This is a genomic window from Mycobacterium sp. NGS11 (assembly GCF_059813315.1).
Genome location: NZ_JCALEJ010000020.1, coordinates 1 through 90,506 on the forward strand (window position 1 = coordinate 1; position 90,506 = coordinate 90,506).

At 65.8% G+C, this 90,506-nt stretch carries 64 protein-coding genes and 4 pseudogenes; 29 read left to right on the forward strand and 39 right to left on the reverse strand.

Translation table 11 applies throughout. The features are described from left to right. From AC5Y4T_RS19430 to AC5Y4T_RS19440, 3 genes are all read right to left on the reverse strand, one after another. Positions 1-811: beta-ketoacyl [acyl carrier protein] synthase domain-containing protein (locus AC5Y4T_RS19430; protein WP_499954968.1), on the reverse strand; the 811-nt coding region annotated here is incomplete at its 3' end. A gap of 23 nt (positions 812-834) precedes the next feature. After that, on the reverse strand, positions 835-1,569 hold the full coding sequence (locus AC5Y4T_RS19435; protein WP_023870397.1) for a thioesterase II family protein: 735 nt from the start codon (positions 1,567-1,569) through the stop codon (positions 835-837). Then, positions 1,566-2,144, reverse strand: coding sequence for a GNAT family N-acetyltransferase (locus AC5Y4T_RS19440; RefSeq protein ID WP_232518790.1), 579 nt, complete (start codon positions 2,142-2,144; stop codon positions 1,566-1,568). The genes AC5Y4T_RS19435 and AC5Y4T_RS19440 overlap by 4 nt, the downstream gene beginning before the upstream one ends. Positions 2,145-2,223: 79 nt before the next feature. Between AC5Y4T_RS19440 and AC5Y4T_RS19445 the strand changes: the two genes are divergently transcribed. The 3 genes from AC5Y4T_RS19445 to AC5Y4T_RS19455 are packed head-to-tail and all read left to right on the forward strand — an operon-like array spanning position 2,224 to position 15,148. Continuing rightward, a complete protein-coding gene (locus tag AC5Y4T_RS19445; RefSeq protein ID WP_095663119.1) occupies positions 2,224-7,212 on the forward strand; it encodes a non-ribosomal peptide synthetase in 4,989 nt (1,662 codons plus the stop codon). After that, positions 7,194-11,672, forward strand: a complete 4,479-nt coding sequence (locus AC5Y4T_RS19450) for a non-ribosomal peptide synthetase (RefSeq protein ID WP_031354455.1) — start codon at positions 7,194-7,196, stop codon at positions 11,670-11,672. Before AC5Y4T_RS19445 ends, AC5Y4T_RS19450 begins: the two co-directional genes overlap by 19 nt. Positions 11,673-11,695: 23 nt before the next feature. Further along, on the forward strand, positions 11,696-15,148 hold the full coding sequence (locus AC5Y4T_RS19455) for a non-ribosomal peptide synthetase (RefSeq protein ID WP_084024006.1): 3,453 nt from the start codon (positions 11,696-11,698) through the stop codon (positions 15,146-15,148). On the opposite strand, the gene AC5Y4T_RS19460 is transcribed toward AC5Y4T_RS19455, so the two are convergent. From AC5Y4T_RS19460 to AC5Y4T_RS19515, 12 genes are all read right to left on the reverse strand, one after another. Beyond that, positions 15,149-16,513, reverse strand: a complete 1,365-nt coding sequence (locus AC5Y4T_RS19460; RefSeq protein ID WP_044544465.1) for a SagB family peptide dehydrogenase — start codon at positions 16,511-16,513, stop codon at positions 15,149-15,151. A 464-nt stretch (positions 16,514-16,977) separates the two neighbouring features. Continuing rightward, positions 16,978-17,262, reverse strand: a complete 285-nt coding sequence (locus AC5Y4T_RS19465) for a WXG100 family type VII secretion target (RefSeq protein WP_044544466.1) — start codon at positions 17,260-17,262, stop codon at positions 16,978-16,980. 10 nt (positions 17,263-17,272) lie between these two features. Continuing rightward, positions 17,273-17,569, reverse strand: a complete 297-nt coding sequence (locus AC5Y4T_RS19470) for a WXG100 family type VII secretion target (protein WP_023870400.1) — start codon at positions 17,567-17,569, stop codon at positions 17,273-17,275. 93 nt (positions 17,570-17,662) lie between these two features. Then, a complete protein-coding gene (locus tag AC5Y4T_RS19475; RefSeq protein ID WP_023870401.1) occupies positions 17,663-18,868 on the reverse strand; it encodes a PPE family protein in 1,206 nt (401 codons plus the stop codon). Positions 18,869-18,881: 13 nt separating this feature from the next. Further along, positions 18,882-19,181: a PE family protein gene (locus AC5Y4T_RS19480; protein ID WP_023870402.1), complete on the reverse strand. Its 300-nt coding sequence runs from the start codon at positions 19,179-19,181 to the stop codon at positions 18,882-18,884. Positions 19,182-19,485: 304 nt separating this feature from the next. Further along, positions 19,486-20,052 carry a putative copper homeostasis (lipo)protein LpqS gene (gene lpqS, locus AC5Y4T_RS19485; protein ID WP_455906775.1) on the reverse strand — a complete coding sequence of 189 codons (567 nt, stop codon included), beginning with the start codon at positions 20,050-20,052 and terminating at the stop codon, positions 19,486-19,488. Between the two features lie 239 nt (positions 20,053-20,291). After that, positions 20,292-24,272 carry a Pls/PosA family non-ribosomal peptide synthetase gene (locus AC5Y4T_RS19490; RefSeq protein ID WP_023870403.1) on the reverse strand — a complete coding sequence of 1,327 codons (3,981 nt, stop codon included), beginning with the start codon at positions 24,270-24,272 and terminating at the stop codon, positions 20,292-20,294. After that, positions 24,269-25,444, reverse strand: coding sequence for a PLP-dependent cysteine synthase family protein (locus tag AC5Y4T_RS19495; protein WP_031354457.1), 1,176 nt, complete (start codon positions 25,442-25,444; stop codon positions 24,269-24,271). Before AC5Y4T_RS19495 ends, AC5Y4T_RS19490 begins: the two co-directional genes overlap by 4 nt. A gap of 108 nt (positions 25,445-25,552) precedes the next feature. Next, entirely contained in the window at positions 25,553-25,933 is a 381-nt protein-coding gene (gene lpqS / locus AC5Y4T_RS19500) for a putative copper homeostasis (lipo)protein LpqS (RefSeq protein ID WP_080688339.1), read from the reverse strand. A 528-nt stretch (positions 25,934-26,461) separates the two neighbouring features. Continuing rightward, positions 26,462-41,710, reverse strand: a complete 15,249-nt coding sequence (locus tag AC5Y4T_RS19505) for an amino acid adenylation domain-containing protein (protein WP_499954938.1) — start codon at positions 41,708-41,710, stop codon at positions 26,462-26,464. An 83-nt stretch (positions 41,711-41,793) separates the two neighbouring features. Then, complete coding sequence (locus tag AC5Y4T_RS19510; RefSeq protein ID WP_499954940.1) at positions 41,794-43,299, reverse strand: DHA2 family efflux MFS transporter permease subunit; 1,506 nt, start codon at positions 43,297-43,299, stop codon at positions 41,794-41,796. Between the two features lie 26 nt (positions 43,300-43,325). Continuing rightward, entirely contained in the window at positions 43,326-44,264 is a 939-nt protein-coding gene (locus AC5Y4T_RS19515) for a methionyl-tRNA formyltransferase (protein ID WP_023870507.1), read from the reverse strand. A gap of 387 nt (positions 44,265-44,651) precedes the next feature. Here AC5Y4T_RS19515 and AC5Y4T_RS19520 point away from each other — a divergent pair. From AC5Y4T_RS19520 to AC5Y4T_RS19530, 3 genes and pseudogenes are all read left to right on the forward strand, one after another. Next, a pseudogene (locus AC5Y4T_RS19520) lies at positions 44,652-44,732 on the forward strand (hypothetical protein); the annotation flags it as partial. A 95-nt stretch (positions 44,733-44,827) separates the two neighbouring features. Beyond that, positions 44,828-44,926 carry a hypothetical protein gene (locus tag AC5Y4T_RS19525; protein ID WP_157744829.1) on the forward strand — a complete coding sequence of 33 codons (99 nt, stop codon included), beginning with the start codon at positions 44,828-44,830 and terminating at the stop codon, positions 44,924-44,926. Beyond that, on the forward strand, positions 44,904-45,056 hold the full coding sequence (locus tag AC5Y4T_RS19530; protein ID WP_023870505.1) for a hypothetical protein: 153 nt from the start codon (positions 44,904-44,906) through the stop codon (positions 45,054-45,056). Before AC5Y4T_RS19525 ends, AC5Y4T_RS19530 begins: the two co-directional genes overlap by 23 nt. A gap of 173 nt (positions 45,057-45,229) precedes the next feature. Here the strand turns inward: AC5Y4T_RS19530 and AC5Y4T_RS19535 are convergent, their stop codons facing one another. Together AC5Y4T_RS19535 and AC5Y4T_RS19540 are read right to left on the reverse strand one after the other, a co-directional pair. Beyond that, complete coding sequence (locus tag AC5Y4T_RS19535) at positions 45,230-45,862, reverse strand: DUF305 domain-containing protein (RefSeq protein ID WP_031354494.1); 633 nt, start codon at positions 45,860-45,862, stop codon at positions 45,230-45,232. Positions 45,863-45,946: 84 nt separating this feature from the next. Further along, positions 45,947-46,207 (reverse strand): hypothetical protein, encoded by a 261-nt coding sequence (locus AC5Y4T_RS19540; protein WP_095663115.1) that lies wholly within the window; start codon positions 46,205-46,207, stop codon positions 45,947-45,949. Between the two features lie 350 nt (positions 46,208-46,557). On the opposite strand from AC5Y4T_RS19540, the gene AC5Y4T_RS19545 reads away from it, so the two are divergent. Beyond that, complete coding sequence (locus AC5Y4T_RS19545) at positions 46,558-46,884, forward strand: four-helix bundle copper-binding protein (RefSeq protein ID WP_464515760.1); 327 nt, start codon at positions 46,558-46,560, stop codon at positions 46,882-46,884. Between the two features lie 728 nt (positions 46,885-47,612). Continuing rightward, on the forward strand, positions 47,613-48,842 hold the full coding sequence (locus AC5Y4T_RS19550; RefSeq protein WP_023870503.1) for a L,D-transpeptidase: 1,230 nt from the start codon (positions 47,613-47,615) through the stop codon (positions 48,840-48,842). 489 nt (positions 48,843-49,331) lie between these two features. Here the strand turns inward: AC5Y4T_RS19550 and AC5Y4T_RS19555 are convergent, their stop codons facing one another. After that, on the reverse strand, positions 49,332-50,702 hold the full coding sequence (locus tag AC5Y4T_RS19555; protein WP_031354493.1) for a PPE family protein, SVP subgroup: 1,371 nt from the start codon (positions 50,700-50,702) through the stop codon (positions 49,332-49,334). Positions 50,703-51,103: 401 nt separating this feature from the next. On the opposite strand from AC5Y4T_RS19555, the gene AC5Y4T_RS19560 reads away from it, so the two are divergent. Then, entirely contained in the window at positions 51,104-51,871 is a 768-nt protein-coding gene (locus AC5Y4T_RS19560) for a YoaK family protein (protein ID WP_374107874.1), read from the forward strand. A gap of 998 nt (positions 51,872-52,869) precedes the next feature. Here AC5Y4T_RS19560 and ricR read toward each other — a convergent pair. The 4 genes from ricR to csoR all read right to left on the reverse strand — a co-directional run bounded on the left by ricR (position 52,870) and on the right by csoR (position 56,624). Next, positions 52,870-53,160: a copper-sensing transcriptional repressor RicR gene (ricR, locus tag AC5Y4T_RS19565; protein WP_033724624.1), complete on the reverse strand. Its 291-nt coding sequence runs from the start codon at positions 53,158-53,160 to the stop codon at positions 52,870-52,872. 318 nt (positions 53,161-53,478) lie between these two features. Next, the gene (locus tag AC5Y4T_RS19570; protein ID WP_095663210.1) at positions 53,479-55,830 is read right to left on the reverse strand and encodes a copper-translocating P-type ATPase; all 2,352 of its coding nucleotides are present in this window, start codon (positions 55,828-55,830) and stop codon (positions 53,479-53,481) included. A gap of 55 nt (positions 55,831-55,885) precedes the next feature. Next, on the reverse strand, positions 55,886-56,179 hold the full coding sequence (locus tag AC5Y4T_RS19575) for a DUF1490 family protein (RefSeq protein ID WP_095663211.1): 294 nt from the start codon (positions 56,177-56,179) through the stop codon (positions 55,886-55,888). Between the two features lie 85 nt (positions 56,180-56,264). Next, on the reverse strand, positions 56,265-56,624 hold the full coding sequence (gene csoR / locus AC5Y4T_RS19580) for a copper-sensing transcriptional repressor CsoR (protein ID WP_023870499.1): 360 nt from the start codon (positions 56,622-56,624) through the stop codon (positions 56,265-56,267). Between the two features lie 116 nt (positions 56,625-56,740). Here csoR and AC5Y4T_RS19585 point away from each other — a divergent pair, with 116 nt between their 5' ends. Beyond that, positions 56,741-57,496, forward strand: a complete 756-nt coding sequence (locus AC5Y4T_RS19585; protein ID WP_023870498.1) for a DUF2182 domain-containing protein — start codon at positions 56,741-56,743, stop codon at positions 57,494-57,496. Between the two features lie 212 nt (positions 57,497-57,708). On the opposite strand, the pseudogene AC5Y4T_RS19590 reads toward AC5Y4T_RS19585, so the two are convergent. The 3 genes and pseudogenes from AC5Y4T_RS19590 to AC5Y4T_RS19600 form a co-directional block, all read right to left on the reverse strand. Further along, positions 57,709-58,002: pseudogene (locus AC5Y4T_RS19590) on the reverse strand (MerR family DNA-binding protein); the annotation flags it as partial. 163 nt (positions 58,003-58,165) lie between these two features. Then, entirely contained in the window at positions 58,166-59,683 is a 1,518-nt protein-coding gene (locus tag AC5Y4T_RS19595) for a multicopper oxidase family protein (RefSeq protein WP_023870497.1), read from the reverse strand. Positions 59,684-60,385: 702 nt separating this feature from the next. Continuing rightward, a complete protein-coding gene (locus AC5Y4T_RS19600; protein ID WP_023870496.1) occupies positions 60,386-60,706 on the reverse strand; it encodes a metal-sensitive transcriptional regulator in 321 nt (106 codons plus the stop codon). A 273-nt stretch (positions 60,707-60,979) separates the two neighbouring features. On the opposite strand from AC5Y4T_RS19600, the gene lpqS (AC5Y4T_RS19605) reads away from it, so the two are divergent. The 6 genes and pseudogenes from lpqS (AC5Y4T_RS19605) to AC5Y4T_RS19630 all read left to right on the forward strand — a co-directional run bounded on the left by lpqS (AC5Y4T_RS19605) (position 60,980) and on the right by AC5Y4T_RS19630 (position 67,250). Further along, the gene (gene lpqS, locus AC5Y4T_RS19605) at positions 60,980-61,510 is read left to right on the forward strand and encodes a putative copper homeostasis (lipo)protein LpqS (RefSeq protein WP_232525776.1); all 531 of its coding nucleotides are present in this window, start codon (positions 60,980-60,982) and stop codon (positions 61,508-61,510) included. Between the two features lie 248 nt (positions 61,511-61,758). Next, positions 61,759-62,859 carry a PLP-dependent cysteine synthase family protein gene (locus tag AC5Y4T_RS19610; protein ID WP_023870495.1) on the forward strand — a complete coding sequence of 367 codons (1,101 nt, stop codon included), beginning with the start codon at positions 61,759-61,761 and terminating at the stop codon, positions 62,857-62,859. A gap of 178 nt (positions 62,860-63,037) precedes the next feature. Further along, positions 63,038-63,199 (forward strand): annotated as a pseudogene (locus tag AC5Y4T_RS19615) (anti-sigma factor family protein); the annotation flags it as partial. 330 nt (positions 63,200-63,529) lie between these two features. Next, entirely contained in the window at positions 63,530-64,483 is a 954-nt protein-coding gene (locus AC5Y4T_RS19620) for an ornithine cyclodeaminase (protein WP_031354489.1), read from the forward strand. Positions 64,484-64,494: 11 nt separating this feature from the next. Continuing rightward, entirely contained in the window at positions 64,495-65,844 is a 1,350-nt protein-coding gene (locus AC5Y4T_RS19625) for a Y4yA family PLP-dependent enzyme (RefSeq protein ID WP_499954946.1), read from the forward strand. Positions 65,845-65,888: 44 nt separating this feature from the next. Beyond that, positions 65,889-67,250 carry an MATE family efflux transporter gene (locus tag AC5Y4T_RS19630; RefSeq protein ID WP_033724619.1) on the forward strand — a complete coding sequence of 454 codons (1,362 nt, stop codon included), beginning with the start codon at positions 65,889-65,891 and terminating at the stop codon, positions 67,248-67,250. Between the two features lie 480 nt (positions 67,251-67,730). On the opposite strand, the gene AC5Y4T_RS19635 is transcribed toward AC5Y4T_RS19630, so the two are convergent. From AC5Y4T_RS19635 to lpqS (AC5Y4T_RS19660), 6 genes are all read right to left on the reverse strand, one after another. Continuing rightward, on the reverse strand, positions 67,731-68,936 hold the full coding sequence (locus AC5Y4T_RS19635; protein ID WP_080688362.1) for a PPE family protein: 1,206 nt from the start codon (positions 68,934-68,936) through the stop codon (positions 67,731-67,733). 11 nt (positions 68,937-68,947) lie between these two features. Then, entirely contained in the window at positions 68,948-69,247 is a 300-nt protein-coding gene (locus AC5Y4T_RS19640; RefSeq protein ID WP_080688357.1) for a PE family protein, read from the reverse strand. A 295-nt stretch (positions 69,248-69,542) separates the two neighbouring features. Next, entirely contained in the window at positions 69,543-69,923 is a 381-nt protein-coding gene (gene lpqS / locus AC5Y4T_RS19645) for a putative copper homeostasis (lipo)protein LpqS (protein ID WP_459962328.1), read from the reverse strand. A gap of 78 nt (positions 69,924-70,001) precedes the next feature. Next, a complete protein-coding gene (locus AC5Y4T_RS19650) occupies positions 70,002-71,390 on the reverse strand; it encodes an MDR family MFS transporter (RefSeq protein ID WP_095663112.1) in 1,389 nt (462 codons plus the stop codon). Next, the gene (locus tag AC5Y4T_RS19655) at positions 71,387-72,562 is read right to left on the reverse strand and encodes a PLP-dependent cysteine synthase family protein (protein ID WP_031354457.1); all 1,176 of its coding nucleotides are present in this window, start codon (positions 72,560-72,562) and stop codon (positions 71,387-71,389) included. The genes AC5Y4T_RS19650 and AC5Y4T_RS19655 overlap by 4 nt, the downstream gene beginning before the upstream one ends. Before the next feature lie 108 nt (positions 72,563-72,670). Then, positions 72,671-73,051: a putative copper homeostasis (lipo)protein LpqS gene (lpqS, locus tag AC5Y4T_RS19660; protein WP_080688339.1), complete on the reverse strand. Its 381-nt coding sequence runs from the start codon at positions 73,049-73,051 to the stop codon at positions 72,671-72,673. Between the two features lie 409 nt (positions 73,052-73,460). Here lpqS (AC5Y4T_RS19660) and AC5Y4T_RS19665 point away from each other — a divergent pair, with 409 nt between their 5' ends. After that, on the forward strand, positions 73,461-73,673 hold the full coding sequence (locus tag AC5Y4T_RS19665; protein WP_499954950.1) for a hypothetical protein: 213 nt from the start codon (positions 73,461-73,463) through the stop codon (positions 73,671-73,673). Then, on the forward strand, positions 73,670-75,175 hold the full coding sequence (locus tag AC5Y4T_RS19670; RefSeq protein ID WP_044544470.1) for a PPE family protein: 1,506 nt from the start codon (positions 73,670-73,672) through the stop codon (positions 75,173-75,175). The genes AC5Y4T_RS19665 and AC5Y4T_RS19670 overlap by 4 nt, the downstream gene beginning before the upstream one ends. A gap of 295 nt (positions 75,176-75,470) precedes the next feature. On the opposite strand, the gene AC5Y4T_RS19675 is transcribed toward AC5Y4T_RS19670, so the two are convergent. Continuing rightward, positions 75,471-75,776: a DUF732 domain-containing protein gene (locus tag AC5Y4T_RS19675; RefSeq protein ID WP_232512189.1), complete on the reverse strand. Its 306-nt coding sequence runs from the start codon at positions 75,774-75,776 to the stop codon at positions 75,471-75,473. A gap of 562 nt (positions 75,777-76,338) precedes the next feature. On the opposite strand from AC5Y4T_RS19675, the gene AC5Y4T_RS19680 reads away from it, so the two are divergent. Continuing rightward, positions 76,339-76,572, forward strand: a complete 234-nt coding sequence (locus AC5Y4T_RS19680) for a hypothetical protein (RefSeq protein WP_023870406.1) — start codon at positions 76,339-76,341, stop codon at positions 76,570-76,572. Continuing rightward, positions 76,562-76,873 (forward strand): type II toxin-antitoxin system PemK/MazF family toxin, encoded by a 312-nt coding sequence (locus AC5Y4T_RS19685; RefSeq protein WP_023870407.1) that lies wholly within the window; start codon positions 76,562-76,564, stop codon positions 76,871-76,873. Before AC5Y4T_RS19680 ends, AC5Y4T_RS19685 begins: the two co-directional genes overlap by 11 nt. A 150-nt stretch (positions 76,874-77,023) precedes the next feature. Here AC5Y4T_RS19685 and arsB read toward each other — a convergent pair. Together arsB and AC5Y4T_RS19695 are read right to left on the reverse strand one after the other, a co-directional pair. After that, positions 77,024-78,540 (reverse strand): annotated as a pseudogene (gene arsB, locus AC5Y4T_RS19690) (ACR3 family arsenite efflux transporter). A 34-nt stretch (positions 78,541-78,574) separates the two neighbouring features. Beyond that, positions 78,575-79,054, reverse strand: a complete 480-nt coding sequence (locus tag AC5Y4T_RS19695) for an ArsI/CadI family heavy metal resistance metalloenzyme (protein WP_023870410.1) — start codon at positions 79,052-79,054, stop codon at positions 78,575-78,577. A 102-nt stretch (positions 79,055-79,156) separates the two neighbouring features. Between AC5Y4T_RS19695 and AC5Y4T_RS19700 the strand changes: the two genes are divergently transcribed. After that, positions 79,157-79,516: an Rv2640c family ArsR-like transcriptional regulator gene (locus AC5Y4T_RS19700; RefSeq protein WP_023870411.1), complete on the forward strand. Its 360-nt coding sequence runs from the start codon at positions 79,157-79,159 to the stop codon at positions 79,514-79,516. Positions 79,517-79,966: 450 nt separating this feature from the next. Here the strand turns inward: AC5Y4T_RS19700 and AC5Y4T_RS19705 are convergent, their stop codons facing one another. Together AC5Y4T_RS19705 and AC5Y4T_RS19710 are read right to left on the reverse strand one after the other, a co-directional pair. Further along, on the reverse strand, positions 79,967-80,728 hold the full coding sequence (locus AC5Y4T_RS19705) for a class I SAM-dependent methyltransferase (RefSeq protein ID WP_499954954.1): 762 nt from the start codon (positions 80,726-80,728) through the stop codon (positions 79,967-79,969). Positions 80,729-80,751: 23 nt separating this feature from the next. After that, positions 80,752-81,624, reverse strand: a complete 873-nt coding sequence (locus AC5Y4T_RS19710; protein WP_499954956.1) for an alpha/beta fold hydrolase — start codon at positions 81,622-81,624, stop codon at positions 80,752-80,754. Positions 81,625-81,701: 77 nt separating this feature from the next. Between AC5Y4T_RS19710 and AC5Y4T_RS19715 the strand changes: the two genes are divergently transcribed. Beyond that, complete coding sequence (locus tag AC5Y4T_RS19715; protein WP_499954958.1) at positions 81,702-82,313, forward strand: TetR/AcrR family transcriptional regulator; 612 nt, start codon at positions 81,702-81,704, stop codon at positions 82,311-82,313. Positions 82,314-82,526: 213 nt separating this feature from the next. Here AC5Y4T_RS19715 and AC5Y4T_RS19720 read toward each other — a convergent pair whose 3' ends face one another. Both AC5Y4T_RS19720 and AC5Y4T_RS19725 read right to left on the reverse strand, forming a co-directional pair. Then, positions 82,527-82,790 carry a hypothetical protein gene (locus AC5Y4T_RS19720; RefSeq protein WP_142383317.1) on the reverse strand — a complete coding sequence of 88 codons (264 nt, stop codon included), beginning with the start codon at positions 82,788-82,790 and terminating at the stop codon, positions 82,527-82,529. A 138-nt stretch (positions 82,791-82,928) separates the two neighbouring features. After that, complete coding sequence (locus AC5Y4T_RS19725) at positions 82,929-83,348, reverse strand: hypothetical protein (RefSeq protein WP_499954961.1); 420 nt, start codon at positions 83,346-83,348, stop codon at positions 82,929-82,931. Between the two features lie 940 nt (positions 83,349-84,288). Here AC5Y4T_RS19725 and AC5Y4T_RS19730 point away from each other — a divergent pair. The 7 genes from AC5Y4T_RS19730 to AC5Y4T_RS19760 all read left to right on the forward strand — a co-directional run bounded on the left by AC5Y4T_RS19730 (position 84,289) and on the right by AC5Y4T_RS19760 (position 90,281). Next, positions 84,289-84,549, forward strand: coding sequence for a hypothetical protein (locus AC5Y4T_RS19730; protein ID WP_101953322.1), 261 nt, complete (start codon positions 84,289-84,291; stop codon positions 84,547-84,549). Positions 84,550-85,168: 619 nt separating this feature from the next. Beyond that, positions 85,169-86,815: a ParB/RepB/Spo0J family partition protein gene (locus tag AC5Y4T_RS19735; protein WP_499954963.1), complete on the forward strand. Its 1,647-nt coding sequence runs from the start codon at positions 85,169-85,171 to the stop codon at positions 86,813-86,815. A 723-nt stretch (positions 86,816-87,538) separates the two neighbouring features. Continuing rightward, the gene (nrdH, locus tag AC5Y4T_RS19740) at positions 87,539-87,772 is read left to right on the forward strand and encodes a glutaredoxin-like protein NrdH (protein ID WP_047323403.1); all 234 of its coding nucleotides are present in this window, start codon (positions 87,539-87,541) and stop codon (positions 87,770-87,772) included. 27 nt (positions 87,773-87,799) lie between these two features. Beyond that, the gene (locus AC5Y4T_RS19745; RefSeq protein WP_052955321.1) at positions 87,800-88,093 is read left to right on the forward strand and encodes a hypothetical protein; all 294 of its coding nucleotides are present in this window, start codon (positions 87,800-87,802) and stop codon (positions 88,091-88,093) included. Beyond that, on the forward strand, positions 88,093-89,373 hold the full coding sequence (locus tag AC5Y4T_RS19750) for a toprim domain-containing protein (protein ID WP_047323402.1): 1,281 nt from the start codon (positions 88,093-88,095) through the stop codon (positions 89,371-89,373). Before AC5Y4T_RS19745 ends, AC5Y4T_RS19750 begins: the two co-directional genes overlap by 1 nt. After that, on the forward strand, positions 89,370-89,540 hold the full coding sequence (locus tag AC5Y4T_RS19755; RefSeq protein WP_089150878.1) for an amidohydrolase: 171 nt from the start codon (positions 89,370-89,372) through the stop codon (positions 89,538-89,540). The genes AC5Y4T_RS19750 and AC5Y4T_RS19755 overlap by 4 nt, the downstream gene beginning before the upstream one ends. A 21-nt stretch (positions 89,541-89,561) precedes the next feature. Then, positions 89,562-90,281 carry a chymotrypsin family serine protease gene (locus AC5Y4T_RS19760; RefSeq protein ID WP_047323401.1) on the forward strand — a complete coding sequence of 240 codons (720 nt, stop codon included), beginning with the start codon at positions 89,562-89,564 and terminating at the stop codon, positions 90,279-90,281. Here the strand turns inward: AC5Y4T_RS19760 and AC5Y4T_RS19765 are convergent. Beyond that, positions 90,257-90,424, reverse strand: a complete 168-nt coding sequence (locus AC5Y4T_RS19765; protein ID WP_156181200.1) for a hypothetical protein — start codon at positions 90,422-90,424, stop codon at positions 90,257-90,259. The two genes, AC5Y4T_RS19760 and AC5Y4T_RS19765, sit on opposite strands and share 25 nt — an antisense overlap. Positions 90,425-90,506 lie beyond the last annotated feature (82 nt).

Here is a 90,506-nt window from a genome sequence, read left to right on the forward strand (position 1 = left end):
GAACCAACAGCGGCTTGCCTTTGCCGTTGTGGTTGGTGCGCGCCGCCAGGATGCGCCCGTAGATCGGATGCCCCAATTGCCGGGCGCGGGTCTCGTGTTCGACCAGAACCATGCCTGCGCCCTCACCCCAGACCGTGCCCGACGCATCGTCGGCGTAGGCGCGGCAATGCCCGTCGTCGGATAGCGCGTTGAGCCGGGCGAACTCGAAGAACGCGGCAGGAGAACCCATGACGCATGCACCGCCTGCCAACGCCCAGTCGCACTCGTCGTTGCGCACGGCGTTGGCCGCCAGTTGCAGCGCGGTAAGCGAGGACGCGCACGCCGAATCGACGCACATGGACGGCCCGATCAGGCCCAGGCTGTGCGAGATTCGCCCGGCTGCCCCCAATTGTCCTAGGCTGGCGATCCGGTGCCCGCTGTAGGCGTCGGCCGTGGCGGCGCGTGGGCCATACTCCATCGGCGACATTCCGACGAAACAGCCGGCCTCAGCGCCGGCAACCGTGCCGGGGTTGATCCCGGAGTTCTCCAGCACCCGCCACGCGAGGCGCATCGCCACCCGCTGCTGGGGGTTGAGCACGAGCGCCTCGCGGTGGGTGATGCCGAAGAGCGCCGGATCGAATTGGGCTGAGTCGTCCAGGAATCCGCCGACGTCGCAGACCTGCCCCCATCCGTCGAGCTGGGGCGCCGACAGCAACTCGTCGATTGGCCATCCGCGGTCGCGGGGTAATGCGCTGAGCAGTTCCCGGGATTCGGTCAGCGCTGCCCACAACTGGGCGGGGCTGGCGATGCCGCCGGGCGCCTCGACCGCCATTCCGGAGATGACGACCGGATCCGTCACTTACTCATCAATTCGGCGACTGCGTCGAGGTGCTGGTTGAGGTAGAAGTGCCCGCCGTCGAACACGGTGACGTTGAGGCTCTCGGAGTGCTTGCCCCAGCCGTAGAGATCACCCAAGGTGACAAATGGATCCTGGTCGCCGCCCATGGCGTGGATCGGGGCGGCGATCTTGACGGCGTCTGAACAGGTGTAGGCGTCGAACGCGCGGTAATCGGCCTTGATGACCGGCAACGTCAGCCGCATCAACTCCCGGTGCGCGAAGACGTCGGCGTCGGTGCCCTCCAGGGTGGCCAGGTGGCTGAGGATGTCCTCGTCGGAGCTGGGATGCAGTGGTTTGGCCGCCACCTGGCAGGGGGCGACGGCCGCAGACGCGGTCAGTGCCCCCACCTCGATCCCGATGGCTTCGGCGACCCGGACGAACTCGAACGCCACCAGCGCGCCCATACTGTGACCGAAGGCCGTAATCGGGCCGCTGCGGCGGTGTTCCGAGGCGTTGAAGTCGTCGAACGCGCCGGCGGCCATCGCGGCCAGGGAGTCCAACGGTGCCTCAGCCGCCCGATCCTGGCGCCCCGGGTACTGCAACACCAGCACGTTGAACCGGGTACTGAGCCGCTTGGAGAACTCGCGATAGGCGGATGCGCCGGAACCGGCATGCGGAAAGACCAGTAGCAGCGGGTTTTCGGGTGACTCCGGTCGGTGAAACTGGCGAACCCAGCCTAATGTGCGCGTCATCTGCCCTCACCTTCCGGCTCGCGGTCGCGGATCAGCAGCGCGGCCCGCTTGTGCGGCAGGTCGAGGTCGGTGACGTGCCGGAATCCGGCGCGTTCGGCAACTCGGATGCAGCGGATGTTTTCCAGGTCGGGTTCGCCGACCACCCGGGTCGCGCGCGGGTCCATCTCGAGCTGAAAGTCCGAGACGGCCCGTAACAGCGCCACGGCTAGCCCCTGCCCGCGGCTTTCGGCCGGCCCCAAAAGCATGTGCACCCCGGCGTCGTGGTCACGGGCTGGGTAATGCTGGGCCAGCGAGTCGAGGTCGGCGCGGTAGAGCTCCCAGTAGCTCATCGCGACCCCCTCCAGCATCCCCAGATAAGGGTCTAAGTGCGGGCAGTCCTGCTGCTCGCGCAGGTAGGACGCGATCTGATCCTTCGACCAGGGCTTATTCCAGAACCGGGCGACCTCTGGATCGTTCATCCAGGAATGCATCAGGTCAACGTCGCGATCCAGATCCAGCGGCCGCAGCACGAACTCACTGAGCACCCCGTCGATATCCAGCACCGCCCGATGGGTAGCTAGGTCCGGTTTGTGCACCCTTGCCTCCCAGACGCGTACGCCGACTTAGCGAAGGCTAACATAACCCTGGCGGTCGAACTGAAGGGGTTGCGCGCAGGTGACGGATCAAGCCAAGACGCTGCAGGAACGACGTCGGGAACTGCTCCGACAGCGCATCGCCAACAGCGGTCTGGGAACGCCTCCGGCGGAGAACAACTTGCCGGCACTCCGGGCGGGCGAGCGGTACCGCCTTTCGACGGGTCAGCGCCGGATGTGGTTTGTGCAGGCGTTGGATGCGGCCGATACGACGTTGAACATCTGCGTCGCCTATCGGTTGAGCGGGCTGCTCGATCCGCAGCGACTGCGCGACGCGTTCACCCAGGTGGTAGGCCGCCACGCGATCCTGCGGACGACCTACGGTGTGGACTCTGCGGGCGAGCCCTATCAGGAGTTCCGCGACGAAGGCGAGATCGCCTGGCATGAAGAAGATCTCACCGACCCGCTTGAGACGGTCGCGCAGCGCGAATTCGGCCAGCCCTTCGACCTGACCGCGGACCCGCCGCTAAGGGTCACCCTGCTGCGCTGCGGCGCAAAGGAATTCGTCCTACTGCTTACCGTGCATCACATCTGCTGGGATGACGACTGCTGGGCGGTGTTCTTCGGCGAGCTCAGCGCGGCCTACAACGGCCAACCGCGAACCGGGCCGGCACCGCAGTTCGTGGCCGTGGAGGTGCTGCAGGCCCCAGTCGAGCCCACCGACGCCACCATTGACTACTGGCGACGCGCACTGCAACCACTGCCCGAACCGCTGCAGCTGCCTGGCCCACCCGCCCTGCACCCATCGCGTCGGGCGCGGCGGCGCACCCACCCGTTGCCCGCTGAGCTGCTCGGCCGGGTCGAGGAGTTCGCCCGACAGCGTTCCGCAACACCATTCATGGTCTTGCTCGCGGCGTTCGGGACGCTGATGCGCCGCTACAGCGGTGTGTCGGATCTGCTGGTGTCGGTGCCGGTAACCGTCCGAAATGCCGCCGCCAAGAACGCTCTCGGATACTTCGGCAACACGCTGCTACTGCGGCTCGCCCCCACGGGACACCGCACCTTCACCTCGCTGGTCGACGAGGTGCGCGAAACCTGCCTCGACGGCTTCGCTCACCAGTCGGTGGGCATCGATCGGGTTGTCCGCGAAGCAAATCCGTCCCGGTACGGCGGACGGGACGGCAGCGATTTGGTCCGGCTCGGCTTCAGCATGCGCAAGGACGCCAGCGGGTTGACGCTAAACGACATCGCGGCAACCCAGCTCGAGCTGGGTGCCGACAGTGCGCAGGTTCCGCTGTCTCTGGCAGTAGTACCTGATGCTGAGCTCATCGAATTCGAGTACCACACCGACGTTCTCAGTGCCTCACTCGTCGACCAGATGCTCGCCCACTACCTTCGTCTGCTGGAGAGCGCGCTGAGCGAGCCTGGGCATCGGCTAACCGACCTGGACCTGTTCGGTGCCGAGGAGCGGGCCCGCCTGCTGACGCAATCACACGGCGAGCTGGTCGCCGCCCCCGCCACCACGGTGGTCGCGCTGCTCGACTCGGCCGCCACCACTCCCGAGGCGACCGCGGTGGTCTCCGATGACGCGGAATTGAGCTACCGCAACCTGAACGCCAGGGCGAACCGTTTGGCGCGCTGGCTGATCGGGCAGGGGATCGGCACCGAGGACGTGGTCGGCCTGCGGATGGCCGGCTCGGTGGAATTCGTCGTCGCGATGCTCGCCGTGTTCAAAGCCGGTGCGGCATACCTGCCGATCGACCCCGGCTACCCGGCCGAGCGGATCGACTACCTGATCGCCGACAGCGGCCCGCGCATCGTCATCGGCGCAGCGGACTTCGAGGCAGCCGAGCAGGCCGCCGCCGCGCTGCCGGAGGACCCCGTCAGCGATGCCGACCGGATTCGGCCGCTGCGTCCGGACAACCTGGCCTACGTCATCTATACCTCCGGCTCCACCGGTCGGCCCAAAGGCGTGGCGGTCACGCATCACGCGATCGCTGAGCACCTAGCGGGATTCGGCGCGCAGTGGAGCATGACCGCCGAGGACCGGCTGCTGCAGTCGGCGTCGGTGAGCTTCGACGCGTCGGTGGCGGAGATGCTGCTGACCTTGTCGCTGGGGGCCACGCTGGTGGTGCCCAAGCCCAGTGGCGCAGGCGATTTCGGCTATCTCACCGACTTGATCGACCGGCACCGAGTCACCATCGTACAGCTGGTGCCCTCGGCGCTGCGCGCTGTGCTCGACCTGCCGCCGGCGCCCCAGTGGCGCCAGCTGCGTCACGTGCCGGTGGGTGGTGAAGCGTTGCCCGGCGAGGTGGCCGACCGGTTCACCGGCCACTTCGACGCCGAACTGCGCAATCACTACGGCCCCACCGAAGCCGTGGTGTGTGCCACCCACTTGCCGGTTTCGGGCTCCTGCGGTTCCCGCGTGGTGCCCATCGGCGTGCCCAACCGCAACGTCTACGCCTACGTGTTGGACGACCAGCTGCAGCCGGTGCCCGCCGAGGTGGCCGGCGAACTGTATCTCGGCGGTGTTCAGCTGGCGCGTGGATACCTCGGGCGGCCGGCGATGACCGCGGAGCGATTCGTCGCCGACCCGTTCAACCCGGGCATGCGGATGTTCCGTTCCGGAGATCTGGTGCGCCGCGACCTGTCTGGGCAGCTGGAGTTCGTCGGCCGGGCCGATGAGCAGGTCAAGGTCCGCGGATTCAGGATCGAACTCGGGGAGGTCGAGGCGGCGATCACCACACATCCGGCGGTGCGGCAATGTCTGGTTGTCGCCGAAGACACCGATACCGGGCCGATGCTGGCGGCTTACCTGCTGCCCGACGCCGAACTGGATCTCGACGAGATCCGGGCGCATGCCGCGTCAGTGCTGCCGGACTACATGGTGCCCAACGCGTTTGCGGTACTCGACGCGATTCCGCTGACCCCAGCAGGCAAGCTCGACAAACGGGCGTTGCCCGCGACGACGCGGATCGCGGCCGGTGGCTACCGTGCGCCGACAACCGCGACCGAGCGGCGGATGTGTGACATCTTCGCCCAACTGTTCGGCGAAGACCGCGTCGGCGCCGACGACTCGTTCTTCGAGCTAGGTGGCCACTCGCTGTTGGCGGCGCGGCTGGTAGCGCAGCTTCGAGCGGAGTTCGGCGTCGACCTGGCCGTGCGTGCGGTGTTCGACACCCCGACACCGGCCGGACTGGCGGCCGCACTGGTCGACCGGTTCCGCGACGAGTTCGACGTCGACCTCGACGAGATGGATGCCGAAGAACCCTTCGACGACACTGCGCCGCAGTCAGCCGAACCGCAACGCCCCGGCCTTGTCGCGTCTGCCCGCCCGGACCGGCTGCCGCTGTCCTGCTCGCAGCTGGCCGCGTGGTTCCAGTACCGGCTCGAAGGCCCGCACGACGGCTTCAATCTGCCGCTGGCACTGCGTTTCGACGGTCCGCTGGACACCGCGCTGCTGACCGCGGCACTCAACGACGTCGTCGCCCGGCACGAGGCGCTGCGGACCCGATTCATCGAACACGCCGGGGTTCCCTATCAAGTCGTCGTGCCGGAGCTGACAATTGAGCTGGCCGTCGAGGCGGTCAGTGCCGACATGGTCGACGACGCGATGGACCGGCTGCGCCGGGAGATCATGGTGCCGGAGTCTGCACCGCTGCTCCGCGCTACCTTGCTGGTCATCGACTCGACCGCCCATGTGCTGTTCCTGAACGTCCACCACATCGTCAGCGACCACACCTCGTTGGGTGTCATCTTCGACGACCTGGTCAGCGCATACCGGGCCCGGCGTGACGGGTGCGCGTCGCGGTGGGCGGCATTGCCCATCCAGTTCGCCGACTACGCGCTGTGGCAGCGCAGCGCCTTCGACGCTGCCGGCATCTGGGGCCAGGCTCAGGTCGCGCATTGGCGTGCCGCCCTGGCCGGCCTGCCCGACGAAACCTGCGTCGCCAACGATCACCCACGTCCGGCGGTCATCGGAAAGCGGGGCCGCAGCGTGCATTTCACGGTCGCCGCGGACCGGCGCACCAGCCTGGTTCAGCTCGCCGAGGACACCGGCGCCTCCGAGTTCATGGTGTATCAGGCCGCGGTCGCGGTGCTGCTGCACAAACTCGGGGCGGGTACCGAGCTGGCGGTGGGCAGCACGGTCGCCTCCCGTGTCGACGCCGCCACCGCGAACCTGGTGGGACTGTTCGCCAATGTGGTGGTGCTACGCAACGATCTGACCGGCACCCCGAGCCTGCGCACGGTGCTGCGTCGCGGCCGCGACACGGTGCTCGACGCGGTGGCCCACCAGGAGCTGCCCATTGAGCGTCTGGTCGAGGCGATCAACCCCCCGCGGTCGTTGTCTCGAAACCCGTTGTTCCAGCACATGGTTCACTTCCGGGGCCCGGACTGGGGGCTGCAACCGCGCGACCTCACCGGAACGGGCGAAACCACCGTGGTGCCGCGTCCGATCGATTTTGATATCGCGCTGCTGGACCTCGACATTGGCATGAATGTGACCGCGACTGGAGAACTGGAGGTGCGGGTCGTCGCCAACGCCGACCTGTATGAGGCGGCCACCGTGGGGCTGATCGCCGACGCGCTACGCGCCGTGCTCGATGGGTTCGCCGAAACCCCGGACCGCCCGGTTGCCGAACTGGCGGTGCTCCCCGAGGATCAGTTGGCTGCGCTGCTGGCCCCGCCCACGCCGCCCGCCGCTGGATCGCCGCAACGGGCCGCCGCGGGTTCGGTTGAAACCGAACGGATCCTGATCCGCCTGCTGGAGGAACTGCTGGAGATCACCGACGTCGACCGCGACGACAACTTCTTCGCCCTCGGCGGGGACAGCATCATCTCCATCAAATGGTCCGCACAGGCCGGCGCACAGGGCCGGGTCTTCACCCCCGCCATGGTGTTCGAACACATGACGATTGGTGAGCTGGCCGCCGCGGTCGATCGGGCCGCGGACACCACATCACAGCCGACGCACGTGCCGGCGGAGCAGGGCTACACGCCGATGAGCGCGTCGGGCCTGGACGCCGACGCCCTGGCATCGCTCACCGCATCCTGGCAGCAACAGTCGTGACCGCACAGATCGAAGATGTCCTTGCGCTGAGTCCTCTACAGGAGGGACTGTTCGCGCTGCACCGGCTGGCCGACGACGACGTCGACCTCTACACCATGCAGTTCATCGTCGACATCGACGGCCCCCTCGACGTGCCTCTGCTGCGCCGCAGCGCTCAAGCCCTGCTGGACCGCCACCCGAACCTGCGCGCCGCGTTCTGGGACCGTGATGTGCCCAAGCCCGTGCAGGTCGTGCCGACGCACGCCGAACTGCCCTGGTCCGAAAGGATCGCCGCTCCCGAGGAATTCGAGGCGATCGCACGGTCGCAGCGGCGGCTGCCATTCGACTTGAGCCGAGGCCCGGCGCTGCGCGTCGTGCTGCTGACGGTGCCCGGGCAGACCCGGCGGCGAATGATCCTGACCGTCCACCACATTCTGGTGGACGGGTGGGCGCTGGCGGTGTTCTTCACCGAGATGCTGAGCGTATACCGCGCCGGGGGATCGCTGGACGGATTGGCGCCGGCACCGCTGTACCGCGACTACATCGTCTGGCTTGCCAAACAGGACAACGCCACGGCCATCGCGAGATGGGTTGAATACCTTAAGGGGGCGTCCGGTCCGCTGATGCTGGCCGAGCCGAGTGCCGCGGCGGGCCCGGGGGTCCCGCAGACCGCACAGATGCTGATGTCGGCCGCTGACACCGCACGGCTGCGGCAGTGGGCCGCTACCAACGGTTTCACCCTCAACACCGCGGTGCTGTTCGCCTGGTCGGTGCTGCTCGGCCGGCTCGCCGACCGCCGAGACGTGGTGTTCGGGACGGTCGTCTCCGGCCGTCCCGAACAGCTTGCAGGCATCGAGACCATGGTGGGGCTGTTCATCAACACCGTGCCGGTGATACACCAGATCAGCGACAGCGTCTCGGTGCTCGAGCAATGCGTGCAACTGCAGCGGCAATCCTCGGCGATGCGTGACATCGGCTATCTCAGCCTGTCGCAGCTGCAGCGCGAGCATGGCCACGGGCCGATGTTCGACACGCTGTTCGTCTTCGAGAACGCGCCCATCGGCGACGCCATCCGCACCGTGACCGCGCCCGACGGCGCCAGCTTTCACCCGATCGAGATGGAAAGCCTGACCCACTACCCGCTGACCGTGGTGTCACACCTGATCGACGATGCGCTGGTGGTACTGGTCGAGATGATCCGCGAGGCGCTGCCTCACCTGTCGCCGGCCGACATTTGTGAGCGACTCACCGGGCTGCTGCGTCAACTCCCCGATATCGGCGACGCCGGACCGAGGGCACTTGACGTCAGCACCGCGGCAGAGCGCGCCGAATCCGCTGCTATGCCGGTGGTCCCGGTTCCGGAGGTCACTGTGTGGGAGGTGTTTGAGCGGCAGGCCGAGGCGACGCCCGATGCCGTGGCGCTGACCACCAGCAGCGATGAGCGCTACACCTACGCCGAACTGCATGCGCAGGCGTGCAGGCTGGCCTCGGTGCTGGCCGGCTACGGCGTCGGGCCGGAAACGGTGGTGGCGCTGGCGCTGCCGCGCTCAGCGCGCACTGTCGCCGCCATCTTGGCGGTGTTCGCCGCCGGCGGCGCCTACCTCCCGATCGATATCACGATGCCGGCGCCCCGCATCGAATCCATGCTGCACCAGGCCCATCCGACCGTCGTCATCACCGAGCACGGCTACTCGCCGCCGGCCGGGCAGTGGCGCACCCTGGTCATCGACGACCCGGTTGAGGGTGCCGCATCGCTGCCGGACGTCGCCCGTCACGCCGATCAGGCCGCGTATGTGATCTTCACCTCCGGCTCGACCGGCGAACCCAAAGGTGTGATCGGCACCCACGCCGCGCTGCTCAGCTATTTCGCCGACCACCGCGACCGTGTCTACCGCGACGCCGCGGCGCGGCTGGGCCGGCCACTGCGTGTCGCGCACGCCTGGTCGTTCGGTTTCGACGCATCCTGGCAGCCCATGGTGGGACTGCTCGACGGGCACAGTCTGCACCTGTTCAACGCCGAGGAAATGCGCGACACCGAGCAGCTGGTGAACGGCATCATCGCTCATGGCGTCGACATGATCGATACCACCCCAACGATGTTCGTCCAGCTCGACGCCGCCGGATTGGCGGATCACCCGCTGACGGTGCTGGCCCTGGGGGGCGAGGCCATCGACGCCGCACTGTGGGAACGGCTGGGTACATTGTCATCGACCGCGGTCTACAACTGCTACGGGCCCACCGAGACGACGGTCGAAGCGGTGGTAGCCCCAGTCAGACGGTACGCGGCTCCCACGATCGGGACGCCGAACGCCGGAACAGCCGGTTACGTGCTGGATTCGGCGCTGCGCAAAGTGCCCACCGGTGTGGTCGGGGAGCTTTATCTATCCGGTGCACAACTGACTCGCGGCTACCTGGGCAGGGCGGGCATGACGGCCGAACGCTTCGTCGCCGACCCGTTTCGGCCCGGCCAACGCATGTACCGCACCGGTGATCTGGTGCGGCAGCTGCCCCACGGCGGGTACGCCTACGTGGGCCGCGCCGACACCCAGGTGAAGATTCGCGGCTACCGGATCGAGATCGGTGAGATCGAGGCCGCGCTGCGCGGCCGGCCCGAGGTGCAGGACGCGGCGGTGTGCGTTGTGCCGCGCGCAGGCGGGGTCAGCCTGGTCGGCGCCGTAGTCTGGCGCACCGACGACAACCCGGCCCGGCTGCGGGCCGCCGTGGCCGAACAGCTTCCCGCCTACATGGTTCCCGCCCGCATCGTCTCGTTGTCGCGGCTGCCGGTGAACGCCAACGGCAAGCTGGACGGCCCGGCCCTGGAGCGCCTGGCTCTCGACGCACTGGAGGTGGGGAACACCACCGCCCAGGCGTGTACCGACACCGAGAGATCGCTGCGCGAGATCTTCGCCGAGCAATTCAATGGCACCATCCCCGATATCGACGACGATTTCTTCGAGATCGGGATGGACAGCATCGTCGCGATCTCCTTGGTACACAAGGCGCGTGCGCGAGGCCTCACGGTCAGCCCACGCATGGTATTCACTGCGTCCACGATTCGATGCCTCGCCGCGGCCATCGACACGGCCGCCCATGCCGGCCCGATCGAGGACGTCGGCTACGGCGAGGTACTGCCGCTACCGATGGTGTCCTGGCTGTTCGAGCATGGCAACTACCGCCGCTTCAGCAACAGCGTGCTGATCCGGCTGCCCGACGACGTCGACCGCTCGTCGATCGAGCTGATGCTGCAGCTGCTGCTCGACGGGCATGAGGCCCTGCGCTCGATTCTGGTGGACACCGCCGACGGCCCCCGCCTGGTGACCCGCGAACCCGGTGTGGTCGCAGCCGCCGATATCGTTCGTGCGGTCGACGGACCGATATCGGTTGCCGCACGGCTGATCATTGACGAGATCGACCCCACCGCAGGGGCCATGGTGCGCGCAGCCTGGCTGCTCGGCACCGACGGCCGGCCCGCGCTGCTGCTGAGCGTGCACCACCTGGTGGTGGACGTGGTGTCCTGGCAGATCATCCTCACCGACCTCGCTGAGTCGTGGCGTTCGCTGACAGCCGGTGCGACACCAAAGGCGCTGCCGGAGTTCACGTCCTACCGGCACTGGTCCCAACTGATGTGGCAACGGGCCGCCACGCCCGACGTCAGTGCACAGCGCGATTACTGGATCGCTCAAGTCCGCGACCCGGACCCGCCCCTCGGCGAGCGGCATCCTGACCCGACCCGCGACACCTGGTCCACACTGCACAATGCGCCGGTGCTTACCTCCGTTGAGGTCACGGCCCAGATCTTGGCCACCCTCACCCGCGCTGAGGGCATCCGCGAGTTCTTGCTGGCAGCAACGGCGATGACGGTGGCGAGTTGGCGACGCGAGCGCGCGCAGGACCCGTCGGCCGGCACCCTGATTGCGCTGGACGGTCACGGTCGCGCCGATGCGGTGCTAGAAGCCGACACCACCGGCACCGTCGGCTGGTTCACGTCCGCATTCCCGGTACGGCTGGGTTCGGGCAGACATGCGGTGGATATCGAGGCGGCCCAAGCAGATCCGGGTGCGGCCAGGGCGCTGCTCAACTCGGTGGCGTCCTACCTCGCAACGATTCCGTACGACGGCCTGGACTACGGTCTGCTGCGGTACGTCAACCGCGTCCCCGAGTTGGCGCAAGCGTCCGAGCCGCAGATCATGTTCAGTTACATGGGCCGGTTGGACGTCAGCGGCGTCACGGAGCAACCATGGTCGCTGCTGAGCGAGTTCGAATCCGAGGGTCTGCCAATCGATCCCGAACCCGACCTACCGCTGCGATTCGCGCTGTACACCAGCGCATGGATTCGGTCCACGACCGACGGTCCCCAACTGATGACCACCTGGCTGTGGAGCGACGCGCTGTTCACGGCCTCCGACATCGACCGGTTGATCGACCTGTGGCAGTGCAGCATCGCCGTGTTGGCTGGTGCCCGACGGATGGACTCGGCGTGACAGCCGGCACAGAAAGGAACGGGATGGGGATCAGCAGAGACGACATCAAGGCCTTGGTCGCCGACCATCTCGGCTGTGCGGCCGCGGACCTGGCCGACGATGAGAACTTGATTCAGATGGGCCTGAACTCGATTCGCATGATGGCGCTGGCCGGCGGGTGGCGCAAACGCGGAGCTGATATCACCTTCGCTCAACTGGCGGCCAGCCCCACCGTTGAATCGTGGCACGGTCTGCTCTGTGCGCAGGGGCTGGAAACTCCCACGCAGGCCCAGGTAGCCGGGCGCGTCGTTGCCGAGGACGACGATGCGCCTTTTCCGCTGGCCGATATGCAACACGCCTACTGGATCGGGCGCGCGGACGAACAGGAACTTGGCGGTGTGGCGGCCCACCTCTACGTCGAATTCGACGGTAGCGGAGTGGATCCGGATCGTTTGGAGCATGCGGTGGCCGCGCTGGTCGCTGCACACCCGATGCTGCGTGCCCGGTTCCTGGCAGATGGCACGCAGCAGATTATGCCGACGCCGGGCCGGCAGGTGTTCACCGTAGTCGACTTGCGCGGACGCGACGCCGACGCCGCTGCGGCGGCCTTGGCGCAGCTACGGGACACGAAAACACATCAGCGGCTGCGGGTCGAGGACGGTCAGGTCATCGACATCACCCTGAGCTTGTACGAGGGCCGCACCCGGCTGCACCTGGACGTCGACATGCTGGCCGGCGACGCGATGAGCTACCGCGTGCTCGTCTCCGATTTGGCCGAGCTGTACCGCGGATCCGCCCTACCGACGCCTAGCTACAGCTACCGGCGTTACCGCACCGAACAACACCCCGACAGGTCCGCACACGACCGGGATCGCGCCTGGTGGCAACAGAGGCTGCCCGAACTGCCCGGCCCACCCGAATTGCCGACCGTTGCGGCCGGGCAGCGCGGCACGCCCGACCGCACGGTCCGCCACGACTACTGGCTAGACCCCGATGCCAAACAACGGCTGATCGAGGGGGCACATGCCCGCGGGATCACCCCCGCCATGGCAGTGGCCGCCGTCTTCGCAGACACCATCGGCGGCTGGTCCACACAGGATACTTTTCTGCTGAATGTTCCGCTGTTCCACCGTGAACCGCTCCATCCCGACATCGACCGGGTCATCGGCGATTTCACTTCGTCGATCATGCTCGCCGTCGACGTCAGCACCGATATGAGTGTTGCCGATCGATCCCGCGCCCTACAATGCGGCATGTACGAGAGTGGGGGACACGCCGCATATTCCGGGCTGGAGGTGCTCCGTGACATGGGTCGCCTGCGTGGCGAGCCGGTGCTGGCGCCAGTCGTATTCACCAGCGCCCTGGATCTCGGTGAGCTGTTCTCCGACACCGTGATCGACACCTTCGGCGAGCCGGTGTGGATCGTCTCACAGGGGCCCCAGGTGTTGCTCGACGCGCAGGTCACCGAAATGCGCGGCGGCTTGCTACTGAACTGGGATGTCCGCGAGACGGCATTTCCCCCGGGCCTGATCGACGCCATGTTCGCACGATTCATCGAAGCTGTCGAACGCCTCGCTGCCGGTGATGATGGCTGGGATGCCCCGGCGGCAGCACGCTTGCCCGTCGATCAGGCCCGGGTCCGGGCCGCTGTCAACGCCACCGACGGACCGGTAACCGGGCGGTGCCTGCACCAGGGTTTTTTCGACAACGCGGCGGCCACCCCGGACGCGCCGGCGGTGCTGTGGGGATGCGGCGAAGGCGCCGGCTGCTGGACGTACCGGGAGCTCGCCGCGTCGGCACTGGCCGTCGGCGGCGCCTTGCATGCCCACGGTGTGCGACCAGGGGACGCGGTCACCATCCAGTTACCCAAGGGACGCGAACAGATCCTGGCCGTACTTGGGGTCCTGGCGGCGGGGGCGACCTATGTGCCGATCGGGTTCGACCAGCCGCCGGCCCGGCGCGCCAAGATCATCGAAACCGCCAGGGTCACCGCGGCACTGACCCGCGCCGGCGCGGACATCGGTACGCAGATTGCTTGTCTGCCTATCGAAACCGCGGCCGGTTTCGCGCAACCGCTGCCCACGCCGGTCTACCCCGATACCGCCGCCATCGCCTATCTGCTCTTCACCTCCGGATCGACGGGCGTGCCCAAGGGTGTCGAGGTGCCGCACAGCGCAGCGATGAACACCATCGATGCGCTCAATGCTTGGTTCGCTGTCGATGGCGATGATCGCGCGCTGGCCCTGTCCGCTCTCGAATTCGACCTGTCGGTCTACGACATCTTCGGAATGTTCTCGGTGGGTGCGTCGGTTCTGGCCGTCGATGCTGGACAGCGCGAGTCGCCCACCGCCTGGGTGGAACTGCTCCGCCAGCACCGGGTTTCGATCCTCAATTGTGTGCCCAGCCTTTTGGATATGATCCTGGAGGCAGGTGGCGACCGCTTGGGTGACTCGTTGCGTGCCGTCATTCTGGGCGGGGACTGGGTCGGTGCTGATCTCGCGCGCCGTTTGGCCCGGCAGGTACCCGGCTGCCGTTTCGCCGGTCTTGGCGGCGCCACCGAGACCGCGATCCACAGCACGATTTGCGAAGTGCCCGACGGTCCGCCGGCGCACTGGGCGACAGTGCCGTTCGGCGCCCCACTGCGCAATGTGCGCTGTCGCGTCGTGTCGCCGTCCGGGCGCGACTGCCCGGACTGGGTACCTGGCGAATTGTGGGTCGGTGGCGGCGGTGTCGCCGCCGGTTACCGAAACGACCCGGACCGCACCGCGCAGCGTTTCGTCGACTATGACGGGATCCGTTGGTACCGCACCGGTGACATGGCCCGGTACTGGCCCGACGGCACCGTCGAATTCCTGGGCCGCGCTGACAATCAGGTGCAGATCCGCGGATATCGGGTCGAACTCGGTGAGGTGGAAAGCGCACTGCGCTCGGTGCCCGGGGTGCGTCATGCTGTCGCGGTGGTGGTTGGGACCAACGCGCCGCATCTGGTGGCCGCTGTGGTCGGCGAGACGAGCGAGCTTACTGCCAAGGTCGCGGCACTCGTGCCGAGCTACATGGTGCCGACCCGCATCGTGTCACTTGATCGGATTCCGCTGACCGCGAACGCAAAACTGGATCGTAGGGCCGTGATCGCGCTGCTGCACTCGGAAGCCCTGCCGCCTCAGGACGAGGCACCGAGCAATGACATTCATGCCGCGCTGGCCGCGATTGTCGCCGAGGTGCTCGGCGTCGAATCTGTGGGTGCACACCAAGACTTCTTCGCCCTGGGCGGCGACTCGGTGCTCGCCACCGCCGTCATCGCCCGAATTCGTGACTGGCTCGACGTAGACCACGCCGTGGTCGCTGACCTGTTCGCCACCCGGACGGTTGCCGGATTGGCAGAACGGTTGAGCCAGCGTGAAATCCAGCGGGGCACGCAGGAGCGTCTTGGCTTGATCGCGCGCCACTACCTCGAAATTGCGGCGCTAACCGACGAAGAGGTGCTGGCCGAGGGCTGATCAAGTTGATGTCGGTGAGCCGATGACGATGCTGCCGACGCTGCTCTCCTGACGTTCGTCGACGCCGGTGGCCGCGACGAACGCGGCGGTGTCACCGAATCCCTGGGCGCAAACGCCCAGGCCCATCGCCGTGGCGGCGAGATAGATCGTCTGCATCAGGACGCCAACATCTTTGAGGATCAGGGCGTAGCCGATCTGCTCGTAGGTCCACATCACCCGACCACAGCGCGCGGCGATGACCAACAGCACCTGCGGCTCGGCCCCCCCGGCCAGCGTTGCCGCCGCCGGTTTGATCAGGCGCGCAACCGTTTTCGAATCCGCGGCCGCCACCGGACGCAGCAGGTGCTCGAACGAATCGTAGTGATACATGCCCGCTTCGAGTCCGCTAACATGGCGCACCACCGGATACACCTCGAGTTCGTAGACGCCGCCGCCAGACGGATACGGACGGGACAGCAGTTCCTCGGTCGGCCCTACCGGCTGGATCTGTCGAGTGCGCGCCGTGCGATACAGCAGTTCGGCGAGTTGGTCGATGCTGAGCGGGCGAGCATCGTCAAATGCCCGTGTCGAAACTCGGTCTTCGAGAACAGCCGTCAATGGCGGATCTTTGGCGCGTATCGCGGCCAGGTCGGGGACTGCAAGCGTAATCGGGGTGCCCGGGTAATCCGGTCTGTGTGCCGACGGTTGAGGGAAACGGTCTTTGGCCCACTTGGTCGGGCCGAAATGTTCCCACGTCACGATGCGTTCCCCGAGGGTGCTGCGGCGGTGGAACCACAGATCCGGGGCACTCCAGGAGAGTGCATCGAAGTCATCCTCGGCGCCGCCGCCGAGCAACATCCCGGCCCAGCACAGGTCGTCGACGAATCGCGAAGCGACCGCGGGCGGCAGGCCGGCCACCGTCATCGAACCGCCGAGCACGGCGAGCAGACGCGGATCGTTGATGCGCACATCGCACCAGCTCAACGGGTGCTCAAGCACTAACCCGCCGGAATCACGGTGCAGCACAGCGAACTTCGACAACACCGGCGAGGCTGGCGCGCCCGATGGTGACGACGGCTGCCCGAACGGCTGGATGCAGTACAGGTCGTTGCCGCCGTCGCGGACCGTCACGCTCAGCCAGCCGCCGGCGACCAGATCGCCGATCAGGCCGTCGACGTCGCTGCGTTCGGCCGGATCGGTTAGCTCTAAGACAGTCGCGGGGCCCGCGTTCAGGGTCCTCAGCGCCTGCAGGCGAGCAGCGGTCAGGTGGGGTAGCTTCTGACTGTGCGGCGGGCTCAACAGCACGGCGCCGGCGGGTGTGATCAGGCAGGTGACGCCGGACCGGAACGTGAATCGGGTGTCGTCAGAATAACCGGCGATGGGCAATTCGCACCCCTTTCGGCATCAGCGTAGGCCATCGACATCCAGGAGAAGCCGCCGCTAACCTAGCGGCTCACCCTCTGAGTCCCGGTGCAGCACAGCGAACTTCGACAGCGCGGCCGATTGCGACGACAGCGGCGCGCGTTACCCGAACGGCAGTATGAAGTAGAGAGCGCAACTACCAGCAACCCGCGTCCCGCAGACCCCAGCCTAGCCCAGCAGGGTTACCCGCTCTCACAGAGCTACCCGTTGGCGGCCGGCCACTTCGAGCACCACGGCCATCACGACCATGACGGCGGCGATTGACATATCGGCTGCCTAGGTCTCGGCTTCATGCACGGTCTGTTCGACTGACCGTCCTCAACTTCCGGGAAACCACTTTTGGCTTGCGTGGCGCGCCATTACACCGAGTCTAGGCACAATGCTCGTGGCGATGGCTGTCGACAACCTGCTGGCCTCGAGTTACCTGTTTAGGCCCAGCTGGTGCCGACGGCGGTGTCGGTGCTGGCCATGTTGTTGCCGGCGGTTTGCACCTTTTGGCCGTGGGCGCCTGCTTGTTCGTAGATGACCTGGAAGTTGCGCCCCAGCGCGGTGATGAACTGCTGGCAGGCCACCGAGCCGGCGCCGCCCCAAAAGTCGCCGGCGGCAAGGACATCGCGGATGATGGCTTGATGCTCGGCCTCCAGCGAGGCGGCCTGGGCGCGGATCAGCGCGCCGTGGGCGTCGACGTCGCCGAACTGGTAATTGATCGTCATGGTGGTTCTCCTAGCTGCTCAAGATCTGCTGCGAGGCTTGCTCTTGGGCCTCGTAATCGTTGGCGTCGCGGATCAGGCCGTCGCGCACCCCGTGCAGCATGGTGACGATGTTGCGAAACGCGGTGTTCATCTGGCCCATGGTGTCGTAGGAGGTAACCTGGGCGGTCCCGCTCCAGCCGGCTCCGGCGATATTTTGGCTGGACGCCCACATCTTGCGGGCTTCGTCCTCGACGGTTTGAGCGTGCACATCGAAACGGCCTGCCATAGCGCGCATTTCGTTCGGATCAGTCATGAAACGTGTGGTCATCGGTATCTCCCTACTCGATTTCATGTTGTGATGGTTGCGATGAGGACCGGCGTAGCCGCCGATCTGAATTACATCGATCGTTCCTCCTTCCTGTTATCCGACGGTCGGCGAGCGCGGCACCACCGTGAGGCGGGGCATGAAGCGGTTGTCCGCAATGCTGGCTGTGCTTTGGTTCTGCCCGGCCATACCGGCCAGCGGCGCGCCGAGCAGGCTGCCTGATCCAGCTGCCGTGGCTGCTGGGGTGACGGCCAGGCTGGTGCTGGGCAGCGCCATGGAGGTAGGGCTAATCGCCGGGGCTGCCGCGGCCCAAGTCTGCGGCACCAACAACGCCCCGATTGAGGCCGCCCGGCCCATACCCGCCGACACGGCCGCTCCACGGAGTCCTGTTGAGCCTGTCGATCCCAGCGCGCCCGAACCGAGCCCGGCGGTCAGCCCCGAAGCGAGTCCGCCCGTCAGGCCCGATCCCGCCGCTGCAGTACTGGCCGCACCGACGGCCGGCATCAGATTCTTCACCTGGTTCGCGTTCGACAGCAGCGAACTCGAGATCCACCCCACCGAACTGGTCATCGACATGCCGGTGCTCAGCGGGCTCAGCGACGAGCTCAACGAGGACAGCGACGACGTGGTCGAGGTGGACGACAGGGGAGAGGAGAGTTGCTGCAGCGCAGTGGGCACCGCGGAGGTCACCTGCGACAGCACCGCCTGGGTGTTCGTGCTGGCCGAGGTGCCGGTGGCCTGGGCGACCGCGGCGCCCTGCCCGGCCAGCCCGGCGGGGTTGGTGGTGGGCTGTGGCGGGGTGAACGGCGACAAGGTCGACGCCGCCGCCGAGGAGCCGGCGTAGCCATACATGGCGGCGGCGTCCTGGGCCCACATCTCGCCGTATTGTGCTTCGGTGGCCGCGATCGCCGGGGTGTTTTGCCCAAGGATGTTCGTGGCGATCAGCGACATCAACAGGGCCCGGTTTGCCGCGATCACCGGGGGCGGCACCGTCATCGCAAACGCCGCCTCATAGGCCGCTGCGGCGGCCCTGGCCTGTGCGGCGGTCTGCTCGGCCTGGGCGGCGGTGGCGGTCATCCATGCCCCAAAGGTTGCAGCCGCGGCCGCCATCGATGCGGACGCCGGCCCCAGCCACGGCCCGCCGGCCAGCCCCGAGATCACCGAGCTGTAGGACGTTGCCGCGGAGTACAAGTCGGCAGCCAGCCCATCCCAGCCCGCCGCAGCGGCCAGCATCGGACCCGAGCCGGGACCGAAATACATTCTGGCCGAGTTGATCTCCGGCGGTAACGCACCGAAGTCCATCGCTGTGTGCTCCTTAGCTGGCTGCGGTCGCGTTGGCGGCCTCAGCCGTCGCATAGGAACCGGCACTGGCCCCCATCGCGCCCACGAACTGGTCATGAACCGCCGAGGCGTGCGCGCTGACCGCCTGATACAGGCTCGCGTGCGCGGCGAACTGCGCCGCTGTCAGCGCCGATATCTCATCGGCAGCGGCGGGAACCAATCCCGTGGTCGGGGCGGCGGCAGCCGCATTTCCGGTGCGCATCGCCGACCCGATACCTGCCAACTCACCGGCCGCCGCCACCAGCAGTTCGGGTTGTGTCGTTACGAAAGACATGGGCTTTCCTTTCCAAGATGTTGTGAAGGCCTATATGAGTCTCATTGGGGGGCTTTAGATTCGGTTGACTAAGCGGAGGGGTGGTGAGAAACGGGTAATCAACAGCCGGGTGTGGCCCACCCCTGGTAATCGGCCCAGCGACTATCTATCCGGCAGCGCGGGTTTGTAGCGCGTGCGAATGCCCGATGAGCAGCCACGTTGGCCCGGTTTTTTGATCGTCGCTTCGGCATATAGCCGCGACGCGGGTTAGCGTGGTGCAGCGGTCACCGGCCGCGGCGTAGCCCAACGGCCTGACGCCGACCGCTCAGCGACGAGAAAGACAGAACCGTGTCAAGAGTTCTTGACCGGTGGGAAAAGCGACCGGCCCACGCGGTGGGTCCCGCTCGGCCGGCGCCACACGTGGCATCCGCCACCCCGCGACGGTGACCACTACCGTGACTGCCCCCAACATTGCGACCGCGCTAGCGGGCGACTGGGGTAATACCGCGTCCGGGAAGGTTTGGGTACACGCATTCGAGGGACCGTTGACCGCGTCTGGCTGGCTAACGCTGCCTAGGTGTTCAGCGCCGGGCAACTTAAGCACCGATCGCGGCTGGTGCAGTGGCAAAGAGTCGGACCGCGCCAGCCCGCACGGGGCCATGATGCCCAGCAGCATCGCCAATGGCACGGCGATCGCCATCATGGCAATGACAGCATGGCTCTGTGACGCTCTGCACCCGTCACTCTTCATCCGATGGCGCGATAGTAGTGCGTCCGGCGGTGAAGCGGACATTACTGACCGCGGGCAGGCGCGTAGCGCGGTGGCGGTAGTTCGGCCAACAAGCAGTACCCTGCCGCTGCTAGGGCGCGCCGCCCATGGTCGAGACATCATGTCCGTTCCCGTCCATACACCGATGTACCCGGTACCCCTACAGGGTACAACGGTATGGGCGCCCGGGGTACCCCGCGCGACCGCAGTAATTGGGGTACCGACGGCCGGTTGATCGCGACCTTATGTCGCAGGTCGATGCCCACCGCACAACACTGGTGAGCCGAGGTTTCCGGTGTCGGGCCGGCCAGGTACGGGTGGATCCGGGCGCGTCGCGGCCCTTTAGCTGTTTGGCACATCCTTCACGCGGCGATCTTCTCGGTTTGGCTGCCAGCCGCACGGCTGGGGCGTGTCTTGTGGCAAATCCACGGGGCGACCGGGTTTCCCTGCCAGCGGGCCGAGGGCGGCACGTGGTCGCCGCGCATGACCAGCGATGAGGGTCCGACGGTGGCGCCGGCCCCCAGCCGGGCCCCCGGCAGCGCCACACTGTGCGGGCCCAGCGTGGCTCCCGATTCCAGGACGACGCTGCCGGTGCGCATGATCCGGTCGTGAAACACATGCGTTTGCACTACAGAGCCGCGGTTGACGGTGGCGCCGACGCCCAACGTCACCAGGTCGGCCTCGGGAAGCCAGTACGTTTCACACCAGACGCCGCGGCCGATCGATGCGCCCAGCGCACGCAACCAAAGGTTCAACACCGGCGTGCCGCTAGCGGCCCGCGCGAACCACGGCGCGGACACCGTCTCGATGAAGACCTCAACCACCTCGTTGCGCCACACGAACGACGACCACAGCGGCCGCTCGGTGACCCGGATGCGGCCGACCAAGAGCCACTTCGCCGCCACCGCGGCGCCGCCGGCGATCGCGCCGGCCGCTAGCAGCACGACACCGCTGCCCAGCGCCGCCCACCCGTAGCCGAATTCACTTGCCAGCCACTGCAATGCGTCTACGACGCCGACACCGATGGCGAAACTCACCATCAAGGGAATCAGCCGGACGGTTTCGACAACGGCCCGCATCAACCGCAGCCGCAGCGACGGATGATAGGTGCGGCCCGCATCCGCCTCGGCCGGCCGGCGGCGCAACCGCACCGGCGGGCTGCCCAGCCACGACGACCTCGTCGTGGCCTTGTCCGGGGCCAACGACAGCACCGCGACCAGTCCGCCGTCGGGCACCAGGCGGCCCGGCTGAGTGATGCTGGAATTGCCGAGGAACGCGCGGTTGCCGATGGTGGCGGTAGCTACGTGGATCCACCCGCCGCCCAGCTCGTAGGACGCCACCATGACGTTGTCGGCCAGAAAGGCGCCGTCGGCGACGACGGTGAACTTCGGCGTCAGCAGCGCCGTGGAGATTTCGGTGCCGCGGCCCACCTGGGCCCCGAGCAGCCGCAACCAGCCGGGCGTGAGCATGCCGGCATACAGCGGGAACAGGTGAGTACGCGCCGTGGTCACCAACCGCCCGGTGGCCCACAGCTGCCACCCAGCCCGGCTGCGCACCGGGTGGTAACCCTCACCCAACCCCAGCGACAGCACCCGAACGCCCAACACGGTCAGCGCCGCGTACACCGTCAGCGCCGCGGCCACGGCCACCGGCGTCCAGGACACCGCCGGCACGATCGCGTCGAGCAGTGTACGGCTCTCGCGCACCCCCCAGGCCAGCACCGCGAGGCCCGTGAAATCGGCCAGCAGCGGCAGCGCGCCGAGAAGCGCCGGCGTGAGCCCGAACACCGCCCCCCACAGCGGCGCGCGGTGCGGGCGGCGCCGCGGCCCCCGGTGACGGGCCCTACCGGACATTACCGCCGGCGAACCCGCCCAGTACTGGCCATTTCCCACCGCGCCGAGGACGCTGGAACCCGGGGCGATCTGGGCGGTGTCGCCCACCGATGCGCCGGGCAGCAAGCCGGTCCGCGCGCCGACAATCGCGTCGTTACCGATCGCAATCCGGCCGATGTGAAACAGGTCGCCATCGACCCAATGCCCGGCCAGATCGACCTCCGGCTCGATCGCGCTGCGGTCGCCCAGCGTGAGCATCCCGCTCACCGGCGGCATGGCGTGCAGGTCCACGCCCGTGCCGATTGTGTTGCCCAGCGCGCGGGCATAGCAGGCCAACCACGGCGTGCCGAGGAGGGTTTCCACCCTGCTGGCCTCCGCGAGGCGTTCGGCGAACCACACCCGCAGGTGCTCGGATCCCCCGCGCCGGTAGGTGCCTGGCCGCAAACGCGATAGCAGCAGTCGCGCCCCGAGGACCGCGATGCCTACCCGCCCTGGCGGGCTGATGAACAGCACAAAGCCAGCGATGATCCACCACCAGTCGACTGTGACCAGCCACGGCAGCGGGCGCAGCGCCGCGGCAACGTTGCTGGCCAGTGCCAACCACGTCACCCACTGCATGCCGGTCAGCGTCGCCAGCGGCAGCGATAGCAACACCTGCGTGACCTGTGTTGACCGCGGCGTCGGGCACACCGCGCGCGGCGCGACGCGCACCGGCGGATCGAGTCCGTCGAGAAAACCGGCCAAAGACGACAGGCGGGGGTGGTCATACAGCTGGGATATCGTCACCTGCGGATAGCGCTGCCGCAACGCAACCACCAACTGAGCCGCCGACAACGATTCACCACCAAGGGCGAAGAAGTCGGCGTCCGGGCCGTCGACGGCAGCGCCCAGCACCTGGCGCCACAGGCCGGCCAGCCAGCCCATCGTCCCGCCCAGATCTGGTGATTCGTCCGCCATGTCGGTAACCGGCCACGGCAGCGCGTCCCGGTCGACCTTGCCCGACGTGCGGGTGGGCAATTGGTTGACCAGCACCAGCCGCGGCACCAGCGCGGCGGGCAGCGTTCGCCGCAGCGCCGTTCGCGCGGCCGTCACATCGAACGCCGGGTCGATGCTCACGATGTAGCCGACCAGCAACTCGACGCCGCCGGCCGTGCGGCGCACCGCGGCCGCCGCAGCGTTGATACCGGGCAGATGTGACAGCGCGGATTCCACCTCGCCCAGCTCGATGCGCCGACCCCCGACCTTGACCTGGTCATCAGCCCGGCCGACGAAAACCAGCCCGTCTAGCTCCAGTCGCACCAGGTCACCACTGCGGTAGGCGCGGTCCCAGCCCAGGCTGGGCAGCGGCGCAAACCGCTCGGCGTCCAGCTTCACATCGAGGTAGCGCCCCAACCCGACACCGGCGATCACCAGCTCACCCACCTCGCCGTACCGCACCGGTTGGCCGTCGCGGTCGACGACCGCCAGATCCCAGCCGGGCAGCGGCGCCCCGATGCGCACGGGCCCTCGACCGGTCAGCCGGGCCGCGCAGGCCACCACCGTGGCCTCGGTGGGGCCGTAGGTGTTCCACACTTCCCGCCCCGCGACCGCCAGCCGCTCGGCCAGCTCGGGCGGACAAGCCTCGCCGCCCACGATCAGCAGCCGGACCGCCGCGAACGCCTCGGGCGGCCACAGCGCGGCCAGCGTCGGCACCGTCGAGACCACCGTGACCGCGCGGGCCACCAGCCAGGGCCCCAAATCCGCGCCGGCGCGTACCAGCGACCGCGGTGCCGGCACCAGGCACGCGCCGTGCCGCCAGGCCAGCCACATCTCTTCGCAGGAGGCGTCGAAGGCCACCGACAACCCCGCCAGCACCCGATCGCCTGGTCCAATCGGGTTGTGCTGCAGGAATATCTGCGCCTCCGCGTCCACGAACGCCGCCGCACTGCGGTGGGTGACGGCAACACCCTTCGGGGTTCCGGTCGACCCGGAGGTAAAGATGATCCAGGCATCGTCGCCGCTGAGCGGCGCGCCGGCCCGCCGGCCCCGCGACGAGCCGGGACCACTGATCAGCCCATGCTCGGTGATCACCGCCACCACGCCCGCCTCGGTGAAAACCAGATCGGCGCGCTCGGCGGGATCCTCGGCATCCACCGGCACATAAGCCCCACCGGCGGCCAATGTGGCCAAGATCGCGACATACAACGCATTGCTGCCCGACGGCATGCGGATTCCGACCCGGTCACCGCGGCCAATCCCGCCGGCCGCCAACCACGCCACTCTGTCTTCGACGTCGGCGATCAGCTCGCGATACGTCAGCACCACGGCGCCATCGTCGAGCGCGGGCGCGTCGGGATACCGGGACGCGGTTTCGTAGAGGATCCCCACCAGCGTGCGCGGCTCGGGGGCAGCCGACACCAGGTTCAGCGCGGGGCTCGACGGGACCGCGACCCGATCCTCGCCCCAGCGCTGCCCCCTGACGGTGCGGGCGGGTCGCTCGAAGCTGCGGAACTGTGTGATGAACGCCTTCATTGCGGTGTTCCGGTGGGGTTGATGATGGTGGTGCAGCGGGTCCAGGACTGTACGACTTGTTGGGTCGGGTCCTCGATGATGGCCGGCTCGTGCGGGGGGAGGTGGTCGAGCAGGCCGTGGGTGCGGCAGTAGTCGTCGTTGTAGATGGTGTCGAAGTAGCGTTGTGGGCCGTCGGGGAAGACCGCGGCGATGGTGGTGTGGGCGGGCATGGTGCGTGCGGCCCAGCCGGCGACCAATCCGACTGCGCCCACGCTCCAGCCGCCGGTGGCGTGGTGGGTGGCGGCCAGGGCGCGCGCGGCCCATACGGCTTCGGCGGGGGCGACCCAGTGCACCTCGGTAAATGTTGGGTAGTCGACGTTGCGGGGGTAGATGCTGGAGCCCAGCCCGCGCATTAGCCGGGTGGCTGCGGGTTGGCCGAAGATGGTGGAGCCGATGGTGTCGACCCCGATTACCTGCAGGTCGGGGTTGGCTTCGCGCAGTACTTTTGCCACCCCGGCCGAGTGGCCGCCGGTGCCCACCGAGCACACCAGCACGTCAACCTGTCCGAGCTGGTCGAGCAGCTCGAGTGCTAGCGGCCGGTAGGCCTCGACGTTGTCGGGGTTGGCGTATTGGTTGGGGGACCACGCCTGGGGGTCAGCGGCCAGCAGCTGGGCGACGCGGTCTTTGCGGGCCTGTTGCCAGCCCCCGACCGGGTGCGGCTGGGTCACCAGATCGACTTGGGCGCCGTAGGCGCGCAGCATGTTTTGCACGATGGGTTCCATGCCGGGGTCGGTGACCACGGTGACCGGGTGGCGATACGCCATGCCGGCCAGCGCCAACCCGAGTCCAAGGGATCCGCTGGTGGATTCCACGATGTGGCCTCCCGGGCGCAGCTCACCGCGGGCCCGGGCGCGTTCGACCATGTGCAGGGCGGGGCGGTCTTTCATGCTGCCGCCGGGATTGGCTCCTTCGAGTTTGGCCCAAAATCCGCGGTCGGCGCTGGTCAGCGGCGCGGAGATGCGCAACACGGGGGTGTTGCCCACCAGAGCGTTGGGCTGCTGGTAGTTGCCCGCTGCGGGTGGGCACTGTCCGGCGCTGTGCCGCCCTTGCACCAGGGTCAAGGGCCGCGTGCTGCGCGGGGCGAGGGTTTTCAGGGATTTCAGGGGCACGACATTGTTGGTGTTGTTGGTCATGGGATCGTCGCTTTCTGCGTGCACGCCGCGACACAGGGCGCGGCCGTTGACATGGGCAGCGGTCACCGGCCGGCGGTGCTCAGAGCACCACGGCCTGACGCTGACCAATCAGCGACGAGAAAGACACAACCGGGTCAACAGATCTTGACCCGTCAGGGCAGTCGCGGGCGCAACCGGCGGGCCACGCCCGGCCAGCATTACCCGCTCCCAGCACAAACCCACAGCGGCGGCCACCGCCACCACGACACCCAGCCCCACCACGGCGGTCGCCGGCGAATTGGGCAACACCGCGGCCGCAAACGCCTCGGGATGTGCACCCGAGGAGTCACTGCTGACAAGGTGCCCATGACCGGCGCTAACGCTGAACTCAGAGCCCAGCGACGTGACCAAGGCGTGCGCCCGGTGAGATGCAGCAGACGCGGAACGCAAATCCGAGTGCCCCCCAGTAACGAGCACCCACAGCGCGACCGCCGCAACGCCGACCGCCATAGCAAGGACTCGCACCCGTCGCGGCGTTAAAACGGCTTGCCTCCGCGTGTCCGCGATCGCCTTGTCAGGCGTCGACAGACAGCGGGGTGCCACGTCTTGAGCTTTGACCCGCCCCGACATGTACCCCATACCCCTAGAGGGTACAGACCAGTGCGGCCATCTGACAAGCGGGGCCATCTATCAACCCGACCCACACCTAACTCATTGCTCCACCACTTGCACACGCAGTCGCCGTGCTGCCCGAACTGTCATCCTCTGGGACCGTCGAGACGTGGCCGCAGCTGGTCGGATAGGTTTCAGCCAAGGCCGGCTAACCGACCCGCACGTTCAACGGCGTCCTCGACATCCTCAAACACCCTGCAGGCCAGTGGTGGCGCACAACGCAGCTATGCGTGTGGGTGTTCTGGAGGGGCCCGCCGGAATGATTTGTCACCAATTGTTGTATCGCGCTGGCGCGGGGCGCGACCTAAAAAAAGGAGTCACGTCAGGCGTCGCCGCAACGTCGGAGCTGCTGACGGGTCCTGGGCGCTATAGCAAACCGAGCAGTTCCAACCCGATGGCGTACTGGACGATGACGCCTGGCGTGACATGCGGAATGTCCGGATTGTTTTGGTCGGGGCCGACTTTCGCGTCTCGGACCGCGGCGCGGAACCGATCGGTCGAGACGACGGAATTCCAGGCCGGGTCCGCGGGCTGCAAGTGAAGCGCATTCGTCGACATCAACACCGCCAGGATGGAATGCTCGCGCACCCGATCCGGCAGTGCGCGCAGCCCGGCCTCGAACCGGTTCAGCCAGTCTCCGAAGTCGTCGGTGCGCTCGATCCGATAGCCGGCCTCGATCAACCAGTCGACGTATTCGTCGAGGCCGATGCCGTCGTCGTGCTGATTCATCACGTGATAGGTCTCAAACCCGCTCTGCGATTCCCGGCCGAGCCGGGCGCCCAGCGTGGCGATCGCCTCGGCGACGAATTCCACGGGCAGCCCGTCGTAGTGCGCCCGCTGCCGATTGCCTTGGGCGTCAAGCTGATAGAACGAGCGCGGGGCGACGCCGGTGGCGACCACGCTGAGCACCATCCGGGTGACCAGGTCCGACAGGTTGAGCTGGCCAGCATACGTGGTGCCGGCCAGGATCATTCCGCTACGGAACACCGCGACCGGCAGTCCGCACAGGTCGTTGGCCTCCCGCAGCAACACCTCCCCGGCCCACTTGCTGTTGCCGTAGCCGTTGGCGCGGCTGCCGTCATTGCGTCGGCTGGGGCTGATGATCCGGATGTCGGCACCCTCGGTGAACGCCGGCAGCGCGATCTGATCGCCGACGTTGGCCGTCGACACGTAGGTGAAGGGCTTGAGTTTGGTGGTGAGGGCCAATCGGATCAGCTCGGCGGTGCCCGCCACGTTGGGTCCGAACAACTCGCTGTAGGGCAGCGCGCCATTGACGACGGCCGCGGGATCAACGATCAGATCGACGGATTCGGCCAGCCGGCGCCAGGTCAGCTCGTCGAGGCCCAGGTTCACCTCGCCCTTGTCGCCCGCGATGACCTCCAGATGGTCGCCGGCCAGCTCGTGGAAATACCGCAGCAGCCGCGGATCCCCGCTGTCGAAGGTCTTCTCCAGCCGGCGGCGCGCCTCCTCGTCGGAGCCGGCGCGCACCAGGCAGATCAGCTTTCCCTCGGCCAGTTCCAGCCGCTCGAGCCACTGCAGCACCAGGTACCGCCCGAGGAACCCTGTTGCCCCGGTGAGCAACACGGTCCGTATCTCGGTACCGGGTCCCGGCAACGACGATGCCCCGGCCAGCGTCGCGGCGTCGATGAACTTGTCCAGCGTCAAGTCACGGGCATGCACCTCGGCGGCCTGCGCGCCGTGCACGGCGACGAAACGCGGGTCGTCGGTGTGTTTGTCCACCTGTTGGCTCAGGGCGGCGACGGTGGGGGCGTTGAACAGGGTGCGCACGTTCAGGTGGGTGTGCAGGGCCTTGTTGAGGGTGGCGACCAGCCGCATCGCGGACAGGGAGTCGCCGCCGAGGTCGAAGAAGGAGTCGTCGATCCCGACACGGTCCAGGCCCAGGACCTCGGCGTAGGTGTCGGCGAGAAGGTGTTCGAGTTCGTTGCCCGGGGCGCGGTAGTCGGCGTCGCGGTAGGCCGGTGCCGGCAGCGCGCGGGTGTTCAGCTTGCCGTTGACCGTCAGCGGCAGCGCCTCGATCACCACCAGGGCGGCGGGAACCATGTAGGGCGGCAACCCTTCTCGCAGACGCGCCCGCGCGGTCGTCACATCCAGTGCCCCCGGGGACGACTCGGTGGCATAGCCCACCAGCCGCTTGTCGCCGGGGCGGTCCTCGCGCACGATCACGACGGACTGATTCACCTCGTCCAAACCGCTTAGCGCCGCCTGGATTTCGCCGAGCTCGATGCGGTACCCGCGGATCTTGACCTGCTCGTCGATGCGGCCCAGGTACTGCAACTGCCCGTCGGGGCGCCAGCGCACCAGATCCCCGGTGCGATACATCCGCTGTCCGGGCCGTCCGAATGGGCAGGCCACGAACCGCGACGCGGTCAAACCCGGCCGGCGCAGATAGCCGGCGCCGAGCCCGCGCCCGGCCACGTACAACTCGCCCACGGTGCCCACCGGCACCGGCTGCAGCCACGGGTCGAGGACGAAGAACGCCGCCCCGGGCACCGGCGCACCGATCGGAGGCGTCCCCATCCCGGCGCTCAGCGGCGGGCTGACCGCCACGCACATCGTGGTCTCGGTCGGCCCGTAGGCATTGGTCATCACCCGGCCGAGCGCCCACCGATCCACCAGTTCGGCCGAACACGCCTCGGCGGCCACCACCAGCGCCGTGGACCCCAGCACCCGGGGTGACAGCGCCGAGACCGCCGAGGGGGTCTGGTGCAAGACGGTGACCCGCTCGTCAATCAGCAAGGCCTGCAGGTCTTCTGGCAACGCGGCCACCGATTCGGGCACGATCACCAACCGCGAGCCGTGCAGCAACGCGCCCAAGATCTCTTCCACCGAGGCGTCGAAGGCATACGAATACCATTGCGACCACGCCTGTCCGGGCCCCGAGGGCAGCCCGACATGCAGCGACCCCAGCAACTGCGTCACGTTGGCATGCGTGGTCGCCACGCCTTTGGGCACCCCGGTCGTGCCCGAGGTGTAGATAATGTGGGCGATATCTTCGCCGCTCGGCGCCGGCAACGCGGTGCACGGTTGGCTCGTCATCGCGGGGTCATTCATATCGAGCGCCCGCACCCCGAGCCCGGCGAACCGATCGACCAGTCCGGTGGTGGTCACCGCGACGACCGGGCGCGCGTCGCCGATCATGAACTCGATACGGGCGTCGGGGACCGCCGGATCCATCGGCAGGTACGCCGCCCCGGACTTGAGCACCCCCAAAATCGCCACGATCGCCTGCGCCGAGCGTTCGAACAACACCGCCACGCACTCGCCGCGGCGGGCGCCGTGGTCGATCAGCAAGTGCGCCAAGCGATTGGCGGCCTCGTCCAGCTCCCGATACGTCATCGAGACGTCGCCGCAACTGAGAGCCACCGCGTCCGGGGTGCGAGCCACCTGCCGGGCGAACAACTCCGGGACCGACACACCGGCGGTGGGCGCGTCCAACGCCGCCCGATTCCCCAGCACATCCAATTGCGCGCGTTCGGCGGCGTCGAGAACGTCCACCGACGACAGGCGCAGGGCCGGGTCGGTCGTCATCGCCGCCAACACGCGTTCCAGCCGATCGACGAGGACCGCAACGGTTTCGGCGTCGAACACATCGGTGCGGAATTCCACCGCGCCGCCGATACCCCCGGGCTCGCCATCCTCGGTGAAGCGTTCGCCGAGCGAAAATGTCAGGTCCATTCGGGCCGTGCGGGTTTCGAGCGGCAGCTGGGTGACCTGCAGGTCGCCCAGGTCCAGGCCCGCGGCGGGGTCGTTACCGTGCTCACGCAGGTTCTGCCAGGTCATCGACACCTGGATCAGCGGGTGGTGGCTCAGGGACCGAATCGGGTTGAGCCGCTCCACCAGCAATTCGAAGGGCACATCCTGGTGCTCAAGGGCCTCCAGGCTGCGGGCGCGAACCTGGGCCAACAGGTCGGTGACCGTGGCGTCTCCGCTGACGTCCACCCGCAGGATCAGGGTGTTGACGAAGAACCCGACCAGCTGATCGAGCGCGGCGTCGCTGCGCCCCGCGATGGCGAATCCGACCGAAATATCGTTGGTCGCGGTGAGTTTGGAGAGCAGCGCCGCGAGGGCGGCCTGGATGACCATGAAGCTGGTCGCGTTGTGCGCACGGGCCACCGCGCGCACCCGCTGCTGCAGCTCCGGCGGCCATTCGACGGCCACGCTCGCACCGCGGTAGTCGGCGACCGGTGGGTAGGGCCGGTCGGTGGGCAGTGGCAGCCGCTCGGGCATGCCCGCCAGCGCCTCTTGCCAGTAGGCCAGTTCGACGCCGATGGGGCTGTCGCTGTCCTCGAGATCGCCGAATTGGGCGCGCTGCCACAGCGTGTAGTCGGCGTATTGCACGGGCAGCGCGGCCCATCCGGGGGCCTGCCCCACCCGCCGGCTGGCGTAGGCCGCTCCCAGGTCGCGCACCAGCGGGGCCACTGACCAGCCGTCGGCCGCGATGTGATGCACGGTGGCGACCAGCACGTGCTCATCCTCGGCGAGGCGGAAAAGCTTGGCGAACAAGGGAATCTGTGCGGCCAGCGCGAAGGGGTGATAGGCGGCGGCGGCGACGGCGTCCTCCAGCCGGGCGGGCGGCCACGCGGAGGCATCGATGACCTCCCAACCGAAGTCGGCGCGCTCGGTCGCCACCACGTTCTGGTATGGCACGCCTTCGGTGTGCGGGAAGACGGTGCGCAGCGCTTCGTGGCGGGCCATCACGTCCGTCAGCGCGGCAGCCAACGCGTCGGCATCGAGGCGCCCGCTCAACCGCAACGCCACCGCCATGTTGTAAACCGGTGAAGCGCCCTGCAATTGGTCGAGGAACCACAACCGGCTCTGGCCGTAGGACAGCGGGATCACGGCGGGCCTTTCGCCGGCCACCAACGGCTCCAGCCCTCCCCCGTCCGTACGGATCCGGGGGGCCAGCTGGGCGATGGCGGGTGTGTCGAAGAGGGCGCGCACGCCCAGGCGGGTGTTCAGCGTCTTGTTGATGGCGGCGATCAGGCGCATCGCGGTCAGCGAATCCCCGCCCAGGTCGAAGAAGGAGTCGTCGACGCCCACGCGGTCCAGGCCGAGAACTTCGGCGTAAGTGTCGGCCAGGATTTCCTCGATGGCATTGCCCGGGGCGCGGTATGCGGCGTCGCGGTATTCCGGTGCGGGCAGGGCGCGGGTGTCCAGCTTGCCGGTGACGGTCAGCGGCAACGCGTCGATCGCCACGATCGCGGCGGGCACCAGGTAGGCGGGCAACCGCGCGGCCAGCTCGGCGCGCGCGACGGCCGGGTCCGCGGTCCCGGTGATGTAGCCGACGACGTGTAAGGCGGCGGGGAGGTCCTCGCGGACGATCACCGCGGCGGTCTCCACCCCGTCCAAACCGGCCAGCGCGGTGCGGATTTCGCTGAGCTCGATGCGATAGCCGCGGATCTTGACCTGCTCGTCGGCGCGCCCCACGTAGTGCAGCTGCCCGTCGGCACCCCACCGCACCAGGTCACCGGTGCGGTACATGCGGGCGCCGGGTACGGGCGCGAACGGGCATGCCACGAATCGCGACGCCGTCAACGCCGCCCGGCGCAGGTATCCGACGCCGACGCCGCGTCCGGCCACATACAACTCGCCGACCACCCCGGGCGGCACCGGGCGCAACCACTTGTCGAGGACGAACAGCGCGGCGCCCGCCACCGGCGCGCCAATGGGCACCGCCGGGGCCCCCGCCTCGAGCGGGCCGCTGATCGTCACGTCCACGGTGGTTTCGGTGGGGCCGTAGGCGTTCGTCATCACCCGCCCGGGCGCCCACCGGTCCACCAACTCGGTCGGGCAGGCCTCGCCGCCCACGATCAACGCCGCCGCATCCAGGCCGTCCAGCGACAGGGCGGCCAGGGCGGACGGAGTTTGGCTCACCACGTCGACCCGCTCGTCGACCAGCAGGGCGCGCAGCTCGTCCGGTGATCCCGCCAGCGCTTCGGGCACCACCACCAGTCGCCCACCGTGCAGCAACGCGCCCCAGATCTCGCGGACCGACGCGTCGAACGCGTAGGAATGCCACTGCGTCGACACCTTCGCCGGTCCCGGTGCGGTCATCCCCGCGTCCAGTCCCTGCATCAACTGGGTGACGTTGTGGTGCGTGACCGCAACGCCTTTGGGGACGCCGGTGGTTCCGGAGGTGTAGATGATGTGGGCGATGTCGTCGGCCCTGGGCGCCGCCGGCGCGAAGCCGGGCTGGGCGTCGACCGGCACGTCGACATCGATGACGAGCAGGTCGTAGCCGTCGAGCCGGCCGGCAAACTCGGCGGTGGTGAGCGCGGCGATCGGGCCGGTGTCGCCGAGGAGGAACCCGATCCGGGCATCGGGCACCGCGGGATCGATGGGCAGGTATGCCGCCCCGGTCTTCAAGACGGCCAGGATGGCCACGATCGCGTCGGTGGAGCGCGGCAGCAGCAGCGCCACCGACTGGCCCGGCCCCGCACCCTGGCCGGCCAGGTGGTGCGCCAACCGATTGGCGGCCTGCTCCAATTCGCGGTAGGTCATCGAGTGGCCCGCACAGCTGATCGCCACCGCGTCAGGCGTTCGAATCACCTGCGCCGCAAACAGTTCCGGTATGGACACGCCGACGACGGGCTGGGACAACACCGCGCGATTACCCATCGCGTCCAGCCGCGCGTATTCGGTCTCGTCGAGCACATCGATGGACGACAAGCGGCGGGTGGGATCCGCCGTCATGGCCGCCACCACCCGCTCCAGCCGGGCGATCAGTGCCTCAACGGTTTTCGCGTCGAACACATCGGTGCGGAATTCCACCGCCCCGGAAATCCCCGCGGGTTCACCGGCCTGGTTCCACCGTTCGGCCAGCGAGAGCGTCAGGTCCATGCGCGCGGTGTGAGTGTCCAGCGGCATTGGGGTGATGTGCAGATCGCCCAAGGCCAGTCCGGCCGCCGGGTCGTCGTGCTGCCCGGGCAGGTTCTGCCATGCCAATGACACCTGGACCAGCGGGGCCTGCGCCATCGAGCGGGCCGGATTGAGCCGGTCCACCAACACATCGAAGGGCACATCCTGGTGCTCGTAGGCGGCGAGGCTGCGGGAGCGAACCTGAGCCAGCACCTCGGCGACGGTGGGATCACCGGCCAGCTCGACCCGCAACACCAACCTGTTGACGAAGAATCCCACCAGGTCGTCCAGCGCGGGATCGGGCCGCCCGGCGACCGGGAACCCCACGGCCACATCGTCGGTCGCGCACAGCTTGCCCAGCAGCACCGCGAGGGCGGCCTGCATCACCATGAAGTTCGTCGCGTCGTGTTCACGGGCCAGCGCGCGCACCCGCTGCTGCACGTCGGCGGACCACTCCACGGCCGCATTGGCGCCCCGGTAGTCGGCGACTGGGGGATACGGCCGATCGGTGGGCAGCTCCAGACGTTCGGGCATCCCGGCCAAAGCTTTTTCCCAGTAGGCCAACTGGTCGGCGATCGGGCCGTCGGTGTCGTCGAAATCACCGAACCGGACGCGTTGCCATAACGTGTAATCGGCGTACTGCACCGTCAGCGGGGTCCAGTCGGGGGCCTGTCCGCCACAGCGGGCGGCGTAGGCCAGCCCCAGGTCACGCACCAGCGGGGTGATCGACGATCCGTCGGCGGCGATGTGGTGCACGGCGGCCGCCAGTACGTGCTCCTCGTCGGCGGCGAGCTGGAAAAGCTTTGCGTGTAGCGGGGTCTCGGTCGCCAGGTCGAACGCGTGGCGCGCCACGGCGTCGATGGCGCCGGCCAGCCTGGCCTGGCTCCATCCGGTGGCATCGACCACCTCCCAGCCGAGCTCCGCCCGCTCCGGTCCGACCACCTCCTGGTATGGCACGCCCTCGATGTGGGGGAAGATCGTGCGCAACGATTCGTGGCGGTCCACGACGTCGCGCAGCGCGGCGCCCAACGCCCCGGCATCGAGTCGCCCGCGTAACCGCAGCCCCACCGTCATGTTGTAAACCGGTGAGGGCCCGTGCAATTGGCCGAGGAACCACAACCGGCTCTGGGCGTAGGACAGTGGAACCAGGGCGGGCCGCTCGCCGGCGACCAAGGGCTCGTCCTGTCCCGTGGTTTCACGGAGCTGGGGTGCGAGCTGGGCGACCGTGGGGGTGTTGAAGAGGGTGCGCACGGTCAGGTCGGTGTGCAAGGTTTTGTTGAGGGTGGCGATGAGCCGCATCGCGGACAGGGAGTCGCCACCCAGGTCGAAGAACGAGTCGTCGACGCCGACGCGGTCGAGTCCCAGGACTTGCGCGTAGACACCGGCGAGGATTTCCTCGACGGCGTTGGACGGGGCGCGGTATGCGGTGTCGCGATATTCCGGCATCGGTAGCGCCCGGGTGTCCAGTTTGCCGTTGACCGTCAACGGCAGTGCCTCGACGACCACGATCGCAGCCGGCACCATATAGGCGGGCAGCCGCTCACCCAGCTCGGTCCGCGCTGCGGCGGGATCCAGCGCGCCGCTCCCCGATTCGGTGACATAGCCGACCAGGCGCTTGTCGCCGGGGCGATCTTCGCGGACGATCACCACGGCCTGATCCACCGCGTCCAAACCGGCCAGCGCGGTGCGGATTTCGCCGAGCTCGATGCGGTAGCCGCGGATCTTGACCTGCTCATCGGCGCGGCCCAGGTAGCGCAGCTGGCCGTCGGCGCCCCAGGACACCAGGTCCCCGGTGCGATACATCCGCTGTCCGGGCTGGCCGAACGGGCATGCCACGAACCGCGACGCCGTCAGCCCCGCCCGGTGCACATACCCCACCCCCACGCCACGGCCGGCCACATACAACTCACCGACCACGCCGACCGGCACCGGGCGCAGCCACGCGTCGAGCACGAACAACGCCGCTCCCGGGACCGGCACGCCGATCGGTACCATCCCGGCGCCGGGCGCCAACGGCACGCTCACCGTCACACACAACGTGGTTTCCGTCGGGCCATACGCATTGGTCATGATCCGGCCGGGCGCCCAGCAGTCCACCATCTCGACCGCGCACGGCTCGGCGGCGACCACCAGGGCCGCGGACTCCAGGCCCTGCGGCGACAACGCCGCGAGCGCGGACGGAGTCTGATGCAGTACGGTGACGCGTTCGCGAACCAGCAAGTCCTGAAAGTGTTCTGGGACGGCGGCCACCGTTTCGGGCACCACCAGCAGGCGGCTGCCGTGCAGCAGCGCGCCCCAGATCTCTTCGACCGAGGCGTCGAACGCGTAGGAATACCACTGCGACCACACCTGCCCCGGTCCCGACGGCAACCCCAAGTGCAGTGACTCCAGCAGCTGGGTCACGTTGTGGTGCGTGGTCGCCACGCCCTTGGGCACACCGGTGGTCCCGGAGGTGTAGACGATGTGGGCGATGTCGGCGCCGCTCGGCAGCGGCAGCCCCGCATCGGGCCGTGCGGTGATGCGGGGATCGGCGACGTCGATCACGGTCAGTGCGTGGCCGTCGAATCGCGATGTCAGTTCCGCGGTCGTCACCGCCGCGACGGGCGCGGCGTCGCCGAGCACGAATTCGATGCGCTCGTCGGGCACGGCGGGGTCGATCGGCAGATACGCCGCCCGCGATTTGAGCACCGCCAAGATCGCGACGATCGCCTCCGCCGATCGGCCGAACATCAGCGCCACAGACCGCCCGGGGGCCGCGCCGTGGCCGATCAACAGGTGCGCCAGTCGATTAGACGCCAGATTGAGCTCGCGGTAGGTCCAGGAGTTTGGGCCGCAGCTCAGTGCCACGGCGTCCGGTGTGCGAATCACCTGCGCGGCGAACAGTTCCGGAATGGAACCCCCGTCCGCCGCGCGGGCGAGCACCGCCCGATTGCCGAACTCGTCGAGACGCTCGTGCTCGTCCAGCGCGAGCATGTCCACCGATGACAGCCGCCGTGACGGATCGTCGATCATCGCCAGCAGGACTCGCTCGATCCGATCGACAAGCGCCGCAACGGTTCCCGCGTCGAAAAGATCGGAGTCGTATTCGATGCCCAGCGCCAGCTCGCGGCCCGGCGTGGCTTGCAGGGTCAGGGGGTAATGGGTGGATTCGTGACTGCTGAAGTCGGTGATGGCCAGCTCACCGAGCTCCATCGAGGCCGCCGCGTCCAGCGGATAGTTCTCGAAGACGAACAAGGTGTCGAACAGCTGGTCGTGACCGGTGATGCGGTGAATTTCGGTCAGCGCCACGTGTTCGTGATCTAGGGTCTGCTGAAAGTCGTTGTGCAGCTTGCCCAGCAGGTCGGCGACGGTGGTCTGCGGGGTCACGTTCGCGCGCACCGGCACCGTGTTGATCAGCAGGCCCACCATCGATTCGATGCCGGCCACGTTGGCCGTGCGTCCCGAGACCGCGGCGCCGAAGACCACGTCGCGCTGCCCGGTCAGCGACATCAACAACTGCGCCCAGCCGGCCCGCAGCACGGTGTTCATGGTCGTGCGGTGGGTCCGAGCCAGTTGATGCAGCGCCTGAGTGGTCTGCTCGGAGAGCCTGCGCGATCGGAGGCCTTGCCGCCCCAGCCTTTGCCGGTGCGGGGGCCCGACCAGCGTGGGAGTGTCGAAGCCGGACAGCACTTCTCGCCACGCCGCGTGCGCGGAATCGAGGTCTCGGCCGGCCTGCCAGGCCACAAATTTTCGGTACGGCACCGGCGCGGGGAGGCGCTGTTCGTGATAGGCGGCGAAGATTTCCTGCAGCAGGATCGGCAGGGACGAGCCGTCGAGGACCACGTGGTGGGCGGTGAGCACAAACCGGTGCCGGTCGTGGGCGGTGCGAACCAGCGCCGCCCGGAAGGCGGGCGGGTCGGCCAGCTCGCAGACCGCGGCGCGTTCGGCGGCGGCCAACCGTTGGACGCGGTCGTCAAGCTCGGGCTGATCGGTGCTGAGGTCGACGTAATGCCAAGGGACCGTGGGGTTACCGGGGATGATCTGCACGGGCGGGTCGATCTCGGTGCAGAAGCGGGCGGCGAGGTTGGGGTGGCGGCGCACGGTTGTGTGGACCGCCTGGCGCAGCCGCTGCGGGTCGAGGGGGCCGGCGATGCCGATGTCGAGTTGGAGGGCGTAGAGGACGACGCCGCCGGCCTGCGCGGCCGCGGCGTGAAAGTACAGCCCCTGCTGCAGCGGGGTCAGCGGCAAGACGTCGGCGATGCGGCCGTGCCGCTCGAAGGCATCGATCTGTTGCTGGGTGAGACGCGCGGGGGCAACGTCCGATGGGGTGAGGCCGCCGCCACCGCGGCGCACGTGCGCGCAGATTCCCCGCAGTGCCTCAAACCACAACTCGTTCAGGCGCGTTGCGTCCGCGTGATCCAGTACCGACGTCGCCCAGGTCCAGTTGGCGTGCAGCCGTGGGCCGTCCTCGCCGTCCAGGACGCCGGCGTCGAGCGCCACGGTGTGGGACAGCGGCATGGGCACCGCGGACGCGACGGCGGTGGCCGACAAGCTCTCTAGGCTTGGCCGCCACACATCGTCGGAGAGCTCGGCCGTGCCGGCCAGTCGTCCCAGGTAGTTGAACACCACCGTGGGATCGCAATCACCCAGGCCCGCATCGGGATTGAGGTAGCGCAACAGCCCGTAGGTGAGGCCGTCGGGCAGGGCGCGCAGCTGTTCCTTAGCCCCCTTGAGCGCCGCTCCCAGAGCGGCGTCACCGGCCGCGACCTGCGCCCAGTCCAGGCCGCCAAGATGCAATGCAACCGGATAGGTGGCGGTGAACCAGCCCACCGTGCGCGACAGGTCCACAGTGGCGCTCAGCTCGTGTCGCCCATGGCCTTCCACGTCGATGCCGATCGGTGCCCCGCCGTTGCCGGATAGCTGCGTGACCGCCATGCCGAACGCGATCAGCAAGATGTCGTGCGCGCCGGCGCGAAACGCAGCGGGCACCTCGCCCAGCAGCATGCGGGTGGTCTCGACGTCCAGCTGGGCCGACAGGTGGCCGGCGTCGGCGTGGGTATCGGTAACGTGAGCCGCCGGCAGCACTGGAGGCGTGGCCGATACCCGCCGCCATGCGTCGGCCTGGGCCACCACCTCGGGGTGGCGCGCGTGCTCGTTCAGCAGCGCCGACCACCGGGCAAACGATGTGCCGCCCGGCGGCAAGACGACCGGCTGACCGCTGCGGTGCTGGGCCCAGGCGATATTCAAGTCTTCCAACAGGATTCGCCACGAGACCCCGTCGACAGCCAGGTGGTGAATCATCAATACCAGCTGACCGGTGCTGGACACCCAGAGCGCGCTGATCATGGCCCCGGCGCCGGGGTTTATCCGCGAGCGCGCGTCGATGAGCGCCGCATCGGACAAAACGTCCACCGCACGCACGCATCCGGCGGCGTCGACCGAGCCCGAGTCGGGCACCGACGGCGACCATCCGTCGGCGCCGTCGTCGTCGACGCGAAGCCGTAACATGGCGTGCCGGTCCAGCAGCGCCTGCAGGACCGCCACCGCGTCGGCCTCGCCCGCCCCGGCGGGGGCTTGCACGAGCATGGTCTGGTTGAACTGGTCGACCGGGCCGTCGAGGTCGCGCAGCCACCGCATGATCGGGGTCGCGGTCACCGGCCCGGTGCCGTCATCGAGAGCGTCGTCGTCGCCGACAGTCACCGTGGCCACCCTGGCCAACCGGGCCACGGTCTGCTCGACGAAAACGTCACGCGGACGGCACATCACGCCGGCGGTCCGCGCGCGGGCCACCACCTGCAGCGACATGATGCTGTCGCCGCCCAGGTCGAAGAACGAGTCGTCCGCACCGACCCGCTCCACACCCAGGACTTGGGCGTAGATGCCGGCCAGGATCTCCTCGACCGCGTCGGCGGGGGCCCGGTAGGCGCCGGCCGTGTATTTCGGCGCGGGCAGGGCCCGGGTGTCCAGTTTGCCGTTGGCGGTTAGGGGCAGCGCGTCGATCACGACGACCGCGGCGGGCACCAGGTAGGCTGGGAGCCCCTCGGCGAGTTTTCCACGGATCGCCACGGGGTCGGCCGTGCCGGTGATGTATCCGACCAGGCGCGTGTCGCCCCCATCGCCCTCCCGGGCGATCACGACCGCCTGCCTGACCCCGGCCACGGCCGCCAGGGCGGTCTGGACCTCGCCGGGTTCGATGCGATAGCCGCGGATCTTGACCTGCGCGTCGGTACGCCCGAGGTAGCGCAATTGCCCGTCCGGATCCCAGCACACGCGGTCGCCGGTGCGATACATCCGCGAGCCGGGGCCGCCAAAGGGGTTGGCGACGAAGCGTTCTGCGCTCAAGGCTGGTTGGCCCACGTATCCGCGCGCTAGCGCGGGCCCGCTCAGATAGAGCTCGCCGACCACCCCGATGGGTGCGGGGTTCAGTTGCGCGTCGAGCACCAGGGTGCGCACTCCGGGGATGGCGGCGCCGATGCGGACCGGTTGGCCCACGGCCAGCGGCGTGCTGCACGTGGCCCAGATGGTGGCCTCGGTGGGGCCGTAGGCGTTGACCATCCGCCGGTCCGTGGCCCAGGCGGCCGCCAGCTCGGCGGGGCAGGCCTCGCCGGCGGTGATCAGCGTGTCGAGCCCATCCAGTCGGGCCGGATCCAACGACGAGAGCACCGTCGGCGTCAACACGGCCGCAGTCACCCGGTGGGCCCGCAGCAACGCGGTCAACGCGTCACCGGCATAGACGTCGCGTGGCGCAATCACCTGTGTTGCCCGCGCGCCGACCGCCCAGAGCATCTCGAACACCGACGCGTCGAAGATCGGCGAGGCCACCATCAGCACCCGCGCGCGCGCACCCAAACCGAACGTCGCGCGCTGCGCCGCGGCCACACCCAACAGGCCGGCGTGAGCAACGGCCACGCCCTTGGGGGTGCCGGTGGACCCCGACGTGAAGATCACATAAGCCGCGTTGTCCACGTCCAGCGGCGCCAGCCGATCCGCGTCGGTGATGCGATCCGCGCTTCGCCCGGTCAGGTCGAGGCCGTCCACGCGGAGCACCGGCCGCACCCCGGCGCCGGCCACATCGTCGCTGCCGCACGTCAATACGCACATGGCCGCCACCGCATCGAGCACCGTGGCGACGCGCTCGACCGGCTGGGCTTGATCCACCGGCACATACACGCCACCGGCCTTGGCCACGGCCCACCAGGCGACCACCAATTCCGCGCAGCGGTCGATCGCCACACCCACCGCGCGCTCGGGGCCCACACCGAGATCGATCAGCACCCGCGCCAACCGCGTCGAGGACTCGTCGAGCTCCCGGTACGACAACTCACGGTCACCATCGACGACCGCCACCGCATCCGGATCGCCTGCCGCCGCAGCGGTCAACAGCTCCGGCGCCGCACCCACCGGGGCACCCACACCGGCACCGGACCACCTCGACAGCACCAGATCGCGCTCACCGCGGTCCAGCAGCGGCACCTCCCCCAGCACCACCGACGCTTCCGCCATCAGCAGACGGTCGAACAGTGATTCCAAACGTGTGATGTGCCTGTCGATCTCGTCGGCGGTGTATCGTTCTGGGTTCCATGCGAACTGAATGCGGGGCGTGCCGCCACCGAGCGGGGGATAGATGTTGATCGCAGTGTCTTGGATCGGCAGGGTGGTCAACACGTTGCACATGGGTAGCGACGGACCGAACGGCATCGGCTCGGCGAAGTTGAAGACGTTGACCACCTGCCCGAATTCGACATTCGTGTCATGACGGCTCGCGTCGGCGACAAGGTCGGGCCAGCCCCGGAACTGTTGATGGCGCAGCGCACCGATGACGGCCGTGCCGACCCGATCGGTCAGTTCGCCGACGGTGTCGCCGTCATCGACACCGATGACCAGCGGCACCATGTTGGACACCATGCCCGCACTTTTCTTCAGCGCCGCAGTGGTGCGTGCCGAAACCGGCAGCGACAGCGAAATGTCCTGACGACCAGTGGTTTTCGCGATGAATGCGGCCGTTGCCGCCACGACCCTCGCGACGTCGAACTGGTCTTGCCCGTTTCCCAGGAGTCGGTGCGTGCACACCAACTCGCGCACCATCGGATGGCGTGGCGCCACGGGCCGCTGCGTTCCCGCCAGGTCGGTGACTTCCAGCGGCCCCCGCACGACGGTCTTCCAGTACTCGGCATCGGCACCACTGCGCGAAGACTGCTGATACTTCCGGTCGGCGTTTAGGAGCAGTGCGAATGCGGAAAAGTCGACTTCGCCGGTGTGGGGCCGGCCTCCCGAGTAGACGGCCGCGACGTGACGAATGATGTTGTTGGCGCCATAGCCGTCGACGAGAACGTGGTGCGTACGCAGATAGAAGTACGACACATCGTCGGCGATCCGCAGCAGCGCGAAGTTGATGAGCCGGTCGGCAAGCAGGTCGACCGGCCGGCAGTAGTCGTCTTCCATCCAGCTGTGCGCGGCGGCGGCCGGGTCAGCCTCGGCGCGCAGGTCGACGCAGCACAGCGTCAGCGGAAAAGCACGGTCGACGATGAAGACCGGCTCGCCGTCATCGACGGACAGCCGCGCGCAGGGCGTGCCGAACCGCGCGACCGCCGATTCGCAAGCTGCCATGAGCTTGTCGGCGTCGACGTCGTGGTCGATCGCCAGGTAACCCGCGAAGTTGTAAGGGACCTCGGGCCGGAGTTGCTGCGCAGCCCAGATAGCCCGCTGGGCGGCGGTCAACGGCCCCAGCATGTCTGGTTGCGTCCCGTAATTGAGCATCAGACGACGGACTTTCTCATCGGGCGAGCGCTCGGGCGCTCGTAAGGTTGGTCTCGTTGAGCCGGGCTACCAGCTCCCGGCCATCAAATGGATTGTGCTGCATCATATTTCCCGGAGGTTGTGGCCGGCAGGAACGCCGCGGCGATGATCGCGATCGCCGCCACTGCGGCGGCAGCCGCAAAGACCAGCGTGTAGGCGTGGACGAGGTGGCCGGACGCGGTGCCGGTGTCTTCGTGGATGAGTTGATTCGTCAACAGCACCGTCATCAGAGCGGCCCCGACCGCGCCGCCCAGCTGATTGTTGACGCTGCGCAGCGTGGCGCCGCGGGCGATCTGATGCGGCGCCAACGGCTGCACGCAGGCCGCGGAGAGAGGCGTTGCGACACAGCCCATTCCCATGCCCATGAGCAGCAGGCCGGCCATCAGCATCGGTGCATAGTCTGCGTGCCGGGCGACTCCGATGGTGAAGATGCCCAATCCCGCTGCGATCAGCGGGAAGCCAGCGAGGACGATCTTGCCCGGCCCGCGCCTGTCCATGATTATTCCGGCCACGGGTGTGGTCACAATGACGCCCACCCCCATGGCGATCAAGTGCATCCCGGCCTGCATCGGCGTCTGGTGCAGCGCCACCTGGAAATAGCTTGGGACAAGCAACGAGATTCCGACATAGGTGGCCGCGAAGATCAGCAATGTCAGGTTGGCCTGCCTGACCATGCGGTTCTTCAACAGGCGCAGGTCGATCAGTGGGGCATCCGTCCGACGCCAGGCGTGAACGGCGAAGGCGGCGATCAATGCCAGGCCGGCGATCGCGGGAAGCAGCACATGGTGGTCGGTTAGCGTGCGGCGCCCGGGGAGGGATGACATCCCGGCCAGCAAGGCCGCCATGCCGGGTGACAGCAGCAGCATGCCGGTGACGTCGAGAGTTTCCCACGGCGCGGAGCGGTCCTTCGGAAACATCAGCGCCGCGACCGCCAGGGCGGCTAGCCCGATCGGCAGGTTGATCAGGAAAATCCACTCCCAGCCGCAGGTGTCGATCAACCATCCACCCAGGATCGGCCCGCCAAGCGGTCCGAGCAGGAACGGAGCTGCCCCTATCGCGACGAGGCGGCCGAGGCGCTTGGGACCCGACTCCCGGGTCAAGATCACGAAGCACAGCGGTGTCATGATGCCGCTGCCGATCCCTTGGAGCACACGGAACCCGATGAGCTGCACGATGTTTGGGGCGATTGTGCACAGCAGGGAGGCCAGCGTGAACACCAGGACGCCGCCCATGAAGAGGCGTTTGGTGCCGGATCGGTCCGCGGCCCAGCCGGTTACGGGGACGACGGCGGCGAACGCCAGCATGTAGCCGGTCATGGTCCACGAGACGATGGCCGCAGTGGAGCCGAATTCGGTGACGAAGGTTCGTTGAGCGACGGCGACCGCGGTGCCGTCCAGGTTTCCCATCATGCTGGCCAGGCCGCATACCGCGCCGATCCAGAGCAATCTGCCGTCGATCTTGTCCGGGTAGGCGGGGGCACTGATGTCCGATTGCGCGGCGGGAACGGCAGATATCGGTGCGGCAGTGGTGGCCGAAGATGCGTTGTCCATCAAAGTCTTTCAGAAAGGGCAACGACTCATGGCCGGCTGGTGAGGTAACCGCCTCGCCGGAAGAACTTTTCGCCGCCACACTCGACCCCGTCCGCGGAGCGGACGCGGGTGATCACCAGGCCGCGATTGTTGCCCCGATGCGAGTCGGGCCCGCAGACCACCGCGCCGCCCTCCTCCTGGACGATCACCCGCCCCGGTGTACCGCCGTAACCGGCGTCGGAGACGCGCGCCTCGAGGACCTCGACCCGCTCACCGCGGTAAAAGCTGAAGGCGCGGGGATAGGGGTCGGACAGCGCGCGCACGAACCGCTCCAGGTCCTCGGCCGCCCAACTCCAGTCGATCAAACTGTCCCGCTCCGAACGCTTGTGGAAGTATGTCCGCTCGGCCTTGTTCTGCGGCCGCCAGGCCGCGGTGCCGGACTCCAGCGCACCCAGCGCCTCGGCCAGCACGCCCGGGATCAGATCCATGCCGCGCAGCACCAGTTCGGTGCCGGTGTCGTCGGGGCCGATCGGCACCGAACGCTGGACGAGGATGTCCCCGGTGTCCAGGCCGTCGTCCATCCGGTGCACCGTCAGCCCGAACTCGGACTCACCGCTGATCAACGCCCACAGCACGGGCGAAAACCCGGTGAATCTCGGCAACAGCGAGTCGTGGAAATTCAGGGTTCCGTGCGGCGGCAGGTTGTACAGCTCCGCCGGCATCCGGTAGTACCAACTGTTGACGACGATGACATCGGGGTCGGCGCGCTTGACCAGGTCGATGGTTTCGGCGTCGACCGTCTCGGTGAGATGCAGGGGGATGCCGTGGTCTCGCGCGAGTTCTTCGACCGGCGCCGACCAGATCGCCTTGTACGATTCCTCGCTGGACGGGTGGGTGACGGCCAGCACGACATTTTGCTCCATCTCGATCATCGCCTGCAGAGTCTTGTACCCCCAGGACTGGAACCCGAAGAACACCGCGCGCATATGCAACCCCTCTCACTCTTCGCCATCGGCGGCCTAGGGCTGTGCTCCTGCTGAGCACCACCCCCAAACAAACCAGATTACGGTAGCCTTACCTAACTTATGCGCCTAGGGTGGGGTGTCTAGCGTCCGATAAGGAGCCAACTAGCAAACCGCGGAGTTGCCGGGTCCGCCTCGCAGTAGTCGCCGGTACGTAATCCGGTGTGGCAACACTTTTCATCCCGGATGCCGACGCTCGAATCCGTAACGCGAACCCGACTCTGAGTATCAGGCAGCCGGCCACGATCGACGTCCTGTGGCCAATCCGATCGGCCAGCGTGCCGTCGGCGAACATGCCATCGTCGCTTCTGCATTTCCGTCGCGACACAGGGCGCGGCCAAAGTGGTGAAGATGGAAACACGGTCGAACACGCAGACTGATCTGCCGTTCACCGGCCTCAATCATCCGGATGGTGTGGCGGTGAACGCCGCTGGAACCGTCTGCGTCACCGACTCCGACAACGACGGGGTGGTGAAGTTGCATTCCGGGTCGAGCACCCCGATCGTGCTGCCCTTCACGGGCTCACATTGCCCTCGGGTATCGCTGTCGACACCACCGGCGCTGTCTACGTCACCGACCACGAGAGCGGCAAGGTGGTGAAGCTTGATCCGGGTCGAGCAACTTGAGGTGCTGCCGTTCACCGGCAACCATCCCGTAGCCGTGGCGGTGAACACCACCGTCGAGGAATACTCGTCGCCGGCAACGGCACCGGCAAAGTGGTCGAGCTACCAGCCGGCTAACCGTTGGGACGCTTGAGCATCGACCACGCAGGCGTGTGACTCAGCGTGGACGGGTCACCGCCAAAGCCCACGGCGGCAACATCGCCGTCGCTAGCGCGGCGGTCCTTGGCGCGGCATTCACGATCATCCCTGTCGGTGCACAACCACCCGGTTGGCGAGGGCTGGTGACATCTCGCCATTGGCCGCCGCCTACAGCGTTGACAGGATGTTTTGCATCGTGGTGATTTCCTGCTGCTGACTGGTCACGATCGAACGCGCCATAGCGATAGCCGGTGGAAATTGACCGGCGTTAATTTCGTTTTGCGCCATCGTGATCGCGCCCTGATGGTGCTGGGTCATCTGCTGCAGGAACAACTTGCTGGCATCGACCCCCTGGGCGTTCTGCAACGCGGTCATGTCGCTCGGCGACATCATCCCCGGCATCATTTGCGAACCGGGTGTCATGCTCTCTCTGGGCATCGGCAGCATGCTGCTATCGGGCATGGTGCTTTTGCCCGGCATCATCGGCATAGTGGGCATGCGCCACTGGCTCAGCCACGACTGCATCTGCTGAATCTCGGGCGCCTGCGCCGCCTTGACCTGTCTGGCCACGTCCGCTACCCGAGCGTCGATCCCTTGCTTCGCCAGTACCGCGTCACTCATCTGGATGGCCTGCTGGTGGTGCTGGATCATCTGCTGGGCAAACGTCACGTCGGTCTGGTTGTGTGCTTGCTCTGCAGGCGCCGACGTGGGCGACGTCGTTTGGTTGGCTTGACTACCAGAATTGCTACATGCGGTCAGCGTCGCGAGCGCGACCAGCGTCGTGACGGCGGCTACCGCCATTCTCATTTTAGCCACTGGATTCCTTTCTTCGACGTGAATTCTGAGCCGCCTGGGACTGCAGTCCTTCATTGCTGGTCACATCGTTCAGACACTTGCCCAGCAGGAGAGGCCAGGGCGGAGGGCCGCGGTTGCGCCAAGCAAGGCTTCCCGGCTTTGATATGGCTTAATCCATGGGCTGACGACCATTCGATGAAGAAGCTTGGCCGCGACGGCGTCCGGCAGTGCTGCACCGTCGACGAGTGACATCGATTTCTCATACGCCGCTATCTCGCCGACTTCCTCAAGAATCGCCCTCTCGCAGTGACCGCAAATCATGCCGGTAACCTGCTCGTCGCTCTGGGACACCGCAACTCCTCTCTGCCAATCCTGGGGTCGCGTATCGGGAGCACCCAGACACCCTATACCGGGAGGGGGTTCCAAAGCGTCGGCCGACGAACATCAGGCGCCCGTGCCCAGCCCCAAGCCAAGCGCCGGACCGTGGGGTGGCTGGCCGTCTCAGGATAAGGCGCTCGGCTCCGTTGGGTGGCAACGTCGGTAGCCGACGGCGGCGCAAATCCTTGTGCACGAATCCTCGCGCGGCCTAAGCTGCAACTATTGGGTCATGGTGGGCGCGTCAGCCCGGGCCGCGGCGGGCTTCGTCACGCCCATTACGGGGGCACAGGTAAGGCAGAAATGAGGCGATGATGGCGACGGCGATGGTGGACAAGCGAAATCAGGCGTGTCTGGACGCGTGCGCCGAATGTCAGCAGGCATGTGAGGCATGCAATTACAACTGTTGCATCACCGATGCTCACATGGCGGAGTGTGCCCGGTTGTGCCAAGACTGCGCAACTGTATGCGCGGCCTGCGTTACTCTGCTGGCTCGCGGCTCGAGATGGGCCGCTCAAATCTGTGCGGTATGCGCGGAGACTTGCGATGCCTGCGCAGCAGGGTGTGAGAAGCACGACACTGATTACTGCCGCGACTGCGCGCGGGCGTGCCGTCAATGCGCGGAGCAGTGCCGTGCCATGGCGTCCGCTTAAGGCCTTCACACGTGGGAACGAGTATCCGGCTAGCCCTATGTCGCGTCCCTGCCCTCTCTGCCCAAACGATGATATCTGCTTCGCTGTCTGTCGCCGCCTGTACTTGAGACTATTGGCTGCGGATGGCCCGGCGTAAACGAGGGGGCGCGCGTCGGTTGTTGTCGATGACGTTTTTGTCTTGTGGAGGATAAGCCGACGCCTGGTGGGGTGGATGAAGCGCTCCTGAAGACGGCTGTATATCCGGTGCCGGTATTGAGCACACAAGACAACGCCGTTGCGCCGGCCACCGCGTCGGTAAGGAGACAGGCGATTGCTGCCACCTGAAAGACGCTCAGCAGCAACATTATCGGGCGTCGGCCCTGTATGGATAGGCATATGACGGGGAGCCAAAGGTGGTCCCTGTGCAGGGGAAGGCTAGAAGCGTGGGCGGTGGCCGGACCGGGCCATATTCGCACGGATTCAGACATTGGTGCTGGTGATACAACGAGTTGCAACATGCTATACCCTGAAGGGGTATGAGGCGGGAATCCATGGAGCGATGCGGTGAAGCGGTGGTTGGGCACTTCCGTAGCTTCGACCGGCTCAGCTTCAATGTTCACGATCAACCCTAGTCGAACGTGGGCTTATAGCTGCTGATGCAGTACCTGGCTGTAGCCTGCGCGCCGCGCCGGTGACAACGAATGTGGGAAGGACAAAGGCGTCTCGTGTCTATTGATCGACGGACTCGCATGAGCCTCATCGCGGTCGCCGTGATCAGTGTCATGGTGATGGCCGTGGTGGCGGTGGTGGTGATCGGGCGAGGCGATGACCACAACGGTGCGCTTCCCACCGAGTCGGCCCCCCGCCGTGAAACGCCCGCGACCGTCACCGTCACCCCGGACCCCAACGCCGTGAACGTCGACCCGCTGGGCGCTGTCACGGTGAGCGCCGCCAACGGCACCACCCTGACCGACGTGCAGATGATCAACGATCAGGACAAGCCGATCCCGGGTGCCATGACCCCCGACCGCCTCGTGTGGAAGCCCGGCGTAGCGCTTGGCTACGGCCGCAGCTACACCATCACTGTGGTCAGTCGGGGGCCGACGGGAACTCCCGCTTCACAGATGTACCGGTTCACCACGCTCACACCCAGTAATCAGGCTTCGGTGTCGCTGACCACCACCTCGGGTGCGGTGCTGCACGACCGCGGCACCTACGGGGTCGGCACGGTCATCGTCGCCCACTTCGACGAACCCATCATCGATCGCACGGCCACGCAGCGCCGACTGACTGTGACGACGGCTCCGCCCGTCGAAGGATCCTGGTATTGGGTTGATGACCAGAACGCCCATTGGCGCCCTAAGCACTACTACCCGGCGGGCACGAAAATCAGCGTGGCAGCCAACATCTACGGCGCGCCGCTGGGCAACGGATTGTACGGCCAAGAGGACCAACAGACGTCGTTCACCATCGGTGACGCCCATGTGTCTATCGCCGACGACAACACCAAGCAGGTCAACGTTTACAACAACGGCGTTCTGGTGCGCACCATGCCCACCTCGATGGGCATGGGCGGAACGGAAACCATCGGCGGCCAGACCCTGACGTTTTGGACCCCGCCAGGTGTCTACACCGTGATGGATAAGTCCAATCCGGTCGTGATGGATTCGTCTACCTATGGCCTGCCCGTCAACTCCCACCTCGGCTACCGCGAGACCATCAACTACGCCACCCGCATCAGCCCCGACGGCATCTATCTTCACCAACTCGACAGCACAGTGTGGGCCCAGGGCAACACCGATACTTCCCATGGCTGTCTAAACCTCAACGGCGACAACGCCAAATGGTTCTTCGGCTTTTCCCAACCAGGCGACATCGTCGAGATCCGCAACACCGGGGGCCCGTCACTGTCGTTGCAGAACAACGGTGACTGGAGTGTGCCTTGGGCGCAATGGCAGGCCGGAAGCGCCCTAGCCTGACCCGGCCCCGACCTTCCCCCGGATCGATCATGCATGGCAGACGGGCAGCGTGGGTCGGGCTCGACGACTTCAGACCTTTCTCTTGCGCTGTTTCTTTGTGGACGAACGAAACCGATCAGTTCCTGTCTTGCTTAGGTTCGATGTGGCTTCCGACGGCCCGGAAGTTGGTATGACGTGTGATTGGCACGGCGTGGTCGGCCAAGCGTTCGCAGTAGCGTCGAGCAGCGTGACCTCCATGGTGGCACGGCAATACCGTGATTCCGCGGCTGGTCATCAACGCGCTGAACGGATGGCGGTGGGATCGTCCGTGGCGTCGTCGTGACCCACTCGGGCGGCCTAGCGATCGCCGAAATGCCCAACGTCGTTGGCACGCTTAGGCTCCTTGCATTCTGGCGGATGCAACGCATCGCACCCGCCACCACCGCCGTTTCGGACATCCCCCAGACCGCGGCCACGCTTGTCTCAGATAGGACGACAACAGACACCTGGTCAGCTCGGAAGCAGGCGCTTTTTCTGCTCTTCGAATTCCTGCTGGGTCAAGATTCCTGCGTCGCGCAGCGATGTCAGTTCGCGAAGCTCGGCGGTGATGCTCGCGATTGAGTCCTCCGGTGAAACCTGCGCCGCGGTTGCCTGCTCGCCAATCTCGTTTTTCTGGTGCTTATTTGGGTCGCGCGAGTTCTTCACCGTTTCGGTCTTGCTTCGCTCCCGATCCAGGGCGCCGATTCCGGCCAACGCGCGACCGGCCATGCTCGCCACCGCCATCTCGCCGAACAGGCTGCGGGCGCCACTCGGCGCGGCCGCGGCCGCGGCGCCGACGCTGGTGGCCGGCAAGGCCAAAGCGGCCGGCCGTATCGCCGCCGGGGCCGCAACCGTCCACCCCGGTGGCACCGACAAGCCTCCAACAGTGTTCGCCTCGGCCAGACCCGCCGACGCCAACGATCCGCCGGCTGGGTTCGTGATGACCGGGAACGGCGATGGCGGCACCGCGCCCGTCCCCGGCCAGGGCTGCACCCCGGCCCAGCCGCTGACGATGTCATCGGTGTGGAAACCAGTCAGCGCACCGGCGATGTCGAACGGAAGAGCGATCGCGGCCGACGGTGACGCGATTCCAAGTCCCGCGACGCTGGCCGGCGCGTTCAGGAAGATCGCGATGAGATCGCTCTCTAGGCCCAACAGGTCCGTCGCCGAAGATGGGTCGACGGCCGCTGGCGTCACCGCGGCTCTGGTCAACGTGTTGGGCACCGTGGAAAACGATTGCTGGGCCACGGCATTGCGCATGCGTCCGGCGGCGGTGCCGGTTACCCGGGTCATCGCCTGGGATTGGCCGGCCTCCGAATTCGTCATCTCATCCGGTTGGGCGAAGGGCGTCAGCCGTGTCGCTGCGGCCGCAGAACCCGCGTAGCCGAACATGGCCGCGGTGTCGCGCGCCCACATCTCGGCATACTCGGTCTCGGTGGTGGCGATCGCCGGCGTGTTCTGCCCGAGGAAGTTGGTCGTGACGAGGTTCGCCAGCAGGGTGCGGTTGGCGGTAATCACCGGCGGTGGCACCGTCTCGGCGAATGCCGTCTCGTAGGCGAAGGCCGCGGCCCGGGCGTTGGTGGCGGCTTCTTCGGCCTGGGCGCCGGTGGTCCGCATCCACTCCAGATAGGGCGCGATCGCCGCGGTCATGGCGGCCGCCGACGGGCCAACCCACGGACCTGAGGTCAGGGCGATGATCTCCGCCTGGTACGAGTTCGCCGCCGACTGCAGCGCGGCCGCCAATTCGTCCCATGCCATGGCGGCGGCCAGCATCGGTCCAGAGCCCGGACCGGCGTACATCCGCGCGGAGTTAACCTCCGGCGGTAGTACTGCGAAATCCATGTCGTGCCCCTTCGATTGCTTTCGTGGCCGCGAGGATATTGCCGGCCGGTTGCTGGCTTAGCGCGCACACCGACGGCTCGATAGGTTGTCGGCAGTCCCGGGGACAGGCTCACACCATTGCAAGTGCTCCCACTTTAGCGAACACCGCAAAATTGTTGCGGTGAGTCATCGATAAATTACCGGGAATAGCCAAACATACAGGCCCACAACAACATCCATCCGCAGCAGCGCATCCAGACTGAGTAGTGAAGTGGAGCTCGCTAGCTGCCTGAGCTGGGGGCCGCACCGATCGGCACACGGTCCCCGTCGCACAATAGCAAGCCTTCACAGCACTTTCCGTGCGCTGAACGGACATGTACGCACGTTAGAATTTCCTCTTGTACCGCCGAGGACGGAAGAAGATGATGCGACAGACACGTACCAGACGCTGGTTGCCACCACAGGGACTGTTGGTTGGCTACAGCGGGCTGCTCGCCTCGGTTGCTGGTTACGTCAACGCGGTAGCCATTCTGGTGTTGGCGTTTCCGGTGGGTAATCTGACCGGTGTCACCACCGAATTAGGCATGGATACAGCCAACCCGTGGCTGTATGAGGGCCATGTGCTCGCCGCGATTCTATCGGGATTTTTGGCCGGTACCACGGCGGCTGGCGCAATCCTCGCGGCTAGTCAAGCCCAGACAGGTACGCGGCATGCAGCCGTCCTGATCGCAGAAGCCGGATTGCTTCTTTTTGCAGCCGTCGGAGTGGAGAATGCCGCCGTTAAGGCGCAGATTTCCGCGGTCGGGATTCATTCCGCCGTCGTTCAGGCGCTGTTCGCCGCCGCCGCCCTTGGACTGCAAAATGGTTTGACCTCAAGCATTCGCGGGATGTCTATCCGTACGACCCATTTCACTGGCACTGTCACCGACCTCGGGCTAATGCTCGGCCGTAGCCGACGGCACGGAATCGACAAATGGAAAGCCGCCGTCTTGACAGCGACATTAGTGCTGTTTCTTATAGGCGGCGTAGCCGGGCTGCTGATCGGCAATCGACTTGGCGGGTATGCACTGGTGGTGCCAGCGGCGACCTGCCTAGTCGTCGCAGTCGCTAGCGTGCTGCATAGTCGCGGGCGGCGTCGCAGATCGCTCGTTCTCACGGAGCGCGAACCGATCCAGGCGAACTCCGGATGACGGCTGCTGGGCGAACTACGCTTGTGAACGCCCCATAGTCTTTTGTGGCGGATGTCGGCGGTCCTCGGCTTGGTGAAAACAGACAAACGCCTGGTCTGCTGCTGCCGTTGCCGAGGGCGCCGGGGCACCCTCCTGCTCTAGATGGTCGAGGCATTGCCTGCAGCGCGTCTAGCGGTTACAGCCGGGTCATCGCTGATTCCGCACCTTGCGTCCGCAGCCGGACGCGCGATTCACCCGTGAGACAACGGGATTCGGGATCGCGGCCCGGTTGCGAGGACTGCGACACCGATCTTGTGCATCGGCGAGTTGACTGCCGCGCCGTGCCAACACCAACATGCCCAGACCGGATCCGGCTGGGAGTTTGACCGAGATTACTGAAGCCGTCGGATAGTGGGTTGCTGATGAGAAAGACCGTCTTGGATTCCTTCGAGGATCGGGTCAGGGTCAGCATGGCTGAGCCCCGCGGGCAACTGGCAGGAACAACTGAGATTGCTGAACGGGCTCGGGTCAGCGCGGGCGGTCGTTGCGAGTCCACTAACAGCTAAGGTTACGACAACACTGAACAGGATGTTTGCCATCATGTGGAGTGGCCGCACTAGCAGTGCAAGCCGCGTCCGAATGGATTTGCCACGGACCCGGACGGTGGGTTTAGAGCGGCAGCGGCAAGCTGCTTCCATGGCTAAACATTACCCCGGTAGGGTAGGTAGATCAACGTGGGCCAAGCGTATGTTTGTCGCAGGGCAATGCGGTGCCGGGTCTGCACCCTGAGCCGAAGTCCGGGGGAGAGGCTGTGCAATCTGATGATCGCGGATCAGCGGTTATAGGGCGGCCAGAGGTGGGCGGGCGCAGCGACAAGCGGAGAGGGGGCTTTTGGGGCGTATGTGTTGGGCGACGTCGCCGACACTTCGTCCTGGGAGGAGCGTGCGCCGAACATCCGGTAGCGGCACAGGTATCGCAGCGTGGCTACGCCTCGCGGTCACCTGTGTCTATCGCGGTAGTCAGGAGCGAACGAGGCGCGCGATAGCGGCGGAGGCTTCGGCCAGCTTCGCGTCGGCCTCGTCGCCGCCCTGAGCGAGTGCTTGGCTTACGCAGTGGTCAAGGTGGTCGTCGAGCAGGTTTAGCGCCACAGACCTTAAACCGCTGCTGGCTGCGCTGATTTGAGTGAGAACGTCGATGCAATACTTGTCGTCGTCGATCATCTTGGCGATGCCGCGAATCTGGCCCTCGATTCGGTGCAGTCGCTTGGCATAGTTGTCCTTATGCGCTACATATCCGTGAGTGGTTTGCACTGGGCCTCCGAGCAACTTCGTCATTGGGTCGTGTGCCGCGTGGTGACGGGTGGGTCGGCCACCAAGACCTCGATCATACCGGTCGGGGGTACATGACGTCGATTTCATCGGATGTATAGGCCTAACTGTCTGTCCGGCGGTGGGGACGCAATCGTTTTCGGAATCACCGAGGCATGGGCCGGGGTTGTTTGGTTGCCGATGGGACATCGCCGGAGCAATTGGCGGCATCGCCAAAGGCCGAAATAGCTTTTGCCGCAGCCTAATCTGCGGGCAGGAGCATTTTCTGTGTTTGTTCCTGACGATGACTGAGCGAGGCAGTTACTGACTCATTGCAGCTTGAGGGCTAGAGGTGACGGCCTGGTGGGTGTCGCGGCCGAAGTTGCGTAGCCGCAGCGAGTTGGTCACCACGCTTACCGAGGACAATCCCATTGCGGCGCCGGCGATGACGGGGTTGAGCAAGCCGAGTGCGGCAAGAGGGATCGCGGCGGTGTTGTAACCGAAGGCCCAGCCGAGATTTTGATAGATCGTGCGCAGGGTCTGCCGAGACAGCTCGATCGCCTGCACGACACCATCGAGGCGTCCGGACATCAACGTGATGTCGGAGGCCTCGATGGCCACGTCGGTGCCGGTTCCGATCGCGATGCCCAAATCGGCTTGCACCAGGGCGGGTGCGTCGTTGACGCCGTCGCCCACCATGGCAACCACCCGGCCCTCGTCCTGCAGTGCCCGGATCGCGGTGACTTTGTCTTCGGGTAACACCTCGGCCACTACTCGGTCAATGCCGACCTGCGCGGCGATCGCGGCCGCGGTGCGCGCGTTATCGCCGGTGATCATGACAACGTGGAGCCCCATGGCGTGCAGCTGCCGGATCACCGTGGCCGCATCATCTTTGACCGTATCGGCCACCGCGAGCACACCCACGACCTGACCATCGCGGCCGACGAATACCGCGGTGCGGCCCTGTTCTTCGAGTCCTGTGGCCGCCGCGGCAAGGTGCTCGGGCAGCTCCAGATTGTGCTCGTCGACGAGCTTGCGCCGTCCGACCATTACGGGGCGGCCGTCGACGTCGGCCCGTACCCCGTGACCGGCGAGGTTGGCGAACTCTGTGGCGTGCGGGATTTTAAGTCCGTGCTCGCGTGCGCTGGCGACGATGGCCGCGCCGATGGGGTGTTCGGAGCCCGACTCCACTGCGGCCGCGAGCCGCAGCACCAGATTTGGCTGACGGCGCTTGCCGGCGATCACGTCGGTGAGCCGCATCTGGGCGCGGGTGAGAGTGCCGGTCTTGTCGAACACCACGGTGTCGATCTTTTTGGACGCTTCCAGTACCTCGCCGCCCTTGACCAGGATTCCCATATCGGCCCCCCGGCCGGTGCCCACGGTGATTGCGGTGGGGGTGGCCAGCCCCAGCGCACACGGGCAGGCGATGATCAACACCGCCACCGACGCGGTCATGCCCGCGATCGGGTTGGCGGCCAACAGCGTCCAGCTGGCAAACGTTGCGGCGGCAACCCCGACGACGGCCGGCACGAACACTGCTGAAACCCGGTCGGCCAGCCGCTGCACGGGGGCCTTGCCGCCTTGTGCTTGCTCAACGAGGCGCACGATGTGAGCGAGCGCGGTATCGGAGCCGACGGCGGTGGCGCGTATGGTCAGCACGCCGTTGACGTTGACGGTGGCCCCGGCGACGTGGTCGCCTACCGTTTTCTCGACCGGGATGGACTCGCCGGTCAGCATCGACTCATCGACGGCGGCGCGCCCATCGGTGACCTCACCGTCGACGGGGATCTGCTGCCCCGGCCGTACCCGCACCAGGTCTCCGACTTGCACCTGATCCACCGCGACGAGCAGCTCCTGGTCGTCCACGAGCAGCACGGCTTCTTTGGCGCCCATCTCCAGCAGCTTGCTGATCGCCTCTGATGCCTTGCCAGTAGCTCTGGCCTCGAAGTAGCGGCCCAACACCACGAACGCGATGATCAACGCGGCGGTGTCGAAAAACAGTGGGCCGCCAGCGAACAACTCATAGGTGGAGTAGAGGAACGCGGTCAGTGTGCCCAGCGCGATCAGCGTGTCCATATTCGCCGTCCGTGCCCGCGCCTGCTGCACGGCCCCCTTGAGAAAGGGCCAGCCGGCGATGAATTGCACCGGTAGCGTCGCGGCGAAAGCCAACCACCCCGCCCACGGGTAGGCGCCGAACAGCATCGGCGACGCCATCGCCAGTAGCCCTAGCGGCATGGCCAGCCATAGTCGTCGCAGCCACGTTCGGCGCTGACGCTGGTTCTGCTCACGCGGCGACAGTTGGCCACACGTGGCCGGTCCTGACCCGCAGCCACCGCTGCTCTCGACCTCCGGCGCGGGAGATTGCATGGCGCGGCGGACGCCAAACAGCGCCAGCCCGATCCCGCTGGCAATTCTTCGCACCACACCGATGTGGCGGGCATCAGCCGAGCGCGGGGCACGCGCAGGTATCGACACGGCAGGGATGTGTTCCGCATCGGCGATCGCCGCCAATACTGCTGCGGTGTCGCAGCTTTCGCGCGAATACAAGATCACCACCGAGGCGGTGCGCGGGTAGGCATACACCGCCTCCACGCCGCTCACCTTGCTAGTAGTCTCCTCGATCGCGACGGCCCGGGCCGCGTCGACGCGAAACCCCGTGACATGCACACGCATTCGCCCCGACGCGTTGGAGACGACCTTCAGCGCGAGATCGCCATCGGCGATAGTGTCAGTGGTCATCGGGGTGGCCCGAGTCAGCCGCCACCAGTGTGACGTCGTCCCCGAGGCGTTCTTTGGCCTCGGCGATCACGTCTGCGGCGGTCAGTCTGGCCCGCTCGGCACTCTCGCCCGCCTTTCGCTCGGCCTCGCGGCCAACGCGGATGCCCCAGGCGGTCACGGCCACTGTCGCAGAGCGCAACGGTATCTTGGCCGCGCCTTTGCGTAGCGCCTCGTAGGCGGCGACCCCTACCGCGCCGGTGACCACAGTGGGCACCGCCTTGGCCATAAACCCATGCAACGCCAACATCTTCCACGCTCCCTCTGATCTCGTCGCCCCGCTATGCGGTGGCGTGTGCTAGTTACTGACCGTTACCACACATCGGGGTTCGTTACTCGCGGCTGCCCACGGTCGCGGGTTCTTTATCGTTAGGCTCGCCGACGGCGGCACCGCCGAGCTGGGCCTGCGGGCCGGTCAGTGCCGGGGTGAACTTGACGGCGTCAATCAGTTCTTCGATGGCCGGTTGCCCACGGCCACCCAGCACCGCCGAGGAAAAACACGTCTCCAAGTGGTTGTGCAACATCACCCGGTTTGCCCGCTCCAGCGAAGACTGCACGGCTGAGATCTGCTTCATCACATCCACGCAGTACGCGTCGGATTCCAGCATCCGGATGATCCCGTCGAGGTGCCCCCGAGCCGTCTTGAGCCGATTCAACGCCGCGTGCTTTTTCGCCGTCAATTCCTCGCCCATACCTGTCACCACTCCCAAATCAACGCCGGTTCCAGCCATCATATCCCACCCCACCCCGGGTGGGTAGTGTTTAGATCGTGGTCGTATCGTGGGCGCTACCGAAGGGAGCGGGTGAAGTGGACAACGGCCGCAGTCACGGACGTACGAGGACTGATATTTGGTTACCGGCGCTGCTGCTGGGTTTAGCGGGTGTGGGCTGGTGGTGGTCGGTGGTCAGCGCGGCGGGCATGCGTGGCGACGCGATGCCGATGGATACGCAATCCACGATGTCGCTAGCCGCGTTCCTCATTGCGTGGGTGGCCATGATGGCGGCGATGATGCTTCCCGCGGTTTTACCCGTGGTCGGCCGCTATGCCCGCACGGCCGGAGGCAACGCCGCTGCAGCGATCGTCTTCGTCGTCGGCTACCTGGCCGTGTGGACCGTGGTGGGCATCCCGGCGTTTGTGGCATCGACTCATCTCAACCCGGTGCTACACACCTGTCCGTGGGTCGGCCGCATCGCCGGCGCGGTCGCGGTGGTCGCGGGGCTGCATCAGCTCACACCACTCAAGGCGACGTGTCTGCGTCACTGCCACCGGTCCATGTCGTTGTCTGTCAGGCCAGGCGACCACCTCAGCAGTGCACCTGGGGCAATGCTTGCCGGAGGCCGCTATGGCATCTACTGTCTGGGTTCCTGTTGGATGCTTATGGGGGTTTTGATCGCTTTTGGCACAATGCAATTGGCGTGGATGCTGGCGCTATCGGTCGTCATCTGGCTGGAAAAAGTCGCGCCCTTCGGCGATCATATAAGGCGCGCGACAGCGGCAATACTCGTCGTCCTCGGCCTCGCGTTACTGGTGCACCCGACGTTCGTCACCCATCTCGTCTCATAAAGACGGCCGCGGACTTGGTCAAGTACTGTGGTCGCGGCTTTGAGCTCGTTTCATCGCGAAGCGGTTGCGTATCCCGCGATCCCGTCTCCCGCGGCTTTATCAGGGCCCGGACCCAATGGCGCCCGTTCGGCTGCAGTCGAATAGCTCAAGAAATCAACGGCATTGCGAGGCCTGCGGACCGGTACCGATTGTCGCATCGCGGATGGGCGTGCTCGATGCTTGTCGCCGACATCCAGGTCGCTCTCCAAGATCCAGCACACCGTGGAATGGTCGTGTTCGGTGGGCTCGGCCTGTGAGGCGTGGCCGAGAAGGGTCTGCAAATGGCTTTCGCGCGCAATGAGTTCGGCGAACTGCGCGCGGACTTGGAACAGGCCTGCGTTGAGGCCATGTCGGACGTTCCCGCACGGCGCTGCGGTCGTCGATCGCCGGGATTTGTCGCACCGTCTATAAGGTCAGCCCGACCGATTGGCCGCGATGGATGAACGAAGCCGATCCACGACCCGGGGCCATCGTCGCTTCCTTGCGATGGCCGGGACAAGACGATAGCGAGAAACTCACGGCAAATTGTCGACAGACCGCGGCGTTCCGACGCGTTGCGCGTGGCAGGTCGGCTCATTGGAGAACCGCTGGCACCGATGGGACTATGCGGCATGCTGCGAGTGCGACTTTCTAGGTGGTGAAGGCGGTGTAGTTGAGGCTGGTCATCATGCCGGCTTCTTGGTGATAGGCGTTGTGGCAGTGAATCATCCAGATGCCCGGGTTGTCGGCAACCAGGACAGCGCTGACCTTCTGGCGGGGCAACACGTTGACGGTGTCCTTTCTCGCACCTAGGCTGCCGTCCGGTTTGATCACCTGGAACGTGTGGCCGTGCAGATGCATGGGGTGATACATCATCGTGGAGTTGGTGAAGGTCAGGGTGGCCCGCTGTCCTTGTTTGATGGTCGGCGCCGGGCTATTCGGATAGGACTTGCCGTTGATGGACCAGTCGTATTTTGTCATCGACCCGGTGAGTTCGAGAGCCAGATCGACGTCCGTCTTGGTTGACCCCAAGCTGGCTGCCGGCGTAGCGGCGAACATATCGACGACACCCACCCGCCGGTTGAGTTCGGGCGGCTGGAAGTTGACCTCAGGTGCGGTGCCGGCGCCGGTGGACAGCAAGGCTCGCCCAGCCGGTGCCTTTTTCCCTTCCGGCACGGCGACCAACGGGAAGACTCCGTCGCCGGCGGTGACGATGACGTCGTAGCGTTCGGCCATCCCCAGCAGCAAAGCGTCCACGTCGGTCGGGACGACCGGAAAACCGTCGGTGTGCGTGACCGTCATAACGTGCCCGCCCAAGGCAACCCGAAAGGCGGTGTCGGCACCGACATTGATGAACCGGATGCGGATCCGCTGGCCCGGCTTGGCCGCGAATGAGGTTGGCGCCGTGGGGACGCGCCCGTTGACCAGATAGTACGGGTAGTCGACGTCGCCAGAGTCTCTGCCAAGCAGGTTGCTGGATCCGACCGGGTTCATTCCGGGCATCGCACCCATGCCGGGCATCTCGGCAGGCATGGATTGGCTTTTGAGTGCATCGTAAATCTGTTGGGGACTCTTGCTGATCCCGTCCGTCCAGTCGTCGAGGACCACGATCCATTCAGCGTCGTAGTTGGCCGGCTCGGCGGGGTCGTCGATGATGACCGGCAGATAAAGCCCGTAATCGGCTTCCAAGCCGACGTGTGGGTGTGCCCAGTAGGTGCCGGGATGGGGGGAGGTGAATCGGTAGGTGAAGTCGCTATTGGCAGCGATATTCGGGGTGGCGGGGAAAACACCGTCCATGTCATTGCGCAAGGCGATGCCATGCCAGTGTACTGAGGTAGGGCGGTCGAGCCGGTTCTTGACGGTGACGGCGAGCTCATCGCCAACGTTGGCGCGGATCAGTGGACCGGGGAGCGCGTCCCCGTACGCCCACGACCGCGCGAGCGGGCCGCCCAGGTCAATGGTTGCCGGTTGCGGTGTGAGCGTGGCGGTCACCGTGCGTCCAGTATGTGGCCGCGCCTTCTCGGCGGCAGCGATGGCCTGCTCGAGCTTGGATGCGGGATCAGTCGACCTCCCGCACCCGGCCAGCATCACACCCACGCCGCCGGCCATCGTGGCGGAAATGAACGTCCGCCGATTCAGCTGCAGGTCATTCCACGCTGGTCTAGGCATCCAAGTCCTTTCATCGATAAGGCGCAATGATTTACTGGGCCCCAACCAGCATACCTACACCCGGTAGCCGTATATTGCCGCTGCGCTTGTAAGATCACTTCCGCTGCGCGAAACGACTTTCGGCCACCACGATGCGGCAAACGCACGCGGACCTACGCTTCAATGCGGGGCGCCTTGCGGGCGACGCCGACATCGATCGGCGTGAGCGCGGAGTGCTTGCCGAAACACCAGACTTCTACCACCGCTTCATCAGCTTTACGGACGCTTGACTATCCAGCCTCAGGGTCCCGTGCGTAGCTCTCACGTCAACTAAAAGATTGCCTGCAACGTGGAATGCTTCCGACGTTGCAGGCTTGGGGAGGGAACCACGGCTATTGGGTGGCGGTTGCCGACCATCTCTGCTGCCGCACTCGCGGTGTTGCTGGCGTTGACCGCATGCAGCAGTGCAGGCAAACAGGCGGGTTCCAACACCACGTCTAGATTCCGCCTAAGAGTCAATATCCTTGCGCCGCAGATAATTCCATCCGCTTGCTTTCGAGTCGGTGGAAGCAGGATGATCGGCGACCGCCGACGATAGTGGGGAATTCGACGCTGTGCCCGTGGTATGGAGACGACCTGAGGGTCGTCTGGTACTTCCTTACCGATTACGCCGAATGCCGGTCAAAGCCGTCGTCGGTTCCCCATGGCGCGTGGTCATCATGATTACGAACGCACAAGTCGTGCGATGGCGTCGGAGGCTTCCTTGAGTTTGAGTTCTGCTTCGTCGTTGCCGAGCTGGGCGGCGTCAAGGACGCAATGCTTGAGGTGATCGTTGAGCAGGCCTAGGGCAACGGCTTGAGCGGCGCGGGTCAGTGCGCTCACTTGCGTGAGAATGTCGATGCAGTACTGATCATTTTCCACCATTCGTTGGACTCCGCGGACCTGACCTTCGATGCGCCGAAGCCGATCCAGGTAGCGGTCCTTATTGGAGATGTAGCCGTGCTGTTCTGACTCTGAGACTGGTCCTACCGGTTTCGTTGGCATAGTCGTGATTATCGCTTTCCTAATTCCCTGCGGGAGGATTTGCCGTCTAACGTTTCTCCGGCACGACGCCTCGGCGGGTCCGCACGGATCACGCGCCGCCTCTCAAGCGGGGAAGGGGTGTACGCCTGAGTGTAGGCTGCCGCGCCCTTTTGCAAGCCGGCTAACGTTATGGCCACGACTGATGAGGGTCCTTTACTCGATACCAGCGGGGGGTATAAACTCCAGTGCATGGATGTCCGGCGTGCGGTGTCGTGCTCACCGCCAGCATATGCCGTGAGCGGGTTCGCCCCGCTGGGCCGGACGCTTGTGGGCACGGTTGATAGCCACAATCTCGGCGTTCGACTCTTCGGGCCGGCAGCCGATGTGATCCAAAAACCCCAGCGTATAGCTCCGCCCACTGACACGAGGCGTCTGCGAATCCGCTCGGCCATCGTCGTGGCGGCCCTGATGTGGGCGCTGGTCACGGTGGGCATTCACGGTGGTGCGTTGTCGGCAGAACGCCATGCGGCACACGTAGCGCACCCGCTGCTGACGTCGCTGGGCGCCGAATTTGCGGTCAATGTCAATCACGCGCATCTTGTTGATGGGTCGCCACAATCGCACCATCCCGAGCAGTTCGCTACCGCCGTGCTGTCGCGATCGGACACCACATTGGTCGCGCTCGGGCTAGTAGCGGCGGTGCTCGCTATCACCGGTGTATTCGGCGGCATTGTGGTGCCGGCCGGGCGGGGCCCGCCGGGTGGGCTGGCTCCTGTTGTTACGGGTCGAGATCGGTTGACCCAGTTCTGCCTCGCTCGTCGCTGATTGGTCAGCGGCAGGCCGTTGTGCCCTTGGCGCAGATGGCCGGTGGCTGCTGCCTTTGACAAATTGCCGCGCCTTTGTGGCGGGCATGATGCTCAAGCGAGGATCACATGACTTCTGTCCTGTCCATCGACACCCTGCACGGCTCACGCGATCGCACCCCATGCCGGTATCCGGTTGCCCCCGATAGGTTTCGTTCCACCCCGCAAAAATGCCACCATGGCCCGGATCGCTATCGCCGGGTAGGCGCCATGGTCGGTAACACACCGGTGTTGTGGATCTCAGAGCCGTTCGGCAGCGGCGACCGCGGTTTTTGGGCGAAGCTCGAAGGTGCCAACCCTGGCGGTATGAAGGACCGCCCCGCGATGCACATGGTCGAACGCGCCCGACTGCGGGGCGAGCTCCTTCCTGGTTCCCGCATCGTCGAATCCACCAGCGGGACCTTGGGTTTGGGATTGGCGTTGGCGGGCATGGTGTACCGCCATCCAGTCACGTTGGTTACCGATCCTGGGATGGAGCCAATCATCCAGCACATGCTCGCCGCCTACGGGGCACAGGTGGATCTAGTTGCCGAACCCCATCCGATAGGTGGGTGGCAACAAGCACGCAAGGACCGCATCGTCGAATTGCTGGACGCCGAGCCCGACGCGTGGTGCCCGGATCAGTACAGCAACCCCGACAATGTCGACGCCTACCGGCCGCTGGCCTTGGAGCTGGCCGACCAAGTCGGCGATATCGATGTGCTGGTGTGTTCGGTGGGCACCGGTGGCCACTCAGCCGGGGTGGCCCGAGTGCTGCGTCAATACAACCCCGAGCTGCAGTTGATCGGCGTGGATACCATCGGATCGACCATCTTTGGGCAACCTGCGACCTCGCGGTTGATGCGCGGGCTGGGATCGAGTATCTACCCGCGCAACGTTGACTACGGTGCGTTCACCGAAGTGCACTGGGTCGCGCCGTCCGAGGCGGTGTGGGCGTGCCGCACGCTGGCCGCCACCCACTACACCAGCGGTGGTTGGAGCGTGGGGGCGGTGGCGTTGGTCGCCGGCTGGGCCGCGCGCACATATCCGCGCGGTACCCGCATCGCAGCCGTCTTTCCCGACGGGCCGCAACGCTATTTCGACACCATCTACAACGACGACTACTGCCGTCAGCACGGCCTGCTCGATGCGACCCCATCCAGCGGGCCTGAGCAGATCGCCACCCCGACCGACACCGTCGTTGAACGCTGGACCCGCTGCACCACCGTCGTCGATCCCACCACCATGACTCCGCACCTCACCGGAGATCAGCACTCGCATGCGCGGTTTCCCAGCGAGAAGGTCGGCGAAGACGAGAAGATTTCCGCATGAAGGCGGTCCGAAAATGAATCACCAACAACGAAGTACAACGATGCGCGCCGACCTTGTTGCGGATGCATCACGAGCTGCCAGTGCTGCGACAGCCGCTACGGGGAAGGGCAGTGACACGCCCTCGCCTTCCGCGCGGCGTGGCGGCCGGCCACCCGGAGACGGCAGTGACCACTGCGCGATGTGGGACGCCGCGTATGTGCTGGGGTCACTGTCTGCGAACGACCGCGACGAGTTTGAGGCGCACCTGGATGGTTGCGCATCGTGTCGGCAGGGCGTTGCCGAGCTCAGCGATATGCCCGCATTGCTGGGACTGCTGGACCGCGACGAGGTGGTCGCCATCAGCTAGGGCGTGCCCGAATCGACTTGATGGAGGAGTTGAGCCGGTGGCGACGTCCCTGCGCAATAGAGCAGCCTGTGGCCCAGCATCGCGTCTAGAGCAGCGCCGAACAGGGCTCCAGGCAGGGTCGTTGTAGCAAGGGCCGCCACCGGTCACTCGGGGGGATCCGACACGAGAAAAGCGCGACAACGAATCACGCACGTAAAGCGAACAATCCAAAACCTGCCACCACGTTTTGACACAAACAACAAGAACGGAACTCGACATATGAACTCTGCAATAGCAAGCCAGCCGGTGCAGCAGATCCTGTCCCGTGAGGGCATTGCGCTGCCGCTGCTTACTCGGAGCGACATCGCCGACCTTCCCATCAGTCCGCGGGACGTGATCGAAGCCGTGCGGGGCGCGTATCTGCGAGTGGCCCAAGGCTCGTCGCGAGCACCGGCGAAGATCATGATGCGTTCACCGCATCGAGATTCGGCGTCGTATGCGATGCCCGGCTATGACGGCGGGCTGCAAATCTTAGCCTTCAAAGATTATTACATGCAAAATGACGAAGGCAAAAAAGAATACATCACCATTATGTTGTACGACGATAAGGCCGGTGTGCCTATTGCGTTTATGGACTGCACCCGAGTTACCACGCTGCGAACCGCGGCCAGTACTGCGCTGATCGCCGCGGCGTGTGCCCCCGCCGGGGCGCAGACCGCGCTGGTGAGCGGTTCTGGTGCACAAGGCAGGGAAACGTTTCCATTCCTGCTTGCCGCGCTGCCCGACTTGGAGCGGCTGCTGCTATTCGCCACCCACCCCGAGGGCGTCGCCGCAGTGCGCGCCTATCTTCGCGAGCAGCACCCTGACCGAGACATCGAGCTCGTGACCGATCCTGAGAAAGCCGCAGGCGAAGCCGACGTCATGGTCGCGACGTCGGCGGGCCCGGCCACCGAGGTCAAACTGCGCACCAGTTGGCTCAAACCCGGGGCGCTGTTTATCTCGGTGAACGGCACGGGGGTGCACCCGTCGTCGCTGCGCGACGCCGACTACGGAGTGGCCACCACCGCGGGCCAGCTGGCGGTGACCGGTACCCGCTTCGCCAATGAAGATGGCTCGTTGCCATTGGACGCCGAGCTGCCCGACATCCTTGCCGGGACAGCGCCTGCCAGACGAGACAAGGCCGACCGGGTTTTCGTGTTCAACAGCGGCATGGCGATCACTGACATCCCGGTGGCGCATGCGCTGGCTACTCAAGCGATCGCGCTGGGCCGTGGACAGGAGATCCGGCTGTGGAGCTAACGCGAAGTCCCTTGTCGCTGCCCGCGATAACGCCGCCATGGTCCCAACAGATCACCGCCGACGATGCGTTGTTGGGCGAGATTGCTCATGCGGTAGGCGGACCGTTCCATGTGCTGTTTCCGCCACATTTCGCCGGCAACCTCAAGGGCTTTACCGACGTCATTGCCTCATCCGGAGTGCGGGGACAAGTGTTTTTCGCCAAAAAGGCGAATAAGGCTGGATGCTGGCTTTCGGTGTGCGCCGAGAGTGGCGCCGGGGTCGATGTGTCCAGCGCACCGGAGCTGGTTCATGCGCTGTCGCGCGGTGTGCGCGGTCCCGACATCGTGGTCACCGGACCGGCCAAAAGCCAGCAGTTGCTGTGGCTGGCCTCTCGCCACGGCTGTTTGATCGCTGTCGACTCTCATGACGAGCTCGACACGGCGATCTCCTTGGCCCGCCGCGGCGAGATGGTCCGCATCTTATTGCGGGTGCTCCCGGATGCCAACCCCTACAGCCGATTCGGCTTCGATGCGGCTGAACTTGATATCGCGATGAAGCGGTGCGCCCTGCAGCGGTCCCGAGTGTCTATGGAAGGGTTCTCTTTTCACCTCAACGGATACGAGGTCAAACCCCGTGCACAGCTGGCGGTCCAATTGGTCGAGCGCGTCGTGCAGGCGCGAGCACACGGATTGGCGGCCACGGCGATTTCGATCGGCGGCGGGTTCGCGGTCAGTTACCTCGACGCCGATACATGGTCGCGGTTCTTGCGCGACGCCGGTGAGGCAGACTTTCACAGCGCCAAGACGTTCAGCCATTTCTACCCCTATCATCAGTCACCCACCGGGGCGGAAATGCTGGCCGCGATTTTATCCAGCGACACAGACTGCGGCCCGGGCACAGTGGGCGAAACACTCGCCAAGACAGAGACCAAACTGCTCGTTGAACCAGGACGTGCGTTGCTTGACGGGGCAGGGTTCACCGTTTTCCCGGTCCAGGGTTTCAAGCGGCGGGGCGACTACGGGATTGTTACCGTTGACGGGTTGAGCATGAGCCTCTCGGAGCAGTGGAAGTCCAGCGAATTCCTGCCCGATCCGCTGCTGTGGCCGCAGCAAGCCCGCGGCAGGCTTGAGCCGACGGGGCCCGTCCGAGCCTGCGTCGGTGGAGCCAGCTGCTTGGAATATGACATGCTGACCTGGCGCAAGGTCGTCTTGCCGCGGGAACCGCGTCGTGGCGACCTGCTGATCTACCCCAATACGGCTGGCTACCAGATGGATAAGAACGAATCGCCATTTCACCAACGCCCATTGCCGCCCAAGGTTGCGGTGAGCCTCGATGACGGCCGGTTCCGCTGGAGACTCGATGAGAACGGCCATCATCTGTGAGCCGTCCGCCCGTGGATGAAACCCCTAGGGCACGAGTTGCTTCGGTGGTGCGGACCAGCCGGCAACTGACCGCATTGGCGGCACCGATCGCCGGTGTCCAGTTCGCCCAAGTCGCCTTGACCACAACGGATCTGGCTTTGATGGGGCTCATCGGGGTCCAAGCGATCGCGGCGGGAGGACTGGCAGCAGCCTTATACAACCTGATGCGTACCATGTGCGTAGGCGTGGTGACCGCCGTGGGAAACCTGGTCGCGGGGGCGGCCGGGCGAGGCGAAACACGCTCGGGCAGCACGCTTCCGGATGATCAGGCACAAGCCGAAATACGCCAGATCACCCGATCAGCCGTTCTGGTGGCCACGGCGGCGGCCGTGCTCCTGGGAGTTGCGCTGATCGGATTGGGCTATGTGTTGCCGCTGATCGGGCTCGACAAAGAAGTGGTGGGCCTCGCGAGGCCAATGATGATCGCCCTGGCTCCTGGACTGATCCCGATGGTGTGGCTCAACGTTTTGCGCCAGTTCAGTGTCGGCATGCGCCGACCGGGTCCTCTGTTGGCCGTCAGCATCGCCTCCATCGCACTGAACGCGGCACTAGACCTCTTGTTCATCTACGGCCTGGTGGGCATCCCAAAGCTGGGGCTCGCCGGAATCGGCCTGGCCACAACGCTGGTACAGGTGATCACCGTCGCCGCCTTCTACGTCATTCTTCGCCGCGACGATCACCTTGCCCCACTCTTGTCAATCGATGGCTTGAAGGCGGACGCGCCAACAGCACGCAGCATCGTTCGCCTCGGCATCCCCATTTCGCTGACATACGGCTCCGAGGCCGGCATCACTTCGCTTGCGGCCGTGGTGATGGGTGCTTTCGGCCCGATCGCGTTGGCCGCACACAATGTGGTGACCCAATTGACCCGCATTGCCTTTCAGGTCAGTATCGGCCTGTCGCATGGGGCATCAATTCTCATCAGTCGCGCCATCGGCAGAGCCGACCCAAAACATGCCCAGCAGGTAGCCACCGCGGCGATCGTGCTCGGTTGGCTCACCACGGCCGTTATCGGGCTGGTGTACGTGGGGGCGCCAAGCATCGTGTTACGGCCATTTCTCAGTCCTAGCGATTCGTCAACTATGGTGTTGGCCAAGCTCTTTCTGCTCTTTGCGATAGTTCAGCAGATCGTGGACTTTACGCAAAATATCGCAGTCGGCTTGCTCCGCGGGATCGGAAATACTGCCGCCGGGTTGCGCGCCACCTCGGTCGGGTATTGGTTGGTGGGATTGCCGGCGATGCTGCTGCTCGCCTTCCCGGCGCACGTGCAGGGCCCGGGAGTGTGGATCGGCCTAAGCACCGGCTTCGCTACGACAGCAGCATTGCTCTTGCGCCGGTTTGCACGGGATCTGCCGCGCACGATTTGACGTGCGGGCAGAGGGGACGGCTCAAAAACGCACTGATGCCAGGGGAGACTACGGGGCCGCCGAGAGCATCACAAGCGAAATGCGGCAACGGATCTGCACTCATTGGGGCAGATCGGCCCTGCGATGCTCACCGGATGCATCGACGCCTGTATCGAGTGCGTTCATGCTGACGGCGATCCTGTGCCGATGCGTGTCTGAGCGACGCTGTTGGTCTCAGCGCCAACCTCCCATACCTGGCCTGATGTCCCACCTAGATCGCGTCCCGACCACCCCGACGAGGCCGTCTCGGACGGGCCGGCGTGGATCTAGGTGTGCACGCCGAATCGGCCCGCCTTCGCTCGCATCTCATTGAGTCGGGTCCTGAGGGGGTTGCATCTCTTTGTCTGGCAATTCATTTGGCGGCTTGCTGTGCTGGCCGGGCTGAGTAACGGGTGGCTACCGGACGGCCTACCGAATCAGACTAATGGTCTCTTTCGTTTGCTATCCGCCCTCTGGCCAGGGCGGCAGTATGGTGACCCTCGGCAAGAACCGGGTATCGGCGGCAGCGCTGGCATCGGAGACGCGCCCGGCCAAACCCCCCAATGGGGCGCCCAACAGGCTTCCCGGACCACTTGCTCCGACCCCTGGAGCGCCCCCCACGCTGGTTGTGGGCAGCGCCGCGCCGGTGGGGCTCAACGCCGGAGCCGCCGCGGCCCAGGTCTGCGGCACCGACAACGCTCCGAGCGAAGCCGCCCGGCTCATACCCGCGGACACGGCTGCTCCGCCGAATCCTGTTGAGCCCGCCGACCCCACCGCACCGGAACCGAGCGCGCCTGTCAGCCCGGAAGCGAGCCCGCCCGTCAAACCCGATCCCGAAGCCGCAGTGCTGGCGGCAGCCACGGCCGGCATCAGATTCTTCACCTGGTTCGCGTTTGACAGCAACGAGCTCGATATCCACCCGACCGAACTGGTCATTGACATGCCGGTACTCACAGGGCTCAATGACGAGCTCAATGATGACAGCGACGACGGTGAAGATGTGGACGACAGGGGCGACGAGAGTTGCTGCAGCGCGGTGGGCACCGCCGAGGTTACCTGTGACAGCGCCGCCTGCGTGTCCGCGCTGGCCGAAGTGCCGGCGACTTGGGCGACCGCGGTCCCCTGTGCGGTCAGCCCGGCCGTGTTGGTGGTGGGCTGCGGCACGGTGAACGGGACCGCTTTCGTCGCACTGGCTGACGCACCCGCATACCCGTACATCGCGGCGGCATCCTGGGACCACATTTCCGCATAGTGGGCTTCGGTAACCGCGATCGCCGGCGCGTTCTGCCCCAGGATGTTTGTCGCGATCAGCGACATCAGCACGCTGCGGTTGGCCGCGATCACCGCTGGCGGCACCGTCATCGCAAACGCCGCCTCATAGGCGCCTGCGGCAGCGCTAGCCTGGGCAGCCATCTGCTCGGCCAGGGAGGCGGTGGTGTTCATCCACGTCACATACGGTGCCGCCGCGGACGCCATCGATGCCGAGCCCGGACCTAGCCACAGCCCACCGACTAGACCTGATATCACCGAGGCGTAGGAGGTCGCCGCACCGTACAAGCTGGTGGCCAGCCCGTCCCACGCGGCGGCTGCTACCAGCAGCGGCCCTGAGCCAGGACCGAAATACATTCTGGCGGAGTTGATCTCCGGTGAGAGCATCCCGAAATCCATTGCCATACTCCTTATCTGGCAGCGGTCGCGGTGGCGGCTTCGGTTGCCGCATACGAACCAACACTGGACCCGAACGCACTCACGACAAGGTCATGAACCACCGAAGGATGGGCGCTCGCTGCTGGATACAAGCTCGCGTGCGCGGTGAACTGCGACGCAGTTAGTACCGATACCTCATCAGCGGCGGCGGTAACCATTCCCACCCTCGGTGGAGCCGCGGATGTATTGCCGGTGTGCATCGCCGGTCGGATACCTGTCAAATCGCAGGCCGCCACCACCAGCATTTGTGGCTGTGTCGTCAAGAATGACATGGGCCTTCCCTCTTTCGGATGTGTCAGGATTTATTGGATGAAGTTCGTTGAGGTGGTTACTGATTCGGTCATTCGTCGACGCGAGGGATGCTGAGATACCTCGCGACCGAAGTGTCGCCGATCACCGATCGGGGCTGGCATTGTGTCGAGCCCCGGCGGCGCGGAATGGGCAGCATATGGCTGGTCTCGCAATCGTGGCTTGCGCATTGAGCCGCTCGGTGGCGCGCGGTGGTTGACATGGTGGCGCAGTCACCGGCCGTCGTGCTGAGAGACGCGACGGCCTGACGCTGACCGATCAGCGACGAGCGAGGCAGAACCGGGTCAAGACACCTTGACCGGTGAGGTAAGTTTTTGGCCCACGTGGCGGGCCCCGGCCGGTCGGTGCCACACGTTGCGCGAGCGGGCCGGCGAGGGCGGCCAATACCGTCACGACTCCAAGGGCAGCTAACGCGGTGGAGGGCTGCGGTAGGGCCGGTAGTGCGAGCGCCTTGGCTGGGCATGTGCGCACCGAGCCGTCGGCGCGCACATGCAGGCTCGCGACTTTGAGGCTCTGGTTATCGCCCGCAGACGTGAGCAACACGTGTGGTTCTTGATAGGTGGGCGGTGCCGGCCGAAGCGCAGGGCAGTGTGCGGCAACGCCAAGCAGCATCGCCACCGCCGTGGCCATAGTGGCCATGGCGGTGCGGAACCGCAACCGTGTCGGTCCGTTCACCCCACAGTGCCTCGATAGTAGTTAACGCACACCAGGGTGCCTCTACCCCGTACGGGCATATGATACCTCGACACCCGGGCTCGTCTGAATAGCCTCGCACTGATTCGTCGGCGGGACACCGACCTGTCGATCCCAGCGGACTTCCGAAGCGGGGTAGGCATCCGTTACCGGTTGACCGGCATGGGTTTCGGCTGTGGCTTTGGCCTCCAGGTGGTGCGCCCGGTCAAGCCGGTATAAGGCCACAGCCGCGGTAGCACCGACGAAAACGAGTCCTGCCCAGATTATTTCGCCGAGTCCCAGCTGTTGTGCTGTATCCATGAGCCAGCCCGTCGCGAGGTTGCCGGCCAGGATTCCCACCCCAACGATGGTGTTGTAGAACCCATAATGGGTGCCCACGAGTCGGCCTTTGGCCAACGCCATGACGGTATCCATCTCGAACGGGAAGACCGCGGCTGAGCCGACCGCCAGCATGGCCGCCGAGATCAGCAACGCAACCGTCGCTGGAACGGTCCCATAGGGCTGACCGTCGGGTACGAGAGTTAGCGGCAGGAAAGAGGCCGCCAGGATGGCCACGCCGATGGCCAGGATGCGCCCGCGACCCCACCGCGCGGCGAACCAGCGGGTGATGCGCAGCTGGCCGACGACCGCCACCAGCCCTGAGACGACGAAAACCCCTGCCACGAGCAGTGATTGGTAACGCGTTGTCAGCAATGACGCCTGCAGCGGAAGTGCGAGATAGACCTGGAAAGACAATACGTAGGAGCCGATCATCGCCACCGCGAACAGCAGGAAAGACCGGTTGCCCAGGACCACCCGCCAGTCGTCGAGGATAGAGGTTTTCTGCGGCGCCCGGCCGGTGCCTTGCTGGGGCAGCGCCAGTAACTGGGCCACCGTCAGCACCGCAAAAATGACCGCCGCGGCGGCCGCGGTGATGCGGAAGTCGACGGCCACCAGCATGACTCCGAGCAGCGGACCCAACAAGATCCCAGCCTGGTAGAAGATGTTGAACACCGCGAACGCTTCCACGCGGCGATCACCGGCATCGGCGGCCAGGTAGGCCCGCACGGCGGGGTTGAATAATGCGCCCGCGAAACCGGTGGCCGCTGAGGCGATCAGCACGGCCGGCAACGAGTGCGCCCCGATCAGCAACGCGAACCCGACGGTGCGTAGCAGACAGCCGGCCACGATCAATGGCTTGTAGCCGATCCGATCGGCCAGCGTGCCGCCCACGACGAACATGCCCTGCTGGGAAAAGTTACGTACCCCCAGCACCAGCCCGACGGCCCAGGCGGCCAGCGCGAGCGGTCCGGCGAGGTAGGCCGCCAGGTACGGCATCAACATGTAGAAACCCAGGTTGATGCCGAACTGGTTGATCATCAGCATCCGGGCGGGCCGCTCGAAGCTGCCGAACTGTTCGACAAACGCCTTCATTGCGGTGTTCCGGTGGGGTTGATGATGGTGGTGCAGCGGGTCCAGGACTGTACGACTTGTTGGGTCGGGTCCTCGATGATGGCCGGCTCGTGCGGGGGGAGGTGGTCGAGCAGGCCGTGGGTGCGGCAGTAGTCGTCGTTGTAGATGGTGTCGAAGTAGCGTTGTGGGCCGTCGGGGAAGACCGCGGCGATGGTGGTGTGGGCGGGCATGGTGCGTGCGGCCCAGCCGGCGACCAATCCGACTGCGCCCACGCTCCAGCCGCCGGTGGCGTGGTGGGTGGCGGCCAGGGCGCGCGCGGCCCATACGGCTTCGGCGGGGGCGACCCAGTGCACCTCGGTAAATGTTGGGTAGTCGACGTTGCGGGGGTAGATGCTGGAGCCCAGCCCGCGCATTAGCCGGGTGGCTGCGGGTTGGCCGAAGATGGTGGAGCCGATGGTGTCGACCCCGATTACCTGCAGGTCGGGGTTGGCTTCGCGCAGTACTTTTGCCACCCCGGCCGAGTGGCCGCCGGTGCCCACCGAGCACACCAGCACGTCAACCTGTCCGAGCTGGTCGAGCAGCTCGAGTGCTAGCGGCCGGTAGGCCTCGACGTTGTCGGGGTTGGCGTATTGGTTGGGGGACCACGCCTGGGGGTCAGCGGCCAGCAGCTGGGCGACGCGGTCTTTGCGGGCCTGTTGCCAGCCCCCGACCGGGTGCGGCTGGGTCACCAGATCGACTTGGGCGCCGTAGGCGCGCAGCATGTTTTGCACGATGGGTTCCATGCCGGGGTCGGTGACCACGGTGACCGGGTGGCGATACGCCATGCCGGCCAGCGCCAACCCGAGTCCAAGGGATCCGCTGGTGGATTCCACGATGTGGCCTCCCGGGCGCAGCTCACCGCGGGCCCGGGCGCGTTCGACCATGTGCAGGGCGGGGCGGTCTTTCATGCTGCCGCCGGGATTGGCTCCTTCGAGTTTGGCCCAAAATCCGCGGTCGGCGCTGGTCAGCGGCGCGGAGATGCGCAACACGGGGGTGTTGCCCACCAGAGCGTTGGGCTGCTGGTAGTTGCCCGCTGCGGGTGGGCACTGTCCGGCGCTGTGCCGCCCTTGCACCAGGGTCAAGGGCCGCGTGCTGCGCGGGGCGAGGGTTTTCAGGGATTTCAGGGGCACGACATTGTTGGTGTTGTTGGTCATGGGATCGTCGCTTTCTGCGTGCACGCCGCGACACAGGGCGCGGCCGTTGACATGGGCAGCGGTCACCGGCCGGCGGTGCTCAGAGCACCACGGCCTGACGCTGACCAATCAGCGACGAGAAAGACACAACCGGGTCAACAGATCTTGACCCGTCAGGGCAGTCGCGGGCGCAACCGGCGGGCCACGCCCGGCCAGCATTACCCGCTCCCAGCACAAACCCACAGCGGCGGCCACCGCCACCACGACACCCAGCCCCACCACGGCGGTCGCCGGCGAATTGGGCAACACCGCGGCCGCAAACGCCTCGGGATGTGCACCCGAGGAGTCACTGCTGACAAGGTGCCCATGACCGGCGCTAACGCTGAACTCAGAGCCCAGCGACGTGACCAAGGCGTGCGCCCGGTGAGATGCAGCAGACGCGGAACGCAAATCCGAGTGCCCCCCAGTAACGAGCACCCACAGCGCGACCGCCGCAACGCCGACCGCCATAGCAAGGACTCGCACCCGTCGCGGCGTTAAAACGGCTTGCCTCCGCGTGTCCGCGATCGCCTTGTCAGGCGTCGACAGACAGCGGGGTGCCACGTCTTGAGCTTTGACCCGCCCCGACATGTACCCCATACCCCTAGAGGGTACAGACCAGTGCGGCCATCTGACAAGGAGAAGCGATCTGTCGGCCACCCCGACGGCGCCGGCCTCTTTGCACCACCACTTGCACACGCAGTAAGCGTGTTGGTATTGATTCGATAATGAAAGTCATATTCAATAAGATCGGATTCGGCCGAGTTCGCTACCGAGAGTGTCTGTCATGACGTTGCGCGTCGTTCCTGAAGACCTCGCCGCTGCCGGCGTGGGCGTTAGTACGTTGGCCGCTTGCCGAGCGGTCGCACCTGGAGTCTTGTTGGATAGTGCGGTGGTGCCGGCGGAGGTCGCTCTGGTGCCGCCGCTGCACAGCGTGACCGCGTTGAGCGTTCGTGGCGGCGAGCAGACGTTGCCGGCTCGGCGTACCGAGCAGCTCGATCGCTACGGTGTCGGGGCGGGGGAGCCGGGCACGAGTTGCGTACCCGATGCGGCGTCATCGTCACCCCATTCGATCGCGGGCCGCTGCTTATGACCGCACCGATCTGGATGGCCTCTCCGCCGGAGGTGCATTCGGCGCTGTTAAGTGCTGGGCCAGGCCCGGGGTCGCTGTTAGCGGCCGCGGGGGCGTGGAACTCATTGAGTGCCGAATACGCCTCGGCCGCCGACGAACTCACCGCGATACTCGCCGGGGTACAGGGCGGGGTGTGGGAGGGTCCGAGTGCAGAGTCGTACGTCAGCGCGAACGCGCCGTATCTGGCTTGGTTGATGCAGGCCAGCACCGAAAGCGCCGCAGTGAGCGCCCAACATGAGACCGTGGCCGCCGCCTACACTGCCGCGGTAGCGGCCATGCCGACCCTGCCCGAGCTGGCCGCAAACCACGCCACTCACGCGACATTGGTGGCGACGAATTTCTTTGGGATCAACACGATCCCGATTGCGCTCAACGAAGCCGACTATGAGCGGATGTGGATCCAGGCAGCCACCACCATGGCCACCTACCAAGCGGTCTCCGGCACGGCGGTGGCATCAACGCCACCAGCTGCCCCAGCACCGCAGATCCTGAAATCCGACAGCAATAGCGTCGACAACGGTTGCGGCACCAGAACTGATCCCTGGACCGGCGAAACCGAGACCGTCTATTGCCCGTCTGACCCACGCTTCTACGCGGAGTGGGCGTCCGAGCTCGCTCAGCAATTTCAGACGCTTGGGAACACCCTACTGACAAACCCGGGACAGCTACCGGCCATCCTGTCCCTGATGGAAGCCGACTTTATGTTCCACCTCCAGATGGTTGTCTCCTATCTCGCCCAATCCCCGCAGTTGCTGTCGATGGCACTGGGGCTGGCGATCGCCAACCTGGGGGCGATCGTCGCCCTGGCAGGCGCGAGCGGCCTGGCCGGCTTGGCGGCGATCCCCATTGGAACTGCCGATTCGGTACCGCTTCCGGCAGAGACCGAGCCCCCGGCGCCGGCCATCGGGCTCACCCCGGTGACATCGACAGCGGTAAGCCCTGGCCCTGCATCCGCCGCGACGCCGACATCCGCACCCGCGGCAAGCAGCGGCCCGCCGGCGCCGCCGCCATCGGCACCCTCGACCGTCGGCGCCGCGGGTTTCGCCTTCCCCTACATCGTGGGCGGTCCCGGCTTAGGGTTCGGCTTAGAAATGAAAACCGGCGCGGGCTCCATCGCGAAAAGGAAAGCGCCCGAGCCCAGTGCGGAAACCGCGGCCGCGCCAGCGGCCGCGCGGGAGCAGGCGCGGGCGCGCCGTCGTCGGCGCACGGTACAGCACGGCGAGGGCGACGAGGTCATGGATATGAACGTTGAGCTCGAGCCGGACTGGGGCGCGCCGACTGCGGCATCGGAGCAGGGAGCCGGACCATTTGGTGTCGCCGGGATGGCGCGCAGCGACGTCGTCGAACAGGCGGCGGGATTGGCGACACTGGGAGGCGACGAGCTCGGTGGCGCCCCGACAATGCCGATGGTGCCCAAGACCTGGGACCCCGCCGCGGCCCGGCATGGAGAAGACGGCAGCTGACCGCGGCTAGATGTCAGCATCGTGAAATGCGCTGCGCTGCACCGCGGGCAGTGATCGCTCATCACGTCGGTGAACTGCACCATATCTCGCCAACGGCTGATGTGGGTGTCGACGCGTGACCACCCACGGTTTTGCCGGCCCCTTTACCCGCCCGACCACGTCGATCAGCGACCGGTGACTGTACCGCTGCACCTAAAATCTCGACGCCCGAATTCTGGCCCCGGGTCTGAGTCTCAACGCCACGGCCCTTGTCACTAACCATGCAGGCAGAACGCCGGATGAAAGGTTGCCAAGTCTAATTGTCGGGCTGCTCGCTATGGCGCGGCAACAGGTTTTTGTGCTGCGGGCAATAGGAATTGATCGATGAGGCGATGAAGTAACCGGCTTCATGTGGTGATAGATCGCTGTCCCTTGCCACAGATAGCGCCGCTGCGACCGGGGTTTGCCCCTTATCCAATCGGCCGCACGCGGCGCGGCCCATCGCGATAAACGCCGAGGTATCAGTAACGATGAGTCCATGCTGTTCAAGTGTCGCTATGAACGCATCATCAGCTTGATCCGCTTCTGCAAGCGGCGCCGAGAGCACCCCGGCAGTCGACAAGATCGCACCGATACTCGACCACCTGCCAAAATACGACCGCTTTCGCGTTATGACTTTCCACCACCGCCTTGACCTTGCGCAGCACCGTAGCCAAACGGAGATCGCTCGCCTCGCGACGTACAAAATACCCTACCCTGGCTGGGTAGGATATCGTAAACCCAGATTAGAAGATTGGCTGCCGTGACCGCGATAGTCGCGCTCGGAACTGTCGGTTTTGCGCTAGCTGCCGAAATGCCTGTCGCCGCCCCAGCGCACTCCGAGATCGCCGCACGAGGGCAGGGTGGATGTGTAGTTTGCCGAATACACTGCGCGCAACGCAGATAGACCTTCGAGCGGCAGCCGTCCATCGGAATCGACACCCGGCGTCGTGCGCTCGATCAAGCTCTCGCGCCACCCTTACGTGGCATCGACCAAAGTCGCCGCTGGGCCTTCGCCGATTTATCGGGTTAACTATCCGGCCGACGCGATGCGCCGGGCAAGCCGCACATTCGATCTCCGCGTATTCGCCTGACCTGACGACAACGAAGAGTCGGTGTCTTACAATTTGTAGTACGCTACGGGCATGGCTGACACAATCACGTTTCGACCCGATGAGGATGCGTCTCGGGCGCTTGCTGCATTGACCAGGGACGGCACACCGGTATCTACGGCGGTTCGCTCGGCCCTCATCGACGCCGCCCGCCGAAAGGCTGCCACGACGATTCGCGCTGAAGCGGAGGAGCTCGCTGCGGACGAGGCCGACCGCGCCGAGGTCATGCAGGTGCTTCGCGACATGGAGACGCTGCGTGCGTGGTGAGGTCTTCCGACTGCGCGCTCCACGACCTGCCCGCGGCCACGAGCAGTCCGGCTCGCGATATGCCGTCGTAGTCCAGTCCGATCAACTGCCGCTATCGACATGGCTCGTAGCGCCGACATCTACCTCAGCACGGGCCGCAAGCTTTCGGCCCGAGGTCGAGATCGACGGCCGTGTCACGCGCGTGCTGGCTGAGCAAACTGCGGCGGTCGATCCCGGCAGGCTCGGCAACAGCGTGGGTTATCTCAGCCTCAACGAGATGCGCCGCATCGACGCGGCCCTTCGGATGGTGATGGACCTGTAGCGTGTAAACCAGTGCTGTGCAACGCAATAGCCCCGACAATCGCTTTCCCCTTACCGGTAAAGCTGCATATTCGATCTCGTCGTATTCGGGCGCGCCCGGTGGGTGCGATGGCTCGGGGGTCGGGGTCGGCCGTTGGGTGTGTCGGCGGCGTTATGCGGTGTTGGTGGTGGGGAGAAGCTCAGCAATCAGTGCGTGGATGTGTTCGGCGATGTCATCGCGAATGGCGCGGACGGTGTCGAGCGATTGGCCTGCTGCGTCGTCGAGTCTCCAGTCGCGATAGGCGACTCCGGGGAAGTAGGGGCAGGTGTCGCCGCAGCCCATCATGATCACGACGTCGCTCGATTTCACGGCGTCGGGAGTGAGGATTTTCGGGGCCGCGGCGGTGAGGTCGATGCCGAGTTCGGCCATCGCTGCGATGGCGGCCGGGTTGATCTGATCGGCGGGTTCTGTTCCCGCGGAACGGACTTCGATGCGATCCCCGGCAAGATGGGTCAGCAGCGCGGCGGCCATTTGGGAGCGGCCAGCGTTGTGCACGCAGACAAACAGGACGCTGGGAGTGCCGGTCATCTGTGGACGCTCCTGGGGGCAACAACGACGGCTGGTGGTGTGGGGAAGAGGCGTGGTCGCAGCGCCAGCGAGACATAGACCAGGGCGACGAGCACCGGTACTTCGATGAGGGGTCCGACGACGCCGGCCAGGGCTTGGCCTGAGGTAGCGCCATAGGTGGCAATGGCCACGGCGATGGCCAGTTCAAAGTTGTTGCCGGCGGCGGTGAACGCCAGGGTGGTGGTGCGCGCATAGCCCAAGCCGAGTGCAGCACCCAGAAGGTAGCCGCCGATCCACATGATGGCGAAATACGCCAGCAGTGGCACTGCGATGCGGGCAACATCCCAAGGCCGGGTGATGATTTGGTGGCCTTGCAGGGCGAACAGGATCACGATGGTGAACAGCAGCCCGTAGAGTGCCCAGGGCCCGATGGCGGGCAGATACCGGGTCTCATACCAGGTGCGGCCCTTGGCTTTTTCACCCCAGCGACGCGACAGGTAACCAGCCGCTAGAGGGACGCCCAGGAAAATCAGCACGGATTTGGCGATCTGCCACGGCGAGGTGGCGATGGTGGTTTGGGGCAGGTGCTGCCAGCCAGGCAGTACCGAGAGGTAAAACCAACCCAGGGCGGCGAAGGCGAGGACCTGGAAGACCGAGTTCAGCGCGACCAGCACGGCCGCGGCTTCGCGGTCTCCGCAGGCCAGGTCGTTCCAGATGATGACCATGGCGATGCAGCGGGCCAGCCCAACAATAATCAGCCCGGTGCGGTATTCGGGCAGGTCGGCCAACAGCAGCCAGGCCAGCGTGAACATCACCGCGGGGCCCAGCACCCAGTTCAGCAGCAGCGAGCTGATCAGCAGCCGGCGATCGCTGGTGACGGTGTCCAGGCGGTCGTAACGGACCTTGGCCAGCACGGGATACATCATGATCAGCAACCCCAGTGCGATGGGCAGCGAGATCCCATCGACCTGCACTTTCTGCAACACGGTATTGAAGCCGGGCACCCAGCGTCCCAGCAGCAGCCCAGTAGCCATGGCGACCGCGATCCAGACCGGCAACAGCCGATCCAACGTGGAAAGCCGTGCCACCGTGGAGGTTTGAGCAGCGGCTGTCTCAGTCATGGGATTCTCCCGTTCACCCAGTCTCGCTCGGTGATCAGCAACACGACGTCGCCGGCGCCGCGGTGTCGGCGGCATTGGCTGTACTGCTGCAGCACACACCCGGCCCGCCGTCTTCGGCCTGAGGCTGGGTGGGGCTGACACCGAAGCTGTCGGAGTCGGCCAACACGGTGTAAACCTCCCAGCGTTCACCGCCAGGCCCGGTGACCCACACCTTGTCCTGGGTCGCGAAACAACAGGTGGTGCCGATTTCCTCCTCGGTGAACATCTGGGCGTCGGTGAGCCGGGCGATCTCCGTGTGCACCACCTCGCTGGAGCCGACCTCGACCCCGAGATGGTTCAGCGACCCGCCCTGACCCGGGTTCTCCAACAGCACCAGCTTCAGCGGCGGATCGGCGATCGCGAAGTTGGCGTAGCCGGGCTTGCGTTTGGCTGGCTCGGTGTGAAACAGCGTGGAATAGAACGTGATTGCCTGATCGAGGTCATCGACGTTGAGGGCCAGTTGAACGCGTGACATGGCAGCGAACCTCCGAGTTGTGAGACATATATCGAACTGGTGGTATGTGGCCAGCATGCCCACCTTTTCGATATATGTCAATCTTTGTGGCAGGATGGTGTGATGCCCAAAGCGTTGCCGGTAATCGATACGACGGCGCCGGTGTGTTGCGCCCCGGTGGCCTCAGGTCCCATGAGTGACGCCGATGCGTTGGCGATCGCGCTGCGGCTCAAAGCGCTGGCTGATCCGGTGCGGGTCAAGATTGTGTCGTATCTGTTCAGCTCGTCTGCCGGTGAAGAGATTTCCGGCGAGCTGGCCGCGGTGCTCGATCTCAGCGAATCGACGGTCAGCCATCATCTGACGCAGTTACGTAAGGCGGGTCTGGTGATCTCGGATCGGCGCGGGATGAATGTGTTTCATCGGGTCCGCCCGGATGCGTTGCAGGCGTTGTGTGCGGCGCTCGACCCGAACTGCTGCACCTAGGCGTCATCTAACGGGTCAGTCAACGGCCACTTCTGCTAGGGCGGGACACCACATTGATTCATCTGATGCAATATGCGGCAATATTTCATGGATAATCACGATTATCCATGACAGGTGCCAGAACATGCTGGCGCACAACCTTATTGGCAGCATAATCGTCACGGTGACGTATCTACCATGTGCGGTCCGCAACGGCCAGCACGCCGAAATAGTCAGCGTCCCAACGTGTTTCGCGCTCGGCGACCATGGGTCACAGCCGTCGATGGTGTTCCTGAGGGTCACTGACGTCCGCGGGCGGTGCGGCCGCGTCCCGTATTCCGCCGACCCACGTTGTCGGCGAGCTGGTTGACCATAAGATAAATTATCGGCAAACAACCGTTAATGGTCTACGAATTACTCAGTGCTACAACAAAACTCAGACGCATACCCCGTAACTGCAGGCAAATCCGTTCACGGGCCTTCCCGCACGATGAGGCGCAGTCCTGCATCGATGGCCTCGAGATCAAGGAGATCTGGGTGGCGGGCCCGCCAGGCGCCTGTATCGAGATCCTGACGTAGGTGCTCGAGTCCGGGTTGAAGATCGTCCGGCCGGAGCCGCGCTAACCCGGAGATGCAACGCCGGACATCCGAGTCAAGATACGCGGCCGGTCGACGCCAATAGGCCGGCCCGAAGCCATCGGAGCAGTCGTGCGGCACGAGAACGACCTCGACCCGATCGGCGCCGATGACCTCCGCAACCTGCTCGACAGGCAACTCGGAGGCTGCCGACGCGCGGCCGGCGGCCGGGAAGTACTCCTGCCAGAGCCAAAAAGCGTTGTGAACCTTGGGCTCGTAGGCAAACAGGACGATTCGGCGAGCGACCCGAGCAAGTTCACGCAATCCGGCAAGGGGATCGGACCAGTGGTGAATAGTCAGGATGCCCATGGCGGCGTCGAAGCTCTGGTCCAACAGTGGTAGAGACTCAGCAACTGCCCTGATGCACGGCGCCGCATCTGCGCGCCGCTGTCTGGCCATCTCTGCGGAGGGCTCCACGGCTAGCACGAGACGGTCGGCTGGCTCATACGAACCCGTGCCGGCGCCGACATTCACTACGGTCCGAGAATCGCCGAGAGCGGCCACGATCCTGGCCGCGATTCGAGGGTCTTGCTTGCGAAACCGCCTGTAGCCCTGACCTATGCGGTCATAGGAGGTATCAGAGGGCGCACCGTTCATGATTCAGCGTTCACTCAGCATCTTCATCGTTCGCGCCACTCGGCCCAATGTTGCTGCAAGTGCGGAACGAATTCGTCAACGCGGTAGTCCGGGAAGTGCATTCGAGCGCCATCGAGGGTGGCGATCTTGGTGGTGCCGGGGATCAGCTTGGCCAGTCGTTGCGCCCATTTCAGCGGGAAAAGTAGGTCACCCGTTCCCCACACAATGAGTGTGGGGACCTTCAGTTGGGCTAGTTGGGGTCTTACGGCGGCCAGCTCGTGGTTCGATATGGCTGCGGTCAGGCGTGCAAAAGCGCGGGAGGATTGCGGAGTTCCGAAGACGGGGCGGTAGTAGGCATCGACCACCTCCGCCGGGAGGCGACCTGGATGCGGATAACCGGCCTTCAGCCCGCCCAGCTGGAGCCGGCGACTGGCGACGATACGTGGTCCCAGTGTGGCCAACAGTCCCGTGCGCGCTGCAATTGACACGGGTTTGAAAAGGGCGGGCGGGGTGTTTCCTTCGGTGTCTCCGTTGGTCAAGGTGAACGTTGTCAGGCGGTCACTGAGGTGGGCGGCGACGATTTGCGCGACCGCGATGCCGGTGTCGTTGGCCACCAGGTCGAAGTGGTCTAACCCGAGGTGATCGCATAGTTCGATGCCCCGTTGCGCCAGACCGGTCAACGACACATCCGCGTCTGCGGAAGCCGGCGGGGTGTGTCCATGCCCGGGCAAATCTAGGGCGATGCAGCGCCGGTTCTCGCCGGCGACTCGTGGAATCACGTGACGCCACAGCAGGCTGTTGGTGATGAGACCGTGAATGAACACCGCTGGCCGGCCTCGTCCGACGTCGAGATAACTGACCGCACCGGATCCGGTAATGGCGTGGTGACGGTGTGTTTCAAGTTCGGCGATATCCATAGGCAGCCGTCCTTCAGCTATTGAGTACTCAGGTAATGTCACATACCGTGAGTATGCGATCGACTATTCTCTCGGGTGTGGACACTGTCAAGAGTCGCCGTACGGAATATGCGGAGCAGACGCGAGCGGCGTTGGTTGTTGCGGCCGCCGAGGCGTTCGCCGAGCACGGATTCACGGCCACATCGATCACCCAGATCGCCGCGGTGGTCCGCGTCACCAAAGGTGCTGTCTATCATCATTTCTCAGACAAACAGAGCCTCTTCGAAGCGGCGATCGACTACCACAACGAGGTGGCCCAGCAGAAAGTTTACGAAGCTATCGCCGAACACCCGAACGAAACCTGGGAAGCGGCAATTGCCGGCCTCGAAGCAACGCTGGACATCTGCGCAGATCCGATCGCAGGGCGGCTGATCTATCTCGAAGGGCCCATCGGCCTGGGCTGGAGGCGTTGGCGAGAGTCCGAACGCCAGTACACTCACCACAACGTGCGCCAACTGCTACTAGGCGGCGTCCAGGCAGGGATCTATCCGGATGACATGCCAATCGCGGCAATGACCGAGGTCATCTCCGGGATGATCACCCACGCCGGCATCGCACTCGCTGAAGCACCTTCCCGCCAACGCAAACGCATCCGCAGCGATCTCCAGGCCGCCATAGAACGCGTCCTTACCGGACTCAGATGCGGTTAAACCCAGAGCTATCCCCCGCTCAGCACACAGCAACTCGCACCTGTCGAACACGCACCGTTACCAGTTACCTTCTCGCACAGACTGTTTCGATTTGCGTCGCTCTTAAGAGCCTGCAAAATAAGCACGTTTCGGCTGTATCCCATCGACCGCGCACACCCATAACCTGGATTCATCCCTAGCCAAGGTCCAGACCCCGCGCCGAAAACGTCTCGGTCATCCCCGTCGTATGTGAAACAGACTCTCGTCGAAATACTCCTGTCCGTTCCAAAGGTTCAGGTCATACCAAGGCGGATCGCCCGCGCGGCGGCGCAGTTGAATGCACTCGCCGCCGACGATGGGGTGCTCGGCAACCACGGCTTCGACAATCCACTCTTGCCCTGGCCACACCTTGTCGTTCATGCCGTGGATTTGCCGGCCAACAATCTCATCGCCCGGCCGAAGTTCTCGGGGGCCAACGATCTCTACCTGTGAAGTCATGCCCATATTCTCGTTCCTGGGTGTGACAATTCACCTCGTTCCTGCCCCGGAAGCGGCAATTCGTCAGGTGACGAAACTCTGCCGCTATTAGGTTCGTGGTCGTTCAACCCGCTTTCGTCCCTCGTCGGCGCGAACGCTTCAGAAATAACCAAATGGTGACGTGTGGACCACCGCGTTGGGTTTGAGGTACTCGTCGAGGGACAACACGAGGGTGTCCGCGGGTGTGAGGATGTCGACGTAGTTATGGCAGGGCGCATTGTGCTCTCCCATGACCACGAGCATGCCGACGATTTCGTCTGCCGTGGCTTGGTCCAGTCGCCACTCAACGCGATCGTCGCGCCCGTCGCGCAGGTCGACGCCGCCGGCGCCGTCCTCCAGTCGGAAAGTGTGAAGCCGCCGCCCGTCACACTCGAGTTGTGAGACGGCGTGCGCGGACGCATGCTTTAGAGCGGCGGTGAACGCATCCAACCCGGCAGCATCCATCGCCGCCAGCACGGCATCACGGCCGAACTTGAAGGTTTCCAGATAGGCAACGCGGACAATGCCGGTCGACTTCACCCGCATCATGTGTAGCCACGGGGCTCAACGGATCCATCTGAAGAAGACATCTTCGTCGTCAGTTACTTATGCGTGCGGTAATGCCGGCATCGTGTAGCGAACTTGTCCCACGTCTCTCGCTCGTCGGCGAGACGCTGGGCCTTGCGGCGACGTCGCTGCGCCCGGTCGTCGGCAGCGCACCGCCAGTCAAGCCGCACGGGGCCGCGCCAACTATTCGCGTGCCGTACGACAGCCCGGATCTGTTCATCGGTCAGCCCCGCTAAGGCGCCGTCTGTCTGGTGTGTCGTTACGATGACGCGGCCCCGCAGGAGCGGAACAGTCCGAGCCGTGAATTTTCCGGCTGAGAGTAGTAGCGCGGTGGCGGGCCGGTTCACATCCCGAGGTACCGGCCTAGGCCATGGACTGAACCAAAAATCAAGAGCGCCGAAACCGCTGCTGGTAGCAAAACTTTCGACGAACTGGTCAGTTGGCGGGGCCGCATGCAGAAACGTGGCCAGTTCATCGGGCGCAGACACCTCGATAAGCTCAAGGCAGGACGGGTGCAAATAGCGGTTCGTGTGATTGATGAACAACGCAGTGAGCATCAGTCGATCCTAAACTGCGCAATGTCTCGCCGCCGCCCCCTAAGCTCGACGAGAGGGCCTCCCGCGCCGCCGCTCTGGATGGGCTCGATTGTCTTCAATTTGCCGCTGCAGCGATGGATTTCGTAGATAAGCGTGTTCCGCGGCGCTCAGGATGACCGCTGGTTCCAACACGATCGTTCCATCGACCTGCTCGGTCGCCAGATACTTATCGTGGTGGCCTAGTTTGCCCAAACTGATTCGGCGCCGACCGTCCACTTCAATCATCACGGGTTCCACACTGTCAATGATAACCCCCCTTGCCCCATATGTTCAATTGGGGCTTCGAGGGCAATAGGGTATTGGGGTAGGATTTGCTCGTGCTCGAAATGGACCCGGAGCCTCACGACGAATTGATGCGGCTCTACGACTCCAACCCCGCCTTAGCGGCGCGGATAGACGAATGGCTCGACCGCATCGAAGCCGATCCCGCCGCCGCGCCGGTCCGCCGGCGCCTCATTCGGCCCGGCCGGCTGTGGGCGATCACCATCGCCGACCCCGACAGTGACTACCTGATCCTGTGGGACCTCGACGGCGCAACCCCGGTCATTCGCTACCTCGGCCCCGACGTGCTGGCCTGAACTCCTACCTCAACACCGTCTTCCGCCGCCTCGCCTAACCGATACATCCACTTCATGCGCGACTCGGCCGGTTTACCGGCCGTCAAGGCTCTGGGACTCACACGAAGCATCCAGGGGTGGAGTGTAAATCGTGTGGTCGCAGTGCCGGCACGAGTGGGAACGGTGTATCCGTCCGCACCGGCAGTGCATTACTCCGACGAGCACCTGGTTTGCGCCGAGCTCGCCGGCGCATCCCGGGCACCGTGATGGACGGGGTTCCTCCCATCCGCGCCGGGTGTGCCGAAGTCCCATTTCCGCGATCGTAACGGTGATTTGAAGTTGAAGCGCCTGCGGCGCTGCTGCTGCTGAATAGCTTGGGCCGTCGGCCCAAGCCCATGTTTGTGCCTTCCTGGCATTCGATTGTTGCCCGGCGGTTCGCTCGCGCTAAGGCCACGGCCTCCGCTTCGCTTCGGGCGCAAGGCTCGCCCAGTTGCCCGCGACGCTCGCTGTGCTCGCGGCGGCCAACTGCGCGCCCGGACCTTGCACTCCGCGCCCCTATGCCGGGCCAAATCTCAATTGCCAGAAGGCAAAAAGAGCGGGCGGCCATGTGAGCGCCTGCCGTACACAGAAAGGTTCGACCATGACCGACATAACCAACACCGATAGCGCGGTTACCGCTGCCGACCAGCCCATCGGGACGCTGGAACACCTTGACCCGGCGCTGCTCGACATCGGTGACAACGTCCGCGACGACGCAGCGCTGAGCAAGGCGTTCATCGCGAACATCGCCGAAAACGGAGTTCTGGTGCCGATCACGGGTGTTCGTGACCCCGAGCGGCCCGAGGTCATCCGGGTCCGCAACGGGCAGCGACGTACCCTGGCGGCCCGCGAGGCTGGCTTGTCCAGCGTCCCGGTCTACGTGCTGCCGTCCACCGCTGCCGATGCCAGCCAGGAGACCATCGACCGCATTGTGCACCAGATCGTGACGAACGATCAGAAGCGGGACCTGACCGAGGCCCAGCGGACGCGGGGTATCCAGCAGATGATCGACGCGGGGCTGTCGGTAACCAAGGTGGCCAAGCGGTTGTCGGTCGGCAAGGACGCCGTGAAGGCCGCTCACACGGCGGCCCGGTCGGCTACCGCCATGGACGCCCTGGCCAGCGGCCAACTCAGCCTGACCGAAGCGGCGGCGATCACCGAGTTCGAGGACATGCCCGGCGCGGTGGAGCGGCTGATGAGCTCGGCAGGCCGAGGGTGGTTTGAGCACACCCTCGCGCAGCTGCGTCAGGAACGCGCCACCGCCCAGGCACGGGCCGAAGCCGCCCAGCCCTATGCCGCTAAAGGGTTCACCATCCTTGAGCAGCGCCCGGATTCGTGGGACCCGGCCTGCATACCGCTGCATCACCTGGTGACCGCCGAAGGGGACGAAGCCGACGACACCGCCGTCACCGATCCGGCCCGCTGGGCTGTGTTTCTCGTTGAGGACACCGCCTTGTGCGACGTGGAAACCGGCGACGTCGTAGACGAACAGAGCGTGGACTGGCAGACCGAGGACCAGCCCGATGCCACGCCCGCCGAGGGGCTGCGTCATGCCAACACGGTCATCGACAAGGAGGTGTTCACCCCCGATTACTACTGCCTCGACTACCGTTCCGCAGCACTGACCCCGCAGAGCTGGTTCGCGCGCCAGGCCGGACTGGTGGACACCGACACCGGCGAAGCGGTCGACTTGGACGACGAGGCCCGCGAGGCCGCACGCCAGCAGGCCGCGCTCGACAAGGCTGAGGCCGAGAAGCGGGAGCGCCGGAAAGTGTTGGCGCTCAACAAACTCGGAGACGCCGCTCTGGGAGTGCGGCGCGAGTTCGTCAAGAAGCTGCTGGCGCGCAAGACCCCACCCAAGGGTGCGGCCATGTTCGTCGCTGACTGCTTGGCTCGCGACAGCGCGTTGCTCACCAACAACAACGCGCTCGACACCACCGCCGAACTGCTCGGAGTCGAGGACGGCCAGGGCGTGGCCAAACTCGTGGCTGATCTGCCCGCCACCGGCGACGGGCGCGCTCAGGTGATCACGCTGGCCCTGGTCCTCGGTGCTCTGGAATCGCGCACCCCTAAGGAGGCCTGGCGCAACAACACCGGTTGGTGGGGCCACCACGTCGGCAGCAGCGAATATCTGCGCTGGCTCGCCGACAACGACTACCCGCTGGCCCCAGTCGAGGAGGTCATGACCAAAGCCAAGAGCGCCGATGATGTGTACGACCAGTATTTGGCCGATGCGGTGAAGGAGTAACACGCCTCGCGGGTGGGGTCAGGACTCGGTTCTGGCCCCACCTTGGCGGCGGCGGCGGCGGGGGAACTTTCCAGTTGCTGGCGTGAAACATGTTGCGCCCTCTGGCCATCCGATTGTCACCGGCCGGGCCGCTACCTGCAAGGCGCCCGGCCTCTGCGTTGCCGCGGGCCGGTGGCTCGTGAACGTTTCCCCGAGCCGCTCGCTGAGGCTCGCTGGGAAAACTTCACGCCCGGGCCTTGCACTCCACGGCCCTCTGGCCGGTTTAAATCGTGAATGCCAGAGTGACGAAAAGAATGGCAGCAATGACAACAAAATGACATGCAAGTAGGTGCTGCCAGTGGGCGTGTATCGCCTGACCGCCTGGGGCTGGGTTAATGACGGAATGGGATAGAAAGGGATTTAATAAGTGCATATGTGCGTCATTTACCGCCAAGTCGCGTGTACCGAGAATCAGCGTGAATCCCCGGTGCAGTTGCCTGGCCCGCAGCCTCGCCTTCCTGCCTGGCGAGAGGTACGAAATGCGCGGTCTGACAGCAGGTATGGCCTGCGTTCATCTCGGCGACCGTCGCAGGGAGGGGGAGGTTATGCCCGGCGTCCAATCGTTGTGGAGAACAATCCACAATTGCCTGGATTTCTTTTGCGCGACTATGGCATAGGGCCACTCACGACAGTAATATTTGATTATCGAAACGCAGCACCAGCCATTTACGAAGGAGGCGACTAATGTCTCAAATCACGGTTTACACGAAACCGGCCTGCGTCCAATGCACCGCTACATTCAAGGCGCTCGACAATCAGGGCATCAAATACCAGAAAATCGATGTCACTGAAAATCCCGAGGCCCGCGAATACGTGATGAGCCTGGGATACCTGGGCGCGCCCGTCGTCTACGTCTCCCCCACGGAGCACTGGTCGGGTTTCCGTCCGGATCGCGTCGCCCGCTTGACCGCCGCCTAGACCCGTTGATTGGAAAGGACCCACCCGATGTACACCGACGCCGCCCTCGAGCAAGCAGTCGCCGAGTTCGCCGAACTGGACAGCATTGAGCGCATCGCGGAAACGCGAAGCCACTTACTCAACCATTTGGCCGACGCCGTGAAGGCCCTGCAACAGGCCGCAGACAGTTTGGACCGGTTGCGCGGTAACACCATCTACGACGTCGAGTTCGTCGACGGCCGCGACGGCCGCGATGTCGCCACCTTCCTCGACGACAGCATTCGCCACACCCGCGCGGCCTACGCCGTGGTGCACACGGTCATCGACAAGGAGACTCCGTGATGGCCAGCCCAGCGCAGACCCGGTGCCCCGGAAGCGCTTTGGACCAGGTGCGGGATGCTCTGCAGGTGGCCGGGCAGACCATCCGGCCGCGCGGCGGTGACGCCTTCATGGCCAGCTGCCCCCTGCACACCGACCACTCCCCCTCACTGTCGGTGGGATGGCGCGACAACACCCGCGCCGGGGCAGGCGGAGCGGTGCTGCTGCACTGCTTTAGCTGCCAGGCCCCTGCTGCCGAGATCGCCGGTGCTCTCGGTCTGCGCCTGGCCGATCTGTTCGACAACCCCGCTCCCACAACCCGTCACAGCGCGACCCGCGCTGCACAACCGAAGGCGCCCCGCCGAGCTCGCGGATTAGGGCCGTTGCCCGCGCGGATCACCGCGTCCCGCGAACACGTCGAGCACCGGTGGCGCAGGGTCCGGGTCTACACCTACCTGACCCTGTCCGACGAACCAGTGCAGCAGGTCATTCGCGAAGAATGCACATGCACCGGGCGCCCCCACAAGCAGTTCCGGCAGCGCTACCGCGACGGGCGCCAATGGGTATATCGCAAGCCGCACGGATTCACCCCGGTGCTCTACCGCCCCAATGCAATTCAGCACGCGGCCAAGACCGGCGCATGGGTGTGGGTCACCGAAGGTGAGAAGGACGCCGACACCCTGACCGCGCTGGGTCGCTTGGCCACCACCAACGCCCAAGGGGCCGCCAACTTCCCCGCCGAGCTCATCGACGCATTCGCCGGAGTCAACGTCGCCATCGTGGCCGACCGGGATCTCGCCGGATATCAACGCGCGATCAACCTGCATGAACGCCTGCAGGGCAGGGCCGCCCAGGTGGTCCTCCTCACGCCGGCCATCGAGGTCGACAAAGCCGACGTCACTGATCACGTCAACTCCGGCCTGTGGGAGCGCAGCGACCTCTTCGGCGGTTTCACGATCATCACTCCGGCCGAGCTATACGCCTTGGCCGCGGCCGCCAAGGCCCGCTGGGCCGCCGATCGTTTCGACACCGCTCTGCAGGAGGCCCGAGCCCACCATGACCGGCGCGGCCTGGTGCACGGCAGCGCCCGCAACGCGGCACGCTGGCTCGCCGAAGCCGCCGCCCAACTGCGCGCAGTGCAGGACACCCACGACGAGCTTCAGCACCACAGCAACCAGCACCGCTCACCCGTGGCAGGTCGTGCAGCAGAGGCCGTCGAAACGCTTCTACAGCGGCTCATCGTCGACTACCGGCGCAGTACCCGTCGCCCACCAACTCACCCCGATTTCAAGGAGTCTGCATGACAACGCGTTTCGAGATCGCCATTACCAACCGCGCGGCCGCAGCCATCGCCGCCGCCGCCGGCCGGCCTGGGCCCGCGGCCAACACCGCCCGTGCCTGGATCGACAGCATGACCGCGCGCGCGCAACTGCGCTCCGAACGCCGCGTGCGCCACACGCGGGCCGCCTAGAACCTGAAAGGTGACCGACCCATGCGCACCACAACCCACCGATCCGCCGCAACCGTCGCCAGCCTGGCCGCCGCCGCAGCGCTGGCACTGACCAGCTCGCCCTCGTCACACGCCGCCCTGACCGTCGTCAGCCCCGGCGACGAGGTCGACTACATCAACCCCGGCGGGCGCAACCAGTTCTGCACGATCGGATACGTCTACACCGGCGCAGACATGCACACCTACGCCATCACCGCCGGACACTGCCGCGCCGACTCGAGAGCAGGGTATGCGCGTGACAAGCGCAACGGGCTCACCGGAGACTTCGTGCGCAGCGTGTTCGAACCTCCCCGCAGCGGCGGCGCGGACTATGCACTGATCGACTTCAGCACGAACTCATTGGCGTCGGCCTTCATCACCGACCACCGCATGCCCTTCATCGATGGCTACCCCGAGCCCCAAATCGGCGAGACCGTCTGCCGTATGGGAGTTTCCAGCGGTCAGCAATGCGGCCAGATCACCGCCAGCCAAGGCGAAGATCAATACCTGACTACCGGGATGCCGCCGAGCATCCCCGGTGATTCCGGAGGCCCGGTCTGGACGTCAACCGCCCACGGATTCCCGCAAATTATCGGGATCTGGCTGGGAGAAAAGACGACAGCGGCAGGGCAAGAGTATGGTCGCTTCGCGTCGCTATCGAGCGGCCTCCGAGCCCTCAACGCACCTGGCCGTCTTGGTCAGAACTCCAGCAGCCCCGAGTAGTCGGCGCGAGGATAGGACACATCGCACACCATTGTGGGCGGTGACCAGTGACCGTTGACCAGCCAGTCGATCACCGGCGCCGGGGCGCGTTGCGTTTCCACCAGCTCCTGCAACACTGCCGCTTCAACTGCTGTTTCGATCACCGTCTCAGGCTACCTGCGTCGCGGCCGCCGCCGCGACCTTAGTCGCGCCGCAATCTGACGCCAATCCTCCGGCAGGCAGGGC

Coding starts and splice junctions, on each gene's coding strand:
- AC5Y4T_RS19435 (WP_023870397.1), bottom strand. CDS start 1,569: ATGACGCGCACATTAGGCTGGGTTCGCCAGTTTCACCGACCGGAGTCA.
- AC5Y4T_RS19455 (WP_084024006.1), top strand. CDS start 11,696: ATGGGGATCAGCAGAGACGACATCAAGGCCTTGGTCGCCGACCATCTC.
- AC5Y4T_RS19465 (WP_044544466.1), bottom strand. CDS start 17,262: ATGACGATCAATTACCAGTTCGGCGACGTCGACGCCCACGGCGCGCTG.
- AC5Y4T_RS19470 (WP_023870400.1), bottom strand. CDS start 17,569: ATGACCACACGTTTCATGACTGATCCGAACGAAATGCGCGCTATGGCA.
- AC5Y4T_RS19475 (WP_023870401.1), bottom strand. CDS start 18,868: ATGGACTTCGGTGCGTTACCGCCGGAGATCAACTCGGCCAGAATGTAT.
- AC5Y4T_RS19480 (WP_023870402.1), bottom strand. CDS start 19,181: ATGTCTTTCGTAACGACACAACCCGAACTGCTGGTGGCGGCGGCCGGT.
- lpqS (WP_455906775.1), bottom strand. CDS start 20,052: ATGATGTCTCGACCATGGGCGGCGCGCCCTAGCAGCGGCAGGGTACTG.
- AC5Y4T_RS19490 (WP_023870403.1), bottom strand. CDS start 24,272: ATGAAGGCGTTCATCACACAGTTCCGCAGCTTCGAGCGACCCGCCCGC.
- AC5Y4T_RS19495 (WP_031354457.1), bottom strand. CDS start 25,444: ATGACCAACAACACCAACAATGTCGTGCCCCTGAAATCCCTGAAAACC.
- lpqS (WP_080688339.1), bottom strand. CDS start 25,933: ATGGCGGTCGGCGTTGCGGCGGTCGCGCTGTGGGTGCTCGTTACTGGG.
- AC5Y4T_RS19505 (WP_499954938.1), bottom strand. CDS start 41,710: ATGCTCAATTACGGGACGCAACCAGACATGCTGGGGCCGTTGACCGCC.
- AC5Y4T_RS19510 (WP_499954940.1), bottom strand. CDS start 43,299: ATGGACAACGCATCTTCGGCCACCACTGCCGCACCGATATCTGCCGTT.
- AC5Y4T_RS19515 (WP_023870507.1), bottom strand. CDS start 44,264: ATGCGCGCGGTGTTCTTCGGGTTCCAGTCCTGGGGGTACAAGACTCTG.
- AC5Y4T_RS19535 (WP_031354494.1), bottom strand. CDS start 45,862: ATGGCGGTAGCCGCCGTCACGACGCTGGTCGCGCTCGCGACGCTGACC.
- AC5Y4T_RS19545 (WP_464515760.1), top strand. CDS start 46,558: ATGGTGGACAAGCGAAATCAGGCGTGTCTGGACGCGTGCGCCGAATGT.
- AC5Y4T_RS19550 (WP_023870503.1), top strand. CDS start 47,613: ATGAGCCTCATCGCGGTCGCCGTGATCAGTGTCATGGTGATGGCCGTG.
- AC5Y4T_RS19555 (WP_031354493.1), bottom strand. CDS start 50,702: ATGGATTTCGCAGTACTACCGCCGGAGGTTAACTCCGCGCGGATGTAC.
- AC5Y4T_RS19560 (WP_374107874.1), top strand. CDS start 51,104: ATGATGCGACAGACACGTACCAGACGCTGGTTGCCACCACAGGGACTG.
- AC5Y4T_RS19570 (WP_095663210.1), bottom strand. CDS start 55,830: ATGCGTGTGCATGTCACGGGGTTTCGCGTCGACGCGGCCCGGGCCGTC.
- csoR (WP_023870499.1), bottom strand. CDS start 56,624: ATGGGCGAGGAATTGACGGCGAAAAAGCACGCGGCGTTGAATCGGCTC.
- AC5Y4T_RS19595 (WP_023870497.1), bottom strand. CDS start 59,683: ATGCCTAGACCAGCGTGGAATGACCTGCAGCTGAATCGGCGGACGTTC.
- AC5Y4T_RS19600 (WP_023870496.1), bottom strand. CDS start 60,706: ATGCCAACGAAACCGGTAGGACCAGTCTCAGAGTCAGAACAGCACGGC.
- AC5Y4T_RS19610 (WP_023870495.1), top strand. CDS start 61,759: ATGGTCGGTAACACACCGGTGTTGTGGATCTCAGAGCCGTTCGGCAGC.
- AC5Y4T_RS19635 (WP_080688362.1), bottom strand. CDS start 68,936: ATGGATTTCGGGATGCTCTCACCGGAGATCAACTCCGCCAGAATGTAT.
- AC5Y4T_RS19640 (WP_080688357.1), bottom strand. CDS start 69,247: ATGTCATTCTTGACGACACAGCCACAAATGCTGGTGGTGGCGGCCTGC.
- lpqS (WP_459962328.1), bottom strand. CDS start 69,923: ATGGCCACTATGGCCACGGCGGTGGCGATGCTGCTTGGCGTTGCCGCA.
- AC5Y4T_RS19650 (WP_095663112.1), bottom strand. CDS start 71,390: ATGAAGGCGTTTGTCGAACAGTTCGGCAGCTTCGAGCGGCCCGCCCGG.
- AC5Y4T_RS19655 (WP_031354457.1), bottom strand. CDS start 72,562: ATGACCAACAACACCAACAATGTCGTGCCCCTGAAATCCCTGAAAACC.
- lpqS (WP_080688339.1), bottom strand. CDS start 73,051: ATGGCGGTCGGCGTTGCGGCGGTCGCGCTGTGGGTGCTCGTTACTGGG.
- AC5Y4T_RS19670 (WP_044544470.1), top strand. CDS start 73,670: ATGACCGCACCGATCTGGATGGCCTCTCCGCCGGAGGTGCATTCGGCG.
- AC5Y4T_RS19680 (WP_023870406.1), top strand. CDS start 76,339: ATGGCTGACACAATCACGTTTCGACCCGATGAGGATGCGTCTCGGGCG.
- AC5Y4T_RS19695 (WP_023870410.1), bottom strand. CDS start 79,054: ATGTCACGCGTTCAACTGGCCCTCAACGTCGATGACCTCGATCAGGCA.
- AC5Y4T_RS19700 (WP_023870411.1), top strand. CDS start 79,157: ATGCCCAAAGCGTTGCCGGTAATCGATACGACGGCGCCGGTGTGTTGC.
- AC5Y4T_RS19705 (WP_499954954.1), bottom strand. CDS start 80,728: ATGAACGGTGCGCCCTCTGATACCTCCTATGACCGCATAGGTCAGGGC.
- AC5Y4T_RS19710 (WP_499954956.1), bottom strand. CDS start 81,624: ATGGATATCGCCGAACTTGAAACACACCGTCACCACGCCATTACCGGA.
- AC5Y4T_RS19720 (WP_142383317.1), bottom strand. CDS start 82,790: ATGACTTCACAGGTAGAGATCGTTGGCCCCCGAGAACTTCGGCCGGGC.
- AC5Y4T_RS19735 (WP_499954963.1), top strand. CDS start 85,169: ATGACCGACATAACCAACACCGATAGCGCGGTTACCGCTGCCGACCAG.
- nrdH (WP_047323403.1), top strand. CDS start 87,539: ATGTCTCAAATCACGGTTTACACGAAACCGGCCTGCGTCCAATGCACC.
- AC5Y4T_RS19745 (WP_052955321.1), top strand. CDS start 87,800: ATGTACACCGACGCCGCCCTCGAGCAAGCAGTCGCCGAGTTCGCCGAA.
- AC5Y4T_RS19750 (WP_047323402.1), top strand. CDS start 88,093: ATGGCCAGCCCAGCGCAGACCCGGTGCCCCGGAAGCGCTTTGGACCAG.
- AC5Y4T_RS19755 (WP_089150878.1), top strand. CDS start 89,370: ATGACAACGCGTTTCGAGATCGCCATTACCAACCGCGCGGCCGCAGCC.
- AC5Y4T_RS19760 (WP_047323401.1), top strand. CDS start 89,562: ATGCGCACCACAACCCACCGATCCGCCGCAACCGTCGCCAGCCTGGCC.